This window comes from Burkholderia sp. WP42, from assembly GCF_000745665.1.
Classification (GTDB): Bacteria; Pseudomonadota; Gammaproteobacteria; order Burkholderiales; family Burkholderiaceae; genus Burkholderia; species Burkholderia vietnamiensis.
Genome location: NZ_JQJT01000009.1, coordinates 108,996 through 220,413, shown reverse-complemented (window position 1 = coordinate 220,413; position 111,418 = coordinate 108,996). Strand labels below are relative to the sequence as shown.

Sequence of the window (111,418 nt, the reverse complement as noted above, 5' to 3'; positions counted from 1 at the left end):
GTCCTGGCCGGCTGCGCGCTTCTTCGCGACGTCGGTGACGAGCGACGCCCAGTCGTCGCGCCATGCGACCACGCGGAACGCGTGACGGCCGAGCCGGTCGAGCACGACGCTCGCGTGCCAGCGATCGTTCGGCTCGGCGATGAACGGCACCTCGCGCCAGTCGTCCTCGTCGTCGGCGCGCCATTGCAGCACGGCCGACAGATGCGCATGGCCGTCCGTGAAGATCGATGCGTGTACAACCAGCGTGTCGCCGATCACGCGCTTGATCGCGAAGCGCCCGCCATCGACGGCCGGCTCGACGCGCTCGATCGCGATCCGGTCGGCCGCGAGCGCCGCCGATAGCGCGGTGCGCTCGCGGGCCGCGTCGGCGCGCGTCGTCGCGGACGGGGCGCGCCGGGCGTCGAGCACCGCATAGCCGCCCGGCTCCAGCGTGAACGCCTCGAGCGCGGCCGAGCCGCGCTTGCGCGTGCCGCCGGGCGCGGCGACGTGCGTGAAGCCGCCCGGCACGCCGGGCAGGATCGCCGCCGGGTCGACGAGTGCGGGCGCGTCCAGATCGGGATTCAGCGCGACGATGAGCGCCGTGTCGTCGTGTTCGAGCGACGGGCCGCTGCCGCGCAGCAGTACGGTCGCGGTCGCGCCGGGCGCGCTCAATTGCGCGATCTCGCCGCGTTGCGCCGCCAGCGGCGTCGCGCGGCGCCACGCGTTCGCATCGGCCAGCGCGCCCGACAGATCGAAGCGCGCGCCGTCGAACGCGGCGCGATAGCGCGCGGCATCCGCGTCGTGCGTCATCAGCGGCAACGCGACGCCGCGCTCGAAGCCCATCGGCACGAGCCAGCCGGTGCCGAGCGCCGCCGCGGTCCACATGGCGCGGTGGTACGCGCGCACCAGCACCTCGTCCGATGCGCCATGCCAGTCTTCCGCGATGCGCGGGCCGTCGAACGCATCGGGGCACGCGATCGGCGACGCGATGCGGCGCAGCAGCCGGTGCTCGTCGACGAACCACGGCGCGCGCAGATCCCACCAGCGCGCCGACGAGAACACGCCGTCGAAGCCGGCCGCCTCCAGCTGCACGAGCGCGTCGCGCGCATGGCCGGGCACGCCCGCGAGCACCGCGACGTCGGGGCGCGCGCGGCGCAGCGCCGCGCGCCACGCGGGCCACCATGCGGCCGGCAGACGCTGCGGCGCGTCGATCAGGAAGCCGGCCGCGCCGGCATCCGCGTACGTGACGAGATGTTTGCTCCACCATGCGCCGAGCCCGTCGTGCGCGTCGTGCGGCGCATCGTCGCCGAGCTGCGCGTGCGCGACGTCCATCTCGTGCGCGGCGCTGCGCGGGTCGATCAGGGCGTCGTCGTGCGCGCGCTCGACGTACCAGTCCGGATGCTCGCTGCGCAGCGGGTTGACGCGCGCGATGCGGTCCGGCACGACTTCGAGCATCACGCGCAAGCCGTGACCGTGCGCGAGCTGCGCGAGCCGCGAGAAGGTTTCGACCGCGCCGGCGCGCGTCGCGAAGGCCGCGGCCGGCCGGTGGAAATCGGCGACGTGACGCGGAAACCCCGCGGTGCTGGCGGCCCAGAAGCTGCCGATCAGCACGTGGTCGAAGCCCATTCCCGCGATGTGCGCGAACGTGGCGGGCCATGCGTCGAGCGGGCCGACGAGGCGCGCGTCGCAGAAGTAGACATGCGGGGCGAAGGGCGATGTGACGTTCATGAGGTGCGGATGAGGATCGTGACGAAGGGCGGACGGCGGTTTGCGTCGCAACCGGCGTGCCTGCTCCGTTTGGCGCACCGCGCCGCGCACGGCAGCGGGTGCGCGGGGCGGCGCGTGCGTCACGCTGTCGTTTTTACATGCGGGTGGCACGACATCTGCATCCCTTGCGCGGCGGCGGCCCGGCATCGCGCTGCGTCACATGCGCGGGATCGAGCGGATATCCGAGCTTTCGCCCGTGGCTGGATCGTGGTCGGTGGAAGGAATCGGCACGCCGACGTCGTGCCGCACCGGCATGCCGCGCTCCATCCGGTGGGCGAACGTCGGCGGCGTGTCGACTTCGTCGCCGAAGCGCGCGCGCACGAACGCGCGCAGCAACGCGACGCGCAGGTTCGGCGCGCGGGCCGCGCAGGTCGACGGGCCGTCGTCGAAGCGCGCATCGCATTCGACGCCGTCCGCGCGCCGCACCACGCGCAGTTCGACCGCGTGCTCGAGCACCGCGCCCGCATCGGCCCACGACGCCGACGGCGCGAACTGCGCGTCGAGCCGCCGCAGCGCGTCGCATGCGGCGGTCACGATCACCTGCGGCTCGACGGCCGTGAAGCTCAGCGTGTCTTCGTCGTCCGCGCACAATGCGCGTGCGCACCAGTAATCGAGGGCCGTTCCGGTGAGTTCGTCGGTTCGCATGGGCAAGGCTCCGTGAGGCTCCATAAAGGGACTGCGCTCAGCCCGCAAGCGGCGTGCCCGCGCCCGGCTCCACGCGCATCTGCGCGACCAGCGGATAGTGATCGGATGCGTGGCGCGCGAGCATGCTGCGATGCACGGCCACGTCGACCAGCAGCTCGCCCGGGTGGATCCAGATGCGGTCGAGCGAGAACACCGGCCACGCGGTCGGGAACGTGCGCGGCGCGGGCGCGCGGCGGAACCGCGTGGTCAGTGCCTGCAGCGCGCGGCCGCGCACGAACCATTCGTTGATGTCGCCCATCAGGATCACCGGCATCGCGCCGGTGTCGAACGCGGCGAGCAGCCGCTGCACCTGCGCGCTGCGCTCGTTCGCCGACAGCCCGAGGTGGGTCGCGACGACGCGGATCGGGCCGGCGCCGCAGTCGATGTCCGCGTCGAGTGCGCCGCGCGGCTCGCGCTGATGAAACGACAGGTCGAGCGTGCGCGCCGCGCGGATCGGGCAGCGCGACAGCACCGCGTTGCCGTAGCGGCGCTCCGGCGTGTCGATGGTCGGGCCGGCTGCCGCGTGCATGCCGGTCGCGTCGCGCAGATGCGCGAGCACGTCCGGCGCGCGCGTGCCGCCGAGCGGCACTTCCTGCAACGCGATCACGTCCGCATCGAGCTCGCGGATCACCGCGACGATGCGCTCGACCGCGCGCGCGGGCCACGCGCCGTAGCCGCCGTGGATGTTGTACGTCGCGATCCGCAGGTCGTGCCCGCGCGGCGCGCCGGCCGGCGCGGCGTCCGACGTGACGATGTCCGGCGGCGGCGCCGCTTGCGTGCTCAGCGCCATCGTCGCAGCGCCCGGACGAGCAGCACCGACAGGCCGACCAGCGCGATGCCGATCGCCGTGAGCCACGCGAACGCGCCGGGATCCGGATGGCTCAACGCGGCGGTCAGCTGGTGCGCGAAGGTGACCGTCAGCACGATGCCCGGCAGCATCCCGATCGCGGTGCCGATCAGGTAGTCGCGCAGCCCGATGTGCGACGCGCCGGCCACCAGGTTCACGATCGTGAACGGCGCGATCGGCAAGAGCCGCAGCACGGCCATCGCGACCACGCCGCGCCGGCCGATGCGTTCGCTGAGCCGGTTCGCGCGCGAGCCGGCCAGCCGTCGCACCGCGTCGCGCCCGAGCCAGCGGCCGATCCCGTAGGTCGCGGCCGCGGCCGCCATCGTGCCGACCGACGCATAGGCGAGGCCCGGCCACGCGCCGAACACGAGGCCCGTTACGGTGATCAGCAGCGTGATCGGCACCGACAGCGTCGCCGCGAGCACGTAGCCGGCGAGCAGCAGCGCGGGCGCGCCCGGCAGTTGCGCGGCGCGCATTGCCGCGCGCGCGAGCGACGCGACGTTCAGCTCGTGGCCGAGCGGCGAGAAGCGCCACGCGAGCGCGAGCGCCGCGATCAGCAGCACGGCCGCCCCCAGCACGAAGAAACGCGCGGTCAGCGATCGATGCTGCTCCTGCGGGACGAACTCGCGCACGAAGCGGTCCGGCTCGATCGGCTGCTCGGGGTCGAGGCGCGCGCTGACCGGCACCAGCGCATCGAGCTGCGGCGTCACGGCCGGCTCCAGCGTGCGCAGCGTGCGTCCGTCCTTCGCGCGCAGCCGGTCGAGCGCGACATTCGGCCGTTCCGGCTGCGCGAACGCGTCGGCGACGGCCGCGGGCGTCGTGCCGAGATGTTCGGCGAGCAGCCGGTCGCGCAACGCGGCGATCGCCGCGCGGATGCGCGGCTCGCCGGCCGCGACGAGCGCGACGCAGCATTCGGTGTCGAGCGCCATCGAGCGGTTGTTCAGGTTCGCGCTGCCGATCACCACGCATTCGTCGTCGACGATCGCGAGCTTGCTGTGGACGTTCACGCAGCCGTCGCCGAGGCCGTCGACGTGCGGATACAGCAAGCGGTAGCGGTCGAAGCGGTCGGCCGACTTCAGCGTGCCGTGCAGCCGCGCGCGCAACACGCCCATCGTCGCCTCCTGCAGCCAGCCGCTCTGCACGCGCGGCGCGACCACCGTGACGTCCGGCCCGTGCGGGTCGGCGAGGCGCGCGCTCAGCGCATCGCGCACCACCGCCGCGGTGAAATACTGGTTCTCGATGTACAGATGGCGACGGGCGGCGCGGATCGTGTCCTCCACCAGCGCGCGCACCTGCGACACCGGTTCGCGGTCGCGATGCCGCGGCGCCGTATAGGCGATGCCGAGTTGCACGTCGCGCACGTCGACCGGTACGCCGGGCGGCCAGGGATCGACGTCGTCCTCGCGATCGAGATGGCGATGCGCGCGGATCGCGATGCGGCGCCCGCACGCATTGAACCAGCGCGTGCGCGCCTGCTCGCCGATCGCGGCGGCCGCGTCGCCGTCGAACATCGCCTGCACGTCGTGGAACGGCCCGTACGGCATTCCGCGCGCGTCGCGCCGGCGCGGATCGTCGGCTGCGTGGGCCGACGTGTCCCAGCGCGCGACCGTCAGGTCGAGGCCGCCGACGAAGGCGAGCCGGTCGTCGATCACCACCAGCTTCTGATGATGCGACGCGCCGCGCGGATGCGAGTCGTCGAGGCGGAAGCGGATGCCGCGATGCGCGCGCCACGCCGCGCGATAGACCGGCGGCCAGTCGCGCTCGAGCGCGTAGATCATCGCGAAGTCCCACGCGAGCACGTAGATGCGCAGGTTGTGCCGCGCGGTCGCCAGCGCGTGCAGGAAGGGGGCGAGCGTGTTGGGCAGCCCGTCGTCCGCGCCGTCGGGCGCGAGCTGCATCCGGCTGTCGACGTCCCAGCCGAGGACGAACACCGTGTGGCGCGCGCGGCGCAACGCGGCGCGCAGCGTCGGGAAATACGCGGCGCCGTCCACCAGCGTCGTGAAGCGGTCCGCATGACGGATCGCGTCGCAGTTGCGGCCGCGTTCGAGCAGGCCGTGGCGCGTGGGCTCGTTCGCGGGCGACCAGGCCGGTACGGCGTCGTCGCGCGCGTTGGCCGCGAACGGCCGGTGCGTCGTCTGGTCGGGCGTGCTCATCGGGCGCCGGCGTCGCGGTTGCCGTCGATACGTTGCAGCAGCACGTCGCAGCGCGCGCGCAACGCCTTCAGCTCGGGCGACGCGAGGTCGATGCGAATCCGCTCGACGCCTTCCGGGTCGCCGTACGCGCACGCGATCTCGTAGATGCCCTGCGCGATCAGCAGCGACGCGTGCGCGATCCTGATCCGGTCGAGCCAGTCGCATTCGGCGTGATGGCACGCGAGCCACGCGCGCAGCGCGCCGACGACCTGGCTGACGGTGAGCCACTCGCCGCCGCGCATGCGCGCCGCGAGCTGGCTCGTCACTAGGTAGGAGAGCAGGCGCGTCTGGGTCACGCGAAACTCCTTGACGAGTTGTCGTTGTCGGGGCAACAGGTGCGCACGCCGGTGATGCCCTTCAGCGTCCGGCAGATCGCCGCAAATTCCGCTCCGCTCGTGCGCGAGAACGACACCGAGATGTCGTCGGTATCGGGGTCGTCGTCGGATTGCTGGACGATGAAACGCTTCACGCGCACGCGGCCGTTGCCGAGCGCGTCGTGCAGCGTCGCGAGCGTGAGGCCTCCGCGCTCGACGACGAGGCGCAGCGTGCGCTGCTGCCGTTGCGCGATGAAGCGGCGCTCGAGCGGCTTCACGCCGGCGAGGATCACGAGCACGATCGCGGTTGCGCCCAGCGCCGCGACGTACATGCCGCCGCCCGCGGCGAGGCCGATGCCGGCCACGGCCCACAGGCTCGCGGCCGTCGTCAGCCCGCGCACCACTTCGCCGCGCAGCAGGATCGAGCCGGCGCCGAGAAAGCCGATGCCCGACACCACCTGCGCGGCGACCCGCGACGGATCGAGCACGACGCCTGCCTGCCCGTGCACGTCCGCGAAGCCGAAGATCGAGACGAGCATCACGAGCGCGGAGCCGACGCACACCAGCATGTGCGTGCGCAGGCCCGCGGCCCAGTTGAGTCGCTCGCGCTCGAGCCCGACCACGCTGCCGAGCAGCGCGGCGAGCAGCAGGCGTCCGAGAAGTTCGATATGGCCGATCATCGTGGCCTCCCTTTTTATCTGGCGTACCGGAGCGGTGCGATGTGCAATGGGGACGCAAGGGGCGTGCCGGGCGCGGAGGCGCGGGCATGTCGTATGCGCGCGGGCAGCGCGGCGTGCGCGCCGATCATGCGGCGCGCATTTTTTTCATGTCATCGCAGATAAGCACAGGGGGCCAGCATGGAGCATCAACCCGATGCACAGGTGCGCGATCCGTATCGCGGCCACGAGATACGCGTGTGGGCGCGCCGCAACGAACGCGGCGCGTGGGCGGACGAGGTGCAGGTGTACGTCGATGGCGCGCGCATCGAGCTGTTCGTGCCGGAGCCGGCGAATCCGGAGTGGGCGTCGGAAGAGGAGGCGCTGCGCGCGGGCGTCGAGCGTGGACGTTATCTGATCGACAAGCGGCTCGACGACGATTGAGTCGCGTTGATGCACGTTGATGCGCGGCCGGCCGGTATGGCGTTTGCGGGCCGGCCGCGCACCTTGTCACCCGATGCCGGCGCCGTGCCGGGAGGAACCATGAACGATCCGCGTACGCTTCATATCTACCGTTACGATCCCGACCGCGACGCCGCGCCGTACATGCAGCGCTACGAGATCGACGTGAGCGCCGACGACCGCATGCTGCTCGACGTGCTCGGACGCCTGAAGCACGACGACGAGACGCTGTCGTACCGGCGCTCGTGCCGCGAGGGGATCTGCGGCTCCGATGCGATGAACATCAACGGCAAGAACGGGCTCGCGTGCCTGACCAACATGAAGACGCTGCCGCGCGAGATCGTGCTGCGGCCGCTGCCCGGGTTGCCGGTGGTGCGCGATCTGATCGTCGACATGACGGACTTCTTCAACCAGTACCACTCGATACGGCCTTACCTGATCAACGACACGACGCCGCCTGAACGCGAGCGGTTGCAGACGCCGGAGGAGCGCGACCAGCTCGACGGGCTGTATGAGTGCATTTTGTGTGCGTGCTGTTCGACGTCGTGCCCGAGCTATTGGTGGAACCCGGACAAGTTCGTCGGCCCGGCGGGGTTGCTGCAGGCGTATCGGTTCATTGCGGATTCGCGCGATATGGCGACGGCCGAGCGGCTCGATGATCTCGAGGATCCGTATCGGCTGTTTCGGTGTCGGACGATCATGAATTGCACGGATGTGTGTCCGAAGGGATTGAATCCGACGAAGGCGATTTCGGAGATTCGGACGATGTTGGTCAGGAGGACGGTTTAGGGGGCGGGGGGCTCAGCGATCCGGGCGAACGCGACGCGCGTACCGTATTTTGCTGGAAACTACGGTCGCGATTTCGTCGGGATGCTGAAACTTGGCGCCGAGTTCGTGCGCGGGGAACCGGGTCTTGTCTGTATCACCTCGTTGCCATGAATACGGGCTGCTTTTGCCCGTGGATTCGTGTAACGCCGGGAAGCCGGTGATGGATTGTCCCGTCTCGTTACGGGATTCGGGTTCGCGGCAATACGAGACGCCCCGTCCCACGACCCCCGCACGCATCCGAATCGACCTCACGGCCGCGCGGCCACCTCGTCGAGATGCCGCAGCAAATCGGCCGGATCGTCATACACGCGCAGCGCGCCGGCGCGCTCCAGTTCGTCGCTGCCGTAGCCGCCCGACAACAGCCCGACGCCCAGCGCGCGACAGCGGCTCGCCGCGAGCATGTCCCAGATGCTGTCGCCGACCACGACGCTATGTTCGATCTGCACGTTCAACTTCGCCGCGGCCGTCAGGAACAGATCGGGGTCCGGCTTCGCATACTTGACTTGATCGCGCGTGACGACCACGTTCTTCGCCGGATCGACGCCGAGCGCCTCCAGATTGATGGCCGCGGTTTCCATGCGTCCGCTGGTCGCGATCGCCCAGCGGATGCCGGCGTTCGACAGCGCGGCCAGCAGCTCGCGCGCACCGGGCAGCGGCCGCACCTGCGCGCGCAGCCGCTGGTAGGCGGCCGCATGCAGCCGGGCGAGCCGTTCGACGCGGTCGGCGTCGATGTCGCCCGACGTTTCGCGCAGCAGCTGGTTGAGGAACAGCCCGCCGCTCATCCCGATCTTGCGATGGATGCGCCATACCGACAGCTCGATGCCTTCTGCATCGAGCGCTTCCTTCCACGCGAGCACGTGCTGGTAGACGCTGTCGACGAGCGTGCCGTCGAGATCGAACAGAAATGACGTTTCAATGCGCATGTGAATCTCCTGGCCTGGTGACATTCGGGCGAATCGTTCGCGAAGGGTTGCGCACATTATCGGCCCGCCGACGTGTCGCTGCCATGTCGCCATGTCGCCCTCGCGCCGCGGCGGCATGTCGGGCACCGCTGTACAATCGGCGCGATGCGCGGGGCGGCACTGCCCGGCACGCTCCGTTACGGCCCGCGCACGCGCGCCCAACCTTCGTCGAATTCCCGTATGGCAACTCCGGACGCCGTCAGTTCCGAGCAGTCGTGGTGGGGCGTCCTGGCCCTCGCCCTCACTGCCTTCATCTTCAACACCACCGAGTTCGTGCCCGTCGCACTGCTGAGCGCCATCGGCGACAGCCTGCAGATGCAGCCCACCGCCGTCGGCCTGATGCTGACGATCTACGCGTGGGCCGTCGCCGTCGTGTCGCTGCCGCTCACCTTCGTCACGCGTCACGTCGAGCGCCGCAAGCTGCTCAGTTGCGCGCTGCTCGTGTTCGTCGCCAGTCACGTCGTGACCGGCGTCGCGTGGAATTTCACGGTGCTGATGATCGGGCGGCTCGGCGTCGCGTGTGCGCATGCGGTGTTCTGGTCGATCTCGGTGCCGCTCGCGGTGCGCCTCGCGCCGAGCGACCGCAAGAGCCGCGCGCTGAGCCTGCTCGCGATGGGCACCGCGATCGCGATGGTCGCCGGCATTCCGCTCGGGCGCGTGATCGGCGAAGCGCTCGGCTGGCGCGTCACGTTCCTCGTGATCGGCGTGGCGGCGGCCGTCGCGTTGCTGCTGCTGCGCGCGACGCTGCCGACGCTCGCGAGCCAGGGCGCCGGCTCGCTCGCCAGCATCGGCACGTTCCTGCGCAAGCCGGCGCTGGTGTCGCTGTACGCGATCACGGTGCTGGTCGTGTCCGCGCACTTCACGTCGTACACGTACATCGAGCCGTTCGTGCAGACCGTCAATCATGCGAGCAGCAGCCGGATCACCTACGTGCTGATCCTGTTCGGCGTCGCGGGGATGCCCGCGGCCATCTGCTTCAATCGCGTGTTCCCGGAGCGGCCGGCCGATTTCCTGCTCGCGTCGATCGTGGCGTTGTCCGCATGTCTGCTGGTGCTGTTTCCGAGCGCGCTGAACATCGTCACGCTGTCCGTGCACACGCTGGTGTGGGGCGGCGCGATCGTCTGCTTCGGGCTCGCGATGCAGGCGTGGGTGCTCAAGCTCGCGCCGCACGCGACCGATCTCGCGGTGTCGATCTTCTCGGGGCTGTACAACGTGGGCATCGGCGCCGGCGCGCTGCTCGGCAACCATATCGCCGCGGATTTCGGTCTCGCGTGGGTCGGCACGTTCGGCGGCGTGGTCGGTATCGTGTCGGCCGCGATCGCGTGGGCCGCGTTGCGGCTGCATGAGCGACGCGCGGCGGCGTAGGGCGGCGCTGTGCCGGCGATGCCGGTGAGGGCGCAGTGGGCGATTTGGTGATGTGCTGGTGTGCCGACGCCCGACGCCCGGTGTGTCGACCCACCGATGTACCAATGCATCAATCGGCCCATCCGCCCATCCGCCGCATCCCCATCCGCCGAGACGCTGATGCGCCGACGTGCCGGTTTGTCGATACGTCAATCGTCTATGCACCGACGCACCGGTGCGCCGCTGCACCTACGCGCCTCGCGCGATGGTCAGCCTGCGATGGCCCGAGATCTTCGCGGGCCGCCGACTCCCTATACCGGCGCGATACCATCGCCGCGCGCCCCAGTCCCGCCGACGTCATCCCGGCGAACGGATAAGCCGCCGCATTTCCACTAGCGCCACGGTAAATCCTTCCATTCCGCCGTCGGGAAAACCCTGACCGCCCCCAGCCGACCGCTGCCTTCCGCCCAGTTTTCACGACCGCGGCCTGCGCCGCCGCGCGCCTATACCCGCGCGGCCCCCAAACCTCCTCCGACCGCGCTCCAGCAGGCGTCCCAGCCCCCTCGACTGCCCATTCAAGGTATCGTGCGCCGCGAAATTTCCGTTCGTACGATGTATTTCGATACCTGGTGGGTATCAAATAGCCGGGACAAAAGTATTGGACGCAGCATTTCCCCGCCGCGTATAAATCCGTTCCATGAACTCGCCACACGCAACGTGCGACCTGCCGCGCAACGTCGAGCCGCACGACATCGCAACCGCACCACCGGCGTTGCCGTACCTGAAGTTTTCGGCGACACCGTCGCGTCGCCGCCCGCCGTCGCTATCCGGCGGAGACGTTTGATCCGAGCAGCCGTCGTGTTGCGCGCGCCGCACCCGTCGATCGCTTTTTCCAAAACTACACGTGGAGACACCATCATGAGCGTCAAGGTTTTCGAAACCAGGGAAGTGCAGGATCTGCTGAAGGCCGCATCGAATGCGAACGCCAACGGCGCGAGCACCGGCGACGCGCGCACGCAGCAGATCGTGCTGCGGCTGCTCGGCGACCTGTTCAAGGCGATCGACGATCTCGACATCACGCCCGACGAAGTCTGGGCCGGCGTGAACTACCTGAACAAGCTCGGTCAGGACGGCGAAGCGGCGCTGCTCGCGGCCGGCCTCGGGCTCGAGAAGTATCTCGACATCCGCATGGACGCCGCCGACGCCGCCCTCGGCCTCGACGGCGGCACGCCGCGCACGATCGAAGGCCCGCTGTACGTCGCGGGCGCACCGGTGCGCGACGGCGTCGCGAAGATCGACCTCGACGCCGACGCAGGCGCCGGCCCGCTCGTGATCCACGGCACGGTCAAGGACCTCGACGGCAAGCCGGTGGCCGGCGCGCTGGTCGAATGCTGGCACGCGAACTCGCACGGCTTCTATTCGCATTTCGATCCGACCGGCGCGCAGCGCGACTTCAATCTGCGCGGCGCAGTCAGGACCGGCGCCGACGGCACCTACGCATTCCGCACGCTGATGCCGGTCGGCTACGGCTGCCCGCCGCAGGGCGCGACGCAGCAACTGCTGGACCGCCTCGGCCGCCACGGCAACCGTCCGGCGCACGTGCACTTCTTCGTGACGAGCGACGGCCATCGCAAGCTGACGACGCAGTTCAACATCGAAGGCGATCCGCTGATCTGGGATGACTTCGCGTATGCGACGCGCGAGGAACTGATCCCGCCCGTCACGACGAAGACCGGCGGCGCGGCGCTCGGGCTGAAGGCCGACGCGTACCAGGACATCACGTTCGACTTCGTGCTGACGCCGCGCGTCGGCGGCGCCGACAACCAGATCGTCGAACGCCCGCGCGCGAGCGCCGCCGCCTGAACACCCGACCGCGCGGCCGCGCAAACACGCGGCCGCCGGTCTCCCCAGGATTCAATCGACACCGATGCGAGCGTGCTTGCAGGACGCGGCACGCGCACAGGAGGAACCAACATGTCCGCGACGATCGACCCCACCACCGAACTGGACCACCTGCTCGCCACCGCGGTGCAGGACGACAAGGACGCCGGCATCTTCCGCTGCCGCCGCGACATCTTCACCAACGAGGCGCTGTACGCGCTCGAGATGAAGCACATCTTCGAGCGCAACTGGGTGTATCTCGCGCACGAGAGCCAGATCCCCGACAACAACGATTACTACACGACGTGGATCGGCCGCCAGCCGGTCGTCATCACGCGCGACAAGACCGGCGAGCTGCACGCGGTGCTCAACGCCTGCGCGCACAAGGGCGCGATGCTGTGCCGCCGCAGGCACGGCAACAAGGGCAGCTTCACGTGTCCGTTCCACGGCTGGACCTTCTCGAACACCGGCAAGCTGTTGAAGGTGAAGGACGAGAAGACCACCGAGTATCCGGTGCAGTTCAACACGAACGGCTCGCACGACCTGAAGAAGATCGCGCGCTTCCAGAGCTATCGCGGCTTCCTGTTCGGCAGCCTCAGCGACGACGTGCTGCCGCTCGAGGACTACCTCGGCGACGCGCGCGTGATCATCGACCAGATCGTCGACCAGGCGCCGAACGGGCTCGAAGTGTTGCGCGGCAACTCGTCCTACATCTACGAGGGCAACTGGAAGATGCAGATGGAGAACGGCTGCGACGGCTATCACGTGAGCACCGTGCACTGGAACTACGCGGCCACGATGGGCCGCCGCAAGGAAGACGGCACCAAGGCCGTCGACGCGAACAGCTGGAGCAAGTCGGTCGCGGGCGTCTACGGCTTCGATCACGGCCACATCCTGCTGTGGACCAAGACGATGAACCCGGAAGTGCGGCCCGTGTACCGGCATCGCGACGAGATCGCCGCGCGCGTCGGCGCGGTGCAGGCCGACTTCATCGTGAACCAGACGCGCAACCTGTGCGTGTATCCGAACGTGTTCCTGATGGACCAGTTCAGCACGCAGATTCGCGTGGTGCGTCCGCTCGCCGTCGACAAGACCGAGGTCAGCATCTTCTGCTTCGCGCCGAAGGGCGAGAGCGACGGCGACCGCGCGACGCGGATCCGTCAGTACGAGGACTTCTTCAACGTGTCCGGGATGGGCACCGCCGACGATCTCGAGGAATTCCGCGCATGCCAGGCCGGCTACGCGGGCAGCGCGGCGATGTGGAACGACCTGTCGCGCGGCGCGCCGCTGTGGATCGACGGGCCCGACGAGAACGCCGCGAAGATGGGGCTGAACCCGCGCGTGTCGGGCGAGCGCAGCGAGGACGAAGGGCTGTTCGTGTGTCAGCACGAATACTGGGTGCGCGTGATGCGCGATGCGTTGCAGCAGGAACGCGGGGAGGCACAGGCATGAACATCGACTACCAGACCATTTGCGCGGCGCTGTATCGCGAAGCGCGCCTGCTCGACGATCGCGAGTGGGACGCGTGGCTCACGTGCTACGCCGAGGACGTCACGTACTGGATGCCCGCATGGGACGACGACGATCGGCCGACCGAGGATCCGCAACGCCAGATCTCGCTGATGTACTACGCCGATCGCGGCGGCCTCGAGGACCGCGTGTTCCGGATCAAGACGGAGCGCAGCGGCGCATCGACGCCCGAGCCGCGCACCAGCCACAACGTGACGAACGTCGAGGTGCTGGCGCAGCGCGACGGCGAGGTGGACGTGCGCTACAACTTCCACACGCTGAACCACCGCTACCGCGTGACCGATCACTTCTTCGGCACGGCGTTCGTCACGCTGCGTCGCGCGGGCGATGCGTGGCTGATCTCGAACAAGAAGATCGTGCTGAAGAACGACTACATCCGGCAGGTGCTCGACGTGTATCACGTCTGACGCCGATCGACCGACAGTAACCAGACGGAGACGAAGCGATGTCCACCTACCAGATCGCACTGAACTTCGAGGACGGGGTCACCCGCTTCATCGACTGCAAGGCCGGCGAGAAAGTGCTCGATGCGGCATTCCGCGCGAAGATCAACCTGCCGATGGACTGCTCCGACGGCGTGTGCGGCACCTGCAAGTGCCGCGCGGAAAGCGGCCGCTACGACCTCGGCGACGACTATCTCGACGACGCACTGAGCGACGACGAGAAGGCGGCCGGCGTCGTGCTGACCTGCCAGATGGTGCCGCAAAGCGATTGCGTGATCGCGGTGCCGGCGTCGTCGCTCGCCTGCAAGACCGGCCACGGCGCGTTCGCCGCGACCGTCGCGAAGGTCGAGCCGCACAACGACGCGGCGATCGTGCTCGAACTCGACGTCGGCGCCGCCGCGCCGGTCTTTCTGCCGGGGCAGTACGTAAACATCGGCGTGCCGGGCAGCGGCCAGCACCGGTCGTATTCGTTCTCGTCCGCGCCGGGCGACGCGAAGCTCGCCTTCCTGATCAAGAAGATTCCGGGCGGCGTGATGAGCACGTGGCTCGAGACGGCTCGCGCGGGCGACACGCTCGAGCTCGACGGGCCGCTCGGCAGCTTCTACCTGCGCGAGGTCGCGCGCCCGCTGCTGTTTCTCGCGGGCGGCACGGGGCTCGCGCCGTTCCTGTCGATGCTCGAGGTGCTCGCGCGCAGCGGCTCGCAGCAGAAGGTGCATCTCGTCTACGGCGTGACGCGCGATCTCGATCTGGTGTGCGTGGAGGCGCTCGACGCGTACGCGGCGCGGCTGCCGAACTTCACGTTCGCGACGGTGGTTGCCGATGCGGCGTCGAACCACGCGCGCAAGGGCTGGGTCACGCAGCACATTCCGGCCGATGCGCTGAACGACGGCGACGTGGACGTCTATCTGTGCGGGCCGCCGCCGATGGTCGACGCGGTGCGCGGGTATTTCGACGAGCAGCGCGTGACGCCGCGCAGTTTCCATTACGAGAAGTTCACGCCGAACGTGACGGCGAAGGCGGCATGATGATGCAACGATTCTCGGGCAAGGTCGTCGTCGTCACCGGCGCGGCACAGGGCATCGGCCGCGGCGTCGCATTGCGCGCGGCGGCCGAGGGCGGCAGCGTGCTGCTGGTCGATCGTGCGGAATTCGTCGCCGAGGTGGCCGCTGAAGCGCCGGAGGGCAGCGCGGCCGCATGCGTCGCCGATCTGGAAACCTACGACGGCGCGCGCGCGGCGATCGCGTGTGCGATCGCGGCGTTCGGCCGGATCGACGTGTTGATCAACGGCGTCGGCGGCGCGATCCGGATGCGGCCGTTCGCCGAGTTCGAGCCGGCGCAGATCGACGCGGAGATTCGCCGCTCGCTGATGCCGACGCTGTACAGCTGCCATGCGGTGCTGCCGCATATGGTCGAGGCGGGCGGCGGCACGATCGTCAACGTGTCGTCGAACGCGACGCGCGGGATTCGCCGCGTGCCGTATTCGGCCGCGAAGGGCGGCGTCAACGCGTTGACGGCGGCGCTCGCGATGGAATACGCGGAACACGGGATCCGCGTGGTCGCGACCGCGCCGGGCGGCACCACGGCGCCGCCGCGCCGCGTGCCGCGCAATGCGGCTGGCGACAGCGCGCAGGAACAGGCGTGGATGGCCGAGGCGGTGCGGCAGGTGACCGATTCGACGTTCTTCAAGCGCTACGGCACGCTCGACGAGCAGATCGCGCCGATCCTGTTCCTCGCTTCGGACGAAGCGAGCTACATCACCGGCACCGTGCTGCCGGTCGCCGGCGGCGATACGGGCTGAGCGGCGCCCGGTTAGGCGAGGCCGCGGCGCGCGTGCAGGCGCGCCGCGTTGCAGTTCAACAGGAGGAACGGCCGGCGCGGTGCGCCCGGCCACGGAGACACCGATGCGCAACCGCGAAGCGATCATCCCGGCCGGGATGGAAAGCGTGTACGACAGGATCGGCTACGCGCCGGCGATCAAGGTCGGCGATACCGTGTACGTGTCGGGGCAGATCGGCCGTGACGCGGCGATGCAGCTGATCGAAGGTCGTGAAGCGCAGATCGTGCAGGCGTTCGAAAACCTCAAGCGCGTGCTCGAGGCGGGCGGCGCGACGCTCGACGACGTGGTCGACCTCACGACGTTCCATACCGACATGCGCGACCTGCCGCTGTTCATGCAAGTGCGCGACCGTTATTTCCATGCGCATCCGCGGCCGGCGTGGACGGCCGTCGGCGCGCACATGCTCGGCGGCGCGCCGGGTTACATCGTGGAGATCAAGGCGGTGGCGGTGGTGGAGCGGTGAGCATGAGGCTCGCGACGTGCGAGGTCGTCGGTTGGTTGTATGTACGGGTGCGCGCGATGCTGGCCAGTCGCGCGATGGAGCCGAAATCGCTGGCACGTCGGGCCGCGACGACGCAATGAGTCCGCCGGATTGCGTCGCCGCGAGCAACGCGATCGGAGATGGGCGTGAGTGAAGGTGAGTCGGATACGTGTCGATCCGTTCGCCCACGCGCGGTATCGCCGACGATGGATCGCCGCGCGTAACCGCCTGACATCCTGTTCCGAAGCCGAAGCCGAAGCCGAAGCCGAAGCCGAAGCCGAAGCCGAAGCCGAAGCCGAAGCCGAAGCCGAAGCCGAAGCCGAAGCCGAAGCCGATGCCGATGCCGATGCCGATGCCGATGCCGATGCCGATGCCGATGCCGATGCCGATGCCGATGCCGATGCCGATGCCGGCACCGACACCGACACCGACACCGACCTTGGCGCCACCCGATTCACCCACCCGCGCCGCCCCTAGCGATGAATCGCCGCACGCAATCGCCGGACGTCCTGTTCGGACACCGGCGCCGCGCGATTCCCCCACGCGCCGCGCACGTAGCGGACCACCGCGGCGATCTGACTGCTCGTCAGCGCGTCGCGCATCGCCGGCATCCGCTCGACGGGGCCGTTCTTGCCGGGCGCCGGCTGCGCACCTTCGACGACGATGCGGATCGTGCTGGTCGGTTGAGGTAAATGGCGATCGCATGACGATCGCCGTCGGTCAGTAGCGCGGTGCGCTTGCCGACGACCGGCGCCATTGCGCCGAATACCGCGCCGCGCGCGGCGTGGCCGCCGCGCAGGAACGCGGCGACGTCGTCGGCCGACCAGCGGCCGAGGCCGTCCGGCGCCGCGCCCGTAAGGTTCGGCGCGAACCAGTGATCGTTGATGCCGCCGGTCAGAAACGCCGGGCTCCGCTCGTCGTAGCCGCGCTCGGTGTAGGCCGGCCCGCGCGGCGTATGGCACGCGCCACAGTGGCCGAGCCCCTGCACCAGATACGCGCCGCGATTCCATTCCGCCGATTTCGACGGCTGCGGCGTGACGCGGTCGCGGTTCGCGAACACCAGGCTCCATAGCGAAAGCGCCCAGCGCTGGTTGAACGGAAACGGCAATTCCGTACGCGTTGCCGCATTCGCGGACGGCGCGACGCCGCGCATGAAGTACGCGTACAGCGCACGCACGTCGGCGTCGCTCAGGTGCGCGAACGACGGGTACCGCATCGCCGGATACAGCCGGCTGCCATCCGCGCACACGAGCGCGGGCGAGCGCGCGAGCATCGCCGCGAAGATGGCGCTGGAAAGCAGCGCGAGCACGAACGGCACGCAGCTGTCATCGGGCATCTTGAGGATCGCACTCGGCTTCGCCGCGAGCGGCGTGACCGCCAGCGCCTCGCGGCCGTGCGCGAGCCGATAGCCGACCCGCATGCTGCTGCGCTGCGCTGCGCTGCGCTGCGCTGCGCGGCGTCGCGCGTTTCCCACAGCGGATGCCGCGACGCGACGAGCGGCAGCACCGCAAAGTTGTACGCCGGCGCGGGCGACGCGACCGACCATTCGAGCCCGGCCGCGCCCCACGGGTTCGCGCCGGCGCGCTGGCCGCGCCGCGCGCTGACGAGCGCGTTGACGACGAACATCACGATGCCGATGCCGAACACGAACGAGCCGATCGTGGTGAGCAGGTTCGACGTGTCCCAGCCCATCCCGGACGGGTACGTGTAGACGCGCCGCGGCATGCCGAGCAGCCCCGACACGTGCATCGGGAAGAAGCCGAGATTGAAGCCGACCAGCACGACCCAGAACGTCAGCCGGCCGAAGCGCTCGTTCATCATCCGGCCCGTGAACTTCGGAAACCAGTACGTCACGCCGCCGAGCACGGGGAACACGTTGATCCCGAGCAGCACGTAATGCAGGTGCGCGACGACGAAATACGTGTCGGTGAGCTGCCAGTCGAGCGGCACTGTGGCCGTCATCACGCCCGACACGCCGCCGATCACGAACATCAGCACGAAGCCCGCGAAATAGAGGAACGGCGTGCGGAACACCGGTCGTCCGGTCCAGATCGCCGCGATCCACGCGAACACGGCGACTGCGCTCGGGATCGAGATCAGCATGCTGGCCGCGCCGAAGAACGCGAGCGCGAGCGGCGCGATGCCGGTCGCGAACATGTGATGCACCCAGACCTCGAAGCCGATCAGCATCGTCGCGACCGTCGATACCGCGACGGCTTCGTACGCGACGAGCGGGCGGCGGCAGAACGTCGGCAGCGCGTCCGACACGATGCCCATCGCCGGCAGCACGACGACGTACACCCGCGGGTGCGCGAACATCCAGAACAGGTGCTGCCACAGCAGCGGCCGGCCGCCATTGCGGTCGAGCCACAGCAGCAGGAACGCGAGGCTCACCGACGGCACCGCCACGAGGTTCGCGACCGACGCGGTCAGCGTGCCCCAGACGATGATCGGCAGCCGGTCGATCGACATGCCGTGCGCACGCATGCGCAACAGCGTGACGACGAAGTTCGCGGCGCCGCCCGTCGTCGAGATGCCGAGCAGGATCATCCTGAGCGCGTAGATGTCGATGTTCGCGCCCGCGCTGTAGTCGAGCGACGTGAGCGGCACGTAGTTGAACCAGCCGCCGTCGGGCACCGCGCCGAGCGGAAAGCTCGCGTACAGGAACAGCCCGGCGAACAGGAACACCCAGTACGAGAACGCGTTGAGCCGCGGGAACGCCATGTCGCGCGAGCCGAGCATCAGCGGCCACAGGTAGTTCGCGAAGCCGGACAGCACCGGCAGCGCGTACAGGAAGATCATCGTGACGCCGTGCATCGTGAACAGCGAGTCGTACTGCGCCGGGGTGAGCACGGTCGCGTTCGGCCGCGCGAGCTGGATGCGCATCACGAGCGCCTCGACGCCGCCCAGCAACAGGAACGCGAACGCGGTGACGATGTAGCGGATGCCGATGCGCTTGTGGTCCACCGTGCCGAGCCAGCCGCGCCAGCCGGGCGCCGACTCCCACAGCTCGGCGAGCGCCCGCTCGTGCTCGGAGCCCGGCGGCGCGTCGCCGAGGTCGGGCACGCGGCTGAGCGCGGGGCGCGTGTCGCGGGCAACGGCCATCGTCATCCTCCGTTCAGTGCAGGGTTGCGAGATAGGCGGCAAGATCGTCGGCGTCGCGCGGCGCGAGCGCGAACGACGGCATCAGCGTTTGCGGCTTGCGCTGCTGCGCATGGGCGATCCAGTCGCGCAGGTTGGCCGGCGTGTTCTCCAGCGTGCCGGCCGCGAGCAGCCGGCGCGAGCCGACGTGCGTCAGGTCGGGGCCCGCATCGCCGGTCGCGCCGGTGCCGCGCACCGCGTGGCAGCCGGCGCAGCGTTCGGTGAACAGACGCCGGCCGCGCAGTTCCGGGGCGGCTGCATCTGCGGGCGCCGGCTGTCGCTGCGCGGCGAGCCACGCGCGAAACGCGGCGGGCGGCTCGGCCACGACCTCGAACGCCATGTGCGCATGCTGCGCGCCGCAGTACTGCGAGCACTGCCCGCGATAGACGCCCGGCCGGTCGGCCTGCAGCCACTGGCGATTGGTCTGGCCCGGGATCGTCTGCGTCTTGCCGGCGAGTTGCGGCACCCAGAACGCGTGGATCACGTCGGCGCTCGTCAGTTCGACGAGCACCGGTTCGCCGACCGGGATGTGTATCTCGTTCGCGGTGACGAACGCCGCGCCGTCCGCGTCGGCCGGATAGCGGACGGCCCACCACCAGTCGTGCGCGGTCACGCCGATCGTCAGCGCGGGCGGCCGCGGCGGCGCGGCCACCACCGCGAGCACGCGCAGCATGTAGACGAGCGCGCCGAACAGCAGCACGGCGATCGTCACGCACACCAACGCGCACAGCGCCAGCAACGCCCAGCCGAGCACCAGCACTGGCCGGGCGGCCGGCCCGGCCGCATGCGCGAGCGCCGACTCGCCGCGGCGGATCACGCCGCCCGGCAACGTCCAGCGCAGCGCTTGCCGGCGCGCGACCAGCAGCACGCGGCCGTTGCGACGGCAGACGATCGTCGCGCGCTCCTTCGTCAACGGTGCGAGCGGCACCGCGCGCACCGGAAAATCGGACGGGTCGGGGAGCGTCATGCGAGGCGGGTAGGTGATGAGGGCGAGGCCTATGACCATGGGCGGCAACGGGGGTGCCCGAAGCGGTGCGCGCGGTGGGCGGCGACGAAGTCGCGGCGGCGTGGTCGTCGCGCGTATAGGGCTGGACTAGACCAAACAGACAGCGTCAGATTGTCTGACTCAGTTCGGCTACAAGGTGACTTTCTGATGCACGGACCAAGTGGCCGGCCCAGTCCCGATTGAAGACACACGAAAGCGGCTCGCTCCGCCAGACTGGAGAGCAATGGTTGCCAGCTCTAGATCGCGTGCTTTCGAGCGCCGCGTACACTCGATTCTACGAGTCAACGACTTCGACCGCTTTTGCTGATGCCTAGACTCCCGGATCAAGCAGATTAGAGGAGAAGTCGCACGATTGCGCCGCAAGTCGCGCCACGGCGGCACTGAGCGAATGCGACTGTTCCGCCCGATGCATGGCGACGTACCGCACTAGCGGGAGCGCGGGCCGCGTCGGCACCACAACGAGCGCACGTCGCTCGACCATGCGCGCAAGACAGGCTTCGGGTAGGTAACTAACGCCAAGCCCCGACAGTGTGAGCCCAATCTGCGCAATCAGGCTGTTGCTCGCCAGCACTTTCTGCAACGCGACCCCTTGCTCCTCCAGAAACCGGCTATACACGTAGCCCGTACCCGACAGGCCGCCCTGCAAAATCAGCGGAAACTTCGCGATATCGGCAAGCGGAATCGCACGCTTTCCCGGCGCGAGACTGGCCGCGCACATCCACGCATTCCGGACCTGACCGACGAGCGTCGATGCATACGGCTCGACTTCATGCATCTGCGGCACGATGATCACGTCCACCGTGGCAGCCGCCAGCCGCTCGCGCAATGTTGCATTCAGATCGACCTCCGCTTCGACCTTGACCTTAGGGTATTCGGCCTGAATCGCGGCAATGAGGCGCGGCAGCCACGTCAGGGCCGTGAGTTCCGTTACGCCAATGCGAATTTGCCGAACCAGCGCCTCTTTCGAGCTCATGCGCTCGACGATCTGGTCGCGCCGCTCGAGCAATTCCCTCGCGTGCTCGAAGAATTCTGTGCCCTTCTCCGTGAGGCGCGCGCTGCGATTCGCGCGGTCGAACACCGCCATGTCGAAAGCCCGCTCCAGTTCCTGCACGCGCTTGGAGATCGCCGATTGCGTGGTATTCAGGCGCGTCGCGGCCGCTTCGAACGAGCCGAGCTGGACGATCCAGTACAAGGCTTCCATTTGCTTGAACGTCAGCATGGCTCCGGACTCGCATCACTAAAAGCGATAGTTTCTCATAGAAAAAAATCGCTTTTTTAGTTCATTTTGACTGGGTACTTTTTCCTCTAACGAGTCCCTGCAGAGGCTCGACTCATCTATATCAACCGATACGTGTCTGGAGAGCGCATGGAGTCCGTCATGGAAACACCTCACCCCGAACGCGCGGCGCGCAAGCCTCGCATCGGGCTCGCGTGGCAAATTTTGATCGGCCTGATCGCCGGCATTGCGGTCGGGCTGGTGCTCAACCGTTTCCCGGAGTTTCGCGAGTCAGCCATCAACGGCTTCCTGCAACCGGCCGGCGATATCTTCATTCGTCTGATCAAGATGGTGGTCGTACCCATCGTGTTCACGAGCATGGTGATGGGCATCGCGGGCGTCGGCGACGGGCGCTCGCTCGGGCGCATCGGCCTGAAGACGCTCGTGTACTTCGAGGTCATCACGACGATCGCCATCGTGCTGGGACTCGTGCTCGGCAACGTGCTGCATCCGGGGCTGGGCACGGATCTGTCCCAGCTCGGCCACACCGATATTTCGCGCTATCAGCAGGCCACGCAGCAAACGCAGGGGCATCACGGCTTCATGGCGCTTTTGCTGAGCATCATTCCCGACAACATCGTCATGGCGATGGGGCGCGGCGATCTGCTGCCGGTGATCTTTTTCTCCGTGCTGTTCGGATTGGGCCTGCAATCCGTGCCTGCCGAATATCGCCAGCCGGTGCTCGCAACCTTCAAGGGCATCAGTGACGCGATGTTCAAGGTCACCGGCATGGTGATGCGTTACGCGCCGTTCGGTGTTTGTGCGCTAATCGCGGTGACAGTCGCGAGTTTCGGCTTCGGTTCGCTGCTGCCGCTCATCAAGCTGGTTGCGGTGACGTATCTCGCGATCGTGCTGTTCGCGGTGTTCGTGCTCGGCATTACGGCACGCCTCTTTGGCTTCAACATTTTCACGCTGGTGCGCGTCATCAAGGACGAATTGATCATCGCCTTCTCGACGTGCAGTTCGGCGACGGTTTTGCCGCAACTGATGAAGAAGATGGAAGACTTCGGCGTGCCGAAGAGCATTACGACGTTCGTGGTGCCCACGGGCTACACGTTCAATCTGGATGGCGCGTCGATCTATCTCGGCATCGGCACCCTGTTCGTCGCACAGCTCTATGGCGTGCATCTGGGCGTGCAAGAACAGATCGTGCTCGTGCTCACGATGGTCGTGACCTCCAAAGGCGCGGCAGGCGTGCCCGGCTTCATGTTCGTGATCCTGCTCACGACGCTCGCCAGTGCGGGACTACCGCTCGAAGGGCTCGCGTTCATCGCAGGGGTTGACCGCATCATGGACATGGGACGCACCGCGCTGAACGTGGTGGGCAACGCGCTTGCGCCGCTCGTCATCGCCCGCTGGGAAGGCCAGTACGACGCGGAGAAAGGCAAGGCGTATATCGCGTCGCTGGACGCATGAGATTCGTTGAATTCAGTAATGACTAACATGGAACGAGGAGCAGATCCAATGAGCAGCAATCGCGGGCAGTTGTTTTCAGCATCGATGATGGAGGCCATCAAGCAGCGCTTTCATTACGTCGATCGCGATATCGACAACCGTGAGCGTCTTTTCTTCGACAACGCAGGCGGGTCGTTCAGACTGAAATCGGCACTGGAAGCATTCGCGCGAATCGATGCGCTGCCGGACTGCCCCGAGCGTATCCACGAGCGCGCGCTGTTTCTGCAGGATATTCAGGCGCGCGGCGAAGACGACGTGCGCCGCATCCTCAACGCGCGCGGCGGAAGTGTGTACCTCTCGCTGACCGCTTCGGCGGCGATGTTCGACATGGTCCGCGCGGTGATGGAGAACGTGCCGGGCACGAACGCCGTCACCACGATTCTCGAGCATCCGTCGTCTTTCGATGCGATGACGATGTACTGCGAGCGTACGAACAAGGAGCTTCGCATTGCACCGAGCAATGCCGAAACCGGCGGCGTCGATACCGATGCCATCGTCGCGCTCATCGACGACGATACGGCACTTTTAAGCGTGATGTACGCCTCGAATATCTCGGGCGCGAAGCTCGATATTGCGGCCATCGTCGAACGTGCGCGAGCGCGCAAGCCGGATCTTTTTATCATCGTCGATGCGGTTCAGCATGCGCCACATGCGGTTATCGATCTGCAAAAGACCCCTGTGGACGGCATCAATTTCGCGCCGTACAAGTTCTTCGGGTGCCGTGGTTCTGGCGTGTCATGGCTGTCCGAACGGCTTGCCGAACTTCCGCATCATCGGCTCGCGGCCAAGGACAAAGGGGTTTGGGAACTCGGCAGCCCCGCGCCCGCGCAATTCGCCGTGGTGAGCGCGATTGTCGATTATGTCGCGTGGATCGGCACCCAGTTTAGCGACGCCGAAGACCGGCGCGAACGGTTCGTACAAGGCATGCAGCGCATCGAAGAGCACGAGCGCGCGCTGCTTTCGTTGTTACTCGACGGCGTTGACGGACAGCGCGGGCTGCGAGCGATCGAAGGCGTACGCGTGTTCTGGGATCACGACGATCTGACGCGCCGCGATCTGATCGCCGGCATCGACTTCGATAACCTGGACCCGACCGCCGCCGTACGCGCCTATGAAGAGCGGGGCGTGATCGTCTATGAGCGGATTGCGACGAGCCTTTACTCGGGGCGGATGTTGAAATCGTTCAGCCTCGACGGTGCGGTGCGCATCTCTCCGTTGCATTGCCATGCGCCGAGTGACGTTGCGAAGTTCCTGGCAGTGACTGAGGACATTGCGATCGCGAGTCGGCTCGCCGGATAGCGGAGGGTGAGACAGAGACGCATCGAGATTTTGTTGTGATTCTCGGTGCGTCCCCATAGCCACGTCGGAGGGGCAGCTAGTTTGCATGTCGGGAGAGTCACAGGTATCGCTTGCAAACAAATGGTCGAGTTCAAGCCAACACCCGACTGCTGATACGCCGCGTCGAGGGGCAGTTCAGGGTCGATCCCGGCCCTTGATGAAGTGACGGTCGCCGCGACCAGCGAGCCGATCACTTCGAGGTGGCTCAACTCCTCGGTCGCGATGTCCAACAGCATGTCCTTGCGGCCTGGATCCTCCTCGGTGACCGCCTGCGTGAAATAGCGCATCGCAGCGGCGAGTTCGCCCTGCGGGCCGCCGAACTGTTCGAGCAGCAGGTTCGCGAGCCCCGGATTGGGCGCATCGACGCGTACCGTGTACTGAAGCCGTGTGTTGTGAATGAACATGAAACCTCCGTTGAGGGAGGGGAGCACACCTGCGATGCAGCCGCGAGCACGACGCGCACCCTTAGTGCTGGGGCTGCTCGGGCGCGCGCATCGTTGCCGGACGGCGTTCGGGTGCTGGACGGGCGCGGAAGCCATACCGTGATGGGGCCGATGCACGGCCCTGCGCCGCATCCGTCCGCGACTTTTCAACGCGTTGTCATTTCTGCCGTCAGCGCGCGAGTGTGCGCGCAGCTGCGCGGCGATAGCACCGGGCAAGCGCAGTCAGCGCGTATCGCCGTTGCCTGTGGGCATGTGCGCCCCGGCACCATCGGCCGGCGCGCGTTCATCGGAGGGCAGCGGCTTGCCTTCGGGGCCGGGCGTGCTGTCGCCGCGGTCCTGTCCTTGCGAATCGGTGTCGAGTGAATTCGAACGGGTCATCGGGCTGGCTTCCTGTCGAGACATTGGGGAAGGCGCGCACGCATGGCCCGTGCCGGCGCCTTCGCGGGGCGATGCACACGGCCGGGCGCGCCGTTTGCTCACCCGCGCCGTCGAGGCCGGCCCGCGCAATGTCGCGCGCGGCCGTTGCCTGGAGCGTTGTTCGATGTCAGATGCGACCCTGTTCCCGCTGTTCGATCCGCAGCAAGTCCTTGCCTCCCTCGTGCGTGCTTTTGCGTTTACGCCGGCACGACGCGCCGCCGTGTGCGCGTGGCGCGCGCTCGCGCCGCCCCGCGTCGCGGTATCGGCCTACGCCGGTGGTGCGGTCGGTCTCGCACCGCGCGTCGCCGTTGCGCGCGCCGGAGACGGCAACGCGGCCGGCGGCGACGACGGCAATGCCGGCCGCGACGAACGCGACGAACGCGACGAACGCGATGAGCGCGACACCGACGCGCCGGGCGGCGGCGGCGGTGACGGCCATCCGCACGACGATCGCGGCGGCCGCACCGGCGGCGATGGCGACGGCGACAGCCATGACGGCGAACGCAAGCGCCCGGGAAAGAAGCCGCTGATCATCCTCGGCGCGGTGCTGCTGGTGTTGCTGATCGTCGGGCTCGCGTGGTGGCTCGCGACGCCCGATCAGGAGCGCACGGATGACGCTTATACCGACGGCAACGCGGTCGCGATGGCGCCGCACGTGTCCGGCTAGGTGCCCCGGCTTGCCGTCGACGACAACACCTTCGTGCATCGCGGCGACGTGCTCGTCGAAATCGATCCGCGCGACTATCGCGCGCGGGTCGACGCGGCGCGCGCACAGCTCGGCCTCGCGCAGGCGCAACTCGATGCGGCGCGCGTGCAGCTCGACATCGCCCGCGTGCAGTATCCCGCGCAGTACCGCCAGGCGCGTGCGCAGATCGAGTCGGCGGACGCCGCTTACCGGCAGGCGCTGGCCGTTACCGCAAGGGGCTGTCGCCGTTTCTGGACGTGCTCGACGCGGAGCGGCAATGGTCGGAGGGGCGGCAACAGGCGGTGCAGGGCGCGTTGCAGACGACGACGGATCTCGTCGCGCTGTACAAGGCGCTCGGCGGCGGGTGGCAGACGTCGGGTACGGTGGCGGCTGCGAAGATGGGGGATGCGGCGTCGAGAGATGCGGTGTCGAGGGATGCGGCGCCGAGCGATGCGGCGTCGCCGTCACGCGCGGCCACATCGGCCGCGTTTCAATAGCGCGCGGCCCTCACGGGCACGCGCGCGAGAACAGCAGCGAATCGGCGTCGTTGAAGCGGATGCGCACCGGATCGGCATAGCCAGCTTTCTGCGCCACGCGGATGGACGCGGTGTTGGTCGGCGCGATCAGGCAGACACTGCGCTCGAAGCGCTGCTGCGCATCGAGCCAACGCAGCGCGTGCGTGAGCGCTTCGGTTGCATAGCCTTTGCCGTGCGCCCAGCTCGCGAGCGCCCAGCCGGCCTCCGGCACGCCGCGGATCGACGGCTCGATCGCGCGGTGGAAGTCCGCGAAACCGAGGTCGCCGACGTAGCGGCCCGACGCCTTCTCGCGAATCGCCCAGTAGCCGTAGCCGAGCAGCGGCCACAGTCCGCGATACGCGAGCAGCCGCATCCACGAGTCGCGCGGCGCCGACGGCTTGCCGTTGAAGATGTGCGCGACGACGGTCGGTTCGGTCCACATTGCGGCGAGCGCGTCGAAGTCGCCGAGCGGATGGCCTTCGAGTATCAGGCGTGGGGTGTCGAGAATGGGCGGGGACGTGACGGGCGGCAGGGCGCTGGAGGTCATCGGGCGTTCCATCGGGAAGGACGGGCGAAGGCGGCACGCGGCGTCGCCTTCGGGCTGCCGTACGATACCGCGGAACGCGCTGCGGATGCGCAAAGCCCCGCCTGTATCGTGGAATCCGCGCGTGTCGACGGCCGTCGCTACCCGTCGTTCTCGCGACGCTGTCGCGTGCGATCGCGCAGGCGCTCGTCGAGTGCTGCTCGCTTGCCCGTCACGCGAGGCGTGCGGACCCGCGGACCTGCGGACTTACTGACTGGTGGGCTTGCAACTCACAGACCCAGAGACCCGCACACTCGCGCGGCGACGCCCCGCGGAGCGTCGCCAACGAGTCCGCTCATGCCGACGTACGGCCCGCCCGCGTACTGGCGCGACGCGTCAGCGGCCGCATGCCGGCCGCCGACTACTTGCGGCTTTTCAGAAAATTGCGCCCGTGCGCGGTGATCGACGCGCCGGAGCGGCCGTTCGCCGAATGGCTGACGAAACCCGCGCCGACGAGTTCGTGCTCGACCGACCAGCCGAGCGCCGGCGCATCGCGGCCATAGCGCACGTCGGCGAGGCGCTCGAGCGCCCACAGTGCGGCGGCCGACAGGTTGGGGGTGTTGGTGGACGTGGCGTTGTCGTTCATCGCTTCCTCTGGCTGGGTGATTCGGGGTGGACGGCACGGGGCCGTGGGGCCGGACGACGCAGCGTCAGCCGGCCTGCAGCAACGGCAGCAGCGCCTGCAGCGCGGTGTCCTCGTCGCGGCCGGTGGCCAGCAACTGGGCGGACGTGCCGCCGTGCAACTGCAGCGCCGCGATCGCGGCGGCGTCCTTGGCGGCGGCGCTGACGCCGTTGGCGATCAGCAGGATGTCGCTTTCGAAGCGGCGAGCCGCCGCGACCAGCGCATCGCGCGCATGGCTCGCGCGCTTGCGGTTCCATGCCGCACCGATTTGGACGTAGACGACGGTTGCCACGATGCGGATCAGCCGCGAAGCGCGCGGTCAGAACGGCGCGCGGCGGCCGGCAGGATCGGCTGGGTGCTTGCGTCGCTGCATCGTGCGACCAGCCTGGCTGCATCATCTATCTCGAACATGTCGGCATCCTCGGTTAAGCGGCGATCAAGTCCGGCGAACGATCGGAACGGAGGATTATAATACGTACACCAGTTTATGTGTATGGCATTATAATGTCGTGCGCATGATCTGCGGCCTGTCGAACGTTGGCGGGCCGCTGCGACATGCGATCCCGGCGCCGGTTTGTGCGCCGGTATTTTTTTGTCGATTGACCCGAACCCCCACCGAATGGAAGCTGCAATGAACGCCGCCCCCGCCTGCCCGCAATGCGCGATGGAAAACACTTACCCGGACGGCACGCTGTACGTGTGTCCCGACTGCGGTCACGAATGGTCGGCCGGCGCCGGCGCCGAAGCGGGCGACGAGCCGGCGGGCGACGTCGTGAAGGATGCGAACGGCAACGTGCTGTCGGACGGCGATTCGGTCGTCCTGATCAAGGACCTGCGCGTGAAAGGTTCGTCGATCACGTTGAAGATGGGCACCAAGGTGAAGAGCATCCGGCTCGTCGGCGGCGATCACGAAGTCGATTGCAAGACCGACATGGGCGGCTTCATGCTGAAGGCCTGCTACCTGAAGAAGGTCTGAGCGCGTCATGGCGCGGAGCGCCAATCGCAAGGCTTGCCGAACATGAGCGACGATCGGGCATCGTACGATGCATTCCTGCGTTTTCTGGCGACGCCGTTGAGCGACGGGCGTCCGTTCGTGCTCGAGACGAAGCACGCGGTGTCGCTGCATTTCGATCATTTCGGCACGCAGAGCTTCATGTCGCTGAAGGATCCGGTCCGGCTCGAACTCGGCTACACGCGCGTGATGATGGGCTTCCTGCTGCTGCAGCCGGCGCCCGCGCGCATCAGCATGCTCGGGCTCGGCGGCGGATCGCTCGCGAAGTACTGTTACCGCCACTTGCCCGGCAGCGCGATGGAGGCGGTCGAGATCAATCCGCAGGTGATCGCGCTGCGCGACGTGTTCCGGATTCCATGCGACGACGCGCGCTTCGCGGTGGTGTGTGCGGACGGCGCCGACTACGTCGCGCGTCCCGACGTGCGTGCGGACGTGATCCTGCACGATGCGTTCGTCGCCGACGGCACGGCCGGCCGCTGCACCGGCGCCGAATTCCTCGACGCATGCCGCGCGCGGCTCAGTGAAACGGGGGTGCTGGCGATCAACTTCATGAACGACGATCCGGCGCTGCCGCGGCATCTCGAACAGCTGCGCGCGGTGTTCGACGATTCGTACTCGCTGGTGCCGTGCGGCGACGACAACAATTTCATCGCGTTCGCGTGGAAGAACGGCAACCCGTTGCCGTCGTTGCGCGTGCTGCTCGAGCGTGCGCTCGCGTTCGGCTCGGCCGGCGAGCTCAAGCTGGCGTCCACCGCGCGGCGCATGAAGGCGGGCGAGGGTATCGACCCGGCGCGGCTGGTGTGGCGCGCGCGCGAACATCCCCGCTGGGAAATCTGCACGTGACGGCGTGGCGCGTGACGGCGCCGCCGCCATGCGCGCAGCGTTATTTCCGTACCCGCTTCGCGACCGCGCTCTTGGTCTTGTAGCTGATGCCGTGCGTGTCGAGATATTCGCGGATCAGCTGACGCACGACTTGCGACGGCGTGAGATCCTGCTCGGCGCACAGTATTTCGAAGGCTTCCTTCTTCGCGGGATCGATCAGGACGGTCAGGCGGGCGGTTTTCGTTTCCATCGTCAGGCGTGCGTATTCGATAGGTTGATCGGATTGAAATTCGTCGGCATTGGCGGCCGGGCCGGGGCCGCGCTCAACGCCGGCGTTCGAACCATGTGAGCAGATCGTCGATCACGGGCATCGCGGCGAGCATGACCAGCACACCGGCGAGCGGCACGGTCGACACGTAGCCGACATGCTTGAAGCCGATCGCGCCCATGAGCCCGCCGATGAAGAACGACGCGAGCATCGTCGCGTGAATCTTCAGCTTCGACCGGTTGGCGATCACCGCATGCGCGTCGACGACCATGGCCGAGCGGTTCCAGTAGAACAGCTTGCCCAGCTCGATGCCGAGATCGGTGACGATGCCGGTCATGTGCGTCGTGCGGATTTCGGCGCCCGACATCTTCGTGATCGTCGCGTTCTGCAGCCCCATGATGAAGCAGAGCAGCGTGACCGTCGCCGGCACGAACAGCCCTTCCCACAGCGCGAGATGGCTGCCGAGCAGGCCGAACACCAGCAGCAGCACGGCTTCGACCAGCAGCGGCAGCACGAACTGGCTCTGCAGCCCGCGCCGCCGCCCCCAGTTGACCAGAATCGCCGAGCAGCCGGCGCCCACCAGGAACGACGCCAGCGAGCTGACGCCGGCCAGCGCGAGCGGGATGTCGCCGAGCGCGGTCTGATCGGCGATCGCCGACACGATGCCGCTCATGTGCGACGTGTATTGCTTGACCGCGAGGTAGCCGCCGGCGTTGGCCGCGCCGGCCACGAACGCCAGCGAGAAGCCCAGCTGGCGATTGGCGGGTGCGCTCCGGTGTTTTCCGGTCAGACTCAGAAAGTACTGCGCTGGCATAAGGGTTCGGGGTTCGCTCGATCGCCCGGATCGCCGGGCACGGACAGGGCGGCACGCGCTGGTGCCGGCCCCGGACCTGCGGGCCGGCGGCAAACGGTGCCGGATCGCTTGCATCATCTGCGATACATGATAATTACATTATCATACTCTGTTAGTCAGACTGCACTTTAAGTACAATGTCTCGCGATGCCGACGGAGCGTGTTTTTCGGCCGGCATCGTTCGTGCAGCCGGTTGCCGGCTGCTTCCGGATCGACTCGGCCGCACCCGCCATCCGTTCGCAGTTCGCTCGATATCCGCATCATGACCCCCATCAAGTTCGTTCTCCGCTACACGGCGATTCCGTTCGTGGCCATCGTGGCCGTCGTCCTGTGGGCGGTCGTGCCGTCGTCGAAGGAAATCGACGCGCGGCAATATGCGGCGCTGTCGCGCGGATACGCGAACTTTCCGCTACCGTTGCGGCATGAGATCTCGGAATCGATGGCCGACGGGCGGATCAGCGACCGGCGTTATCAAACGCTCGTGCGCGATTCGCTCGGCAATGGCGTCGCGCTGGACTGGCCGGCATCGGGCGTCGCCGACGTCGCGGCCGAGCGGCAAAAACTCGCCGAACTGCTGAAGGCCGATCACGGCCTGGAGGACCATCGACAATGAAGGTTGCACTTGTTTCAACGGCTTTCGTGCTGATCATCGGAAGCCTGATCTTCGCGCTGTATTTCATGAACCACGACCGCGGCAAGAGCAAGCGGATGGCGTGGTCGCTCGCGGCGCGCGTGGGCTTGTCGGTCACGCTGTTCCTGTCGCTGTTGATCGCGTACAAGCTCGGGTGGATCGAGCCGACCGGGTTGCCGATCGGGCGGTGACGGGCGCGACGGGCGGCGGATTTCTGCGCTGTCAGGGTTCCGTATGTGACGGCAGCGGCGTGGCGAGAAGATCGCTCGAGCCGCTGGCCGTTCGACCGAAGCCGTGGTGCGAAGGCGGTCATGCGACGCGTTGGTTTGCGCGCGTCGGCTCGCCACGCATCACACGGGGGTTTGGTTCAATGCGCTGCGCGTTGCCGCCATCCGCGCGTCGTCGGTAGCCTAGCCGCGCCCCCCGCGTAACGCCCGCCCCATCTCCGCGATCGGCATCGCGACGATCGAATTCAGCAGCCGCATCTCGCCGGCATCCGGCTTCGCCAGCTCGCGCACCTCATCGAGCGTCTGCGCGACATGACGGTCGAGCGGTTCCAGAAAGCGCTGGAGTTCGCTCGCAGCCGCCTTCTCCCTGAGCCCCAGCGCCTGACCGAACGCCATCAGCGCATTCGCGTCGATATCCGCAAACCGCGTCGCCGCGCCGAGCGGCATCGTCAGCTCGCAGTCGGGCCAATGATCGCCGCGCTGATCGGGCCGGTGCGTCGGCGTCTGATAGACGACCGTGCTGACGATGTCGTAGAACGGCGCGAGCCGGTAGCCGCGCGCGTCGACGAAGAACGACAGGTTCTTCAGATGCGCATCGGCATTGCCGACCACGACGTTGAACGCGGTCCAGCGGAACACCGACAGACGCGCAAGCGCCCGCGTGCTGGTGCGGTCGATCGCACGCGCGAGCTCCTGCGCGTTCGCGCGCTGATACTTGAAGCCGCGGTCGTAATTGAGCAGCTGCATTGCGTCGATCGTGTGCAGCCGCCGGGCCGGCTGCGCGGCGACGTCGCGATCGAACCGGTCGATCACGTAGCACGCGGACGGTGCGCGCAGGAAGTGCACGTCCGGCACGTCGAGGCCCATCCTGCCCGCGAGCTTCATGCAGAAGAATTCGTTGATCGCCGAATGCGGATAGCCGGCCGCGCGCATGTCGGGCTTGAGCAGGTGCATCGACGGCTCGCTGCCGATCGGCTCGTACAGCGCGTAATCGGGCGCGTCGCCGCGCAGCACCACCAGCAGCTTCTGCTGCGCGCCGGCCGCCGACATGCGCTTGGGCGCAGTGGCCGTCAGCGCGCGCTCGGGCATCGCGCGGATGCGTCGCTCGAGCTCGTCGAGCGGCAGCGGTTGCAGAGCGCCGGGCGCTTCGTGCTCGCCGTCGGCCAGCAGCGTCAGCGCCCCGGCCGATTCGCGCCCGAAGTACGCGAGCAGGCCCCATGCGTCGGCGGCGGCGACGTTCGCTTCGCGTGCGAGCGACGTGCGCATGCCTTCCTCGGGCAGCAGGTTGTCGAAGAACCACTGGACCGGACGATCGCTCGACGTGTCGGTGAAGGCGCCGCCGCGCAACGCGAACGCCGGCGACAGCGGATACGCGGCCGCGCTCGCCAGCCATTGCGCATCGTATTCGAACGACCAGATTCCTTTGTCGTCGGCGAGCGTGCCCATTCGCACGCCGTTGGCGGACACGACCAGCGTTTTAGCCGCCATGGCTGCTCCTGCGGCGTTGCGCGGCCTTCAGCGCCGTCGCCTCCGAAATCTCGACCGACGATTCGGCATACAGCCGCACGCCCAGCTCGCCGAGCAGCAGCATCACCTTGCCGATCTGCGCGGTCGGCTTGCCGGCTTCGACCTGGCTGATGAATTTCGGCGACAGACCGGTCGCATTCGCCAGCTCGTCGCGCGTGAAGCCCTGCTGCAACCGGGCCGCGCGGATGAGATGGGCGAGCGCGCCGAGCGTGTCGACGGACTGGGACTCCGACATGACGTTCTCCGTGCTTCGTATCTGATCGGGAACAGTATTGCACAATTCGGGCGTGCAACCGCAGTTCGTATCCAGTCGGAAACGAAAAGCGATTTGCGGGAGTTGAATCGAGGTTCCGTATCCGGTCGAATACGGAACAACAGCAAAGGATGCCTATACGGTGATGCCCGTATCCGCTCGGGTACGGGCGTTCAGGCGACGCCGGGCCGGCCGGCATCGGGCATGCGAGGGCGGCCACCAGCAGCGTGCGCCGCGCATCTACGCCGCGGGCCGCCGCGCGCCGAATCCACGCGCGAGCCGCTGCGCGACCTCATTCGGCGAACAGATCGGGCCCGAACACCTCGTAATGAATCCGCGTCTCGGGAACGCCGAGCTGCTTCAACGCGTCGTGCTGCAACCGCATGAACGGCACCGGGCCGCAAATGTAGTAATCGGCATCGGGCAGCAGGAGCGCGTCCTTGATCGCATTCACGTCGACCAGCCCTTTCAGGTCGTAGTCGACGCCTTCCACATCTTGCGGCAGCGGTCGTCGTAGAACACGACGAGCTTGAAGTTCGCATAGGTGCTGGCCGTCTCGCGCAGCCGGTCACGCATCGCATGCACGCCGCCGTTGCGTGCGCCGTACACGAACACGGCCTGCCGGTGCGGATCCTGGATCGCGCGCTCGAGCATGCTGATCATCGGCGTCGGGATGCGCGTCGAACAGCTTCCTGTAGAAGCACGTGATGATGTCGTAGCCGTGTTGGGCGAGGACCGGGGCCGTCGCCTTGACGATGTCCTTGGTTTTCTGCGTGAGCATGGTCGAACTCCTTCGTGACGAGGTGCGGGCGAGCGTCGCGCGCCCGATGCCCGTTTCTACAATTGCGCTTGCCGCGCTACACGGTCCGTGCGCTCGGGCCGGTACGCGCATAGCGGGTCCGAACCTTGCGACGTACGCGGCGTCGCTCGCGGCCGCGCCGCGACGCATGACGCTCGACGATTTGCAAGGAGGCGCGCATGGAGCCGATGCCCGTCGTACTTCAGTGGGGCGATGTCGTCGCCCGGATCGTGCTCACACTCGTTGCGGGCGGGCTGGTCGGGCTCGATCGCAGCGAGTCGGGCAAGACGGCCGGGCTGCGCACGACGATCCTCGTGTGTCTGGCCGCGTGCCTGTCGATGCTGCAGGTCAATGCGCTGCTGCTGCAGGCCGGCAAGCCGCAAGGCGCGTTCTCGGTGCTCGACCTGATGCGGCTGCCGCTCGGCATCCTGACCGGGATGGGCTTCATCGGCGGCGGCGCGATCCTGCATCGCGACGGCCTGGTGTCGGGCGTCACCACGGCCGCGACGCTGTGGTTCGTGACGGTCATCGGTCTGTGCATCGGCGGCGGCCAACTGCTGCTCGGCGCGCTCGGGCTCGTGCTCGCGCTGCTGGTCGTGTGGCCGCTGCGCTTCGTCGAGCAGCGTCTGCGGCGCGTCATGACCGCACGCGTCACGGTCGAATATCCGCCCGGCTCGGCCGCTCGCGAACAGCTGAACGAGAAACTGCGCGCGGCGGGCTTCACCTGCCGTACGCACGGCTTTTGCGAAACGGCGGGGCGCGACGTGCGCGAGGAAGAGTTGATCGTGCAGTGGCGCGAAGCCGCTTCGAGCGACGCGATGCTGCAGCAGTTGATGCGAATCGTCGCCTCGGCCGGCCTGGGTTCCGCGCGCTGCTCGGCGCAGAGTTGAGTCCGCGGAACGCGCGATGCTCTGGCAGCAGGCCGCCGTGGGCGGCTTGAACAGGAGCCAAGCATGACCTCTGTATCTGAAGTGATGACACGCGATGCGGCGACCATCGCGCCGACCCAGACGCTGCGCGAAGCGGCGCAAATGATGGACGCGCTGAACGTCGGCGCGCTGCCCGTGTGCGACGGCACGCGCCTCATCGGCATGCTGACGGACCGCGACATCGTCGTGCGGGCCGTCTCGATGGGCGTGCGGCCCGACGAGCCGATCGAGGGCGTCGTCAGCGGGCCGGCGAACTGGTGTTACGAGGACGACGACATCTCCACGGTGCAGAACAAGATGGCCGAAGCGCAGATTCGTCGCGTTCCGGTGGTCGATCGCGACAAGCGGCTGATCGGTATCGTCGCGCTGGGCGATCTGGCCACGTCGGCCGACGGCGGGATGTCGTCGACGCTCGGCGCGGTGTCCGCGCCGTCGAAACCGGAACGATAGAACGTGCAATCAGCTCAGGAGAATCGGATGAACGAAGACAGGGAAACGCAGATCAGGGAACGTGCGTACCGGCTGTGGCAGGCGGACGGCGCGCCTGAAGGGCGCGCGGACGAATACTGGCAGCGCGCCGAGCGACAGCTCGACGCCGAGGGCGGCGACCCGGACGGCGGCGGCGAGCTTGCCGCGGACGTGTCGATCGATCAGTCGGCGAAGCGTCGCAGTCCGGGGGAACCGCTGCAGGATACGGATGCCGTACCGGCCGCGGAGGTCGCGCGGGAGAAGCGGCGCACGCGGTAAGGCACGGCGTAGGGCGCGCCGGCCATCGGGCGTAAGGGCGCTGCTCGACGGCGCTGGCCGTCGCTGGCGCCGCCGCGCGCGTGGGTCCGAACTCAAAGAAGCGCGGTGGCTGCGGAAGCATCGGCAGTCGCCGCGCAGCACCAGCACGCATTCCCCGAGCGCACGCCCGGCGCCGCGCCCCCTCCGTTACGTCGCGATCGACGCGCTCACCCATCCTCCCCGACTTCAGTCGGATCGGGCAGCTCGGGCAGGTCGTCGCGACGCTCGGACGGCGGATTGCCCGGCTTGCCGGCGTGGCCGCCTTGCTCGTCGTCGGGTGTCAGATCGTTCGGGTCGCTCATCATCGTTCTCCTCGGTCGCAAGGGCGCCGGCGCGGCCGGCATGTCGATCTCGAGCATCGAGCGTGCCGCGGCTCAGCGCCCGGCTTGCGGACCGTCGTGGTTGGGCGTCCCGCCTTGTGCGCCGGTGCGGCTCATCGCGAGATGCAGCACGGCCGGGTCGACCGGTTTCACGAAATGCTCGGCGAACCCGGTCGCGAGGCAGCGCTCGCGATCCGAGTGGCGACCATAGCCGGTCAGCGCGAGAAAGACGCACGGCGGGACTTCGTTGATCGCCTTCAGCCGCCGCAGCAGTTCGTAGCCGTCCATCACCGGCAACCCGATGTCGAGGATCGCGACGTCCGGACGATACGCGCGATACGCGGCCAGCGCCGTCACCGGGTCGTGCACGACCGCGACTTCGTGGCCGGCGTCGCGCAACCACTGCGCGAGCGTCGATGCGGCGTCCTCGTTGTCGTCGACGAGCATCACGCGCCGGCCGCTGCCGGGTGCGGCCGCGCGGATGCCGGGCTCCGCCTGCGGCGCGGCCGCGGCGCCGGCGCGCGGCCGGAATTCCGGCAGCACGATCGTGAACGTGCTGCCGCGGCCGGGCCCGGCGCTGTCCGCGCGCACGGTGCCGCCATGCAGGTTCACGAGGCTGCGCACCAGCGCGAGGCCGATGCCGAGGCCGCCGTGCGCCTGCTTGTTGTCGCCGTCGATCCGGTAGAACGGTTCGAAGATGCTCTGAAGGCGGTCGGGCGGAATGCCCGCGCCGTTGTCGTGCACTTCGATCAGCGTGCTGCCGTCCGCGCCGCGTTGCGCGTGCACCGCGATGTCGCCGCCCGGCAGCGTGTATTTCGCCGCGTTCGTCAGCAGGTTCGCGACGACCTGCGACAGGCGCACGGGGTCGCCGTGGCAGCGCGCCTCGGGGTCCGTGTCCACGTGCAGACGGTGGCGGCGCTGCTCGAGCAGCGGGCTCGCGACCTCGACCGCGCGGTCGACGATGTCCGCGAGCCGCACCGCTTCCTTCTTCAGCGTGATCTTGCCGCGCGTGATGCGCGACACGTCGAGCAGATCGTCGATCAGCCGGACCATGTGGTCCAGCTGGCGCTGGATGATCGCAATCTCGTTCGGCGTGGCCTGGCCGTCGCGATTGCGGATCAGCTCCAGCGCGAGCGAGATCGGCGTCAACGGGTTGCGCAGCTCGTGGCCGAGCACCGCGAGAAACTGGTCCTTCGCCTGGTTCGCGTCGCGCAGCTCGCCGAGCAGCCGGTCGCGCTCGGCGTTGGCCGCGACCAGCTTCTCGCGCGCCGCGACGTGTTCCGTCACCTCCACCGCGCTGACGATCACGCCGAGCCCGTCCGCCAGCGGTTGCGGATTGAAGTGCAGCCGGTACACGCGCGCGCCGTCCGCGTCGGTATCGTCGGTATCGGGCCGGTCGTGGTGCTCGCCGATCGTCGTCGAGCGCCCCTGCACGCGCGCCGCTTCCAGCGCACGCGCGATCGCCGCGGTGTCGCCGCCGGGCAGCACCGACGTCAGTGGCCGGCCGACGATGTCGGTTCGGCCGCACAGCGCGGAGAAGCGGTGATTCGCGAGCACGATCCGATGCGCGGCGCCCGACAGCAGCGCGATCGGCAGCGGCGCATGCATCAGCACGCCGTTGCGTTGCTGCTCGGCATCCTCGCGGCGGCGGATCTCGTCGGTCAGCGCGCGCGCCCGTTGCTGGGACAGCGCGAGCGTCAGATGCAGCGCGTTCTCGTCGCTGCGCAGCGACGCGGCGGGCAGGATGCGCCGGTGCAGCGCACAGACATGGCGGAACATCTCCGACTGCTCGGCGCTAGGAAACGCGTCGTGCGGATAGCCGCAGTACAGCGAGAAGCGATATCGCTCGATCAACTCGTTCCACAGCGCTTCGAGCCGCAGCGCACCCGCGTAGCGATGCTGCGCACACAGCAGCGCGACCATTTCGCCGAACGCGTGTACCGGCCGGCCGGCGCGCACGGCCGCTTCGACGATGGTGCCGATCGAGCGGCGAAAGCGTGTTGGGTCGGGCAGGTCGCCGTCCATGAAGCTGTCGAGCAGCGCTTGCGCGCTCGACATGAAGACGCGGTCGCGCGCCGCACTGCCGCTCGCTCGCTCGAGCGTGCCGAGCCGCGCGTAGACGGCCGCCAGCCGCTCGGGCCGCGCAATCACGATCGCGCTGCCGCCGTCGCGCAGCGCGTCGGCGGAGAACGACGCGACTTCCGACACGAGCTGCTCGTCGGAGTCGTAGAACTGAACGAAGTGGTCGGTGCGCATCGGCGCCGATTTCAGCAGGGTAGAGGCAGATTTCATATCTCACGACACCACGACGCCGCAGGCAGCCGGCGAACTGGTACGGCCGGCCTATCCCGGCCGGCGTGAGCAAACTGCGTGCCGCGCCCGGATTCCCGTGCGGCGGGCGTCGCCGCGCCGCCATGCGGGTGCGCGCGGTGCCGGGTGGCGCGGCGTTTGTAAATTCTGCAGTGCAATGGTCGGATGGATACGTATATTGCACGGCCGCATGACGGCATGGTGCTTGCTGAAAGCGGGAATCGTCGCACGCCGCCGCGCGCCCGCGATTCGAGCGCGTTCTGCATCGCCGCGGCGGCGTTGCGCCCGCCCATCCGCACACGGAGAAAGCCATGACCCGATCCAGCCAACCGAACGATCGCGACGCACGCGGCCCGGCCCGCACGCCGGAACCGCGCGGCGGCACGCAGGCCGAACCGGCGCGGCCGCCCGGCCACGCGCCCGGCGGCGGCGAGCTCGATTCGATTCCGGACGACCAGGCGCGCAAGGTCGTGCCCGACGATCCGCGTCAGACCGCCGCCCGCGATCCATCCGACAAGCCCTGGCCCGACGGGCACGACGCGCCCGACGACGCAGGCGACCGGCCGCGCCCGCTGTAATGGGCCGTTGCGTTGCGCGCGCCGCACCGCAGCCGCGGCTCGGCGCGCTTCGGCATCCATCGCTATTCGTGTAGATCCCGCACCGGAGCACACCATGTCATCAGACGAAGTATCCGAATCGCGCCGCAAGTGGATGCAGGGCACGACGGCCAGCCATGACGCCGCGGCCCGATCACGGTGAGCTCAGCTACCGCGGCAGCGGGCGGCTCGACGGCCGCAAGGCGCTGATTACCGGCGGCGACTCCGGGATCGGCCGCGCCGCCGCGATCGCGTTCGCGCGCGAGGGCGCGGACGTCGCGATCGCCTATCTGCCGGACGAGGAGCCCGATGCGCGCGAGGTCGTGCAATACATCCGCAGTGCGGGCCGCAAGGCAGTGCCGCTGCCCGTCGACATCCGCACCGAAGCGGCGTGCGGCAAGCTCGTCGAACAGGCGGCCGCGGGCCTGGGCGGACTCGATATTCTCGTGAACAATGCGGCGCGTCAGCAGAGCCACGATTCGATCCTCGACATCAGCACCGAGCAGTTCGACTGGACGCTGCGCACCAATTTGTATGCGCTGTTCTGGATCACGCGCGCCGCGATTCCGCACATGCCGCCCGGTTCGGCGATCGTGAACACGACCTCGGTGAATGCGTACGATCCGTCGGCGAACCTGCTCGACTACGCGATGACGAAGGCCGCGATCGCCAACTTCACGAAAGGGCTCGCGAAGCAGATGATCCAGCGCGGGATTCGCGTGAACGGCGTCGCGCCGGGGCCGTTCTGGACGCCGCTGCAGGTGAGCGGCGGCCAGACCGAGAAGAACGTCGAGACGTTCGGCCAGCAGGTGCCGATGGGGCGGCCGGGGCAGCCGGCGGAACTCGCGTCGATCTATGTCGAACTGGCGTCGTCGCGTGCGAGCTATGTGACGGGGCAGATCTACGGCGCGTCGGGCGGCGCGGGGCAGCCTTAGCGGTGCGGCGCAAGTGCTGATCGGCTGGACCGCTCCGGCGATCAGGCGCCGTTCGAACCGATCTTCAAGGCGTCGAATTCGACGGCGAGTTCGGCGCCGAGGCTTGAATACAAGTAGGCGATGGTCGCTCCTCGACGGCCGGAAAGGCGTTCGCCTTTGGCCAATTGGGCCGATACCCGCGCATAGTCGTGATCGGCAGGATTCATCACCCGAAGGCTATACACGATGTTCAAAAGGCCGAGCCGGTCGAGCTGAAAGCATGTCACGCCTTCGAATGTCACCGTTGCCCGCCGATTGCCAAGATAGAGCCCAAGCGTCAGCGTGCGCGGCTCTTCATTGGGGCCGATTGCCACGATGTCGAGATACCAGTCGTGGAAGTGGCCACTATCGTCTAGGGTTGCTGTAGTTGTCATCTCGCTCACCACGGGTCGTTCGCGATTTGACGTTCCATTTGCTCGCGCGTGTCGCGATCCGCAAACGGGTTCCTGCGTTCTCGGTAGCTCCAGTCTTGATAGAACGCGCTCACTGGCACGAGCGCGCATTGCCACGTGCCGATAGCAAGCGGGACATGCAGGCTGTTGTAGTTCATGGGCACGTCGCCTCATCCAGTTGTGGGTCCGCTGTGCATGCTAGCGCAAACCCGGACACCCCCTTCCCGGAAGTCAGAGAACGTTAAAACAATCCACCGATCTGCGTTCCCGGGTTCCCGAGCGTGGCAGCGCCGATCTGCCGGTCAAATTCGAAAAAGGGAGAGATGTAGCTGAGTTCGCCGTCATATCGATCGATGCAATCGTTCGATCGGCAGCCGTGCGATGCGGGAACGCGTGTGGGTTGCGCAGGCGCGATGGCTGTGGTCAGCGCAACATGCACGCATCCACGCCGCGCGTATCCCCTTACGAAAACGTGGTCGCGATCATGATGCCGAACACCACGCCGATCGCGATGCCGGTCAGCCGGCCGTAGATCGACGCGCGCACGTTGTCGTCGAGTTCGAACGGCGAGCGCTTGTGCTTCCATACCGTGCTGAAAGCGAGCGGGCGCGCGAGCAGCAACGCGCACGCGATCAGCACCGGTGTCGCGACCAGCAGCGCGATGCGCGCGGCGTTCCAGTCGACGCCGTGCATCAGCAGCGATACGACGGCGGCGAGCGGCACCTCGACGCACAGGCCGAGCAGCGATCCGCCGACGAAGGAATCTCCCGGTGTTTGGAACATGAGCGTCGGTCCGTTCGAAGGAATTGCGCACCCGCTTCGGGCCACATGAGAAAGCGACCGTGGTCGATCGTGTGGCCGCGATGTTAAGGCAATTTGCCGGCCGGTTGCCGGCGACTCACGCTATTTAACAAAGCGCCGATGCGCCGTGACGTCATATGCGCGCGACGCGCGCGCGACACTCGACGGCGCGCGGCTTCGGCCCGACAATACGCTCGCGCGTCGGCCGCTCGATTCGGCGAAACGCATGATGGAGCTTGCCGATTCGACGGCCATCGCGGCTGTCGGCGGCGCGCTCGAAGATTCCGGGGAGACCGAAACATGTTCGAAGACATCACCCACTATCCGACGACGATCGCATGCAAGGTGTGCGCTGCCGAAGCCGACATCTGCGGCGTGGTCGATTTCTCTCGCTGCGGCGCCGACATGATCGCGGGGAACAAGATCGACCCGTTCGTCGGTGTGCCGATCTACTACTACGCATGCCGGCAGTGCGGCTTCACGTGCACGCCGGCGTTCGACCATTGGACGCACGACGACTTCGCGCGTCATGTCTACAACGACGATTACGTCCGCCATGATCCCGAGTATCTCGAGCATCGCCCGCAACAGCATGCCGACCTGATCTGCACGAGCTTCCCGGAAATGCGCGACGGCCGCATTCTCGATTTCGGTTCGGGGTTGGGGTTGCTCGAGCGCAAGTTGTCGGCGCGCGGGTTCGGCGACGTCACGTCGTACGATCCGTTCAGCCATCCCGTCGCGCCGCACGGCACGTTCGACGCGGTGCTGTCGTTCGAGGTGTTCGAGCATCATCCGCAGCCGCGACGCCTGTTCGCCGACATCGTCCGCTACCGCGGCGTCGCGGGCGCGCTGCTGTTTCAGACCTCGCTGATCACGCCGGAGATCCGCGCGCGCGGCATCGAGCAGTGGTGGTACTGCGTGCCGCGCAACGGACATATTTCGTTCTACACGAGCGCGGCGCTCACGCTGCTGGCGACGGAGCACGGGCTCGAACTGGGATCGTTCAGCCCGGAACTGCACGTGGTGTTCGATCGCGCGTCCGCGCCGCGGTGGGTGTCGAAGTTCTTCTGAACGATGCGGCGTAGCCGTGTACTTGCGCAACGCGCCACGTCGTGTACGCGTTCATACCGCAACCAACCGCCGCCACGACCATGCTACGCATGGCTTTCCGAATCGAGCCGCTTCACCGATTCCAGCGCGCGTGCACGCGCGCACTGATGATCGACGATCGGCATCGGATAGCTTCGCCCGAGCGTGACGGACGCGCGTTGCAACTGCTCGCGCGACGCGGCCCATGGCGCGTGGACGGTGTCTGCGGAAAGCTGGGCGAGCTCGGGCACCCAGCGGCGCGTGTAGTCGCCGTGCGGATCGAACTTCTGCGCCTGCAGAACCGGATTGAAGATGCGGAAATACGGCGCCGCGTCGGCGCCGCTGCCCGACACCCACTGCCAGCTCGCGGGATTGCTCGCCTCGTCGGCATCGACCAGCGTATCCCAGAACCATGCTTCGCCCTGTCGCCAGTCGATCAGCAAGTGCTTCGACAGAAACGACGCCGCCACCATGCGCACGCGGTTGTGCATCCAGCCGGTATGCCACAGCTCGCGCATGCCGGCATCGACGAGCGGGTAGCCCGTCTGGCCCGTCTGCCACTTGCGCAGTGACTTCGCGTCGTCGCGCCACGGCATCGAATCGAACTGCCGGCGGAAATTGACCTGATGAAGCGGCGCGAAGTGATACAGGAGGTGGTACGAGAATTCTCGCCAGCCGATTTCGCTGAGGAACTTGTTCAACGGCCCGTCCTTTGAGTCGATGCCGCGCACGGTGTGCGCAATTCGCATTGCATCGGCCGCCGACAGCGTCGCGTACCAAACCTGCCGAACCGATATGTTGCCGAAGCGCAGATACGGCGACAGCCGGCTCGTCGCGCGAGCGGCCGGAAAATCGCGCAGCGTCGGATAGTCGGACAGCGAATTCTCCAGGAATGCTTCGAGTTGATCGCTGGCGGCTTGCTCGCCGCCCTGCCAGGTCTCACGCAGCCCGCCGGCCCAGTCGGGAGCCGACGGCTGCAGCTCGAGCTCGCGAAGCGTGCAGACGTGTGGCGTCGCGTGGGCTGGAACCGGAAAAAACCGGATGTGCGACGGTGCCGGCAGCGGAACCGGCGGGAAAAAATCGTCGCGCCGAGCGGCTCTCCAGTACGCGCTGAAGACCTGGAACGGCAGGCCTTCGCGCGTGGTCACCGTCCACGGTTCGCGCAGCAGGTGCCCGTTGAACGTCGACACGGCGATCCCGCGGTCGATCAAGTCTCTCTTGATCGACGCATCGGTGCCGGTCTGCGCCTTCGCGTAACGCCGGTTCCAGACGACCATCGCCGCGCCGATCGCCGAGGCGAAACCGGTGATCGCTTCATGCTCGTTGCCGCGCAGCAGAATCAGCGAGCCGCCATGCGCCGCGAGCGCGTCGTCGAGTTTGCTCAGCGATTCATGGAGCCACCAGCGCTGCGCGCCGCCCATCGCACGACCGTGTTTCGGCGCGGCGTCGTGCACATACACGCAAACGACCGGGTGCCCGGTGTCGAGCGCATGCGTCAGCGCGGGGTTGTCGGCCAGCCGTTGGTCGTCGCGGAACCATACGACGACGGGGCGAGCTTCGTGCGGAAGGTCGGAGCGGGTCATGAGTGTGTCGTGAAGAGTTGCGGTTGCATGGTGTGAATGGGATGGGGCCGAGCCGCGCGACGTATCCGAACGATGGCTGCGTTATTCATGTCGCGGCCGTCCATTGCCTATGCAGACCGGCGCGGTCACGCCGTCCCAACGCGCTGCGATCGCGATCGCCGCCGGCAGGATGAGCGCCCAGCCGGCCGCAATGACGACGAGCGCCGTCGTCGGCTCGTTGACATGGACGGCGCCCAACGCAGCGCCTGCACGATACGAAGCCGGGCCGCCAATAGCGCCGACGAGCGCCGCGATGAGCGGCCGCTGCCGGAGCCAGCGCAGGACGGTATTGAGTTGAATGGCGAACAGCGCCCACAGCGCCGCGAGCCAGTAAGGCGCCGAACCGTTCAGCACGACGCCGTTCGGGTATTCGAGCAGGCCGGCATGCACGACGGCGCTGTCCCATACCCATCCGGACGCCGCGATGGTGACGACGAGCCGCGCCTCGGATGACGGCCGCTGCGCGAACGTCAGATGGCCCGCGGTCGCGATCAGCGCATATGCGCATCCCCACCATGGTCGTTGCGCTGCAGCGCTCATCACGCAGACCAGCCAGCCGATCTGCGTCGTCGCGAGATAGACGCCCATGTGAGCGGCTCGCAGCGGCCGCTCATGCGATGTTCGTCGGTTCGGTGCAGTGCTCATGATCGTCTGTGGCCGCAGCGAAGCGCGCGTCGCATCTCGACAACGCGTGCAACGCAATACGTCGTTCGCAGGCGCAGCCGAGCGGCGCCGAAGGAATAGGGCGATTCGCGGACGATGGCTTCATCGGGAGCGATGGCGGGCATGCGGGCTCCGTTCGTTGGTTCATGCGTATACGGCGGTGCGCGGCGAACGGATGCATCTCGTGCCGACACGAGCGGAACGCGCGCCTGCATCCGCCTGCGCCCCGGCGACGTATACGCGGGTGTGCGACCCGCGTGGTCCCAATTGGAGATTTGCATGAACCTCAAGGTGGCGCTCGCCGTGCTGTCCGTGCTGGTCGCAGCCGCTTTGCTGGCCGCGCACAGTCCGCTGCGGCTTCTGAATGCATTGACGCCGACCAACACGTTCCGCCTTTTCGCCGATATCCCCTACGGGCCCGGCGAGCGGCAAGTGCTCGACGTCTACTTGCCGGCGCGCGTGGCGCGCGACTGGCCGACCGAGCCGAATGCCGGCGCGCCCGTCGTCGTGTTCTTTTACGGGGGAAGCTGGCAGTCGGGCAGGCGCAACGACTATCTGTTCGTCGGCGAGGCGCTGGCGTCGCGCGGTTTTGTCGCCGTGGTGCCCGACTACCGCACCTATCCGGCCACCACCTTTCCCGGCTTCATCGACGACGCGGCCCGTGCGGTCGCATGGGCGCGCCGGCACGCGGCCGCGTTCGGCGGCGACCCGCGGCGCGTGTTCCTGATGGGGCATTCCGCCGGCGCGCAGATCGCCGCGCTGCTCGCCACCGACGGCCGCTATCTGGCCGCGAGCGAGATGCGCAGCAGCGAGATCGCGGGCGTGATCGGGCTGGCCGGCCCATACGATTTCCTGCCGCTGCGCGATGCGACGCTCGAACGGATCTTCCCCGGCGACCAACGTGCGGCGAGCCAGCCGATCCGCTTCGTGCGGGGCGACGAGCCGCCGATGTGGTTGGCCGTCGCCGAGAACGATACGGTGGTCGAGCCCGGCAACACCGATCGATTCGCGCGGGCGTTGCAGAACGCCGGCGATAGCGTCGTGGTCACGCGCTACCGGCATCTGAGCCATGCCGCGCTGGTCGGCGTGCTGGGCGCGCCGCTCAGACGCGCGGCGTCGGTGCTGGACGATCTGTCGGCATTCGTCGAGCGCGCGGGCGGCGCGTCGAACGCCGGAGTCGCGAGCAGCGACGCAAAGCCGCGTGCTGCGACGGTCGCGTCGCCGGTTTCGGCGCAGTGAGCGGTGGTGAAATGAAACGGGCGTGGGCGTGGGCGTGGGCGTGGTCGCGCATCCCACGTCGACGACGCGCGGCGCCACAACTCAACCCAACCGCTGGCTGGCGATGGCCGCCCTAGACCGACTTCGGCGCTTGCGCCGCCGCGTCCAGCCCTTCTTCGCGCAGGATGACGGCGAGCGCGGTTTCGAGCAATTCGGCGGCCCGATTCGCCGCGTCGCCGAGATGGCGGTGCAACAGCGCATCGGCGGGCGAGCGCGACACGCATTCGTCGCTGTAGCGCTCGAACGCGCTGAGCTGCATGATCAGTTCGGACAGATGGCGCGGGCACTCGCATTTGACCGTCGTCGACAAGCCGCTCAGCGACGCGAGCGTCGCTTCGTCGAAGCGGCGCTGCGTGCGCAGCCACAGCCCGCGCTCGGCGTCGTTCGCCTGTCGCGCCTTGACGACCGCCTGGGCGAGTTTCGAGATGATCGAGGCCGAGTTGGTCTGGCCTTCCGTCGAGCGGAACAGCTCGAACCCGGACAGCCGCGCCAGCTCGACTGCCTCCGCCGTGCCGAACCCGTATATGACGGCCACAGCATGTGCATTGAACGCTTGCGCCGCGCTGGCCAGTTGCGACACGACGTCTTCATGAAGCGACGTGGTCGTCGCGATCAACGCATCGGCGGACGGACCGGTGTGCCGGCTCGCTTCGTCGATCGATTCGATGCGCGCCGCGATATGGATGCCCATGCGCTCGATAGCGGAGGCCGAAATCGGCAAGGCGCCGATGACGGCCAGGCTCACGCCCGTTTCGGGCAGCGCCGCGCCGCGTGTATCGGTCAACGACAACGCCTCGAGTTCGTCGCGGCTCAGGCTCGCGATCGAGCCGATCGCATGGCCCTGGTTGACGAGGGCCTTTAGCAAACGAATCCGCTGCACGTCGTCGTCCGAGTACATCCGCTGCCCGGACGGCGTCTTCGGCGGCGCAACCACGCCATAGCGCCGCTCCCAAATCCTCAGCGTGGCTGCTGGCATGCGTGCCAGGCGCGCGGCCTCGCCGCTGCGATAGCGGTGCGGCGTATCGCGATCCCTGCGAGCGGACATCGGTGCTCTCCTGAAGTCGATGGCTGATGTATCAGGATTTTACGCAGTTTGCCGGAAATTTGAAGCAGGAAAGTGATTCAATGTGCGTAATTTTGGTCGGAAAGATGGTTCGTGAAGCGCATGCGCGGCTAGAATGTATCGGCGCGGCGGGCGTTGTGCGCGAAGTTGTAAGTGAAGGATCGTGACGCATGCGGCGTCGCGATGCGCCCGCCTCGACACCCCATGAACGACCAGCGATCGCAAAGCATCCCATGAACACCTTGAGGCTCGTTCTCGGCGACCAGCTCGACCCGCATCACCCCTGGTTCGCCGAGGTCCGGCCCGACATCGTGTACGCGCTGATGGAGATTCGGCAGGAGACCGACTACGTGCTTCATCACGCGCAGAAGCTCATTGCGGTGTTTGCGGCGATGCGCCGCTTCGCCGAGTTGCTGCGCGAGGCAGGGCACGTCGTCCACTACATCGGGATCGACGATCCGCTCAATCGCCAGACCATTGCGGCGAACCTCGACAGGCTGGCCGACCGCTACGGCGCACGTCGCATCGAGTATCTGCTGCCCGACGAGTGGCGCGTCGACCGGCAACTGCAGGCCTATGCGGCGTCGGCGCGCGTGCCGGTGCAAGTGCTCGACACGAACCATTTCTACACGACGCGCGACGAAGTCGCGAGCCTGTTCGGCAACAGCCGCACGTGGGTCATGGACCGTTTCTATCGAAGCATGCGCGTACGCCATCGCGTGTTGCTCGACGCGCAAGGGCGTCCCGCAGGCGGGCAATGGAACTACGATGCCGAAAACCGCGAGGCGTGGTCCGGTAGGCCTGCCGAGCCGCCCGACTGGCGTCCGCATCACGACCATCGCGCGTTGTGGAGCCGGATCGTGGCCGCCGGCGTGCGCAGCTTCGGCGCGCCGTCCGCCGGCGAGTTCCGCTGGCCGGTCGACCGCAGCGAGGCGCTCGCGTGTCTCGAGTCCTTCATCCGGTATGGGCTGCCTTTCTTCGGACGCTTTCAGGATGCGATGCACCGCGACGCGCGACGCCTGTTCCACTCGATGCTGTCGTTCGCCCTCAACGTGAAGATGTTGAATCCGCGCGAAGTCATCGAGCGCGCGGAGCATGCGTATCGCGCCGGCGCCGCGCCGCTGGCCGCGGTCGAAGGGTTCATCCGGCAGATTCTCGGCTGGCGCGAGTTCGTGCGCGGCGTGTACTGGGCGCGCATGCCGGGTTACGCCGACAGCAACGCGTTCGGCCATCGGCGCGCGTTGCCGCATTGGTTCTGGAACGGCAGCACGCGCATGGCGTGCATGGCGCATGCACTGACGCAATCGCTCGACGCTGCGCATGCGCACCATATCCAGCGACTGATGGTGATCGGCAACTTTGCGCTGCTGGCCGGGCTCGAGCCGCGCCAGGTGCATCAGTGGTATCTCGGCGTCTACATCGATGCGTTCGAATGGGTCGAGCTGCCGAACACGCTGGGCATGAGCCAGTACGCGGATGGCGGCGCGATGGCGACCAAGCCGTACGTTTCCAGCGCCGCGTACATCAACCGGATGAGCAACTACTGCAAGGGCTGCGCGTACGACCATCGTGCGCGCACGGGCGAGCACGCGTGCCCGTTCAATGCGCTGTACTGGGATTTCTTCGACCGGCATCGCGGCGCGCTGCAACACAACCACCGGCTGTCGATGGTCTATCGGCAACTCGCGCGTTTCGACGACGAGGCGCTCGATGCGATCCGCGCGCAGGCGGAGCGCGTGGTGCGGGATATCGAGTCGCTGTAGGGCGCGTTAAGGGGCGGCGGATGGGGAGCGCCGCTTGCGTCGAAATGCCGAAGTGCGCGGGCGCCGTGTGTTGCGCCCGTGTCGCATATCGAGCACTGCCGCGGCGCCGCACGCTCGCTCGCCGTATGCCTTAAGCAGCAGAGAGCATCGCGGAATATGCGCGCGCCTCATCCTCCAACGTTCGCGAATCGATCAACGATCGGAACTGGGTGTCTCAACGCGTGAATTCCGCGCGCCCAACGCATCGACCACGGCGCCGCCGAGCCCGCTGCCGCTCAACCATGCACCTTCGACCTTGCCGCCGCCCAGCCAGTCCCCGCACAGTCCGACGCCGGCCGTCGTCCGCCATGCAAAGCGGCCGTGCGTCGAGGCCGTGGCAACGGCCGGCTCCGCATAGCGCCACCGATGGGCAGTCGCCGACTCGGCGCCCGCGCCCGTGATGTCCCGAAACGCCGCCAACAATGCGTCGGTCACCCATTCGGCCCGCGCTTCCAGATGAGCGTGACTCCAGTCGGGCGTTGCATGCAGTACCCACGTGTCGATGCCGGCGCGCCCGGGCTTGGACGTGTCGTTGGCGATCCAGCCGAGCGGCCCGGAGTTGACGAAGGCCGCGTCGAAGCCGGGGTCCGGCAGCCCGCGACACTGCGCCATCACCGTCCACGTCGCGCGCATCTCGCTGCGCTGTGCGATGACGGCAAGACTCGGCTCCGCATGCCGCAGAAGCGGCACGGCCTGCGGCGCGGGGACGGCGACGATCACGGCGTCGTGGTGCGCGTCCAGTACGCCGTGCTCGGCCGACGTCGCGCGCCAGCAATCTCCGTCGCGAATCAACTCGACGATCGCCGTTTCGCAGAGCGTTCGAATGCCGGCCGACAGACGCCGCGCCGGCGCCGACATGCCCGGCACGCCGACGTACCGCAGCGCAGGCGCGAGCAACGCGCGCGGGCCGAGCGAGCCGATCGACGCCACGCGCGCCTCCCACGGGGCTGCTGCTCCACTTGCCACCCAGCGCGCTACTTCGGCGACGAACGCCGGATGTTGCGCGGTGAAATACGGCGCACCGTGATCGGCTTGCCAGAGCGCGGTACGGCGCGTACTCATGCGTCCGCCGACACCGCGGCTCTTTTCGTAGACGGTCACGCGGTGACCCGCGTCGGCCAGCACGCGCGCGCAGGCCAGCCCCGCTATCCCGGCGCCGACGATCGCGATATGTGCCGATGAGTCGGAAAACGGCGGCATGTGATTCATCGTGGCAACCCCGTACGTTGGGAGATCGCCGCAGCGCGTGCCGCATGGGCATCGGCACTCGACGTCGAACTTCTGCGACCGGGCTGGCTCATTGCTCGAGGTAAATCCTGAGCCGCAGCAGGCTGCGGCGAATCCAGCTCTTCATCGTGCCGAGCGGAACCTGCATGCGTTCGGCCAGCTCGGCATACGACGCGCCGCCGTGAAACGCTTCACGCAGCACGTAGGCTTGTCGCTCGCCGAGATGGGCGAGCCCGCGCTCCAGGCGCTGGCGTTCCTGGCTTGCCTGAGCGCCCGCGTCGGGCGTCGGGCCTTCGTCCGGTATCAGCAGCGCCTGCTCTTCGTCGAGCGGCGCGTCACGGTGCTGCCGGAGCCGATCGATGGTTCGATTGCGGGCGAGCGTCAGCAGCCATGTCATCGCGGTGCCGCGTTCGGCGTCGAACGCACCGGCGCGCCGCCATGCCGTCGTGAACACCTCCTGAAGCAGATCTTCCGCTTCATGGCGGTCACGTATCATCCGCACGATCACGCCGTACAGCCGTGCCGACGTCAATCGGTACAGCTGCGCGAACGCCTGCTCGTCGCCGGCGGCGACGCGACACAGCAGGCTGTCGAGCGCCGCGTGCCAGACGGCTTGCTCGTCCGGCTCGCGCTGCGCCGTGTCGTCGGCGAACGCGTCGGCGCCTGCCGCATGCGATCGGGGGTGAGCGGCGCCGCGGCGTTGCTGTCTGGCCGAATGGAGCGGCTTCGCGCGCCCGTGCGCCGACGACGGGCGGAGTGACTCGTGCGAACAGTTCATCTGCAACTCCGCATGCTGTGAGCTTCCTGCTTTTGCGCGTCGCGGTGCGAGCGGACGCCGATCATGAGTGAACACCGGGCCGGTGGATTCATTGCGCGTGGCTCCGTGCCGGCCTACGCGTCCTTGCCGGACAGAAGGGCAAGGAACTCGCGGCGAAGCGACGCGTCCGCGAGGAACTTGCCGCGCATCACGCTATTGGTCATCTTCGCGTGGTCGTCCTTGGTGCCGCGCCAGTGCATGCAGAAGTGGTCGGCCTCCAGCACGACGGCAAGCCCGTCGGGCGCGATGCGCCGTTCGAGCAGGTCGGCGATCTGCTTGACCGCCTCCTCCTGAATCTGCGGGCGCGCCATGACCCAGTTCACGAGCCGGCCATACTTCGACAAGCCGATCAGATTCGACGTGGCGCTCGGCAGCACGCCGATCCATATCCGCCCCATGATCGGGCAGAGATGATGCGAACATGCGCTGCGTACGCGCAGCGGGCCGACGATCAGCAGTTCGTCCAGCCGCTCGACGTTGGGGAACTCGGTGACGGGCGGCGGTGCCTCGTAACGGCCGGCAAACACTTCGCGGACGAACATCTTCGCGACGCGCCGCGCGGTGTCGCGCGTGTTGTGGTCGTGATCGACGTCGATGACGAGCGAGCGCAGCACCGCTTCCATCCGCTGTGCGACTTCGCTCTGCAGCGCGTCGAGCTCGCCGTCGCGCAGGTGCGCGGCGATGTTGTCGTTCGCATGAAAGCGCGCGCCCGCATGCTCGAGCCGACGACGAATCAGTTGCGACAGAGGAATGCCCTCGTCGATCGCGGTCAACGTGTGCTCGGGCGCGTCGATTACATTTCCCATTTCGGTTCGTTTCTCGAGGTTGGATGGTGGTGCGGCAGATCGTGATCCGGTGCGATGCCGTGCGTGCCCGAAGAGGTACCGGCCGCGCGCGGCTCAGGTGCGAACGCGCGCGCGTGCATGCCGAGCGGGCCGGCCCGCGCGCTCGCGACGGCGGCGTGCGTGCGATGTGCGGTGTCGCGCGGCAGGCGTCGTGTCGTCGCGATGCCGCATGCGCGGCAACTCGGGTTCGCCGTCGGCTCGTTCCGGCGCGAACGTGGCGGCGACCGCGCGTTTCAGTTTCGCCAGCACGAACTGACGGTCGACCTGACCGTCGGCCGCACGGAACAGATCGAAGCCGGCGACACGCAGCAGCTCGACGGCGCGCACGCTGCCGTATTCGTAGACGACCGCGGCCGCACGGACGCGACGCCCGTGCGCCAGCGACACGAGGAGCTGCGCAACGTCGCTGTGCAGCCACGTGACGTGCGCGACGAATGCATCGACGAAAAGCTCCGGTTGCCGCAGCGCCTGGAACACCGACTCGGCGCGCTCGCTTACGCGCAATCCGGGCGGCGCGGCCGGCGCGACCGGCATGTCGGCGGCGAACAGGTCGCCCATCACCAGCAGCGTCGGATAGGCGGGCGTACCGAGGTCGGCTTCGGCGAGCGTCGTTCCGTCAGCGCGTGCGCATCGGTCGGTCGCCTGTGGCTGCGGGCGACGACGGCGTTCCCCGCGCGTCAGCGCCGCCAGCCGCTGGCGCGAAGCAGGTTCGTCGGCGTTCGCGGCGGGACGGTGCGAGCGAGCGCGCGCGGTGGCGGCCGCACGCATCCGTCCCGCGGCCGCACGGATGGCGAGACGGCTCAGCTTGATGTGGTCGTTGCGTGTTGGCACGGAGCCTCCCTTGGGTCGATACCTGCGTCACGGCTCGATTGTATGCAAATTTTCGGGAATGTGAAGCAGAAAAGCGAGTCAAGAGTGGCGAAAATGCGAATTTAGTGTGTCATTGCCTCTGCGGTGTGGGGTATCCGTGTGGAATTATGCGTGTGATATGGCCTATCGAGCCGAATCTGCTTCAATTTCGCGTCTATTGAAACGGAATTATGAGTCGCTAATCGTGATGAATCTGCGCCAAACGATCCGATTCATACGGATGCGAGCCAATGGGATGGGGTGTGTTGGGCGTATGACTCAGGATGTGACTCAGATAGATGAGTCAATGGCTCAAATTCGATTCATCCAGCCGCAGTGATGCGCTCGACCTCCTGCTGCTGGCCCATCTCGACCGGACACCGACGGGGACAGCCGGCGTGCAGCTCTTTCGACTTGCATCAACCGCGGAGAACGCACGGCGCGCATGGGCCAACAGCGCTCAACCGCGCGACGAGGTTCACCCCTGATTGGCCCGGCGCGATGCGCGACGAGCCAGCGCGACCTCAATCGCGCGAACCGACCGACTTCCTCCTCGCGGTCGACCGCCGATTTTGCCGGCAGCGATCCGAGCAATATCGGACGTCCTCCCACACTGCCTTCCACTTCTTTCTCCAGCTGAAAGGCAACCCACAGGCGGCACACGTTTTTCGAGGCAAGTGAGTCTTGTCGACCATGGCGAACGACGCGTTGAAAGCGATCCCGACGAAGTTCGATCACGCGGCAACGCGGCCGCGTGCGGTATTCGGCCGGCCGCGACTGCCGGCCGAATCAGCGTGCGTCGTCGCCGAGCAACTGGCGGCGCAGCGATGTCGCGCGTGTGCGCGGATCGAGCCAGATCTCGAAGAACGCGCGCGCGAACGCCGGATCGGCCACTTCCGCGGTGAGGCGGCCGTTTGTATAGAAGCGTGCGCCGCGCTCGGGCAGATACACGCCGCAGAGCACGTCGCCGCGCGACACGTCGGTGAACGCGCGGGCGATGTCGCGGCGCCACGCGTCGCGCGTCGCGGCGGGCAAGGGCGCCGCTGCGAGGCGCTCGATTTCGTCCATGCCGGTCGATACGAGCCGCTCGCCCTTCACGTCGTGGCGATAGGCCAGCGACAACGCGAACGGCGTGTCGAACGCGCCGGGCGCGCGACGCGCCCACAGCTGCGCGTCGTACAGACAGATCGCGAACACGCAGAAGCGGCCCGAGCCGATCAGCCGCGCCGACGCGACATCGTCGACGCAATTTGCATCGGCGGCGCCCGGCATCGCGAACGCCGCCCACGCCGCAACGGCCGCGAGGGCCGCGAACCGGCGCGTCATGTCAGCGGCCCGCCGACACGACGAAATGCATCACGTCGGTCCGCCGTTCGGCAAATCCCGCTTGGCAATAGGCGAGGTACAGCCGCCACGTGCGAATGAAGGTCTCGTCGAATCCTTGCGCGCGCACCAGATCGGCGTGTGCATCGAACGTGTGCCGCCACGTGCGCAGCGTGCGCGCGTAGTCGTCGCCGAACGCGTGCACCGGTGCGGCGGCGAGTCCGGCGCGGCGCGCTGCGTCGACGAAGCGCTCGGCGCTCGGCAACATCCCGCCGGGAAAGATGAATTCGCGGATGAAGTCGCTCGACGCGCGGTACGCCTCGAATTGCGACTCGGCGATCGTGATCGATTGGATCAACGCGCGTGCACCGGGCTTCAGACGCCGCACGAGCACGTCGAAGTACACGGGCCAGAACTTTTCGCCGACGGCTTCGAACATTTCGATCGACACCGCCGCATCGTATTGGCCGTCGACGTCGCGATAGTCGCGCAATTCGATCGTGACGAGATCGGCCAGCCCCTCGCGCGCGACGCGTTCGCGAGCCAGCGAATATTGCTGCTGCGAGATCGTCACGCCGTGCACGCGGATGCCCTGACGCGCCGCGTGTACGGCGAAGCCGCCCCAGCCGCAGCCGATCTCGAGCACGCGCATGCCGGCGCGCAGGCCGAGCGTCGCGACGATGCGCTGATACTTCGCCGCTTGTGCGTCGGCGAGCGGGCGGCGGTCGTCGCCGTCGAAGCATGCGCTCGAATAGGTCCACGTGTCGTCGAGCCACAACCGGTAGAAGTCGTTGCCGAGGTCGTAATGCGCGTGGATGTTGCGGCGGCTGCCCGCGCGCGTATTCGCGCGCAGCCGATGGCGCAGCGCGTACCACGCGCGTGCGAAGGGGCCGCCCGTCACGGTCTTGGCGATCACCGGCTGATTGCGGATCGCGACGCGCAGCAGCGCGACCGGATCGGGCGTGTCGACCCAGCCGGCGCGATACGCGTCGGCAAAGCCGATGTCGCCGGCGCGCAGGATCGCGCGGCAGGCGCGCCAGTCGCGGATCTGCAGCGTCGCGGCCGGCTGGCGGTGCGGATCGCCGAACACGTGTTGTGCGCCTTCGGGCGTCACGAGCGTGAGATGGCCGTCGTGGATGCGTCGCAGCAGCGCGATGAACAACCGGGCCGACAGCGGCAGCGCCGCTTGCGAGGCGGCAGAGAGCAGACGCAGCAGGGTCATGGGCGGGCCTCGTGATCGGACGTCGCCGGACGGCCGCGCGACGACGCGTCCGGCGAGCGGGACAGGGACGAATCGGCGCCGGCCGAATGGCCCGGCGGCGTCTTGCCGTAGAACGGCACGCGCGCGAGCCACAGCCGCAGCGCATGCCAATGGATGCGGATGACGACGTTCACCGCGTTCAGCGGCTGGCGAGCCAGCGCGCGCCACGCGCGGGCGGCGGTCAGCGGTTCGGCGCGCATGCCGAGCGCCGTGCGCAGCAGCAGGCCGTCGTCGTCGCGATAGTCGATCGCGACGCTCAGGTGGTCGCCGCGCTGCCGCACGCGAAACGCATAACTGCCGGCCACCTCGCAAAACGGCGAGACGTGAAACGTCTTTCGGCAGACGAGGGCGGTGCCGGCGTCGATCGGCGCGTGATGCAGCGCCGTCAGCAGATAGCCGTGGTACGCGCCGAAGGTGTTGCGCACGTCCGCGTAGAGCGCGCGCAGCCGGCCCGCGCGGTCGTAGCAGTACCAGAAGCTGACCGGGTTGAACGCGTATCCGAAGATGCGCGGGATCGTCTGCAGCCAGATCGGGCCGTCGGCCGGAATGCCGGCCCGCGCGAGCAGATCGCGCATCCATGGCCCGAGCGGCCGCCCGTCGCGCGGGCCGTAGTCGCGCGATGCGGGGGCGAGCGGGCGCCAGCGGTCGACGCCGAACCAGCGGCCGTCGATCTCGTCGAGCCGTTCGACGTCGCAGCAGACCTGGAAGATCGGATACGTGAACGCATGGTGCACCGGCCGCAACCGTTCGTGCATCACGTGGCCGACCAGAAGCCGCGCGGCATGGCCGTCGCGGGCGAACGGCGCGTTCATGGGCGCGCCCAGACCGGCGCGATGCCGAAGTCGGCGGCGACGCGCAACGCCGATTTCAGCCCGTCCTCATGAAACCCGTAGCCCGTCCACGCGCCCGCGAACCACGTGTTGCGCCGTCCCTGCAGCGCGGGCAGACGTTGCTGCGCGTCGACGGCCGCGAGATCGAGCAGCGGATGCTCGTAGTCGTAGCGCCCCAACTGCGTGCCGGGCGCGGGCTCGTCGACCGGATTCAGCGTGACGACCACCGGCGAACGGAACGGCAGCGGCTGCAACTGGTTCAGCAGATAGCTGACGCACACCGGCGCTGCGTCGCCGCCGCCCGGCGCGGACCGGCCGCTCAGGTAGTTCCAGGCCGACCACACGCGCTTGCGGCGCGGCAGCAGCGCCGTATCGGTATGCAGCACCGCGACGTTGTGCTGATAGCGCACGGCGCCCAGCACGTCGCGCTCGGCGTTGCTCGGGTCGGCGAGCAGCCGCAGGCTCGTCGGCGCGTGGCAGGCGAGCACGACCGCATCGAAGCGCTCGTGACCGGCTGCGTCGGTGGCGACCGTGACGTAGCCGTCTTCGCGCCGGATCGCGCGCACCGGCGTGCTGACGCGCACGTCGTCGAGCGTCGCGGCGATGCGCTCGACGTACTGCCGCGCGCCGCCGGCGACCGTGCGCCACGGCGGGCGGTTGTTGACCTGCAGCAGCGCGTGATTCAGGCAGAAGCGCAGGAACGTCGCCGCCGGAAAACGCAGGATGTCGTTGGCCGCGCTCGACCAGATCGCCGCCGCCATCGGCAGCAGATAGTGATGCTGGAACGGCGCGCCGTAGCGGCCGGCGGTGAGCAGTTCGCCGACCGACAGACGCTGGCGGTGCGCCGCTTCGAGATGATCGCGCGCGGCCGCGTTGAAGCGCAGGATGTCGCTCAGCATGCCGAGAAACGTCGGCGAAAACAGGTTGCGGCGTTGCGCGAATACCGTGTTGAGATTGCTGCCGGCCCATTCGAGCCGGCCGCCGTCGACCGACACCGAGAACGACATGTCGGTCGCATGGGCCGCCACGCCGAGTTCGTCGAACAGCGCGATCAGGTTCGGATAAGTGCGGTCGTTGAATACGAGGAACCCCGTGTCGACGGGGTGGCGCGCTCCGTCCAGTTCGACGTCGACCGTATGCGTGTGGCCGCCCAGATAGTCGGCGGATTCGAACAGCGTCACGCGGTGACGGCGGGCCAGCAGATAGGCGCTTGCGAGGCCCGCGATGCCGGCGCCGACGACGGCGATTCGTCGTCCGCGCGGCAGCGAGCCGATGTATTGCGGGTGCATCGCGAAGGGTCTCCGTCAGTCACAACAGCGGAATCGGAAATGACATGTCCGGATATACGTGGCGCGCGTGCGTGCGGATGCACGGCAAGCCGTCAATCTCGCCGGCCGGGCGACGCGAAGCCGGGTTGGCCGAGCTGGTCGGGCGTTTGCGGCACGCGCCTGAAGCGCGACGTGTCGTAGCCCATCGCGTCGAGCCGCGCGAGCAGCGACCGATAGGTGGCGTCGTCCATGGTCGGCTCGCGCGAGAAGATCCAGCCGAGCGTCTTGCCCGGGTAGCCGAGGATCGTGTGGCGATAGTCGGCGTCGACATACAGCGTCAGCTGCGTGACGTACACCGGCCAGAACAGCCGCACGCGCCATTCGCCGCCGTCGCTGCCGGGCTTGACCGAATCGACGAACCGGTAGCGCGTCTCGGGTCGATCGAAGCCGCCTTTGCGGCCGACGAACGCGTCGTCGATCCGGCCGTCGTCGCGCAGCCGCCATTCGGCCCGGCTGCCGACGAAATCGCGCTCCGCGAAATACGGAATGTTCGCGATCACGTACCAGCGGCCCATATAGCGTGGCAGGTCGACGGGAACGGTCGACAGCGGAACGCCGGCGCGCGGATTCGGATTCGGCGGAGCGTCGGAGCAGCCGGCGGTGCCGAGCGCGAGAGCCATCGCCATCGCGACGGCCACGCGGCGCACCGCGCCGTGCGACATGACGGGCCTCACGCGCGCCCCCGGCGCTTGTCGAACAGATAATGGGCGACGCCCCATTCCTGCCCGCCGGCATAGCCGAACAGCTCGGCGACGGCCATGTAGAACATGCGCCAGCGCTGGAACCAGATGCGCGCGTCGGCGCCATAGACGGTGTCGAAAATCGGCATGATCCGGTCGCGCGCCGCGTCGAGCGACGCGAGCCACTGGTTCGCCGTGCGCGCGTAGTGCGTGCCGTCGAGCCACCATTGGCGGGCGATGCGCACGTCGTCCTGGAACCGCAGCAGCAGATCGGCCGACGGCATCGTGCCGCCAGTGAAGAAATGGCGCGACATCCAGTCGGTGTCGTCGCGCACCGCGAAGTGATAGGCGAGCAGCTTGTGCGCGAAGATGTGCACGAACAGCTTGCCGTCGTCGCGCATCCAGCGCGCGATCTTCGCGAGCAGTTGCCCGTAGTTCTTCATGTGCTCGAACATCTCGATCGACAGCACGCGGTCGAAGCCGGCGTCGTCGGCGTCGAATTCGAAGTCGACCACGTTGCCGGTCATGATGCGCAGATTGGTCAACCCGCGCCGCGCCGCGCATTGCTCGATGAACAGCCGTTGGCCGTGCGAGTTCGACAGGCCGACGATCTGCGCGTGCGGATAGCGTTCGGCGAGCCACAGCGACAGCGAGCCCCAGCCGCAGCCGAGGTCGAGAATGCGCTGGCCGTCCGCGAGCTGGGCGCGCTCCGCGTACAACTCGAGCATCGCGTCCTCGGCCTGCGGGAGCGTTTCGGTGCCGCGCGGGTAATAGCCGCACGAATACTTGAGCCGCGGGCCGAGATGCGCCTCGAAGAACGCGCCGGGCACCTCGTAGTGCTGCGTGTTCGCTGCTTGCGTATCGATCGCGATCGGGCTCGCGCTCAGTTCGCGCACCAGCGCGTCATGGGCCGCCGCTCGCCCTTCGCCGTCGTAAGCATGTTCGGCGCGCAGGCGGTCGCGCATCAGCGAGCGCATTCCGGCGCGGATCAGCGGGTCCGGCAGCCAGCCGCGCTCGCAACAGCGGATCAGCCAGGAGTCGTCGGGGGCCGGCAGCGTGGCCGGCGACGGTTGCGAGGTGGTAGCGGTCATCAGCGTGAGCTCCGGTCTTCGGGGTGATCGGTTGGCGCGGCGGAAGTGCCGCGCATCGGCCTGGGCGGCCACGGCACGAGCGCGCTGGTCGTGCGCATGTAGTCGCGGTAGCCCGGCCGGGTTTGCACGAGACGTGTTTCGAGCAGCGGCAAGCCGGACATCTTGAGCAGCAGCACGGCCATCAGCAGCGGCGGCAGCAGCGTCAGCCAGCCCCACGGCATCGCGATCGCCAGCGCCGTGTACGCGAGCCAGTGCACGCACTCGAAAAAGTAGTTGGGGTGCCGCGAATAGCGCCACCAGCCGACGCGACAGACCTGGCCGCGGTGGCCGGGATCGGCGAGGAAGCGCGCGAGCTGCCGGTCGGCGGCCATCTCGCCGGCCACGGCGGCGATCCAGATCGCGACCGCGGCGGCAAGCGCCGCCCCCGACGGCGCTTTCGCGCTATAGGCGGGGACGAAGAACGCGATCGACAGCAACATCGAGATCAGCGCTTGCAGCTGGAACAGCCAGAACATGTTGCGCGGCGCGGCGTCGCCCCATTGCTCGCGGAACCGGCGATAGCGCGGATCTTCCGGCTGCCCGCGATTGCGCCGCCACAGATGCTGCGCGAGCCGCAGGCCCCAGACGCCGCCGCCGATCGCGACGAGCGCGCGGTTCGCGGCGAGGCCGGTGCCGAGCGCGGCGACGAACACGGCTACGCCGCCGAGCGTCGCGGCCCAGACGGGGTCGATCATTGCGGCGTTGCGGGAATGCAATTGTTCGATCCATACCGCCGTGAACGACAGGAACAGACCGATGAAAGCGAGCAGGGCAACGGCGACGGCGGGCATACGGGCTCCGAGGACGCGATGTCTTCGATATACGGAGCCGTGGGCCGAACGGATGCAGCAGGCGGGATGCAGCGCGGTTCGGCGGTGTCGGGAAGGGGCGGGTGAGACGTAGTCGCGCGCCGCGCGGTTGCGCGGCGTGCGTCATGTGGTGCGCGTTATGCGGCGTGCATCGGCCCGGTGGCGAGCACGGGCCCGGTCGGTTGACCGGTCGGCGAGCCGCCGCGCGGCTCGAGCGACACGGCGAGAACCGCGCGCGCGCCGAGTTGCGCGACGATCGCATCGGGCAGCGTCATCGACGCCGGCGCGTTCGGCGCGAAGACGCCGAGCGAAATCGGCTTCGCATTCGGCGGAATCAGCCACAGTTCGGTCGAGCGATCGGCGGCGATCGCCGGCGTGTTCGCCGGCACGACGACCATCGTCGCGCGCCGCAGGTCGACCGTGGCCGTCCAGTCGGCCACGCCGTCCTGCCGCGCGAGCGTGGCGGCCATGTAGGGCGTGCCGACGGCGGCGCGCTGCGGCGCCTCGCCGACGCGGAGCACGTTGACCGCGAGCAGCCCGAGCGCCGCGGCGCTCGCGCCGATGCCGACCCAGCGCCACAGTTGCAGGCTGTTCCACCATCCGCTTGATCGTGCGTCGCCGTGAGCGGGCGGCGCAGCGGCGAAGTCGAGTTCGTGCTGGATTTTCGTCCAGACGCGCGCGGGCGGCGCGACCGGCGCGACGTCTTCGGCGAGCGGCGCGAGACGGCGCTGCCAGCGCTCGAGCGTGGCGCGCAACATCGGATCGCGTGCGGCGGACTGCTCCAGCTCGCGGCGTGCGTCGGCGTCGAGCACGCCGAGGGCGTATTCCGCGCAGCGCAGTTCGGGATCGTGATCGGGCGGCGTATTCATTGCTCCAGACACACCTTTAGCTGCATCAGGCTGCGCCGGATCCAGCTTTTCATGGTTCCGAGCGGCACGCGCAATTGCGCGGCCAGCTCACTGTAGGTCGCACCGCTGAAGAAGGCTTCGCGCACCGCGCGGCCGTGATGCGGATCGAGCCGCTCGAGGCAGCGCTCGAGGCGTTGGCGCTGCTGACTCGCCTCCGCGAGCGCGGCCGGCGTCGGAGCGTCGTCGGGGAGCGTCAGCCAGTGTTCGTCGTCGAGCTGCGCGTCGCGATGCTGCCGCAACCGGTCGATCGTCCGGTTGCGCGCGAGCGTGACGAGCCATGTCATCGCGCCGCCGCGCGCCGGGTCGAACGCATCGATGCGCCGCCACGCGGTGGTGTAGACCTCCTGAAGGAGATCCTCGGCTTCCCCGTGATCGTGCACCATCCGCACGATGACGCCGAACACGTGCGCCGCGCTCAGCCGGTAAAGCTCGGCGAAAGCGGCCTGATCGCCGAGCGCCGCCTGCGACATCACGCGATTCAGGTGTTCGCGGCGCGCGGCGTCCGCGTCGCCGTCGCGCGCAGACGCCGACGGAGCGACGCGCCCGGCATCCTTCGGCCTGTCGTTCATGCGGAGAAAATGGCGCGCAGAGCCATGGCTTGAATGTGGAGCGAAATATAGCACTGTCGGACGTACCGGTTGAGCGATCGCGGTCGACACGCCGCCTGTCGTGCAGGCCGGCGGGCGTCGCAGGATCTTCAGTCAGATACGAGCGTCGCGCGCGTGCAGATGCAGCCGTCGTTCGCGGGATGCTGCAGCATCCCGCCGGTCGGGTGCAAAATGGCCGGACATCGTGCCTGGAGAGCTAGTCAATGAAGCAAAGTATCGTCCGTAGGCCCGCGCGTGCGGTGTGCATGATCGTCGCCGGCGCAGCACTGTTGCTCGCCGGATGCGCCGGCCTGGCCGGCGGGCCGAGCGGCAATGCGCAGGTGCCGCAACCGGCCAGGCCCGTCGATCTCGATCGCTACGTCGGCCGATGGTACGAATTCGCGCGCTACGAAAACCGCTTCGAACGGGGATGCGACGGCGTGACGGCCGACTATGCGAAGCGGGAGGATGGCCTCATCGGCGTGCGCAACAGCTGCCGCGAAGGCGGTCCGAACGGCCCGGTGCGGAGCTCCGAAGGGCGGGCGAGAATCGTCGCCGGCAGCGGCGACGCGAAACTGAAGGTGTCGTTCTTCGGGCCGTTCTTCTTCGGCGATTATTGGGTGCTCGATCACGCCGACGACTACTCATGGTCGATCGTCGGCGAGCCGTCGGGCCGGTTCCTGTGGATCCTCACACGCAGCGCGAAGCCTTCTGCCGACGAGGCCGCGGCGCTGATCGAACGCGTCCGCACGCTCGGTTACGACACGAAGATGTTGCGCCGCACCGCGCATTAGGGCGGCCGCGCGAGGTCGGCTCAGGGGGGCGGCACACGCTAGCTGCATGCACGCGGCCGATCGAAGCGCATGGCGGGCGCGTGCCGACCGGCCTGCGACCCGGCTCGCGCCGGGCCACTGCCGGCGCAAGCCGGTAAGCGACTAAACCTGCCCGCGATCGCGCGCGTTCACGGCGACCACCGACGGCGATTCCGCAAGCGGGACGAAACGCCGGGTCGCGCCGTCGAGCGCGTCGATGCCGCCGCTCTCGATGTCGTAGACCCAGCCGTGCAGGTTCATGCGGCCTTGCTCGAGCGCGAGTGCGACCGACGGGTGGGTGCGCAGGTTCGCGAGCTGCGCGATCACGTTTTCGCGGACCAGCCCGTCGAGCTTGGCGCGCGGCGTGTCGTATTCATGGGCGGCATTGATGACCTTCGCGGCATCGGCATGGCGCAGCCAGTTCGCGACGGCCGGCAGATGATCGAGGCACGTGCAGCGCGAGATCGCGCCCATCGCGCCGCAATCGGAGTGGCCGCAGATCACGATGTCGCGCACGCCGAGGACGGCGACCGCGTATTCGACGGTGGCCGACACGCCGCCCGGCTCGGGGCCGTACGACGGCACGATGTTGCCGGCATTGCGGATGACGAACAGTTCGCCGGGTTCGCGCTGCGTGAGCAGCTCGGGGACGACGCGGCTGTCGGAGCACGTGACGAACAGCGCTTTGGGGCTCTGTGACGTGGCGAGTTGCTTGAACAGCGCCTCGCGTTGCGGAAAGATGTCGCGCTGAAAACGCAGAAAACCGTCGATGATGTCTTGCATGCTTGCTCCAAGGCTTCAAGTTCGGATGCCGGCGCAGAAGCGGCACGTGCCCCTGCGCGGCGCGCAATATTATCCCGATATCGAGCCGGTGTGGTATCGCGCCTTCGCGAGCCTTCGTGTGGGGGCAGAACGCTCGCGCGCAAATGCTGCTGCGCAGATTCCGCTGGATTTTTGGGGTCGCACCGAAAACGAGAGGGTCGCGCGAAGCGTGCCGATCGGCACTCGGCGCCGTTTTCCCGGCTCGCCGTATGGCCATTCTCCCGCGCCGGAAAAATCTTGTAGCATCGCCGGCGTGCCAGCGGGCAGGCAGCGAGCGCCGCTGCCTGCCGGCTTTTTCCTGTTTGTCGCGGTCATGCCGGGTGGGCCGGCGGTGCCGATTCACATGAGGTCAGTATGCGTCGCATTGGGCTCGTCCTCGTCCCGCAGTTCCAGGTGATGAGTTTGCTAGCGTTATCCGTGTTCGACATCGCCAATCTGCGGGCCGGGCGCTCGCTGTACGAGGTCAGCGTCATCTCGGAGGGCGGCGGCCCGGTGGAGGCGTCGTTCGGCATGTGCGCGTCGACCAGGCCGGCTCACGCGGCGGAGCTGCACACCGTATTCGTCGGGGCGTCGTTGTCGAAGCCGCCGCTGACCGACGGCATGCGCCAGTTGCTGCTCGATCTCTCCGGCAAAGTCGAGCGGATGGCCTCGATCTGCCTCGGCGCATTTCTGCTGGCCGACGCCGGCCTGCTCGACGGGCGCCGCGCCACGACGCACTGGGCGTACGTCGACCAGTTCAGGGAGCGCTTTCCGGCGGTGAGCGTCGAGAAGGACTGCATCTTCGTGCGTGACGGCAGGATCTGGAGTTCGGCCGGGATGAGCACGGCCATCGACATGGCGCTCGCGATGCTCGAGGAGGATCTCGGCGCGGATGCCGCGCTGGAGGTCGCGAAGGATCTCGTGATCGAACGGTGGCGGCGCTCGGGCGCGCAGCCGCAGACGTCGGTGCTGCTCGAGCATCCGGCGCGCAGCAACCGGATCCACGACGTCATCACCTACATCCGGCAGCATCTCGGCACCGAGCTGACCGTAGAGAAGCTCGCCGACGTGGCGCGAATGAGCAAGCGCCAGTTCACGCGTCGCTTCAAGGACGAAACGGGCCTGACGCCGGCCAAGGCGGTCGATCGCATCAGGCTCGAAACGGCGCGCGATTTCCTGACGAGTTCGTCATGGACCATCGACACGATCGCGCGCGAAACCGGATACGCGGATCCGGAGCGCATGAGGCGCTCCTTCGTGCGCGCGTTCGGACAGCCGCCGCAGGCGCTGCGGCGGCCGGCCACGGCCGAGCCCGTGGATCCCGACTGACGCGTGCCGGCGGATGTCGCCCCCAGCATGGCGCGAAACGAGGGAACTGTGTCCCTCCGCGCGCATCGTTGATAAATAAAATGAGCGCTGTCCGGATGGCATCGGTTCCGGGATGTCGCCGGCCGGGGCCTCGCAGCCGATGGGGCGCATCCAGCTGATCTCGCGTCAACCCGTCGACATCGTTTCCGCCAGTTGGACAAACTTTCCGCACCCGATTTCAGTGCCGCGCTCGGCTGCGTTCGCGCATGGGGGGCGATGCTGGTGCTCGCCGATCCGGCGACGGCGGCCCGACCACCTCGATGCGACGCGACGCTCGCAGCACGACGGCCGGCCGCTGGTTCGGCGGCGAAGGGACGCGGTCGGTCGGGCGCGTGCCGGGTACGCGCGCGAACGCGCTCGTCCGCCGCGCAGCGCACGCAATTGCCCGCGGCAAGCATCGAGCACCGGTGACGCAATCGCCGTCGGACACGCCGGCGCGAGATGCGTCGCGGCCCGCATTCGCGGCACTGAACCATGACTGAATGGACCGTTGAGACGCATGATATGGCAGAGGTAGCGACGCAAGACGGTTCGACGCCGGTCGTGTACATCGTCGACGACGATGCCGCGGTGCGCGCGTCGCTCGATACGCTGTTGCGCTCGATGGGCATGCGCGTCGCGACGTTTGCGAGCACGGCCGAATTGCGCGCGACGCAATGGGCGGACGCGTCGAGTTGTCTGCTGCTCGACGTCCGGCTGCGCGGCGAGAGCGGGCTGGTGTTCCAGCAGGCGCATGATCGGCCGCCGGTGCCGATCGTCGTCATCAGCGGCTTCGCCGACGTCGAGGTGTGTCGCAAGGCGCTGAAGGGCGGCGCCGTCGATTTTCTGGTGAAGCCGTTTACCGACCAGGAGCTGATCGACGCCGTGAACCTCGCGCTGTCGCTCGATACGGCTCGGCGTACGAACGACAGCACGCGCCGGCGGCTGCAGCAGTTGTTCGAGCAGCTCACGCGGCGCGAGCGCGAGGTGCTCGCGCACGTGGTCAGCGGGGCGTTGAACAAGCAGATCGCTTCGCAGCTCGGATTGAGTCTGATCACCGTCAAGCAACATCGCGCGTCGGTGATGCGCAAGATGAATGCGTCGTCGCTCGCCGACCTCGTGCGCAAGTCGGAAGCCATCGGCGTGCATGCGCCGGTGGCGGGTTAGGCGGCGCGGCGATGACGGCCGTTCGGTGTGGTTTCAGTTCGGCTTGCCGATCGAGGTGCCGGGCTCGAACCTGTCGGTGACCGTCTATGGGGGGCGGCCGTCGTGTTGATCCGGCGCTTGGGCGAACCGCGCGTTAAGCCGCCCCGCGGCGACGAGGGCAAGCGTTCAGCAAAACTGCGTCCGGCGCTACGGCGTTCTTCACGCGTCGGCGGCGTCGGCGGCGTCAGCCGGACGGCGCGCCGGTAGCGCGAACGAGAAGCGGCAGCCCGCGCCCGGTTCGCCGTGTGCCCATATCCTGCCGTGGTGCGCGTCGACGATCGAGCGAGCGACGGTGAGGCCCATTCCCATGCCGTCGCACTTGCTCGTGAAGAACGGCTCGAAAAGCTGGTCGATCGTTGCCTGTTCGACGCCGGGGCCGGTATCGCAAACGTCGAACACGACTTCTTCCGCATTCGCAGTGACCGACACGCTGAGCACGCGCTCGCGCGACGAGCCGATATCGATCGCCTGGATGCCATTGAGCAGCAGATTCGCGAGCACCTGCTGGATCAGCACCGGATCGGCGAATACGCGCGCGTCCGGATCGATCGAACGTTCGATGCGGACGTCCTTTGCGCTGGCTTCGGGCGAGACCAGAAACAGCGCGGCATGCACGGCGTCCGACGCCGCGAACTCGACGAACTGGACCGGCGCCTTGGCGATGAAGCCGCGAATCTTGCGGCATATCTCGGTCGCGTCGCGCGCCCAGCGCGCGGCGCGGGCGATGGCGGCCGTCGCTTCGCCGATGTCGGGCTCGTCGCGAGCGAGCCAGCGCAACGCGGCTTCGGCCGATGAACCGACGGCCGACAGCGGCTGGCTCACCTCGTGCAGGATCGACGCCGACATCTCGCCGAACAGCGACACGCGCGCGGCACGCGCGGCTTCCGCGCGCAACGCGTCGAGCCGGTCGCTGTGCTCCTTCTGTTCGGTCACGTCGAATGCATAGAAATGCAGGCGCCGGTAGCCGTCCTCGTGCTTCGGCAGCGAGCAGCGCCACACGATCGGCACGCTGCGGCCCTTGAAGGTCAGCAGCGTGCGCTCGCCCTGGCACGCCGGGCGAGCGTCGTAGATGGCACGCAGCACCGCGCGGTTGCTCAATCGATCGGGCGGCAACAGGATCTGCGCATGCTCGAGGAAATGCGCTCTCGACTCCGCTTCGAACAGGCTCACCACCGCGTCGTTGACGGCTACCAGCGTGTGCTGCGCGCGCAGCTCCGCGACGGCGTGCGGATGCTCGTCGAAATAGCGGTCGAGATCGACGATGCCCGACCGCCGCAGCGCCTGCACCGCCCAATAAACGTGCGACCAGTCTTCGATCAGGATCGGTATCGGCGCCGACAGAAAGAACTCGCTTTCCGCCGGAGGTGAGCCGCCTGGCGGCTCGATCGTGAGGGTTGCGGACGTGGGCATTAGGACCAGGTGCTTGCGCTGAGGGCTCGCGTTGCGCGCGAAAAACCGGATGGACGGACGTGACGCATCGGGCCGGCGAACGATGCGTTGCATGTGCGTTCGATGCAAGTGCAACTATAAGGGAGATCGTTGCGCGTTGCAGCGCGTGCCGCGGGCGACGGATCGACAACCCAAACCTTGGTATGAGATGGAATCCACCACCGGCTGATGGTTCAGACGAAATCGTTCCACTAGACTCGCCTTCAACGTGAGTGAAGGGCGTGGTGCCGCGAAGCGGGGAATCGCCGAGGCGGGAGCTTCGCGGTTTCTTCGGCGCAACGCACCGATGGCGGGCGCTGCATGCGCGGTCGATGCGAGGGGAACGGAAGATATGACGCAGCCAACGTTTGCATACGACGATGTGTTCGAACGTGCACTGATGCGCTTGCTCGATCCGTCGAGAGGCGCAGGCGCGTGCGAGGGCGTGGCCGACGCGGCAGGTCGGCGGACGCGGCGCGGGGCGACCGCCGACGCTGCGGCCGACGTGGCCGACATGACCGCGCCTGCGGCCGTCAAGATCAGGATCGTCGAGATTCTGTCGGCGACGTCGGTCAGTGTGCGCTGGAGCGATCCGAGATTCGGGCATTTCGGCGAACAGGTATGGCGCTGCGTGACCGCGCGGATGGCGTCGCGCTGCGTGCTGACCGGTGTGCCGATCCATTGCGGCGATCGTGTGTATCGCCCGCAGGGGCGCGGCCGTACCGTGCCGTGCAACTGGGACAGAATGATCCACGCGGCAGCCGTCGCGCCGGGCACTTCGTGCATGGTGGACGACCAGTGACGCACGAGGGACCGCGGCCGGTATCGCACACTTCCACCTGGGCATGACCGTCGCGGCAGCGCGCCGACGATACGTTGCCCGAAATCCGGTTGCGTTCCCGGCCCGGCCGGCGAGCGTGGCGTCACGCGAGACATGCTGTGCACGACAAGACGGTTTGCATCATCGACGATGAAATGGCGGTAAGGCAGTCGCTGGAATCGCTCGTGCGCTCGATGGGCGCGCGCGTGATGTTGTACGCGTCGGCCGAAGCGTTTCTCGCGCACGGAAGCGGCGGGCCGTTGCACTGCATCGTATGCGATATCCAGATGCCCGGTATGTCGGGCATCGAACTGCTCGCGTGCCTGCGCGCGCGCTGCTGCGACGTGCCGTTCATCTTCGTGACCGCGCACCTGAGCGCGCGGCGGCTGGGCGACGCGCAACGTCTCGGCGCATTGTGCGTCCTGGAGAAGCCGTTCGATCCGGGGGAACTGGTGCAGCGGCTGATGTGGGCGCTCGCGGGTTGCTGACAGGGCGGCAGCGGGACACCTTCACTGCGTGCATGTGCTCTGACGGAGCCGCGGGTTGCGCCGCTTCCCCCGTGGTCGCGATCCATTCGCCGGGACGCTCCGGCCGTGTTGCCGTGCAGCGTGCGAACCGGATGTGGGCCATACCATCACGATCGTACGGCGCCGACGCGCCGCTCGCGTCGTGTCCGCCATGCTCCACGGCGACACACTGCCGCGAGAGGCTGTCACTTTACGCAACACGTGATCGGCGGCGCACCGTCACGCGCGCGCCGCCTGCTGCGCTTCGAACATGCCGTGCAGAAGCTCGAGCGAGATCTCCGCGATCGGCGTGCCGTCGTCGCTCAGGATTTCATACAGCAGTTCACCGGGCCGCGGGCGCATGCTGAACAGCACGATGGCGTCCTCATCGCCGCCGCCTTCGCGATGCGGCGTCTCGCCCGCCGGCGTGATCGTGTAGCTGCCGGCCGGACGCGCTTCCCGCAGGCTGCCGTCGTGTTCGTGGATGCGGTGCTCGCCCTGCACGACGAACGTATGGTTCAGCGATGTATGGCGATGCGAAACGATCTGCCTGCCCGCATCGAACCTGAAGATCACATCGGCGATTCGCTGCTCCATGTCGACGTTCATGATGAAGAACGCGAAGTGCGGGAATTCGCCGAAGGGCTGCCAAGCGATTGCGCTGGCGTCGAAATTGCTAACGGTCATGCGTCTGTCTCCTGAATGGATCGTGTCCGTTTCCTTGGGGTGGGGCGGAAACGTCCCATCAAGATATGCGCCGGATCGCACCCACACTTGCCATTTCGTGCCACGTGCCGATGCGATGGTTCACCGGATCCGCGCGATGTCGGCCGTAGGCCTGACGCGCGCGCGGTCGATGGGGCCGCTGGTCGAGGCCGTGGTGCAATGCGGCGCATCGGTCGAGCGTCTGTTCGCGCGGGCCGGCTTGCCGCCGCGATTGATCGACGATCCGGACCATCTGATTCCGCTGCGGGACCAGTTGGCCCTGGTCGAGCATGCGCGGCGCGGTGGCGAAGCTCGCCATGCCGATGAACTGCTCGACGCGCCGAATCCGATGCGCACAACCGGCCCGCTGCACATTCCGCCGTCGCTGCCGGACGAGGACGACTTCGTCGGTACCGTGACCGAATTGGTCCGTACCAGCACGTTGTTGGACCAGCAGGCTCGCGTCGACTGGGTAGCGAAACGGCTCGGCATATCGAGCCGAATCCTGCAACGGCAGTTGGCGATGCACGGGCGCGATTTCCGGAGGATTCGTCAGGATTCGTCAGGATCCGTCAGGCGGTTTCCTGTGAACGGGCGCACGCGATGCTCGCAACCGGGATGCGCGTGACCGAGATCGCGTATGAACTCGGCTACAGCGATCCCGCGCATTGTTCGCGCGCGTTTCGCGCGTGGACCGGGCGGCCTCCGCAGCGGTGGCGGTAGCGCCGCATTGGCAGTGCGTCGAGGTTGGGATCGCGAACGCGGAAATTCAGCAAAGCCGCGTGCTTCGGAGGCGATGCGACGGGGAGCAGATCGCGGCCACCGTCGATGCAGAGAACGCGCGCCTGTCCGCAGCGAATCCGGTCAAGAAGTTCGCGATATGCGTCACTGCGTTTGCCGAACGGTGCAACTCGATTCGCTCGGGTGGCGGTTCCCTGAGCCTAGCCTGGCCCATCGCTGGCGGCGGCAAGCAGCGGTACGACCAGATCGCTGATCGGCGTCGGAATGCCGTGAGATCGACCGAATCGCTGCACGACGCCGTTCCGGCAATCCCATTCGAGCGGGTGACCGTGCTGCCGGTCGGCGAGAATGGACGTGCCCAGATCGGGCGGATAGCGCCGAAATGCATCGACGATTTCCTGCGGCACGTCGTCGCCCAGCTTCGCCCCTTCCGCGCGGGCGACCACCAGACATTCGCGCAGATAAGCGAGCGACAGATCGGCGATGTCGCTTCGCGCGTACATTCCGGCGCGACGGCCGGTCAGCACCATGAGCCCCGCGACCGCGTTCTGCAACAGCTTGCGCCACGCGAGCGAGATGAAATCCTCGGCGACCTCGACCGAGCAGCGCGTGCCGCGCAAGGCCGACACCACCACGCTGCTCGCCGGCGTATCGGGCACAGTGAGGCGCGGCGCGGCGCGCAGCCACACCGACGCGCCCGACTCGCGTTGCGCCGGAAACCAGACCACCGACGGCACGACCGTCGCGCCCGCCGCGTACGGGGCGAAGGCGGCTTGCTGCTCGACGCCGTTCTGCAACACGCAGACGACGGAGTTCGTATCGCTGAGCGCGGCGAGCCATGGTGCGGCGCTCGCCACCTGGGTCGACTTCACTGCCACGAACACGAGATCGAACCGTTCGCGGATCGAATGCGGATCGGTGATGACGGGCCCCGGCACGACGATCTCGCCGCCATCGAAGCGCAATTTCAGTTGCGCGTGCGCCGAGCGGCCGCAGATCGCCGGCGTGCGGCCGGCTTCGTGAAGCGCGGCGGCGATGGTGGTTCCGATCGCGCCCGGGCCCACGACGGCGATGGTTGGGTGGTCACGCTTGGTCATCGTGTTCCTCCTGATTGGTCATGCGCCAGATGCGGACGCAGTGCGACGGCGAACGGAAAGATCGCCAGCGCGGTCAACGCGGTGGCATAGGTCGCGCCACGCACGCCGATCGCGTCGCCGAGGAAGCCGTAGAGCACCGGCGAGAGCGCGCCCGATGCAATCGTCCCCGTGTAGAAGATCGCGAACGCGCGCTCGGTGCGGTCGGGCGACGACATCTCCGGAACGGTTCCGTACAGCACCGACGATGTGCCGTTGAGCATCATGCCGAGGATCGGCAGCAGCACCATGGTAAGCGTCAACGGCAGATACATCACCGCGACGATGCACGCGGCCGTCCCGCCCTCCGTGAGCAGCACCGTGGCGACCACGCCGGTGCGCGCGCCGAGCCAGCCGCACATGAATTTGCCGGCCGCCCCGCCGATGAACACCAGCGCGAGCGCCGTGCCGACGAGTGGCGGCGACACGCCCTTTGCGTTGAGCAGGAACGGCAGAAACGTGAGCAAGCCCATGCGTACGGCCGTATCGAGCACGCCGATCGAGAACAGGGCCCGGAATCCGCTTCCCACCGCGCCGTCGCGGCGAGCCGGCGCCGCGGCGCCGGCCGTCACGTCGCGAGACGCCGACGGCACCGCGGGAAACGACGACGCGATGACCGCGGCGAGTACGCAGCCCAATCCGGCGACGATCCAGAGCGCGTGACGCCACGGCATCATCGTCGCGAACAGCGAAATGGCCGCCGGCAGCGCGGATTTCCCCAGATCGCCCGAAAAGTTGTAGATACCGAGCGGGCCTCTCGCGTCGCGCCCGTAGCTGCGCGACACGGCCGCCGATGCGATCGGGTGCTGCGTGCTCGACCCGACGCCCGAAAGCGCCAACGCCGCGGACAAACCGAGCAGCCCGCCCGACATCCCCGCCAGCGCATAGCCCAGCGCGGCCAGCAGCGTGCCGACGGCGAGCGTGGCGCGACTGCCGAAGCGTTCCGCCAGACGCCCCGCAGGCAATTGCAGCGTCGCCATCGTGCCGGCATAGACGCCGCGCACGATCGCGAGCGCGGCGAAGTCGAGCCCGAACTCCGCCTGCCACACCGGCAGCAAGGCGTAAATCATGTCCGTATAGCCGTCGTGCAATGCGTGCGCAATGCACGATAGCCACAGCACGCGCGGCTGCGATTGCGCAGCGTCCGCGGCCATCGGAGGGGAAAAATCCGGCAAGCGCATCGTGGTTCTCTCCGTACGCGAGGGAGGTGGGAGCCGCTCGTGGTGTCGATTTCAGCCCCGCCATGCGAATTCTATGACCGAGCTCGATGGCATTTCAATTGAGCTAAAATCGCGCCACCAGAGAGAAAAAGTCACGCCATGAGCGGAATCGGAGAAATTGCGAAGTACCGGGACGAGTTGCCGCCGCTCAATGCGCTGCGCGCGTTCGATGCGGTCGCGCGGCACGGCAGCTTCGCGGGCGCCGCCGTCGAACTGCACGTCACCCACTGGGCCGTAGGAAAGCAGATCCGCTTGCTGGAAGACTGGTTCGGCCGCCCGTTGTTCGACCGTCGCCCGCGCGGCGTCGTGCTGACCGACGACGGCGCCGCGTTGCTCGGCGACGTCAGCAGTGCGTTCGAGCGACTCGGGACCGCGGCGGTGCGGCTGCGCCAGCACGCGTCGACGCAGCGGATATCAGGCGTCGTGCGGGTGAACGTGCCGATGAGCTTCGCGTTTTGCTGGCTGCTGCCACGGCTCGCCGATTTCCATGCGCGTTACCCCGACATCGACGTGCGGGTGTCGACGACGTCGCGCAAGCTGCGCTATGTCGCCGACGCGTTCGATATCGGCGTCCGGTCCGGTGCGGAGGAAGGCGCGAGCGTGGTGTCACGATCGTTGATGGCCGACTTGCGCGTGCCGGCGTGCAATCCCGCATTGTTGCGTCAGCATCCGATACAGAGCGTGACCGACCTGCGCCATCACACGCTGCTGCATTCGGCCACCACGCGCTCCGCGTGGTCGCACTGGTTGAAGGCGGCCGGCGCCTCCGATCTGCGGGCGGCGCGTCACGTCGAATTCGATCACGTGAATCTTCAGCTATGCGCGGCCGTCGAGGGGCTCGGCGTGGCGCTGGCGTCGCTGCCGCTGATCAGTCGCGATCTCGCCGAGGGGCGGCTCGTGTGTCCAATCGCAGCGCCGGTATGGCGCGCCGACGACTACATGCTGGTGACGAATGCCGATCGCGGCGCAGATCCGGCGGTAGCCGCGTTCGAGCAATGGATCGAACGCATGGCGGGCCGCGACGGCGGCGCGTGAGCGCGTGGCGCAACGGCAGTGTGTGTTGTCGAGCGCCTCGGTTTGACCGGCCGCTGGCTTTCGCAGCGATCCGAAGCAACGCAACCGAGGACGCTCTCGAGAATTGAAATGCCCGACCTGACGGGTCAGCTGAGGAAGACGACCTTGCCGCCGACCAGGTGGTACATGGCGCCGACGATCTTGATCTTCCCGTCCTTCTCCAACTGGGCCAGCACGCTGCTGCGGCGACGGATCTCGCTGATCGTCAGTTGAACATTGGTCGTCGCGACCGCGTCGACGAACTCGTTGTTCTTGCTGCTTCGGTCGCCGGTGTACGCGGTGCTCTCGACGGCGGGTTTGATTTTCGCGAGCAACTCGGTCAGATTTCCGAGTTCCGCGCCGTCGATGGCTCCCTTGATTGCGCCACAGGACGTGTGCCCCATTACCAGCACGACTTTCGAGCCGGCCACGGCACAGGCATATTCGAGACTGCCCAACAGGTCGTCGTTGGCGACGTTGCCGGCGACGCGGGCATTGAAGGTATCGCCGATGCCGGCATCGAGAATGACTTCCGCCGGTGCGCGCGAGTCAATGCAGCTCAGAATCACGGCGGCAGGGTATTGACCGTTTACGCTGGCCCGCTTCTGGGCGAGGTAATCATGCGTATGCATTTTGCCCAATCGGAATCGGTCATTACCCTTCTTGATCATCTCCAGCACGTCGTCGGGCGTCATCGCGTCACGCTGGGCCTTGGTCAGCGCAGCCGCTTCCGCTGCCCCGGGAAATATCCCGCCGACGATTCCGAGCGCCGCGATGCCGAATGCGGATTTCAGGGTGGCGCGACGCCCGATGTGGTGCGCGGTACAGCAATCGCTATCTTCGTGATTCATTGATACCTCCGGAGTATATTTTCCCGTAATTGAAACTTGGCGCCCATGAAAATTACAGCGCGCAATGAGGCGTTGCAAGAATCGTTTTTGATATAGATCAATTGCGTTGTGGAATTTCGGTATTTCAAATTTCCAGACTGCTAAACATTAGATGAGGATATCGTTTTGTTTATCAATCTGATATCGTTATTTAAAGTATTGTATTCAGATTTTGTGCGTGACATTCTCGCGCTATTTGTGGTATTGATCGGCGCGTTATGCATGTAAATTGAAGCGCGCCGTGTATTAAGTCGACGACGCAGCGCGATACCGGGAAAGCGCGTACGCCGGAGGCTCTGACGGATAGACGTGCCCGCGCGGCAGGCGGCGGGCGCCGGTTTTCATCGCGATAAAACGATTTGGATGACATATGAAATCGACCGCGAGTTCTACTCACGGTAGAATGCGAGCATACAAGCCCGCATGGAACGTACACAAGCCCATCTTCTGACGACGCTCGTGTGAATACTCGCAATGGACGACAAATGCGCGCGTGAAACTGCGAAGCGGGGATTGCAGGCGCCGTTGGGTCGGGTCTAAACGCGCAGCGCGTTCGACGGCCCGCGGTTCGACATCGAGATTGTTCCGGAGTTGGCCTGTCACGTCCGCTAGAGGCCATTTCGTTTTTCTGCCGTTTTTGGAGTTGTCATGTCCCACGTCGCATTGACCACCAACGTCGCGGTTGCCGACGATCACCCGATCGTATTGCGCGCCGTGACGAGCTACTTCGACTCGCTGCCGGGGTTCCGCGTGGCCGCGGCGGTCTCGTCGGGCAGCGCGTTGCTGGATGCGCTCCGCGAGCAAAAGGTCGATCTGGTCGTGACCGACTTCGCGATGCAGCAGGGCGATGACGACAAGGACGGATTGCGCCTGATCTCCCAGTTGATGCGGGCCTACGAACACACGCCGGTGGTCGTCTTCACGATGCTCACGAATGCGGGCTTGATCAATCAGCTGTGCAGGATGGGCGTGGCCGGAGTGGTCGGGAAGGAAGAGGAGATCGGCGAACTCGGCCAGGTCTGCAGAAAGATCCTGAACGGCGCGACGCAATCGTTGTCGCCGGGCATGGCCCACCGGCTCGCGCTGGCCGGCAGTTTGAAGCCCGGCATGTCGAACTTCCAGGCATTGACGCCTAAGGAGCTCGAGGTCGTGCGGCTGTTCGTGACCGGCGCGACATTGACGGACATCGCACGCATGCTCAATCGTTCGCTCGGGACGATTTCCACGCAAAAGCGTTCCGCGATGCGCAAACTTCATGTGGAGACGAACGTCGATCTGATCGACTGCGCGCGTGAGCAGGGACTGCTCTGATGCAGAGCATTCTTCAAGAAACCGACGGCTCGCCGCTGAAGAAATTCTATTCGGTCGAATCGAATCTGACGCGCGAGCGTCGCGTGTTTTCCGTCGTCATTGCGCTGCTCGTGGCGCTTGCGCTGGCCGTGTCGATCATCACGATCGTCGGATTGTTCCAGACGGCGTTCAGGCAGGAGGAGCAAGCCGCGCGCATTCACGAGAGGGAGGTGGTCGATACCTTCCTGCAGCGGCGCATGGTGCTCACGACGGCCGCGCTCGTACTGCAGTTGCGGATGAACGGCACACCGGCGATGACGAGCGTGGCCGCACCGAACACGTGCACGGCGATCGACCAGAACAAGGTCGACGACAACGCGCTGCGCGAGAGCTGCGACTACACGGTGCAATTGCTGACGAACACCGGGCAGGCGCCCAGCATCGGCATGGTCACCGCGGACGGCTCGGTCGGCTACGGTCATCTGTTTCCGATGGGCGACCTGAGTGCGCTGCGTTCGAGCACGCCGGCCGAACTCGTCGCCGCCGTGCTGGATCGCTACAAGAAGCGCGGCATCGACCCAGCGGAAGCCGCCCGCAAGAAACAGATCCTCTGGTTCGCAGTCGGGAGCGGCGGGCAGGGCGGCGAGTTGCACATGGTCGGCGCTTCCGTGGTGTTCAGGGGCGACGAGCTCTATGCGATCGTGCTGACAAGCGTGGATCTGCACAGCCTGATCGCGACGATCGAGCGCGCGGGGCGCGTTCAGCAGCCGGTCGTGGTGGATGCGGACGGCGTGCCACTGGTCGATGCGGCCGACGTCGCGATGGTCCGCCGCGTCGACGCGAGCCTCGTCACGAAACAGGATGGCCTGTATCACTGGGTGCCGGGATTCGGCTGGGCGCTGCGCCGCCCGGCGCTGTACGCGGGGTTCGGGCACATGATGTACCTGCTGCCGCTCGAGCTGCAGCTGCGGTCGATGCGTTACGAGCTGTGGCTGATCGGCGGCGCCACGATCGTGCTGATCGCGCTGCTGTTCATCGCGTTCCGCTACTGGAACTACAGGTTTCTGACGCGCATCTATTCGGAGGCATCGCGCGCGCTCGAAAGCGAGATGCTCAATCACTTGCTGGTGCATGCGACGCCGGTGGGCCTGTGCATCGTGCGGCGCGTGACGCTCGAGATCGTGGTCGCGAACCCGATCGCGCGCACGATGCTCGCGCTGCGGATCGCTGACAAGCATCTGCCGCCCGAGTTGCAGAACACGTTCGAATCGGCGCTCACGGACCAGGACGCCGACGCGGACGATTCCCGCATTTTCCAGTTCCCGTTCGCGCTGTCGCGCGCCGGGCATGCGGCCGTCTACATCGAGATCACCTACGCGCCCGCGACGCTGAACGGCCAGGAGGTGTTCTTCTGCGCGATCACCGACATGACGGTCCATCATCAGGCGGAAATCCTGCTGAGGGAGGCCAAGCTGACGAGCGATGCCGCCGCGAAGGCCAAGGTCGCCTTCTTCGCGTCGATGAGCCACGAGATCCGCACACCGCTCGCGTCGCTCGTCGGCAACATCGAGCTGCTCGCAGGCGGCGCGCTCGTGCCGGAGCAGCAGGCTCGCGTGAAGGCGATGGAGACGTCGGCCCGCGGGCTGATGCAGATCGTCAACGACGTGCTCGACTTTTCGAAGATCGACGTCGGCGAGCTGAGCCTGATGGAAGAATGGGCGTGCGTCGCCGATCTGCTCGAGCGTCTCGCGCTGTCGCACGCATCGCTCGCGACGCAGCAAGGGTTGAAGTTCTATACGGTGTTCGAGCGCAACCTCCCGTCGCGGCTCTACTTCGACCCGATCCGCATTTCGCAGATCGTCAACAACCTGCTGAGCAACGCGCTGAAGTTCACGCCGTCCGGGAAGATCGTGCTGCGCGCGAGCTGGCGCGCGGGCGAACTCGAGATCAGCGTGACGGACTCCGGCATCGGCATTCCGGACGACCTGAAACAGCGGCTGTTCCTGCCGTTTACGCAAGGCGACAGCAACCGGCTTACGCAAGCGCGCGGCACCGGCCTCGGGCTGTCGATCTGCGCGCGCCTGTGCGACTTGATGAAAGGACAGATGGATTTGCAGAGCACGGTGGGCGTCGGAACGCGCATCACCGTCACGCTGCCGCTGAAGGCCTCCGAGGGCGATGTGAGCTGCGCCGGCTGGACGCTGCCGTATCGTCGCGTCGCCGTGCTGTGCCGCGCGCAGGAGAACCTCGAATGGCTCGGCAACTTGTTCGACCCGGCCGACGCAGTCGTGACGGCCGTGTCGAATCCGGTGGACCCGATCGACGCGCATGCGCACGAGTTCCTGATCGTGACGGACGAGTTCGCGCCACCGGAAGTACTGGCGTGGTGGCCGACGCCGGCCTCGATCGTGTGGGCCGCGCAGGCCGGGCCGCTGGTGCCTAGCCGGCGCGACGACGGCGGTATCGAGATCAGCATCTACAGCCTCGAGGGATTGAAGTCTGCGGCACGGATGCTGACGGCGGGACGCGACGTGCCGATCGGCGTGGCGAACCTGCGCGGCGGAGCCTGTGCCGCGACGATCCTGATCGTCGAAGACAACCTGCTCAATCGCAGCTTGCTGCTCGATCAGCTGACGACGCTCGGTGCGCACGTGATCGAGGCGACCAACGGCGAGGAAGCGCTGGCGCTGCTGTCGAAGGAGACCGTCGACATCGTGATGACCGACATCGACATGCCGGTGATGGACGGATTCAGGTTGCTCGCCGAGATGCGGGCGCAAGGTTTCGCCATGCCGGTCTATGCGGTGAGCGCGAGCACGCGGCCGGAAGACATCGCCGAGGGGCGCGCCCGCGGCTTCACCGACTATCTGGCCAAACCCGTTCCGCTCGAGACGCTCGCGGCCATCGTGCGGCAAAGCGCCGAGCGTGGCCGCTGTGACAAGCAGCGGGGCGACGAAGGTGATGTGGCCGACGCGCTTCCCGACGTACCCGACGTGCCGCAAGCGTACGTGGAGGCCTTCCGCATCCAGGCCGGCCGGGAACTCGCCGAGTTCGACGAGGTGATGCGCGAGCGTACGCTGACGCGGCTCAGGCACTGGCTGCATGGCGTCGCGGGCGGGCTTGCGGTGCTCGGGCCGTCCGGGTTGTACGAGCAATGCCAGGAGCTGCGGACCTACGCGCGCGAAGCGGTCGAATGGGATCGCGAAGTCGAATTGCAGGCGATGGCCATCCGCGATCAGCTTGCGTACATGGCCGCGGTCCTGGCGCGACGCTGATCGTCAGCCGCGCGACGTTGCGCATTGATCCGGCGCGCGCGATTTGGCGCGCCGGGCTCGGTCTGTCGCAAAGCACGTGCTCGTCATCCTCCCGATCTCTGAATCTAAGAATTGTGATTCGCGCGCCGCTGTGCCCGGTTTACCTTTGACGGAAGTTCGCGCGCGCATCGCAGCAACCGCTTCGGATCAGGGGTGGCACGATGCGACGTCGCGCGCGACGGACATGAGGCGCCGCAATCGCGGCCCGTCGATAACGGCGTCTTTGGGAGAGCAACATGGGAGCGGGCATCCCGCATCATCGGGACGCATGGACCGCTTGGGAGCACGAGGTCGACTTCCCGTTCCGGGCGGCCGAGCTCGAGCAGGCGATCGAGCTCGGTGAGTTCGCAATCGATTACCAGCCCATCGTTTCGACGTGGTCGGCGGCCGTGACCGGCGCGGAAGCGATGGCGACATGGCATCACCCTCGATGGGGTGCATTGAGTCAGGCAGTTTCGTACGCGATTGCAGATCGGCTGGGCGTATCGGCGAGCATCAGCGAATATGTCGTGCGTGAGGTGTGCCGGCAGTTGGGACAGTGGTACAAGCAGCGCAGTGGCGCGCTGCCGATCTCGCTGAGGCTGTCGGGCGCGCGGCTGTGTGCTGACGGAATGTCGGAGCATCTGGCGCGGTCGGTCGCGGAATTCGGCGTGGCGCCGGCGCAGTTGACGCTCGACATTCCGGAGATGCCCGAGCGCGAGGAATCGCAGTCGTTGCTCGACACGCTCAAACGTTTGCGACGAAAGGGATTCGGCGTCGTTTTGAGCGATTTCTGCGCGCACCACACGGCGATGTCGACGTTGCTGGTGTTGCCGGTGACGGGCGTGAAGTTCAGCGAGCCGTTCACCGCGCGCTTGCCGCAGTCGACGACGTCCGAGGCTATTCTGTCGAGCGTGTCGCGCCTTGCACATGACCTGCGCTTGACCTTGACTGTGTCCGGCGTCGACAGCGCAAGCCAGCTCGAATTCCTGCGAAAGTACCGCCACATCGACTTGCAGGGCGACGCGCTGTTCAAGCCGATGAACGCGCAAGCCTTGCTTGCTTGTGCCGACGGGCGCGGGTCGTCATGAGGCTCTTGTCGTGAGGCGCTATGCCCGCTTGTCGCTCGCAACGAGTTCCGGGAACTCAATGTACCGCAGTAACGCGGCGGCGTGACGCCGCCGCATGTGCCGCTGCTCCGTTCATACGATCAAGGCGCCGCAATGCAACGCGTCGAGTACGCTGTTGTGTCAAGTCCCGCACCGGGTTGTCGGCGAAAACATCGCTCGCAGCAATGCACCGGCGTTCGTGAGCGCAATGCGGAGTGCGCGTGATTCAACGCGTGTTCACGCCCACCAAGTTGGAACATCGTGTATCCGGGCTTCGCATGAAGCGCGGCGTCGATTGGATAGCGATCGAGCAGCGATGAAAGGCGTTTCGCCGCCAGTCGCGGATCTGGTTCACTCTTCGGTTTGAACTCCATTTGCCAGCGGTGCGACCGATCCGAGGTACGCGTCCCTGCGCGTGCAGGTGCGGCGAAGCGCGCGTGCCAGGCGCAGCCCGTGGAAATACACGACCGGTTCAATGGAAAATCGCCGGTCTGCCTGAGGTGTCGTCGACGCGCGTGCTCGTAGCTCTTCAAGGGCGACTGTCGACAGCTTGCTGCGCTTCTATCATCTGATCCCTGTTTCGGCTTCGTGACCTGAGTCGCTGCAGGCTCGCGTCGATATCCATCTGTCGGTTGCCGTTCGTACATACGTACTTGTGTCGCTGCGGATTCGGACGTGTACGGAAAATTAGAACAATTGAGATATTCTGATTTTCTGTATCTCGATATCTTTGAGTCTAGATCTCGCGGGGTGATGTGAAGACATTCTGTCCTTGGCGAGCCTTCTCGATTAATCCGATGTGCCGGGTTAATTCCATGTTCTGACCGTGTCGTTGACGACGCTTCTGGCTCGATTCCAGTCATGTGTGTCAGCCGTCAACGTAGCACTACGAACTAAATTCGTGGGGGGATTGCATGAACAAGATTTACAAAACGGTGTGGTGCGAAGCGACGCGTACGTGGGTTGCAGTGTCGGAGAACGCAGTAGGGCACGCTGGCGGAACGTCGAAGATCGTCGAGCCTGCGCTCGAAACGAAGCGCTTTTTGAAGGTGACGCTTCTGGGTGCGGCAGCATTGCTTGCGCTCGGCATGGTCGGACCGTTTGCCCACGAGGCGCACGCTGCATCGAATACTGGCTTGTGTTTGACGTACAAGGGCGGCACCAACAACATCAGCGGCAACGGTGGCGTGCTGTCCAACGGCTGTAATTCGGCAGCCTGGATCAATGGCTTGACGCCCGGTGGATCGACCGATTGGGTCGGGTTGACCGCGGACGATACGCAGGTCGTTCTCGACGGCAATGCTGGCAAGATTTACTTCCGAACGGGCGGAGCGAATGGCAACGTATTGACGATGTCGAATGCAACCGATGGCATATTACTCAGCGGTGTGGCTGCCGGTGTCCGGTCGACCGACGCCGTCAACATGTCGCAGCTGAACTCGCTGTCGACGTCGACTGCGAGCAGCGTCAGTTCGCTGTCTACTTCCACGGCCAGCGAAATCGCATCGTTGTCTACTTCTACGGCTGGCGACATCGCATCGTTGTCGGATTCGGCGGCAAACAGCCTCGCCTCGTTGTCGACGTCGACAAGCGGCAGCATTGCATCGTTGTCGACTTCGACGAACAGCGGCTTCGCGTCCTTGTCGACTTCGACCGAAGCTAGCATCACGGCGCTGTCGACTTCGACGAACAATGGCTTTGCATCCTTGTCGACTTCGACGGCAAACAGCATCACGTCGTTGTCGACGTCGACGGCGGAGAGCATCGCATCGCTTTCGACCAGCATGCTGTCAACCGGCACGAGCGTCGTGACGCAGGATGCGACGACCGGTGCAATCAGCGTCGGCGCCGAGTCGACCGGCCGCACGGTGGATTTCGCGGGCAGCGAAGGAACGCGTACGCTGACGGGTATCTCCGCCGGCGTCGACGATACGGACGCCGTCAACGTCAGCCAGCTGCATTCTCTGTCGACCACGACGTCGAACAGCCTGACTTCGCTGTCGACAGGGTTGTCATCGAGCGAACGTGACGTGTCGTCGTTGTCCACGTCGCTGCTTGGCACTGCCGACGAGGTCGCGACGCTGTCGACGAGACTCAGCACGGTCAACTCGAACCTGAGCGATCTCGGCGCGACTATAAGCGGTCTCCAGACGTCGATGGGCAACGCCGTGTCTTATGACGATTCGTCGCGGGCATTCATCACGCTCGGCGGGGTAGGCGCCACGAACGCAGTCCTGCTGACGAACGTCGCGGCCGGTACGATTTCGGCTACCAGCATGGATGCGGTCAATGGCTCGCAAGTGCACACTCTGCAGCAGGACTTCGCCGCGCAGTACGACGTGCTGACGTCGCAAGTGTCGTCGCTCAGCACAGCGGTAGTCGGCCTGGAGAGCGCCGCGAGCGAGAACGCCGCCGTGTCTCCCGACAGCAGCACCGCGTCGGGCGACAACAGCACGGCGACGGGTACGAACTCGACGGCGACCGGTGAGAACAGCACCGCGACCGGCACCGACTCGACCGCATCCGGCAACAAGACGACGGCGACCGGTACGGAGTCGATCGCATCGGGCGACAACAGCACGGCGACGGGCACGAACTCGACGGCGACCGGCGAGAACAGCACGTCAACCGGCACCGACTCGACCGCATCCGGCAACAAGACGACGGCGACCGGTACGGAGTCGATCGCATCGGGCGACAACAGCACGGCGACGGGTACGAACTCGACGGCGACCGGTGAGAACAGCACCGCGACCGGCACCGACTCGACCGCATCCGGCAACAAGACGACGGCGACCGGTACGGAGTCGATCGCATCGGGCGACAACAGCACGGCGACGGGTACGAACTCGACGGCGACCGGTGAGAACAGCACCGCGACCGGCACCGACTCGACCGCATCCGGTGTGGGCTCCACCGCAACCGGTGAGAAGGCTTCGGCAATGGCGGACGGCACGACGGCCACGGGCAACAACTCGACGGCCTCGGGCACCAATAGCACGGCGAACGGCTCGAGCTCGGTTGCCTCCGGCGACAGCAGCACGGCATTCGGCGCGAGCTCGGCGGCGACCGGCGAGGGCAGTACCGCGCTTGGCGTGAATTCGGTTGCGTCCGGCACGAACGGCGTCGCGACCGGCTCGGGTGCGGTTGCGGCGGGCTCGCACAGCTCGGCGTACGGCACGAACGCCAGCGCGACGGGCGAGCGCAGCGTCGCGATGGGCGAGGGCGCTGTCGCATCGGGTTCGAATTCGGTGGCGCTCGGAACGGGCTCCGTCGCGAACGAGGCCAATACGGTGTCGGTCGGTTCGTCCGGCAATGAGCGCCGCGTCACCAACCTCGCAGCGGGCGTGGCCGATACGGATGCAGTGAACGTCGGGCAGTTGAACGCCACCGTTTCCGGCATCCAGAACCAGTTGTCGAGCATGCAAGGCCAGATCAACTCGGTCGCGCGTGATGCGTACTCCGGTATTGCAGCGGCAACGGCACTGACGATGATTCCGGACGTCGACGCGGCGAAGACGCTGGCGGTCGGTATCGGCACCGCGAACTACAAGGGGTATCAGGCATCCGCGCTCGGTGCTACCGCACGCATTACGCAGAACCTGAAGGTGCGAGCCGGCGTGAGCTACAGCAGCAGCAATTATGTCTGGGGTGCGGGCGCGTCGTATCAGTGGTAAGTCGCCGGCTGCGACGCTCGACGCTGGCAATCGACCGTACGGTCGAGACGCCAGCGTCGGCGTTGCAGAGCGCGTATGTGGTGGTGGTCTGCTCCTCGCGTATGTCCGCGAAACGTGACGCAGTGGGGCCCCGCGACATGGCCTTGAATGATCGGTTTGCCGGGCGAGGGCATTCTCCACATCCTCGCCAAGCCGGGTGAGTACCCGCGCGATAGTTGACTCACAGCTCGTAGAACCACGCGCAGCGCTTCGCAATGATCCACAACGCGTATCGTCAACACCGAATCCTGCCCGCGAACTACGGCGGCGTCGCTGCGGCGATAGATGCCGGCAACCGTTGCCTGTCGCGAGTCGCTCGAACAGCTTTGGCACTTGCGAGCCCTGCTGCGAAGTACGCACTGTCGTGACAAGCCACCTGGCATGTCGTTATCGAAGCGAGCTCAAGCCTGGTCGAAGCTATACCGTATCGCGCGCCGGGCAAGTGGCTGGTGAGCGGCTCGTGAGTGGCGTGCAGCGAGCGCGGCACCGAGTGGGGCACTTCAGCGGTGAGCGGCGGCACGTCGGGCCGAGCCTCGTTCCATCACCCTCGACACGCATGAAGACATCACCGGCGACATGTCGCTGGACTTCTTGCTCTGTCCATTGACGGATCAGTTAGCGGTGTCGCTCGATCTCGAACGACGCCGATCGGAGGTTTGAAATGCTCGATCAAACGACGTCGACCCGTTTTCCATCTTCCACGCGATGGCACGCCGATGATGCATGGGACAAGACTTCGCGATGGGTGCTGTTCGTCGTGCCCGCAGTCTTCGTGATTCTCTGCGTGCTGTTGGTTTCGCTCTGGTGCGTCGACCTGCTCGACGGCTGGTTGATCGTCACGTTTGTATTGCTGATCGAGGCGATGCTGTTGGGCGTCTGCGTTTTCGTGTTCGCGTTGACGACCGTGTCCCGCTTGCGTCTGCGTAGGGCGAAGGACAGCATCTGCTGCTCGGGGCGGCCGATCGATGCGGATGCGTCGGCGTCGCCTGACGAGTTCGAGGGCATGCAGGCGGTTCGCTGCATGCCGAATTCGGGGTCTGCCGATGTGTTCCAGGTGCGCTGTTACAACACCCATTGCCCGCGCATCGGTTGTCGCGGTGACCTTGCCCCGGTCGCGCACCCTGCCGGAACGCCGGCTGCAAGTCCGCACGACGAAGCACGCGATGAAGAAGTCGCGGATCTGGTTTGATGGCACGGCGATTTGGAATGATAGGCACACAGTTCAGATCCACGAGCGCATTGCGCGACGATTCAGCGAACTCGCTCACTTATACATGATGCAATAACCAAGATCGAGCGATCCGATTCCTACGTTCCAGACCCTGTCCTTGAACAGATTCATATCGAACAGTATGGAGTTGCCTTTATGAATTTGTATCAGAAACGGATCGTCTTTGGGCAGGTCGCCCGAACCGGAAAAGTCCGTGACGACGCCAGACAACAGGATGCGCTCGCGTGAAGCTTTTACCGAAGTCTGGCCGAGTCGAATCTGCCTTATCGCCGACGCATGTCCATTGGCATCCATGTAGCGGAACTGCGCGCTGCCGTCTGCGGGCGATACTGAATAGACGAGCGTATGCATTATCACGCCATCGTTACCCGACATGGATATCGTCTTTCCCTCGCATTCAATGAGGGAATCTTTCTTGATGTCGCCTGCCGTGAGGCGTATGTAAACGCCATATGATGCAGCGATCGTGACGGCCGCAGTCAGTAAAAATAATAGGTAACGCATGGGAGCCGGGTTTGGGGTTCGTAAACGAGCATTTGCATCACTGAGGGTGTTTCCTCAAAATAATAATCAAAGCTCCGCGGTTCGGAATCGCATTGATTTTCCGGGTGTGCCTTCGATATATAGAAGGCGATCAACTCTGACGACAGCGCCGGATCCCGCACATATACTCGCATGCCCGATACATTGCGCTCTATCCATGGCTTCGACTTTTTCCCGGATGGGGCTCGTGTGTACGATACGCTCAAATAGACGCTGATCAGCGCTACGCCCATCGTTGCGAGCAGTATCGCCAGGTATCGCGCTCGCGTGATCTGCGACAAGAGGCCGAATCGGCCGCGCGGCGTCGGCTTTGCTTCAGCGCTTGCCGTCGTCGGGCCAACGCTGTCGTTCTCCGCACCTGCGGTAGCCGGTTCCGGAACGGATTGCTGATCCGCACACGAGGCGTCCGGTGCTGATGCGACGCTTGCGTTTTCCGGCGGTGTGTCGACTTCACCGCGTTCGGGCTCATCATCGAGCGACTCATCGTCGAGTTCAGGACGATTTGGCACGAGTTCGAGCCCATACCGCGGAATAGTCCGAAGAATCTTCCTGGACAAACTGAGTTCTTCGAAGCTGTTTCTTACCTGCGTGACCAGCTGGTAGTAGCTCGCGTCCGTCACGACAACACCGAGTTCGCCCCAAACGCGATGAATCAGCGCTTCTTTGGTCTGCGGCCCTTCCAGCAGCAATCCCAACAAGCGCGCTTCGTTGCGTGACAGAAACTTCTGGTCGCCGGTCGCTGGATTGCTCAACATCCGCTCGTCGAGATGAAACGGGAGCGAATCGGCGGCAAGACCGGGTTTTTGGCTTTCGTCCGTCATTGTGCCCCTACAGGGGAAGGACAAAACGGACCGCTTGGGCGTCGAATTCTGTCGGTTAAGGTAATGGTCATACTATTTTTGATGTGCTTCCAACTGCATTGCTGTACGAGGCGGAAGCCGTGAATCGACTCTCCGAACCTGATATTGCAGCGGCCTTTCCGTGTCTGTTGCACTGGCAGACGTGGAAGCCTCACGTTGACGAAAATTAACCATATTGTACATGCTGACGTTCGTCGTGCTGAAGGAAGGACGGCTGGTATTTCGGACTGCGCGAGCTTTTCGGTTATCGGACTGTTACTTCGGCGCCCGATGGTATCGACACGCAAGACGCGATACACCGTTGCGGTGTAGCGCACCGGGCGAAAACTAGGCGCCGCGCGGGATGCAACAGCTGTGGGCATTTGACTGGTGCGGCCTGATTCTGAAAAATTTCTGAAGCGTTTCTGATTCAGGGGTGCCGCACCTCATGCAGCTTAATCATTCGGTGGTTCATGTCCGGCGGATTGATGTGTCATTCACGGCTACGGGCGTGGAACACCGTCTTTACGGGGGCGGTAAAAATTTCACAATTGTGATATTCGCTGCTAAACAGAGCGAGACATGAGGCGGAATAATGCGGGGCAGCAATTCTGAATCGTAAGGTGCCGCTGATGAACCGTCAGAAGGGGCGTCGGCTTAATATCTGAAGCGCTTGATGTGCGTCGAATGTCGCCCGGCAGTATGTTGGTCTTACAAAATGCCCGTTCGCGAGCGCGTTGGTCGTCAACGCCCCCGGCCTGACGGGGCGGACGCCGCGTCAGGCCGGGGCGGTTGATGTGAAATCAGAATTATTCATATATCGATCATATATTCCTCACGGCTCGGCGTTTCTCGCTCAAGTAGACTGCTGTTTCGTTGGCATGGCGCTACTCCGTTTGCGGATCGACCATTATCCTGGTTTGGTCTGGTCTTGGTCGTTTTGCGGTGACGTATTTGAATCTTCCTGCCGCGATTGCCCCATTAGGACAGGGCGCGATTCGGGGCGGCGGCTGCCGTCATCGTTTGACTTTCAGGCGAGAATATTATCGAAGACGGCGTGGTATGAAATCGCGGTGTGGTGGAAATGACGATTTCTTCGGTTTCTCTGGCGAAACGTTGATTTTGAAGTTGGTGCGCTCAGGATCGCCGGACTTGTATCCGTCGCGTATGTGGGATGCACCCCAATATATCGGGTTGTACGCGGTCGCCGCCGCCCGACATTGGAACGCCGATTGATTAAAGGATATTTTTAGGCCGTCACCTACGACGCTCCGATCCCCCGCGGAGCAAGGTGGCTTTGCGATCGCCGGTTCGGCGATCGCCTTTTTATTCAGTACGTTTCGACGCGTGCATCGCGCGTGCCGCGCCGACTGGTGTCGCGGGAAAATCGAATGGCGCGTCGAAACGCTAATTATCTGGAGGGTGTTGTGGCAACTTATGAGGAATTGAAGGCACAGATTGACGCGCTCACCCAGGAAGCCGAAGCAGCGAGAGCGCGCGAAATCTCTGCGATCGTTTCAGAAATTCGACAGACCGTGCGGACGTATCAAATTCGACCGGAGCAGATCTTTCCGCAAGGCGCTCGTCGCCGGCCACCGACCACCCGGCGTGAACCGGCGCCAGCGAAATATCGGAATCCGGTGACGGGCCAGACGTGGAACGGCAGAGGCCGAACGCCGAAATGGCTGTGCGACGTGCGTCGCGACGAATTTATGGTCGATGGGCTTTCGTGAGCGCAGCCTGACATTCGCCGCGTATTGGGCCGCCGGGCAACATTCATTAGTCTGGCTTGCGTTTGTCCGGTGGCGGAACCGGGGCGCTGCGGACGCCCTCGTTAATGGATAGTTCTGAGTCATCGCGCCGGCTGCAAGGCGGGAGAGCTTTTTCGAATGTCGCTTGCGTCGTGCGCGTCGCCTTGCGAACTTCTGCGTAGTACTACCCGGAGCGCGTACGCCCGGAAAGTGGCGGGCGCGATGCGAGTAGAAACTGCGTTACGACGCGACCGTTGAAGCTCCCGCGGTACACCGCACCGCGGACTTGGCCGATCGACTCTAGCCAGCTTGCTGTTCGATTGCCGGAGAAAACGCCGAAGCTCGTGCGGAACTGAGCGTGCGATGTGACTCGCTATCGAGTAAAGGAGTGAATCGCTGACGCGTTGGTTTCGATTGGTGTGGTGATTTTTAAAGTGGCTAATTGAGCGAGGGTATTTTGAGCAAGAATTGCAATGTGGATTGGTGTGAGTCGGTAAATGCGTGTGGTGTGGGGGCGGAATGTGCAGCGGGATGCAGTCAAGGCACTTTGAGGCGGCGGCAGAATGCATTCACGCTTTCGCGTGTCGGTGTCACATTGCTGCTGCTTGCGGGTATTGTCGTCGGGCCGTTTGCCAGCGAAGCGATGGCCAACGGCAAGGACTCGATCGCCAATGGCGACGGCGCGACAGCCAACGGCAAGGACTCGATCGCCAATGGCGACGGCGCGACAGCCAACGGCAAGAACTCGATCGCCAATGGCGACGGCGCGACAGCCAACGGCAAGGAGTCGTACGCCAATGGCGACGGCGCGACAGCCAACGGCAAGGACTCGACCGCCAATGGCGACGGCGCGACAGCCAACGGCAAGAACTCGGACGCTGAAGGCGACGGCGCGACAGCCAACGGCAAGGAGTCGTACGCCGAAGGCGACGGCGCGACAGCCAACGGCAAGGACTCGTACGCCCGAGGCGATGGCGCGACAGCCAACGGCAAGGACTCGTTCGCCCGAGGCGATGGCGCGACAGCCAACGGCAAGAACTCGTTAGCCGATGGCGACGGCGCGACAGCCAACGGCAAGAACTCGTTCGCCGATGGCGACGGCGCGACAGCCAACGGCAAGGACTCGTTCGCCCGAGGCGACGGCGCCACAGCCAACGGCAAGAACTCGAAGGCTCTCGGCGACGGCAGCACGTCCATCGGCAAGAACTCGGACGCTGAAGGCGACGGCGCCACAGCCAACGGCAAGAACTCGAAGGCTCTCGGCGACGGCAGCACGTCCATCGGCAAGAACTCGGACGCTGAAGGCGACGGCGCCACAGCCAACGGCAAGAACTCGAAGGCTCTCGGCGACGGCAGCACGTCCATCGGCAAGAACTCGGACGCTGAAGGCGACGGCGCCACAGCCAACGGCAAGGACTCGAAGGCTCTCGGCGATGGCAGCACCGGACTCGGCAACCAATCGAACGCATCGGGCGATCGCAGCACGGCGCTCGGCAACCAATCGAACGCATCGGGAAATCGCAGCACGTCCCTCGGCAACCAGTCGAACGCGTCCGGAGATCGCAGCACGGCGCTCGGCGACCAATCGAGGGCGTCCGGCCAGAATTCCGTCGCGTTGGGTGCAGGCTCGGTCGCTGACGAGGCGAACACGGTATCGGTCGGGTCGTCCGGCCACGAACGCCGGATCACCAATGTCGCGGCAGGTGTCCACGACACCGACGCAGTCAACGTAAGCCAGCTGAACAGCGTCAGGAGCCAGATCAGTGCGGTCGAGCGCGGTGCGTATTCGGGCCTTGCCGCCGCAACCGCGTTGACGATGATCCCGGACGTGGGTGACGGCAAGACCCTCACGGTTGGCGTCGGCACCGCGAACTACAAGGGTTATCAAGCGGTCGCGATCGGCGCTACGGCGCACGTCACGCAGAACATCAAGGTCAGAAGCGGCATCAGCTATAGCGCGGACAACATGCTGTGGGGCGCCGGGATGGCTTATCAGTGGTAATGCGGTCGCCGCAGGCTCTCCCGACCGGCGTTGGATCGAGCCTGCAGCATTTCGCACGCGTTCTGCAAAGAGCGAAATACCGGCTCGACTGCGAGGGTTCGAACCGACTGGCGGTCGCTAAACCGGCGCATATCTGCGCGACCGACCAATCAACGACCGCCGGGCGGCATGGGCAATCCGAATGGCTGGCGCTATCGGTCGCGATGCCGCTACCGCCGTTCGGAAACGGCGCGACCCATCGCCGTAGATGAATCGCAGATTTTCTGCAACCCCGGCAAACACAGCTATCTGCCGGTAAGCAAGAAAAGCCACGCATCGCAAGAAAGCTAGACGTTTTATCTCGACATCATTGGAAACTCTGATGAAGAAGCAAATATTCTGGGCCGTCCTTATTGCATCGATGTGCTGCTGCATCGCGATCGCGCTGTTCGAGCCGGCATGCGAGCGTCGATTTTCCGGTAACGATATCGGGCGCATCAGATAAGCGTATGGGAATCCCATATTGCATACGGCACTGAACACGCATTCCGCGCGCAGCAAGCGAGCAGTCGTTCAATGCACACACCGGCATATCAATCAATTCAACTCAACAGGAATAAAAACGAACATGTGTAAATCCGATACTTGCAAAACGGCAACGAACCATCCGGCCCGCCGACAATTCATCCGGATGGCAGGCGTATCCGCACTCGGTGTAGCCGCAAGCGGTGCTTCGCTGACGAGTTTCGCCGCGACGCCCGATACTCGTCCGCTGCCGAAACCGCTGAATGCGATGAGCCCGGATGCCGCGATCAGCCGGCTGAAGGAAGGCAATGCCCGCTATGTCGCAGGTCTGATGCTTCGTCACGACTTCGCACACGAGCGTGAATCGCTCGGTACCGGACAGAATCCCTATGCGGCCGTCCTGAGCTGTGCAGACTCGCGAATCGCTCCCGAGTACGCGTTCGATAGCGCGCGAGGCGACCTGTTCGCGGTGCGCGTAGCCGGCAATTTCGTCAATGACGACGTGCTGGGAAGCCTCGAGTACGCAGTTGCCGTACTGAAAACCCCGGTGATCCTCGTGCTCGGCCACGACAAGTGCGGCGCAGTGAGCGCCGCCGTCAATATCGAGACCAAAGGAACCATTTACCCCGGAAAGATCCAGGACCTGGCGATGGCCATGTTGCCGTCCGTCAGACAAGCGCAGCGGGCCGGCGGCGTACCGCTGGATGCTGCGATTGCACAGAACGTCAAAGACTCCGTTCGCCATCTGTCCGCACGCTCGACCATCATTTCAGGCGCAAAGCGGGATCGAAAGCTGAAAATCATCGGCGGCATTTATCGACTGGCGACGGGTCACGTCGATTTCATCGTCTGACCGTTCGGTGTCGCTCACCCGGCCGTCATTGAAGAAACAGTCCAATCAGTTTGAATCCTCGAATCCGGCCGACGAGAGAGCGTCGGCCGGCGAGTGCGCCAAAACACAGAAACAGCACGGCACAGCAACGACGCGGCTGCCCCGGTGACTCAAGGAAAGTGCGCCATGAAGCAAGACATCAACGACATCATCGTGAATATCCTCTCGGTGACGCAAAGAGAGTGGGCCATCAACCAGGACATCAAGCGCATCGTCGCGCAGATTCTGCGCCTGAGCGGCCCCGACCAGGTGGCCGACTCCGCGTCGCTGTTCCGCGAACTCAACATGAGTCCGATCGACTACGTCGCGCTCTGCGACGCGCTGCACACCAAGGTGGACCATCGCGTCAACCTCGACAACCTGTGGCCGTTCGACCACATGCTGCTCGACCCGCAATGGCACACGGGCACGGAGTGGACCGACGCGGGCTGGAAACAGGTCTGCGACCTGATGAACTGGCCCGCTCGCGACAAGTGCGGCGCGCAGAATCTCGACGAGCACTTCTCGGTGAACTACATCGGCCGCCGCATTGCGCAGTTCGGCTGACACGTGCGCGGCACGTTCCACCCGAGCGCCCGCATCACCGTTTCTCGAGCAGCCGGTCGCCGATCCACAGCGCGTCGATGTCGTTGCGCGCGAAGCCGCGCAGCGCATCGGCCGGCGTCTCGACGAGCGGCTCGCCCGCGACGTTGAACGACGTATTGAGCAGCACGGGGATGCCGGCCACGCGTTCGAACGCGCGCAGCAACCGATGGAGATGCGGGTTGTCTTGCGGCGAAACGGTCTGCGGCCGCGCGGTGCCGTCGACGTGCGTGATCGCGGCGAGGCGCGCGCGCCACTGCGGCCGGACCGCGCAAATCCGCAGCATGTACGGGCTCGGCGTGTCGAGCTCGAAATAGCGCGCGGCGTCCTCCACCGGAACGCATGGCGCAAACGGTCGGAACGCCTCACGCCGCTTCACCCGCAGATTCATCCGGTCGCGCGCGTCCGCGTGCGCGGGACTCATCAACAGCGAGCGATTGCCGAGCGCGCGCGGGCCCATCTCGGCGCGCCCGGCGTGCAGCGCGACGCACTGCCCGGCGGCAAGCAGCGCCGCCGTGCGTTCGGCCAGTTCGTCGATCGTGCCGCGCGTGTCGCGATAGCGCGCCCGGTCGGGCAGTGCGGCGAGCGCGGCGTCCACGTCCGCCTCGCTGTACGGCCGTCCGCCGTACGGAGAAAACGGTCCGGGGCGAAACGGCACGCCCTGAACACCGTGATACCCCCACAGCGCCGCGCCCAGCGCCGTCCCGCAATCGGCGCCGGCCGGCCCGGCGAACACCGCGTCGAAGCCTGCGTCGCGCCACACCAGATCGTTGGCGCGCCCGTTGAGCGACACCTCGCCCGCGAGACAGAGCCGGCGTATCCCGGTCATCTCGCGCACGGCCCGCGCGAGATGCAGCATGGCGCGCTCGCATTCCCGCTGTGCCGCGCGGGCGAGCGCGGCGCGCGCGGTCAGGCTTGCGTCGTCCGTCGCGCCCGCGAGCGGCGACGGGCCGAACAATCGCGCGCCGTCGGCGTCGCAGCGGGCGCCGTAATCCACGGCCAGGCCATCGAGGCGTCCGCCGAGGTCCGGTGCGGCCGCATCGTCGCCATACGGCGCGAGCCCCATCGTCTTGCCGGTTTCGTGCGCGCCGAAGCCGATCGCGACGGTGACCGCCTCGTACAGCGCGCCGATGCCGCACGACGCGCTGCGCATCACGGGCTCGATGCGCCCGTTCCAGCCGATCCACACGCTGTGCGACGACGGCGTCGCGCCTTGCTCGCGTCGATGGCCGTCGACGACGAGAATCGCGGCTTCGTCGAACGGCGAGCAGTAGTACCCGGCGGCGGCATGGCAGAGCGCGTGTTCGACGCGCAGCTGCGGCACGGTATCGACATATGGCGGCAGCGGCGCGGCCTGCCCGGTGTCGACGCACGCGACGAGCGACGGGCGCGCGTCGGCGGGCAGGTCGAGCGCGATGCGGCAGGCGTCGACCGCGGCGGCCGGATACGCACACGACTGCTTGATGCGGTCGAAACGCTCCTGCCCCGCATGCGCGATGCGGCGAGCGCTGGCCGCCGTCGCGACCCATGCGGCGCCGGTGTTCGGCGCGGGGCCGGTCTGCACGCCCAGCACGCCATCGGCGTGCGCGGGCGGAATTCTGTGTGACATCAACGACGTACTTCCCTGAAAATCGCGACGCCTAGCCGTGATCGTGCTCGGCGAGCGGCGCGAAGCTGCCGCGCCTGAACCGATAGATCGCCGCGCACACGAACCAGCTCGCCGCGCACAGCACGACGATCGCGTAGCCGAGCGCGCCGAGATGCGCGTTCAACGCATCGACGACATCGCGGAACGCGCCGCGGATCCCGAACGTGTCGCCGAGCAGCGCGAAGCCCTCGACGCAGCCGATCAGCAGCGCGACCGCCGCGGACAGCGCGGTGATCCCGACGTTGTAGTAGAGCTTGCGCACCGGCTCGCGGAACGCCCAGCCGTACACGCCGAGCATCAGCATGCTGTCGGCGGTGTCGACGAGCGACATGCTCGCGGTAAACAGCGCCGGAAACACCATGATCGACCACGCGGACATCCCGTGCGCCGCGCTGGTCGCGGAGATGCCGAGCACGCCGATCTCGGTCGCGGTGTCGAAACCCAGCCCGAACAGCGCGCCGAGCACGTACATGTGCCAGCTTTTCGTGACCATCCGGAGGACCGGCCGCAGCAGCCGTGCGAGAAATCCGTGGTGGTGCAGCGCCGTGTCGGCATGCGCGTCCGCATATCGCTCGCCGCGTTTCACGCGCCGCAGCGTGCGGACGACCGAATGCAGCGTCACGAGGTTCGCGATGGCGATCGCGAGCAGGAACGTCGTCGACACGAGCGTGCCGATCGTGCCGGCGATGTCGTGAAACGCGGCGAGGCGCTCGCGCAACCCGAAGGCCGCGGCCGCGATGGCGGCCGACGCGACGATCACGATGGTCGAGTGCCCGAGCGAGAACATCAGCCCGACGGTCAGCGGACGCCGGCCTTCGTGCATCAGCTTGCGCGTCACGTTGTCGATCGCGGCGATGTGGTCGGCGTCCACCGCGTGGCGCAGCCCGAACGTGTAGGCGAGCACGCAGGCGCCCATCAGCGTGGGCTGGCCGCCGAACACGGCGACGGCCCAGCCCCAGGCGGCCAGGTTGAACGCCGCGAGCGCCGCGAGCAAGAGGACGAGCTTGCCGCGCGCGCCGCTTGCGCGAACGCCAGCGGCGGGCAGGACGGGGGCGGTCATGACGGCCGCCGGCGCATGGACGGTACACGGGCTGCCGCGTGCGGTGCGGCGCGCTCACCGTGGCGTGACGGCGCAAGAGGCGCGGCGCATGAGCGTCGCTGCGGCGGGGGGAAGGCGTTCACGGGAAGTTCCATCGTCTCTGAGTCGAAGCGGTTGCGTTGCCGCGCAATGGCCAATGGCGCGCGCAGCAGCGGCCCGCATTGTGCCGCTTTGCTGGACCGCGCGCCATGAGCGGCACATGAGCGCGCGGCGCGACAAAGCCGTTGACTCATGCAACTTCCGTTCCAATCGGAATGACGCCTGACCGCGCGCATATGCCGCCGGGCATCGCCGCCGAGCCCGGCGCCGCGTGCCGCCGCGCGACCGTGCGAACGCGCTGGTCACGCCATTGCCAGTTTGGCCGGCCAACCGGATGCGCCGTGACTACCGGCCCATCCGGCGTGCGCCGCCGCCGCACCGGCCCCGGCGCCGATTTTTCCTTTTTGATACAGATCAATGGCGTCGAGTGGGCCTGCCCGTACCGTGTCGGCGCGCCCCTGGCACGGTTCTTGTTTTAAAGCACGGCATTCACGCCGAAGCCACGCTCCGGCGCCCGCTCCGGCAGCGCCCCCGCATGCCGGGCCGTCGGCCAGATGGCCATCAAGGAACCACACCGTGATTGAAACGTTTTATGAGGTCATGCGCCGCCAGGGCATCTCGCGCCGCAGCTTCCTCAAGTTCTGCTCGTTGACCGCCACGTCGCTCGGCCTCGGGCCGGCCTTCATGCCGAGGATCGTCGAGGCGATGGAAACGAAGCCCCGCACGCCGGTGCTGTGGCTGCACGGCCTCGAATGCACGTGCTGCTCGGAATCGTTCATCCGTTCCGCGCATCCGCTCGCGAAGGACGTCGTGCTGTCGATGATCTCGCTCGACTACGACGATCTGCTGATGGCGTCGGCCGGCCATCAGGCCGAGGCGATCCTCGAAGAGGTCATGACGAAGTACAAGGGCAACTACATCCTCGCCGTCGAGGGCAATCCGCCGCTGAACCAGGACGGGATGAGCTGCATCATCGGCGGCAAGCCGTTCGTCGATCAGCTGCGCCGCGTGTCGAAGGACGCGAAGGCCGTGATCTCGTGGGGTTCCTGCGCATCGTGGGGCTGCGTGCAGGCCGCGAAGCCGAACCCGACGCAGGCGGTGCCGATCCACAAGGTGATCACCGACAAGCCGATCATCAAGGTGCCCGGCTGCCCGCCGATCGCGGAAGTGATGACGGGCGTCATCACCTACATGCTGACGTTCGACCGCGTGCCCGAGCTGGACCGCCAGGGCCGGCCGAAGATGTTCTACAGCCAGCGCATTCACGACAAGTGCTACCGCCGCCCGCACTTCGACGCCGGCCAGTTCGTCGAGGCCTGGGACGACGACGCCGCGCGGCGCGGCTACTGCCTGTACAAGGTCGGCTGCAAGGGCCCGACGACCTACAACGCGTGCTCGACGGTGCGCTGGAACGGCGGCACGAGCTTCCCGATCCAGGCCGGACACGGCTGCATCGGCTGCTCGGAGGACGGCTTCTGGGACAAGGGATCGTTCTACGACCGCCTCACCCACATCAACCAGTTCGGCGTCGAAGCGAACGCCGACAAGATCGGCGGCACCGCGGCCGTCGTCCTGGGCGCCGCCGCCGCTGCGCATGCGGCCGCCTCGGCGATTCAGCGCGTCAGCTCGAAACGCGATCGCGACGGCCGCTAGCCGTTAGCCGCCCGACGCCACGCGCAGCCCCCACACGCACAGGAACTACACAACAGCATGACAGCCTATTCCACCCAGGGTTTTCAGCTCGACAACAGCGGACGCCGGATCGTCGTCGATCCCGTGACGCGCATCGAAGGCCACATGCGGGTCGAAGTGAACGTCGACTCGAACAACGTGATCCGCAACGCGGTGTCCACCGGCACCATGTGGCGCGGACTCGAAGTGATTCTCAAGGGCCGCGACCCGCGCGATGCGTGGGCGTTCGTCGAGCGCATCTGCGGCGTCTGCACCGGCTGCCACGCGCTGGCGTCGGTTCGCGCGGTCGAGGACGCGCTCGACATCCGGATTCCGCCGAACGCGCACCTGATCCGCGAGATCATGGCGAAGACGCTGCAGGTGCATGACCACGCGGTGCACTTCTATCATCTGCACGCGCTCGACTGGGTCGACGTCGTGTCCGCGCTGAAGGCCGACCCGAAGCTCACGTCCGAACTCCAGCAGCGCGTGTCGCCGTCGCATCCGATGTCGTCGCCGGGCTATTTCCGCGACATCCAGACGCGGCTGCGCAAGTTCGTCGAAAGCGGCCAGCTCGGCCCGTTCATGAACGGCTACTGGGGCAACCCGGCCTATCTGCTGCCGCCGGAAGCGAACCTGATGGCCGTCACGCATTACCTCGAGGCGCTCGACCTGCAGAAGGAATGGGTCAAGATCCACACGATCTTCGGCGGCAAGAACCCGCACCCGAACTACCTGGTCGGCGGCGTGCCGTGCGCGATCAACATCGACGGCGACCTCGCGGCCGGCGCGCCGATCAACATGGAGCGCCTGAACTTCGTGCGCTCGCTGATCGACCAGGCGGAGACGTTCTGCCGCAACGTCTACGTGCCCGATCTGCTCGCGATCGGCACGATCTACAAGGCGCGCGGCTGGCTGCATGGCGGCGGCCTCGCCGCCACCAACGTGATGGACTACGGCACGTATCCGCTCGTCAACTACGATCCGTCCACCAACCAGATGCCGGGCGGCGCGATCCTGAACGGCGACTGGGACAACATCCTGCCGGTCGACGCGCGCGATCCGGAGCAGGTGCAGGAGTTCGTCACCCATTCGTGGTACCAGTACCCCGACAACGACCGCGGCCTGCATCCGTGGGACGGCATGACCGAGCCGCACTACGAGCTCGGGCCGAACACGAAGGGCACGCGCACGGCGATCGAATCGGTCGACGAAAGCGCGAAGTATTCGTGGGTCAAGGCGCCGCGCTGGCGCGGCCACGCGATGGAGGTCGGGCCGCTCGCGCGCTACATCCTCGGCTATGCGCATGCGAAGCAGGGCAACCCGCACGGCGCGCGGATCAAGGAGCAGATCGACGCGGCGCTGCAGTCGGTCAACCAGGACATGCCGAAGCTCCTCGGGCTGCCCGAGACGACGCTCGGCGCGAAACAGCTGCTGCCGACCACGATCGGCCGCACGCTCGCGCGCGCACTCGAAGCGCAGTACTGCGCCGAGATGATGTCGGACGACTGGCAGCGGCTCGTCGACAACATCCGCAACGGCGACACGTCGACCGCCAACGTCGAGAAGTGGGACCCGTCGACGTGGCCGGCCGAGGCGAAGGGCGTGGGCACCGTCGCCGCGCCGCGCGGTGCGCTCGGTCACTGGATCAAGATCAAGGACGGCCGCATCGAGAACTATCAGTGCGTCGTGCCGAGCACGTGGAACGGCGGCCCGCGCGACGCGAAAGGCCAGATCGGCGCGTTCGAGGCGAGCCTGATGAACACGCCGATGGCGAACCCCGAGCAGCCGGTCGAGATTCTGCGCTCGCTGCACTCGTTCGATCCGTGCATGGCCTGCTCGACGCACGTGATGAGCGAAGACGGCGCGGAAATGACCACCGTCACGGTGCGTTGATCGTGCAGCGCCGCTGGCGATACTTCCCGCGTCGACGCACCGTCGCCTGACGCACCACCGGTAACAACAGGACGCCGTCGCGGCCGGCTTCGGCCGGCCCGCGCGGCAAGGAAGAATGATGACGATGCAAACGCAGTCGCGGCGCGGCCGCGCGCCCGATACCGTTCCGGCCGCCAAGGCGATCTACGTGTACGAAGCGCCGGTGCGCATCTGGCACTGGATGAACGCGGCGTCGATCGCAGTGCTGTCGATCACCGGCTACCTGATCGGCTCGCCGCTCGCGACGCAACCTGGCGAGGCCAGCGCCCATTTCCTGATGGGGTACATCCGGTTCGCGCATTTCGCGGCCGCATACCTGTTCGCGGTCGGCCTCGCGGGCCGCGCGTATTGGGCGCTGGTGGGCAACCACCACGCGCGCGAGATGTTCTGGGTGCCCGTGTTCACGCGCGACTACTGGCTCGACGTGTTCGGGATGCTGCGCTACTACATGTTCCTCGGTCCGTGTCCGCGGCAGTACAGCGGCCACAATCCGCTGTCGCGCTTCGCGATGTTCTTCGTGTTTCTGACGGTCTCGCTGTTCATGGTCGTGACCGGCTTCGCGCTGTACGGCGAAGGCGCGCAGGCCGGCTCCTGGCAGCAGCGCACGTTCGGCTGGATCCGGCCGCTGCTCGGCCAGTCGCAAGGCGTCCACACGTGGCACCACCTCGGGATGTGGGCGATCCTGCTGTTCGTGATCCTTCACGTGTATGCGGCGATCCGCGAGGACATCATGGGGCGCCAGAGCGTGGTCGGCTCGATGATCTCCGGCTACCGCACGTTCAAGGACTGACGCACCGATGGACACTTCCCCGCAAACCATCCCGTCGGCGCAGGACGGCGCCGCGATCGTCGCGCTCGGCATCGGCAACGTGCTGTGGGCCGACGAAGGTTTCGGCGTGCGCTGCATCGAGGCGTTGCAGCAGCGCTTCGAATGCGCGCCGAACGTCACGCTGATGGACGGCGGCACGCAGGGCCTCTATCTGATCCAGCACGTGCAGGCGGCCGACTTCCTGCTGATCTTCGATGCGGTCGACTACGGCCTCGCGCCCGGCGAGCTGAAGATCGTCGAGGACGACGAGGTGCCGAAGTTTCTCGGCGTGCGCAAGATGAGCCTGCACCAGACCGGCTTCCAGGAAGTGCTGATGCTCGCGCAACTGACCGGCAAGTATCCGCGCCGCGTGGTGCTGATCGGCTGCCAGCCGGAAGAGATCGAGGACTACGGCGGCAGCCTGCGTCCGTGCGTGAAGGCGGCGCTCGAGCGGGCGCTGGACGCGGGCGTCGCGTATCTGCGCGAGTGGGGCGGCGCGCCGCTGCCGCGGCGCACCGCGCTGCGCGACGACGAAGCCGTCACGCTGCACCATCTGGCGCTGGCTCGCTACGAAGGCGAGCGCCCGAGCGAAGCCGACGCGTGCCGCATCGGCGACGAGCGCGTGCTGGTGCGCGCGCTCGCCAAGGAGCCGCCGTCATGTGCATAGGGCTGCCGATGCAGGTCGTCGACGCGCAACCCGGCCATGCATGGTGCGTCGGCCGGGGCGTGCGACGCCGCGTCGACACCGCGCTGGTCGGGCCGTGTGCGCCCGGCGACTGGCTGCTGGTGTTTCTCGATGCGGCGCGCGAGCGGCTCGACGCCGCACGCGCGGCCGAAATCGACGCGACGCTCGCGCTGATCGAGTCGGTGATGGCGGGCGAGGGCGGCGCGGCAAGCCCGGCCGCGTTCGCGCTGCCGTCGGCACTCGGCGTGGATGAATTGACCCGGCTCGTCGGCGGCTCGCAGCGCGCGGCCGGCAGCCTTGCTGTTCCTGAGGAATCGAAATGAGCGAAACAAGCGGCTCCGTGCCCGGAGCAACGCAGGCCGAGGTGCCGAATGTGCCGAGCGCAGCGGCGGCCGGCCAGGATTGCCCGGCCGTCGTGCAGCGGCTGATCGAGCAAGCGCACGCGACCTTCGTCGACGAGCACACGCTGGACGGCTGGCTCGCCGACGGCGGCGAGTGCGTCGTGCTGCTGATGGGCGATCCGGTGCGGTTTCCCGAATCGCTCGACGTCGCGGCCGTGCTGCCGGAGCTTGCGCACGTCGCGGCGGTCCGCTTCGGCCGGGCGCTGCGGCTGGCGGTGGCGACGCGCGCCGGCGAGAACGCGATCGCGCGCCGCTTCGGCTCGCTGCGCTGGCCCGCGCTGCTGTGGCTGCGCGACGGCCAGTACGTGACGGTGCTGTCCGGCATGATGGACTGGGACGACTACGTGAAGTGCGTCGCCGACGCGCTCGCCAGCCCGACCACGCGTGCGCCGTCGATCGGCATTCCCGTCAACGTCGCCGGCGGCTCGTCCGGCTGCCACTGAATTCACGCTCGCCGACCATGCAGATGAAAACCTTTCCCGTCCCCGTCGTGCCGTTCGGTCCGGGCAGCCAGCCCGAAGGCGATGCGGTGCTCGACTACATGCCGATGCCGCAGGCGATGCACACGTTCGTCGCGCCGTCGCTGCCCGAGCGCGCCGACGCGCGTGCGCTCGACGTGGTGCGCGGCATCCTGCTCACCGTGCTCGACGCGCTCGACGCATGCCGCCGCGGCGAACAGCCCGCGCCGATCGATCTGACGGCCTGCGACGCCGATGCGCTGCGCATCCTGAACGCGGTGCTCGGCGAAGGCGAGGTCAGCGCCCGCATCGACACCGCCGACGCCGGCAGCGTGCTGATCCAGGAGACCGTGTTCGCGGGCGTGTGGCGCATTGCCGAGGACGGCCCGGCCGGCCGCGCCGAGCGCATCGAGGTCGGCGGCGCGCCGGCCGCGCTGGCCGCGGCTGCCCACGCAGCGGCCGCGCCCGAGCTGCCGGCGTCCGACGCTCACCCGAGCGGCGTGATGAACGCGCCGGCGATCCTCACCGAAGTGCGCGACCAGGTCGCCCGCTGGCGTGCCGGCGCTGCGCCGCACGTGATCAACCTGACGCTGCTGCCGCTGTCGTCCGAAGACGGCGCGTTCATCGACGCAGTGCTCGGCGGCGGGCCGGTGTCGGTGTTGTCGCGCGGCTACGGGAATTGCCGGATCGCCAGCACCGGCGTCGTCCATTGCTGGCGCATCGCGTACTTCAACTCGCAGGACACGCTGATCCTGAACACGATCGAGATCACCGATCTGCCCGAGATCGTCCAGGCAGCGCCCGAGGACATCGACGACTCGCACGAGCGTCTCGCACAATTGATCGACTGGGTCGAGGAGGCGTGACCATGAACCAGACCGCGGCGCTGTTCGAAGGCAGCTATCTCGGCGATCGCAGCCGGATCGCGGCCGATACGCGGCTCGAATGCAAGATCTGCTGGTGGATCTACGATCCGCGCCAGGGCGATCCGGTTTGGCAGATTCCGCCCGGCGTGCCGTTCGCCGCGTTGCCGGCGCACTGGCGCTGCCCGACCTGCGACGGCGATGCGGAGCAATTCATGGTGCTGAGGGACTGACGTTGACCACGCGAAGCCCGACCCGCGACGGCGATGCGTTGCGTGCGTCCCTGCCGGGCGGATCGTCCGATCCGCGCATCGGCGCGCTCGTCGCGCACTACACGACGGTCGCGGCGACCACGATGCTCGGCATGCCGGTCGTGCATCCCGGCTTGCGGGTCGAGGCCGTGGCGTTCGGGCCGTATCCTGCTGGCGGCGATGCCAGCGGCGATCTGCTCGGCATCCTCGTCACGCCGTGGTTCATGAACCTCGTGTGGCTGCCGGGCGGGAACGGCGCGGCTCACCCGTGCCCGTCGCCGGGGCAGCTGGCCGCGCGTCGCGTGGGCGCCGTCGAGTTCGACTGGATCGGCGCGCACGTGCCGCAGGCCGGCGCGCACGCGTGCTGTTCGCTGTTTTCGCCGATGTTCGACTTCAGCGATCATGCGAGCGCGGTGGCGACCGCGCGCGCGGTGCTCGCCCAGTTGCGCTCCGCGGCCGCCGACGCGCCGCGCACGAGCCGGCGCGCGTTCCTGCTGCGCCGGCCCGCGACGCGCGAGGCCGGCGCATGACGGGCGGCGCGAGCACGAGCGAAGATACGTCCGGGTTCGCCGCGCTGGCCGGGCGATACGTCGTGCGCCCGGGCCGCTCGCCGAGCATCGACGGCGGCCGGCCGCCGCTCGCCGGGCTGCTGCTCGCCGGTCAGCCGGCCGCGCTGGCCGCGCCGCGGCTGTCCGCGGTGTTCTCGCTCTGCGGGCGCGCGCATGCGCTGTGCGCCGAGCTTGCCGTGACGGCGGCCCGCGCGTATGCGAATGCGGGCGGCGCGGCTGGCGATTGCGGTGGCGAAGGCGATGGGGATCGCAATGGCGCGGGCGATGACGATGGCGCGGGCTGTGGCAACGGCGAAGGCGATGGCAAAGGCAACGTCGATCGCAACGGCGCGGGCGATGACCATGACGCGGGCCGTGGTGAAGGCGAGCGCGACGGCGAAGACGCACGCTCGGCCACGCTCGCGCGCGAGACGATCGCCGAGCATCTGCGCCGGATCTGGCTCGACTGGCCCGCGCGCCTCGTCGGCGGTGTGCCGTGCGCGCTGCCCGACGTACGGGCGGCCGGCACGCGCGAATGGATCGAACGTCACGTGCTCGGCGAACCGGCCGACGGCTGGCTCGCCCGCTGGGATCAAGATCCGCGCGCCTGTCTGGCCGCATGGACGGCGCGCGCGACGAGCTTCCCGGCGTCGCTGCTGCTGCACTGCCGCACGGTCGCCGACGCGCTGCGGATGCCGCCCCGCGCGCTGCGTATCGATGGCGCGGACCGCGCGCGGCTGCGCCGGATCGGCGCGGCGATCGCGGGCGACCCGCGCTTCGCGCAGCGGCCCGAACAGGACGGCGCGCCGGCCGAAACCGGCGTCTGGACCCGCTGCGGTGATCCGCACGCAGCCGCTTACGACAGCGCATGGCTGCGGCTCGGCGCGCGTGTCGCGGAGCTCGCGCGGCTCGCAGCCGGCGGTCCGGCCGCGTTCGCGCTGCGATCGGGCGCGCTGGCGCTCGCGCCCGGCGAGGCGCTGGCATGGTGCGAGACGGCGCGCGGCGTGCTGATCCACTGGGTCCGCCTCGTGCCCGGCGACGCCGCGCGCGTCGCCGACTACCGCGTGGTGTCGCCGACGGAGTGGAATTTTCATCCGGACAGCACGCTCGCGCACGCGCTCGCACGCGTCGATGTGCGGCCGGACGGCGGCGGCGATGCCGCGCTCGCGGCGCGCGTCGGCGCATTGATGGGCGCGTTCGATCCGTGCATCGCCTATGCTCTCGAAACCGCCGCGCCGGTTCGGCGCGACGATGATCATACGAATGGAAACCGATCGACATGCATGAAGTGAGTCTGGCGGGCGGCGTGCTCGCGGCGGTCGAGGCAGCCGCCGCGCGCGAGCGTTTCGCGCGCGTCAACGTGCTGCGGCTCGAAGTGGGTCGGCTCGCGGGCGTCGAGGTCGACGCGCTGCGCTTCGCGCTCGACGCGATGGCGCCCGGCACCTGCCTGGCCGGCGCGCGCATCGAGATCGCGGAGCCGCCGGGCCGCGCGTGGTGCCTGAACTGTCATTGCGACGTGCCGCTGGCCGCGCGCGGCGAGCCGTGCGGCCGCTGCGGCGGCTACTGGCTGCAGCCGAACGGCGGCACGGAATTGCGCATCGTCGACATGCTCGTCGACGATGCCTGAAATCAACCGAATTGCGGAAGGAGAACGACATGTGCGTGGTATGCGGCTGCGACAGCCCCGACGGGGCGCACCGGGATCGGCACGATGCGCATCACGCGCACCACGACGCTCACGCGCACGTGCGCGCCGATGCGGCGAGCGGTGACCTGCATTACGGCCTCGGGCCGGCCGGCGTCACGGTGCATGGCCTGGATCAGGGGCGCACGGTGCGCATCGAGCAGGACGTGCTCGGCGAGAACGATCGCCATGCGGCGCACAACCGGCGGCATTTCGCGGCGCACGGCGTACGCGCGCTGAATCTCGTGTCGAGCCCCGGCTCGGGCAAGACGACGCTGCTGTGCGCGACGATCGCCGCGCTGCGCGCGCGCGCGCCGGCGTTGCCGATCGCCGTGATCGAAGGCGACCAGCAAACCGCGAACGACGCCGAGCGCATTCGCGCGGCCGGCGCGCCGGCGATCCAGGTCAACACCGGCAAGGGATGCCATCTCGATGCGGCGATGGTCGCGGCGGCCTATGAACGGCTGCCGCTGCACGCGCATGGTCATGATCACGGCCACGCGCATGGCCACGGCCACGAACATCACCACCACGATCACGATCATCACCACCCGCACGACGCGCACGCTTCGTCCGAGCGCCGCGGCGCGGCGCAGCAGCCCGACAGCGTGCTGTTCATCGAGAACGTCGGCAATCTGGTGTGCCCGGCGTTGTGGGATCTCGGCGAGGACGCGAAGGTCGCGATCCTGTCGGTGACCGAAGGCGAGGACAAGCCGCTCAAGTACCCGGACATGTTCGCCGCCGCGCGGCTGATGATCGTCAACAAGACCGACCTGCTGCCGTACGTGCAGTTCGACGTCGAGCGCTGCATCGAATACGCGCGCCGCATCAATCCGGCGCTCGACGTGATCTGCGTGTCGGCGACCACCGGCGACGGGATCGACGCGTGGCTCGACTGGGTTCTGCGCACGGGCGACGCGCGCGATCCGCTGGCCGCGCGAATCGGCGAGCTGGAGGCCGAGCTGGCGGCGCTGCGCGCGCAGCAGCGTCGCGCCGGAGACGCGGCATGACGCTGCGGCGCGAACGCCTGCCGCGCGCGTGGGGCGCCGACACCGTGCTCGCGACCGGCGCGTGGCTGAAGAATGCCGCGTGCGTGTACGTCGACGGCGACGTGTACTGGTCGCCGCTGCACGGCGATCTCGACGATCCGCGCCATTGCGTCGCGCTCGAGGCCTCCGTCGCGTCGCTCGTCGATGCGGCCCGGCAAGCCGGTCGGCCGGTGCGCGCGATCGCACATGACCTGCATCCGGATTTCCACAGCTCGCGGCTGGCCGTCGAATGGAGCGAGCGCCTCGGCGTGCCCGCGATCGCGGTGCAGCATCACCATGCGCACATCGGCGCGGTCGCGGCCGAGCACGGGCTCGCGGAGCCGGTCGTCGGCCTCGCGCTCGACGGCGTCGGGCTCGGCACCGACGGCGCCGCCTGGGGCGGCGAACTGCTCGAGGTCGCGCCGGACGGCTGGCGGCGGCTCGGGCATCTGACGCCGCTCGCGCTGCCCGGCGGCGACGTCGCGGCCCGCGAGCCGTGGCGCATGGCCGCGGCGGCGCTGCACACGCTCGACCGCGCGGACGAGATCGAAGCGCGGCTCGGCGGCGACGTCGGCACGCGCGCGGCGCGCACGATCGGCACGATGCTGGCGCGCGGCCTGAACTGTCCGCCGAGCACGGGTGCGGGCCGGTGGTTCGACGCGGCCGCCGGCTTGCTCGGCATCTGCCGCCATCAGCGCACCGAGGCGGAGGCCGCCATCGCGCTCGAACGACACGCCGCCGACTATCTGCGCGACCATCCCGAGCCCGATACGGACGGACTGTGGCGCATCGCGGACGACGGCGAGCTCGACCTGCGCCCGCTGCTGGTTCGCGTGCTCGAACTGGCCGATGCCGGCGCGAGCGCGCAGGGCGCCGCGCTGTTTCATCTCGCGCTCGCCGACGCGCTCGCCGCGTGGGCCGCCGCGGCCGCGCACGGACGTGCCGTGCTGCTCGGCGGCGGGTGCTTCGCCAACCGGCTGCTGTCGGCGCGCTTGCGCGCCGCGCTCGACGCGCGCGGCGTGCGCAGCTGCGCGCCGTCGTCGGTGCCATGCGGCGACGCCGGCCTGGCGTTGGGCCAGGCATGGGTCGCCGCGCATACATTGACGTCGGGCGCCGTGCGCGCGACGTCCGAAGGAGTTTCGACATGTGTCTAGCCATTCCCGCACGCGTCGTCGAGCTGCGCGACGCCGACATGGGCGTCGTCGACCTCGGCGGCGTGCGCAAGACGATCTCGCTCGCGCTCGTCCCCGACGCGCGGCTGGGCGAATACGTGATCGTGCACGTGGGCTACGCGCTCGGCAGGATCGATCCGGACGAGGCCGAGCGTACGCTCGCGCTGTTCGGCGAATTGGCGCACGCGGCCGGCGACGGCGACGTGCATCCGAGCGGAGCGCCGCAATGAAGTACATCGACGAATTCCGCGACCGCGCGCTCGCCGAACGCATTTCCGCGCGCATTCAGGCGGAGGCGCAGCCCGGCACGCGCTATCACTTCATGGAATTCTGCGGCGGTCACACGCATGCGATTTCCCGCTACGGCGTGACCGACCTGCTGCCCGACAACGTGCGGATGATCCACGGCCCCGGCTGCCCCGTCTGCGTGCTGCCGGTCGGACGCATCGATCTCGCGGTGCAGCTCGCGCTGGAGCGCGGCGTGATCGTCTGCACCTATGGCGACACGATGCGCGTGCCGGCCTCCGGCGGGATGTCGCTGATGCGCGCGAAGGCGCACGGCGCCGACATCCGGATGGTTTATTCGCCGCTCGACGCGCTGAAGATCGCGCGCCTGAATCCCGACCGCGAGGTCGTGTTCTTCGCGATCGGCTTCGAGACCACCACGCCGCCCACCGCGCTGATCGTGCGCGACGCGGCCGCTGCCGGCGTCGACAATTTCAGCGTGCTGTGCTGCCACGTGCTGACGCCCGCCGCGATCACGCATCTGCTCGCGGCGCCGGCCGTGGCGGCCGACGCCGTGCCGCTCGACGGCTTCATCGGCCCCGCGCACGTCAGCATCGTGATCGGCTCGGCGCCCTACGAGGGCTTCGCGCGCGACTATCGGAAGCCGGTCGTGATCGCGGGCTTCGAGCCGCTCGACGTGATGCAGGCGATCCTGATGCTGATCCGCCAGGTCAACGACGGCCGCGCCGAGGTCGAGAACGAATTTTCGCGGGCGGTCACGCGTGCCGGCAACGCCGCCGCGCAGGCGCTGATGGACGACGTGTTCGAGGCTCGCGAGAGCTTCGAGTGGCGCGGCCTGGGCGAGGTGCCGGCCAGCGCGCTGCGGATCCGCGCGAAATACGCGCGCCACGACGCCGAAGCGCGTTACGGGCTGGTCTACCGGCCCGTCGCCGACCACCGCAAATGCGAGTGCGGCGCGATCCTGCGCGGCCTCAAGCAGCCGCGCGACTGCTCGCTGTTCGGCACCGTGTGCACGCCCGAGAATCCGATGGGTTCGTGCATGGTGTCGAGCGAGGGCGCGTGCGCCGCGCATTACTCGTATGGCCGTTTCAAGGACATTCCGCTGGTACCCGCATGAGCTCGACACCGACCCCTCGCACCAAGCCCGCGTACGTGCGGCCCCTCAATTTCCGCGACGGCCGGATCGACATGGGTCATGGCGCGGGCGGCCGCGCGTCGGCGCAGCTGATCCGCGAACTGTTCGTCGCCGCCTTCGACAACGAATGGCTGCGGCAAGGCAACGATCAGGCCGCGTTCGCGCCGCCTGCGACGGCGCCCGGCGAGCGCGTGGTGATGGCCACCGACGCGCACGTCGTGTCGCCGCTGTTCTTTCCGGGCGGCGACATCGGCAGCCTGGCCGTGCACGGCACGGTCAACGACGTCGCGATGTCCGGCGCGCGGCCGCTGTACCTGGCCGCCAGCTTCATCATCGAGGAAGGCTTCGCGCTGGCGGACCTGAAGCGCATCGTCGAATCGATGGCGAACGCGTCGCGCGAGTGCGGCGTGCCGATCGTCACCGGCGACACCAAGGTCGTCGAGCGCGGCAAGGGCGACGGCGTGTTCATCACGACCACGGGCGTCGGCGTCGTGCCGGCGGGCATCCGGATCGACGGCGCGCTCGCGCGCCCGGGCGATGCGGTGCTGCTGTCGGGCACCATCGGCGAACACGGCGTCGCGATCATGTCGACGCGCGAGGCGCTCGAGTTCGACGTCGAGATCAGCTCCGACAGCGCCGCGCTGCACACGCTGGTCGCGAGCATGCTGGCGGCCGTGCCGGGCGTGCGCGTGCTGCGCGACCCGACGCGCGGCGGGCTGGCGACCACGCTCAACGAGATCGCGAGCCAGTCGGGCGTCGGCATGCTGATCCGCGAGGACGCGATTCCGGTGCTGCCGCAGGTAGACGCGGCATGCGAGCTGCTCGGCCTCGATCCGCTTTATGTGGCCAACGAAGGCAAGCTCGTCGCCGTCTGCGCGGCCGAGGACGCGCCCGCGCTGCTGGCCGCGATGCGTGCGCATCCGCTCGGCGCGCACGCCGTGCAGATCGGCGAGGTGACCGAGGACGCGCACGGTTTCGTGCAGGTCGAGACGAAGTTCGGCGGACGGCGGATCGCCGACTGGCTGTCGGGCGAACAGCTGCCGCGCATTTGCTGACGCCGCGGAACGGCGAGGATCGTCCGACGCGGGTATCATGCGCGTTGTCAGGCCGCCTGCTGCCGCATTCCGCGTGCGGCGGGCCTGAATCGGCCGGATCTGCACGGCCTCGATCGACCCATGAGCTCGCCTTTACCCGTCCATCCCAGCACCGACCCCGAACCCGATCCGGCGCCGCTGCGCAGGCCCCCCACCGTGCTGGTCGTCGACGACGAGCTGCGCGCGCAGGAAACCATTCGCCGCGTGCTGGACGAGGAGTTCGAGGTGCTCACCGCGAGTTCCGCCGACGAGGCGCGGGCGATCCTGCAACAGCAGCCGGTCGCCGTGATCCTCTGCGATCAGCGGATGCCGGGGCGCACGGGCGTCGAGTTCCTGTCCGAAGTGCGCGAGACGTGGCCCGACACCGTGCGGATCATCGTGTCCGGCTACACGGATTCGGAGGACATCGTCGCGGGCATCAACCAGGCCGGCATCCACCGCTTCGTGCTGAAGCCGTGGATGCCCGACCATCTGCTCCACACGGTGCGCCAGGCCGCGGAGGCGCAGTCGCTGCAGCAGGACATGCATCGGCTCGACCTCGAGTTGCGCAACAGCGTCCCGCTGCTGCGGCAGCGCAGCCACGAGAAGCTCGCGCAGGTGCAGAACACGCTCGGCTTCGATGCGATCGTGCGCGCGCCGGGCAGCCCGCTCGATCCGATCTGCAAGCTCGCGTCGAAGCTCGCGCGCTACGACCTGTCGATCCTGATCCTCGGCGAGTCCGGCACCGGCAAGGAGATGCTCGCGCGCGCGATCCACTACGCGAGCCCGCGCGCGGCCGGCCCGTTCGTCGTCGAGAACTGCGCGGCCGTGGCCGACACGCTGCTCGAATCGGAGCTGTTCGGCCACAAGCGCGGCGCCTTCACCGGCGCGGTTCACGACCACGCGGGGCTATTCCAGCGCGCGAACGGCGGCACCATCTTCCTGGACGAGATCGGCGACACGTCGCTCGCCTTCCAGGTCAGGCTGCTGCGCGTGCTGCAGGAAGGCGAGGTGCGGCCGGTCGGCGCGACGCGCGCGGTGCCGGTCGACGTCCGCGTGATCGCCGCGACGCATCGCGACCTCGAGCGCGAAGTCGAGGCCGGGCGTTTCCGCGAGGATCTTTACTACCGGATCGCGACGGCCACGCTGGCGCTGCCGCCGCTGCGCGAGCGCAGCGGCGATCTGGTGCCGATCGCGCACCGGCTGCTGCAGGCCATCGCCGAGCACGAGTCGCGCCCGGCCGGGCTGGACTTCGCCCGCGATGCGCTGGCGGTGCTGCTCGGCTATGCGTGGCCGGGCAACATTCGCGAGCTGCGCAACGAGATCTACCGCGCGGTCGCGCTGAGCGACGACGACCTGATCCGCGCCGACGCGTTTTCGCCGAAGGTGCTGCGCGGGCAGTCGGGGCCGGCCGCACGCGGGCCGGAAGCGCAGATTGCGTCGGCCGGCACGTTGCAGGAGCGGCTCGATGCGATGGAAACGATGTTGATCAAGGAGGCGCTGTTGCGGCACCGGTGGAACAAGACGCGCGCCGCGTCCGAGCTGGGCCTGTCGCGCGCCGGGCTGCGCCAGAAAATGCAGCGATTCGGTCTGGAGAAGAAATGAGCGTCGATACCCGCGCGCCCGACGGCACCGGCGCGTTCAACGTGTTGTGGCTGCAGTCGGGCGGCTGCGGCGGCTGCAACATGTCGCTGCTGTGCGCCGACACGCCGGACTTCTCCGGCATGCTGTCGCGCGCCGGCATTCGGCTGCTGTGGCATCCGTCGCTGTCGCTCGAAACAGGCGCGGACGCCCGCGACGTGCTGCAGGCGTGCCTCGACGGTACCGTCGAGCTGCATGCGCTGTGCGTCGAAGGCGCGATGCTGCGCGGCCCGAACGGCACGGGGCGTTTTCACGTGCTGGCCGGCACCGGGGTGCCGATGATCGACTGGGTCGCCCGGCTCGCGAGCGTTGCGCATTACACGGTGGCGATCGGCACCTGCGCCGCTTACGGCGGCATCACTGCGGCCGGCGCGAATCCGGCCGATGCCTGCGGGCTCCAGTACGACGGCGATCAGCCGGGCGGGCTGCTGGGCGTGGCGTACCGGTCGCGCAGCGGCTTTCCGGTCGTCAACGTGGCCGGTTGCCCGACGCATCCGGATTGGGTCGTCGAGACGCTGAGCGCGCTGTCGATGTCGCTGCTCGATCCGGCTGCGCTCGATACGCTCGGCCGGCCGCGCTTCTATGCCGACCAGCTCGTCCATCACGGTTGCACGCGCAACGAGTTCTACGAGTACAAGGCGAGCGCCGTGCGTCCGTCCGATCTCGGCTGCATGATGGAGCACATGGGCTGCAAGGGCACGCAGGCGCATGCCGACTGCAACACGCGCCTGTGGAACGGCGACGGCTCGTGCACGCGCGGCGGGTATGCGTGCATCAACTGCACGGAGCCGGGCTTCGAGGAGCCTGGCCACGCGTTCCACCGCACGCCGAACGTCGCGGGCATCCCGATCGGCTTGCCGAGCGACATGCCGAAGGCGTGGTTCGTCGCGCTCGCGTCGTTGTCGAAGGCCGCGACGCCGAAGCGCGTGCGCGAAAACGCGACGGCCGATCATCTGAAAGTCGCGCCCGCGGTCCGTTCGCGGCCCCGTAATAAATAGGTGTCTTGATGTCTCGACTCGTGATCGGTCCGTTCAATCGCGTCGAAGGCGACCTCGAGGTGCGCATCGAGGTCGTCGACGGCCGGGTCAGCGACGCGCACGTGAACGCCACGATGTTTCGCGGCTTCGAGCAGATCCTGCTCGATCGCGATCCGCTCGATGCGCTCGTCTACGTGCCGCGCATCTGCGGCATCTGCTCGGTGTCGCAGGGCGTGGCGGCCGCGCGCGCGCTGGCCGACCTGGCCGGCGTGACGCCCGCGCCGAACGGCCAGATCGCGACGAACCTGATGCTCGCCGCCGAGAACCTCGCCGATCACCTCAG

The 111,418-nt window shown here is 67.2% G+C and carries 111 protein-coding genes and 6 pseudogenes (2 of these 117 only partly in view); 64 read left to right on the top strand and 53 right to left on the bottom strand.

Annotated elements, in window-relative coordinates; genetic code table 11:
- The 6 genes from EX20_RS05030 to EX20_RS05005 form a co-directional block, all read right to left on the bottom strand.
- A protein-coding gene (locus EX20_RS05030; RefSeq protein WP_051974382.1) for an alpha-1,4-glucan--maltose-1-phosphate maltosyltransferase crosses the window boundary here: on the bottom strand, positions 1-1,707 show its 5' portion. Its footprint begins 1,695 nt before the window's first position; only the first 1,707 of its 3,402 coding nucleotides appear in the window; the start codon lies at positions 1,705-1,707; its stop codon lies off the left edge, out of view.
- A 195-nt stretch (positions 1,708-1,902) separates the two neighbouring features.
- Positions 1,903-2,391 carry a phage protein NinX family protein gene (locus EX20_RS05025; RefSeq protein WP_034192827.1) on the bottom strand — a complete coding sequence of 163 codons (489 nt, stop codon included), beginning with the start codon at positions 2,389-2,391 and terminating at the stop codon, positions 1,903-1,905.
- 37 nt (positions 2,392-2,428) lie between these two features.
- Positions 2,429-3,220, bottom strand: a complete 792-nt coding sequence (locus EX20_RS05020) for an endonuclease/exonuclease/phosphatase family protein (protein ID WP_034192826.1) — start codon at positions 3,218-3,220, stop codon at positions 2,429-2,431.
- Positions 3,211-5,430 carry a VTT domain-containing protein gene (locus EX20_RS05015; protein ID WP_014725723.1) on the bottom strand — a complete coding sequence of 740 codons (2,220 nt, stop codon included), beginning with the start codon at positions 5,428-5,430 and terminating at the stop codon, positions 3,211-3,213. Before EX20_RS05015 ends, EX20_RS05020 begins: the two co-directional genes overlap by 10 nt.
- The gene (locus EX20_RS05010) at positions 5,427-5,765 is read right to left on the bottom strand and encodes a hypothetical protein (RefSeq protein ID WP_011879955.1); all 339 of its coding nucleotides are present in this window, start codon (positions 5,763-5,765) and stop codon (positions 5,427-5,429) included. The genes EX20_RS05015 and EX20_RS05010 overlap by 4 nt, the downstream gene beginning before the upstream one ends.
- The gene (locus tag EX20_RS05005) at positions 5,762-6,463 is read right to left on the bottom strand and encodes an MgtC/SapB family protein (protein ID WP_011879956.1); all 702 of its coding nucleotides are present in this window, start codon (positions 6,461-6,463) and stop codon (positions 5,762-5,764) included. The genes EX20_RS05010 and EX20_RS05005 overlap by 4 nt, the downstream gene beginning before the upstream one ends.
- Positions 6,464-6,640: 177 nt before the next feature.
- Between EX20_RS05005 and EX20_RS05000 the strand changes: the two genes are divergently transcribed.
- Both EX20_RS05000 and EX20_RS04995 read left to right on the top strand, forming a co-directional pair.
- A complete protein-coding gene (locus EX20_RS05000; protein ID WP_011879957.1) occupies positions 6,641-6,883 on the top strand; it encodes a DUF6566 family protein in 243 nt (80 codons plus the stop codon).
- Between the two features lie 99 nt (positions 6,884-6,982).
- Positions 6,983-7,690, top strand: coding sequence for a succinate dehydrogenase/fumarate reductase iron-sulfur subunit (locus tag EX20_RS04995; RefSeq protein ID WP_034192825.1), 708 nt, complete (start codon positions 6,983-6,985; stop codon positions 7,688-7,690).
- A gap of 287 nt (positions 7,691-7,977) precedes the next feature.
- Here the strand turns inward: EX20_RS04995 and EX20_RS04990 are convergent, their stop codons facing one another.
- Positions 7,978-8,652 carry an HAD family hydrolase gene (locus EX20_RS04990; RefSeq protein ID WP_011879959.1) on the bottom strand — a complete coding sequence of 225 codons (675 nt, stop codon included), beginning with the start codon at positions 8,650-8,652 and terminating at the stop codon, positions 7,978-7,980.
- 219 nt (positions 8,653-8,871) lie between these two features.
- Here EX20_RS04990 and EX20_RS04985 point away from each other — a divergent pair, with 219 nt between their 5' ends.
- The 8 genes from EX20_RS04985 to EX20_RS04950 all read left to right on the top strand — a co-directional run bounded on the left by EX20_RS04985 (position 8,872) and on the right by EX20_RS04950 (position 16,684).
- Positions 8,872-10,056: a sugar transporter gene (locus EX20_RS04985; protein WP_014725725.1), complete on the top strand. Its 1,185-nt coding sequence runs from the start codon at positions 8,872-8,874 to the stop codon at positions 10,054-10,056.
- 897 nt (positions 10,057-10,953) lie between these two features.
- Positions 10,954-11,898, top strand: a complete 945-nt coding sequence (gene catA / locus EX20_RS04980; RefSeq protein ID WP_034192824.1) for a catechol 1,2-dioxygenase — start codon at positions 10,954-10,956, stop codon at positions 11,896-11,898.
- Positions 11,899-12,009: 111 nt separating this feature from the next.
- Positions 12,010-13,368 (top strand): Rieske 2Fe-2S domain-containing protein, encoded by a 1,359-nt coding sequence (locus tag EX20_RS04975; RefSeq protein WP_034192823.1) that lies wholly within the window; start codon positions 12,010-12,012, stop codon positions 13,366-13,368.
- Positions 13,365-13,853 (top strand): benzoate 1,2-dioxygenase small subunit, encoded by a 489-nt coding sequence (gene benB, locus EX20_RS04970; RefSeq protein ID WP_011879963.1) that lies wholly within the window; start codon positions 13,365-13,367, stop codon positions 13,851-13,853. The genes EX20_RS04975 and benB overlap by 4 nt, the downstream gene beginning before the upstream one ends.
- A gap of 38 nt (positions 13,854-13,891) precedes the next feature.
- Positions 13,892-14,914, top strand: coding sequence for a benzoate 1,2-dioxygenase electron transfer component BenC (gene benC / locus EX20_RS04965; protein ID WP_014725729.1), 1,023 nt, complete (start codon positions 13,892-13,894; stop codon positions 14,912-14,914).
- Positions 14,911-15,687 carry a benzoate diol dehydrogenase BenD gene (gene benD, locus EX20_RS04960; protein WP_011879965.1) on the top strand — a complete coding sequence of 259 codons (777 nt, stop codon included), beginning with the start codon at positions 14,911-14,913 and terminating at the stop codon, positions 15,685-15,687. The genes benC and benD overlap by 4 nt, the downstream gene beginning before the upstream one ends.
- Positions 15,688-15,790: 103 nt before the next feature.
- Complete coding sequence (locus tag EX20_RS04955) at positions 15,791-16,189, top strand: RidA family protein (RefSeq protein WP_034192822.1); 399 nt, start codon at positions 15,791-15,793, stop codon at positions 16,187-16,189.
- Between the two features lie 168 nt (positions 16,190-16,357).
- A complete protein-coding gene (locus EX20_RS04950; protein ID WP_051974381.1) occupies positions 16,358-16,684 on the top strand; it encodes a hypothetical protein in 327 nt (108 codons plus the stop codon).
- Here the strand turns inward: EX20_RS04950 and EX20_RS32750 are convergent.
- The 4 genes and pseudogenes from EX20_RS32750 to EX20_RS04930 all read right to left on the bottom strand — a co-directional run.
- Positions 16,681-17,456: pseudogene (locus EX20_RS32750) on the bottom strand (c-type cytochrome); the annotation flags it as partial. The gene EX20_RS04950 and the pseudogene EX20_RS32750 sit on opposite strands and share 4 nt — an antisense overlap.
- A pseudogene (locus tag EX20_RS04940) lies at positions 17,451-19,312 on the bottom strand (cytochrome c oxidase subunit I); the annotation flags it as partial. The pseudogenes EX20_RS32750 and EX20_RS04940, both read right to left, overlap by 6 nt.
- A 13-nt stretch (positions 19,313-19,325) precedes the next feature.
- Positions 19,326-20,315, bottom strand: coding sequence for a c-type cytochrome (locus EX20_RS04935; protein WP_139164676.1), 990 nt, complete (start codon positions 20,313-20,315; stop codon positions 19,326-19,328).
- A 349-nt stretch (positions 20,316-20,664) separates the two neighbouring features.
- The gene (locus EX20_RS04930; protein WP_034192821.1) at positions 20,665-21,573 is read right to left on the bottom strand and encodes a LysR family transcriptional regulator; all 909 of its coding nucleotides are present in this window, start codon (positions 21,571-21,573) and stop codon (positions 20,665-20,667) included.
- Between the two features lie 147 nt (positions 21,574-21,720).
- Between EX20_RS04930 and gltP the strand changes: the two genes are divergently transcribed.
- Positions 21,721-23,046: a glutamate/aspartate:proton symporter GltP gene (gltP, locus tag EX20_RS04925; protein WP_034192820.1), complete on the top strand. Its 1,326-nt coding sequence runs from the start codon at positions 21,721-21,723 to the stop codon at positions 23,044-23,046.
- An 18-nt stretch (positions 23,047-23,064) separates the two neighbouring features.
- Positions 23,065-24,252: pseudogene (locus EX20_RS04920) on the top strand (aminotransferase class V-fold PLP-dependent enzyme); the annotation flags it as partial.
- On the opposite strand, the gene EX20_RS32745 reads toward EX20_RS04920, so the two are convergent.
- Positions 24,243-24,827 carry a manganese catalase family protein gene (locus tag EX20_RS32745; RefSeq protein WP_231572235.1) on the bottom strand — a complete coding sequence of 195 codons (585 nt, stop codon included), beginning with the start codon at positions 24,825-24,827 and terminating at the stop codon, positions 24,243-24,245. The pseudogene EX20_RS04920 and the gene EX20_RS32745 overlap by 10 nt on opposite strands.
- Before the next feature lie 261 nt (positions 24,828-25,088).
- Positions 25,089-25,244, bottom strand: coding sequence for a hypothetical protein (locus EX20_RS31720; RefSeq protein WP_156126940.1), 156 nt, complete (start codon positions 25,242-25,244; stop codon positions 25,089-25,091).
- A gap of 163 nt (positions 25,245-25,407) precedes the next feature.
- Here EX20_RS31720 and EX20_RS04910 point away from each other — a divergent pair.
- Together EX20_RS04910 and EX20_RS04905 are read left to right on the top strand one after the other, a co-directional pair.
- Positions 25,408-26,205, top strand: a pseudogene (locus EX20_RS04910) (biotin/lipoyl-binding protein); the annotation flags it as partial.
- Positions 26,193-26,465 (top strand): annotated as a pseudogene (locus EX20_RS04905) (RND transporter); the annotation flags it as partial. The pseudogenes EX20_RS04910 and EX20_RS04905, both read left to right, overlap by 13 nt.
- A 10-nt stretch (positions 26,466-26,475) precedes the next feature.
- On the opposite strand, the gene EX20_RS04900 reads toward EX20_RS04905, so the two are convergent.
- From EX20_RS04900 to EX20_RS04890, 3 genes are all read right to left on the bottom strand, one after another.
- Positions 26,476-27,030 (bottom strand): GNAT family N-acetyltransferase, encoded by a 555-nt coding sequence (locus EX20_RS04900; protein ID WP_231572234.1) that lies wholly within the window; start codon positions 27,028-27,030, stop codon positions 26,476-26,478.
- Positions 27,031-27,427: 397 nt separating this feature from the next.
- Positions 27,428-27,652 carry a hypothetical protein gene (locus EX20_RS04895; RefSeq protein ID WP_011880010.1) on the bottom strand — a complete coding sequence of 75 codons (225 nt, stop codon included), beginning with the start codon at positions 27,650-27,652 and terminating at the stop codon, positions 27,428-27,430.
- 64 nt (positions 27,653-27,716) lie between these two features.
- On the bottom strand, positions 27,717-27,980 hold the full coding sequence (locus EX20_RS04890) for an HPr family phosphocarrier protein (RefSeq protein ID WP_034192816.1): 264 nt from the start codon (positions 27,978-27,980) through the stop codon (positions 27,717-27,719).
- A gap of 339 nt (positions 27,981-28,319) precedes the next feature.
- On the opposite strand from EX20_RS04890, the gene EX20_RS04885 reads away from it, so the two are divergent.
- Entirely contained in the window at positions 28,320-28,664 is a 345-nt protein-coding gene (locus EX20_RS04885; protein WP_014725746.1) for a zinc ribbon domain-containing protein YjdM, read from the top strand.
- 42 nt (positions 28,665-28,706) lie between these two features.
- Positions 28,707-29,543, top strand: a complete 837-nt coding sequence (locus EX20_RS04880) for a class I SAM-dependent methyltransferase (protein WP_034192815.1) — start codon at positions 28,707-28,709, stop codon at positions 29,541-29,543.
- Positions 29,544-29,583: 40 nt separating this feature from the next.
- Here the strand turns inward: EX20_RS04880 and EX20_RS04875 are convergent, their stop codons facing one another.
- Entirely contained in the window at positions 29,584-29,772 is a 189-nt protein-coding gene (locus EX20_RS04875; RefSeq protein WP_011880014.1) for a CopG family transcriptional regulator, read from the bottom strand.
- 73 nt (positions 29,773-29,845) lie between these two features.
- Positions 29,846-30,604, bottom strand: a complete 759-nt coding sequence (locus EX20_RS04870; protein WP_011880015.1) for a YoaK family protein — start codon at positions 30,602-30,604, stop codon at positions 29,846-29,848.
- Positions 30,605-30,905: 301 nt separating this feature from the next.
- On the opposite strand from EX20_RS04870, the gene EX20_RS04865 reads away from it, so the two are divergent.
- Together EX20_RS04865 and EX20_RS04860 are read left to right on the top strand one after the other, a co-directional pair.
- Positions 30,906-31,256, top strand: coding sequence for a hypothetical protein (locus tag EX20_RS04865; RefSeq protein WP_014725748.1), 351 nt, complete (start codon positions 30,906-30,908; stop codon positions 31,254-31,256).
- Positions 31,253-31,465, top strand: a complete 213-nt coding sequence (locus EX20_RS04860) for a twin transmembrane helix small protein (RefSeq protein ID WP_011880017.1) — start codon at positions 31,253-31,255, stop codon at positions 31,463-31,465. The genes EX20_RS04865 and EX20_RS04860 overlap by 4 nt, the downstream gene beginning before the upstream one ends.
- A gap of 219 nt (positions 31,466-31,684) precedes the next feature.
- On the opposite strand, the gene EX20_RS04855 is transcribed toward EX20_RS04860, so the two are convergent.
- The 3 genes and pseudogenes from EX20_RS04855 to EX20_RS04845 form a co-directional block, all read right to left on the bottom strand.
- Positions 31,685-32,989 carry a HipA domain-containing protein gene (locus EX20_RS04855; protein WP_034192814.1) on the bottom strand — a complete coding sequence of 435 codons (1,305 nt, stop codon included), beginning with the start codon at positions 32,987-32,989 and terminating at the stop codon, positions 31,685-31,687.
- On the bottom strand, positions 32,979-33,263 hold the full coding sequence (locus EX20_RS04850; RefSeq protein ID WP_011880019.1) for a helix-turn-helix domain-containing protein: 285 nt from the start codon (positions 33,261-33,263) through the stop codon (positions 32,979-32,981). The genes EX20_RS04855 and EX20_RS04850 overlap by 11 nt, the downstream gene beginning before the upstream one ends.
- 310 nt (positions 33,264-33,573) lie before the next feature.
- Positions 33,574-33,950 (bottom strand): annotated as a pseudogene (locus EX20_RS04845) (nitric oxide dioxygenase); the annotation flags it as partial.
- Positions 33,951-34,259: 309 nt separating this feature from the next.
- Here EX20_RS04845 and EX20_RS04840 point away from each other — a divergent pair.
- The 3 genes from EX20_RS04840 to EX20_RS04830 all read left to right on the top strand — a co-directional run bounded on the left by EX20_RS04840 (position 34,260) and on the right by EX20_RS04830 (position 35,756).
- Positions 34,260-34,970, top strand: coding sequence for an MgtC/SapB family protein (locus EX20_RS04840; RefSeq protein ID WP_034192813.1), 711 nt, complete (start codon positions 34,260-34,262; stop codon positions 34,968-34,970).
- A 63-nt stretch (positions 34,971-35,033) separates the two neighbouring features.
- Positions 35,034-35,459 carry a CBS domain-containing protein gene (locus EX20_RS04835; protein ID WP_034192812.1) on the top strand — a complete coding sequence of 142 codons (426 nt, stop codon included), beginning with the start codon at positions 35,034-35,036 and terminating at the stop codon, positions 35,457-35,459.
- A gap of 27 nt (positions 35,460-35,486) precedes the next feature.
- Positions 35,487-35,756 carry a DUF2934 domain-containing protein gene (locus tag EX20_RS04830; RefSeq protein ID WP_014725753.1) on the top strand — a complete coding sequence of 90 codons (270 nt, stop codon included), beginning with the start codon at positions 35,487-35,489 and terminating at the stop codon, positions 35,754-35,756.
- A 206-nt stretch (positions 35,757-35,962) separates the two neighbouring features.
- Here EX20_RS04830 and EX20_RS33140 read toward each other — a convergent pair whose 3' ends face one another.
- Both EX20_RS33140 and EX20_RS04825 read right to left on the bottom strand, forming a co-directional pair.
- On the bottom strand, positions 35,963-36,097 hold the full coding sequence (locus EX20_RS33140; RefSeq protein WP_258959644.1) for a hypothetical protein: 135 nt from the start codon (positions 36,095-36,097) through the stop codon (positions 35,963-35,965).
- A gap of 72 nt (positions 36,098-36,169) precedes the next feature.
- On the bottom strand, positions 36,170-38,371 hold the full coding sequence (locus EX20_RS04825) for a hybrid sensor histidine kinase/response regulator (RefSeq protein ID WP_014725755.1): 2,202 nt from the start codon (positions 38,369-38,371) through the stop codon (positions 36,170-36,172).
- 365 nt (positions 38,372-38,736) lie between these two features.
- Between EX20_RS04825 and EX20_RS04820 the strand changes: the two genes are divergently transcribed.
- The gene (locus tag EX20_RS04820) at positions 38,737-39,003 is read left to right on the top strand and encodes a hypothetical protein (RefSeq protein ID WP_034192811.1); all 267 of its coding nucleotides are present in this window, start codon (positions 38,737-38,739) and stop codon (positions 39,001-39,003) included.
- Between the two features lie 74 nt (positions 39,004-39,077).
- Positions 39,078-39,956, top strand: coding sequence for an SDR family oxidoreductase (locus tag EX20_RS04815; protein WP_373421748.1), 879 nt, complete (start codon positions 39,078-39,080; stop codon positions 39,954-39,956).
- A gap of 41 nt (positions 39,957-39,997) precedes the next feature.
- Here the strand turns inward: EX20_RS04815 and EX20_RS32740 are convergent, their stop codons facing one another.
- The 3 genes from EX20_RS32740 to EX20_RS04805 form a co-directional block, all read right to left on the bottom strand.
- Positions 39,998-40,369: a hypothetical protein gene (locus EX20_RS32740; protein WP_226103136.1), complete on the bottom strand. Its 372-nt coding sequence runs from the start codon at positions 40,367-40,369 to the stop codon at positions 39,998-40,000.
- A 5-nt stretch (positions 40,370-40,374) separates the two neighbouring features.
- On the bottom strand, positions 40,375-40,545 hold the full coding sequence (locus EX20_RS31715; RefSeq protein WP_155630237.1) for a hypothetical protein: 171 nt from the start codon (positions 40,543-40,545) through the stop codon (positions 40,375-40,377).
- Between the two features lie 304 nt (positions 40,546-40,849).
- The gene (locus tag EX20_RS04805) at positions 40,850-41,170 is read right to left on the bottom strand and encodes a hypothetical protein (protein WP_034192810.1); all 321 of its coding nucleotides are present in this window, start codon (positions 41,168-41,170) and stop codon (positions 40,850-40,852) included.
- Positions 41,171-41,488: 318 nt separating this feature from the next.
- On the opposite strand from EX20_RS04805, the gene EX20_RS04800 reads away from it, so the two are divergent.
- Entirely contained in the window at positions 41,489-42,259 is a 771-nt protein-coding gene (locus EX20_RS04800) for a class I SAM-dependent methyltransferase (RefSeq protein ID WP_034192809.1), read from the top strand.
- 83 nt (positions 42,260-42,342) lie between these two features.
- Here the strand turns inward: EX20_RS04800 and EX20_RS04795 are convergent, their stop codons facing one another.
- Together EX20_RS04795 and EX20_RS04790 are read right to left on the bottom strand one after the other, a co-directional pair.
- Complete coding sequence (locus EX20_RS04795; protein ID WP_034192808.1) at positions 42,343-43,860, bottom strand: cryptochrome/photolyase family protein; 1,518 nt, start codon at positions 43,858-43,860, stop codon at positions 42,343-42,345.
- 81 nt (positions 43,861-43,941) lie between these two features.
- Positions 43,942-44,487 carry a DUF2878 domain-containing protein gene (locus EX20_RS04790; protein WP_034192807.1) on the bottom strand — a complete coding sequence of 182 codons (546 nt, stop codon included), beginning with the start codon at positions 44,485-44,487 and terminating at the stop codon, positions 43,942-43,944.
- 354 nt (positions 44,488-44,841) lie between these two features.
- On the opposite strand from EX20_RS04790, the gene EX20_RS04785 reads away from it, so the two are divergent.
- Positions 44,842-45,801, top strand: a complete 960-nt coding sequence (locus EX20_RS04785) for an alpha/beta hydrolase (RefSeq protein WP_034192806.1) — start codon at positions 44,842-44,844, stop codon at positions 45,799-45,801.
- A gap of 112 nt (positions 45,802-45,913) precedes the next feature.
- Here the strand turns inward: EX20_RS04785 and EX20_RS04780 are convergent, their stop codons facing one another.
- Positions 45,914-46,885 carry a MerR family transcriptional regulator gene (locus EX20_RS04780; protein WP_034192805.1) on the bottom strand — a complete coding sequence of 324 codons (972 nt, stop codon included), beginning with the start codon at positions 46,883-46,885 and terminating at the stop codon, positions 45,914-45,916.
- Positions 46,886-46,911: 26 nt separating this feature from the next.
- On the opposite strand from EX20_RS04780, the gene EX20_RS31710 reads away from it, so the two are divergent.
- Together EX20_RS31710 and EX20_RS04775 are read left to right on the top strand one after the other, a co-directional pair.
- On the top strand, positions 46,912-47,070 hold the full coding sequence (locus tag EX20_RS31710) for a hypothetical protein (protein ID WP_155624637.1): 159 nt from the start codon (positions 46,912-46,914) through the stop codon (positions 47,068-47,070).
- 66 nt (positions 47,071-47,136) lie between these two features.
- A complete protein-coding gene (locus EX20_RS04775; protein ID WP_034192804.1) occupies positions 47,137-48,666 on the top strand; it encodes a cryptochrome/photolyase family protein in 1,530 nt (509 codons plus the stop codon).
- Positions 48,667-48,858: 192 nt separating this feature from the next.
- Here the strand turns inward: EX20_RS04775 and EX20_RS04770 are convergent, their stop codons facing one another.
- The 4 genes from EX20_RS04770 to EX20_RS04755 all read right to left on the bottom strand — a co-directional run bounded on the left by EX20_RS04770 (position 48,859) and on the right by EX20_RS04755 (position 52,425).
- On the bottom strand, positions 48,859-49,905 hold the full coding sequence (locus EX20_RS04770) for an NAD(P)/FAD-dependent oxidoreductase (RefSeq protein WP_139164677.1): 1,047 nt from the start codon (positions 49,903-49,905) through the stop codon (positions 48,859-48,861).
- A gap of 97 nt (positions 49,906-50,002) precedes the next feature.
- Positions 50,003-50,710, bottom strand: a complete 708-nt coding sequence (locus EX20_RS04765; protein WP_034192802.1) for a sigma-70 family RNA polymerase sigma factor — start codon at positions 50,708-50,710, stop codon at positions 50,003-50,005.
- A 113-nt stretch (positions 50,711-50,823) separates the two neighbouring features.
- Positions 50,824-51,555: a GTP cyclohydrolase I gene (folE, locus tag EX20_RS04760; RefSeq protein WP_034192801.1), complete on the bottom strand. Its 732-nt coding sequence runs from the start codon at positions 51,553-51,555 to the stop codon at positions 50,824-50,826.
- A 93-nt stretch (positions 51,556-51,648) separates the two neighbouring features.
- Positions 51,649-52,425, bottom strand: a complete 777-nt coding sequence (locus EX20_RS04755; protein ID WP_034192800.1) for a hypothetical protein — start codon at positions 52,423-52,425, stop codon at positions 51,649-51,651.
- 317 nt (positions 52,426-52,742) lie between these two features.
- Here EX20_RS04755 and EX20_RS31705 point away from each other — a divergent pair, with 317 nt between their 5' ends.
- Positions 52,743-52,931 (top strand): hypothetical protein, encoded by a 189-nt coding sequence (locus EX20_RS31705; RefSeq protein WP_139164678.1) that lies wholly within the window; start codon positions 52,743-52,745, stop codon positions 52,929-52,931.
- Between the two features lie 36 nt (positions 52,932-52,967).
- Here the strand turns inward: EX20_RS31705 and EX20_RS30260 are convergent, their stop codons facing one another.
- The 10 genes from EX20_RS30260 to EX20_RS04710 form a co-directional block, all read right to left on the bottom strand.
- Positions 52,968-53,138: a DUF2256 domain-containing protein gene (locus EX20_RS30260; protein ID WP_072465410.1), complete on the bottom strand. Its 171-nt coding sequence runs from the start codon at positions 53,136-53,138 to the stop codon at positions 52,968-52,970.
- Positions 53,139-53,232: 94 nt separating this feature from the next.
- Positions 53,233-53,769 (bottom strand): chalcone isomerase family protein, encoded by a 537-nt coding sequence (locus EX20_RS04750; protein WP_034192799.1) that lies wholly within the window; start codon positions 53,767-53,769, stop codon positions 53,233-53,235.
- Position 53,770: 1 nt separating this feature from the next.
- Positions 53,771-54,988: an SAM-dependent methyltransferase gene (locus EX20_RS04745; protein ID WP_034192798.1), complete on the bottom strand. Its 1,218-nt coding sequence runs from the start codon at positions 54,986-54,988 to the stop codon at positions 53,771-53,773.
- Positions 54,985-55,839, bottom strand: a complete 855-nt coding sequence (locus EX20_RS04740) for a DUF1365 domain-containing protein (RefSeq protein ID WP_034192797.1) — start codon at positions 55,837-55,839, stop codon at positions 54,985-54,987. The genes EX20_RS04745 and EX20_RS04740 overlap by 4 nt, the downstream gene beginning before the upstream one ends.
- Complete coding sequence (locus EX20_RS04735) at positions 55,836-57,146, bottom strand: NAD(P)/FAD-dependent oxidoreductase (protein WP_034192796.1); 1,311 nt, start codon at positions 57,144-57,146, stop codon at positions 55,836-55,838. Before EX20_RS04735 ends, EX20_RS04740 begins: the two co-directional genes overlap by 4 nt.
- Positions 57,147-57,238: 92 nt before the next feature.
- Positions 57,239-57,847, bottom strand: coding sequence for a lipocalin family protein (locus tag EX20_RS04730; RefSeq protein WP_014725775.1), 609 nt, complete (start codon positions 57,845-57,847; stop codon positions 57,239-57,241).
- A gap of 8 nt (positions 57,848-57,855) precedes the next feature.
- The gene (locus EX20_RS04725) at positions 57,856-58,956 is read right to left on the bottom strand and encodes an SAM-dependent methyltransferase (protein WP_034192794.1); all 1,101 of its coding nucleotides are present in this window, start codon (positions 58,954-58,956) and stop codon (positions 57,856-57,858) included.
- Positions 58,956-59,786: a DUF1295 domain-containing protein gene (locus EX20_RS04720; RefSeq protein ID WP_034192793.1), complete on the bottom strand. Its 831-nt coding sequence runs from the start codon at positions 59,784-59,786 to the stop codon at positions 58,956-58,958. Before EX20_RS04720 ends, EX20_RS04725 begins: the two co-directional genes overlap by 1 nt.
- A gap of 155 nt (positions 59,787-59,941) precedes the next feature.
- Complete coding sequence (locus EX20_RS04715) at positions 59,942-60,673, bottom strand: anti-sigma factor (protein WP_014725778.1); 732 nt, start codon at positions 60,671-60,673, stop codon at positions 59,942-59,944.
- Complete coding sequence (locus EX20_RS04710; RefSeq protein ID WP_014725779.1) at positions 60,670-61,281, bottom strand: sigma-70 family RNA polymerase sigma factor; 612 nt, start codon at positions 61,279-61,281, stop codon at positions 60,670-60,672. Before EX20_RS04710 ends, EX20_RS04715 begins: the two co-directional genes overlap by 4 nt.
- A gap of 242 nt (positions 61,282-61,523) precedes the next feature.
- Between EX20_RS04710 and EX20_RS04705 the strand changes: the two genes are divergently transcribed.
- Positions 61,524-62,093, top strand: a complete 570-nt coding sequence (locus EX20_RS04705) for a lipocalin family protein (RefSeq protein ID WP_034192792.1) — start codon at positions 61,524-61,526, stop codon at positions 62,091-62,093.
- A 141-nt stretch (positions 62,094-62,234) separates the two neighbouring features.
- Here EX20_RS04705 and EX20_RS04700 read toward each other — a convergent pair whose 3' ends face one another.
- Positions 62,235-62,894: a carbonic anhydrase gene (locus EX20_RS04700; RefSeq protein WP_014725781.1), complete on the bottom strand. Its 660-nt coding sequence runs from the start codon at positions 62,892-62,894 to the stop codon at positions 62,235-62,237.
- 393 nt (positions 62,895-63,287) lie between these two features.
- Here EX20_RS04700 and EX20_RS04695 point away from each other — a divergent pair, with 393 nt between their 5' ends.
- Together EX20_RS04695 and EX20_RS04685 are read left to right on the top strand one after the other, a co-directional pair.
- Positions 63,288-64,241 carry a GlxA family transcriptional regulator gene (locus tag EX20_RS04695; protein WP_034192791.1) on the top strand — a complete coding sequence of 318 codons (954 nt, stop codon included), beginning with the start codon at positions 63,288-63,290 and terminating at the stop codon, positions 64,239-64,241.
- A gap of 543 nt (positions 64,242-64,784) precedes the next feature.
- Positions 64,785-65,426: a response regulator transcription factor gene (locus EX20_RS04685; RefSeq protein WP_014725784.1), complete on the top strand. Its 642-nt coding sequence runs from the start codon at positions 64,785-64,787 to the stop codon at positions 65,424-65,426.
- A gap of 198 nt (positions 65,427-65,624) precedes the next feature.
- Here the strand turns inward: EX20_RS04685 and EX20_RS04680 are convergent, their stop codons facing one another.
- Positions 65,625-66,875, bottom strand: a complete 1,251-nt coding sequence (locus EX20_RS04680; RefSeq protein ID WP_050991252.1) for a sensor histidine kinase — start codon at positions 66,873-66,875, stop codon at positions 65,625-65,627.
- A gap of 532 nt (positions 66,876-67,407) precedes the next feature.
- Between EX20_RS04680 and EX20_RS32735 the strand changes: the two genes are divergently transcribed.
- Together EX20_RS32735 and EX20_RS04670 are read left to right on the top strand one after the other, a co-directional pair.
- Entirely contained in the window at positions 67,408-67,695 is a 288-nt protein-coding gene (locus tag EX20_RS32735) for a DUF3331 domain-containing protein (protein ID WP_050991268.1), read from the top strand.
- A 137-nt stretch (positions 67,696-67,832) separates the two neighbouring features.
- The gene (locus EX20_RS04670) at positions 67,833-68,201 is read left to right on the top strand and encodes a response regulator transcription factor (RefSeq protein ID WP_014725787.1); all 369 of its coding nucleotides are present in this window, start codon (positions 67,833-67,835) and stop codon (positions 68,199-68,201) included.
- Positions 68,202-68,459: 258 nt separating this feature from the next.
- On the opposite strand, the gene EX20_RS04665 is transcribed toward EX20_RS04670, so the two are convergent.
- Positions 68,460-68,906, bottom strand: coding sequence for a cupin domain-containing protein (locus tag EX20_RS04665; protein ID WP_034192788.1), 447 nt, complete (start codon positions 68,904-68,906; stop codon positions 68,460-68,462).
- Positions 68,907-69,042: 136 nt separating this feature from the next.
- Between EX20_RS04665 and EX20_RS04660 the strand changes: the two genes are divergently transcribed.
- Together EX20_RS04660 and EX20_RS33305 are read left to right on the top strand one after the other, a co-directional pair.
- Positions 69,043-69,552 carry an AraC family transcriptional regulator gene (locus tag EX20_RS04660; protein ID WP_139164679.1) on the top strand — a complete coding sequence of 170 codons (510 nt, stop codon included), beginning with the start codon at positions 69,043-69,045 and terminating at the stop codon, positions 69,550-69,552.
- Positions 69,528-69,647 (top strand): helix-turn-helix domain-containing protein, encoded by a 120-nt coding sequence (locus EX20_RS33305; RefSeq protein WP_081053380.1) that lies wholly within the window; start codon positions 69,528-69,530, stop codon positions 69,645-69,647. Before EX20_RS04660 ends, EX20_RS33305 begins: the two co-directional genes overlap by 25 nt.
- A 218-nt stretch (positions 69,648-69,865) precedes the next feature.
- On the opposite strand, the gene EX20_RS04655 is transcribed toward EX20_RS33305, so the two are convergent.
- Together EX20_RS04655 and EX20_RS04650 are read right to left on the bottom strand one after the other, a co-directional pair.
- Positions 69,866-70,762: an oxidoreductase gene (locus tag EX20_RS04655; RefSeq protein ID WP_034192786.1), complete on the bottom strand. Its 897-nt coding sequence runs from the start codon at positions 70,760-70,762 to the stop codon at positions 69,866-69,868.
- Entirely contained in the window at positions 70,759-71,979 is a 1,221-nt protein-coding gene (locus EX20_RS04650) for an MFS transporter (protein ID WP_034192785.1), read from the bottom strand. The genes EX20_RS04655 and EX20_RS04650 overlap by 4 nt, the downstream gene beginning before the upstream one ends.
- A gap of 138 nt (positions 71,980-72,117) precedes the next feature.
- Between EX20_RS04650 and EX20_RS04645 the strand changes: the two genes are divergently transcribed.
- Positions 72,118-73,053 (top strand): LysR substrate-binding domain-containing protein, encoded by a 936-nt coding sequence (locus EX20_RS04645; RefSeq protein ID WP_034192784.1) that lies wholly within the window; start codon positions 72,118-72,120, stop codon positions 73,051-73,053.
- 125 nt (positions 73,054-73,178) lie between these two features.
- On the opposite strand, the gene EX20_RS04640 is transcribed toward EX20_RS04645, so the two are convergent.
- Positions 73,179-73,922: a carbonic anhydrase family protein gene (locus tag EX20_RS04640; RefSeq protein ID WP_034192783.1), complete on the bottom strand. Its 744-nt coding sequence runs from the start codon at positions 73,920-73,922 to the stop codon at positions 73,179-73,181.
- Between the two features lie 687 nt (positions 73,923-74,609).
- Between EX20_RS04640 and EX20_RS04635 the strand changes: the two genes are divergently transcribed.
- From EX20_RS04635 to EX20_RS32730, 5 genes are all read left to right on the top strand, one after another.
- On the top strand, positions 74,610-75,272 hold the full coding sequence (locus EX20_RS04635) for a response regulator (protein ID WP_034192782.1): 663 nt from the start codon (positions 74,610-74,612) through the stop codon (positions 75,270-75,272).
- Positions 75,272-78,526: an ATP-binding protein gene (locus tag EX20_RS04630; protein ID WP_034192781.1), complete on the top strand. Its 3,255-nt coding sequence runs from the start codon at positions 75,272-75,274 to the stop codon at positions 78,524-78,526. Before EX20_RS04635 ends, EX20_RS04630 begins: the two co-directional genes overlap by 1 nt.
- 275 nt (positions 78,527-78,801) lie before the next feature.
- Positions 78,802-79,635 carry an EAL domain-containing protein gene (locus EX20_RS04625; protein ID WP_034192780.1) on the top strand — a complete coding sequence of 278 codons (834 nt, stop codon included), beginning with the start codon at positions 78,802-78,804 and terminating at the stop codon, positions 79,633-79,635.
- A gap of 932 nt (positions 79,636-80,567) precedes the next feature.
- Entirely contained in the window at positions 80,568-83,330 is a 2,763-nt protein-coding gene (locus EX20_RS04620; protein WP_034192779.1) for a YadA-like family protein, read from the top strand.
- A 700-nt stretch (positions 83,331-84,030) separates the two neighbouring features.
- Positions 84,031-84,558 carry a hypothetical protein gene (locus EX20_RS32730; protein ID WP_014725800.1) on the top strand — a complete coding sequence of 176 codons (528 nt, stop codon included), beginning with the start codon at positions 84,031-84,033 and terminating at the stop codon, positions 84,556-84,558.
- 75 nt (positions 84,559-84,633) lie between these two features.
- Here the strand turns inward: EX20_RS32730 and EX20_RS04610 are convergent, their stop codons facing one another.
- Positions 84,634-85,104, bottom strand: coding sequence for a hypothetical protein (locus EX20_RS04610; RefSeq protein ID WP_034192778.1), 471 nt, complete (start codon positions 85,102-85,104; stop codon positions 84,634-84,636).
- On the bottom strand, positions 85,080-85,964 hold the full coding sequence (locus EX20_RS31700) for a winged helix-turn-helix domain-containing protein (protein WP_060081309.1): 885 nt from the start codon (positions 85,962-85,964) through the stop codon (positions 85,080-85,082). Before EX20_RS31700 ends, EX20_RS04610 begins: the two co-directional genes overlap by 25 nt.
- Before the next feature lie 1,445 nt (positions 85,965-87,409).
- Between EX20_RS31700 and EX20_RS30245 the strand changes: the two genes are divergently transcribed.
- The 4 genes from EX20_RS30245 (at position 87,410) to EX20_RS04595 (ending at position 91,677) form a co-directional block, all read left to right on the top strand.
- Complete coding sequence (locus tag EX20_RS30245; RefSeq protein ID WP_072465421.1) at positions 87,410-87,715, top strand: H-NS histone family protein; 306 nt, start codon at positions 87,410-87,412, stop codon at positions 87,713-87,715.
- 613 nt (positions 87,716-88,328) lie between these two features.
- Positions 88,329-89,735, top strand: a complete 1,407-nt coding sequence (locus tag EX20_RS04605) for a YadA family autotransporter adhesin (RefSeq protein ID WP_051974380.1) — start codon at positions 88,329-88,331, stop codon at positions 89,733-89,735.
- Positions 89,736-90,342: 607 nt separating this feature from the next.
- Positions 90,343-91,092 carry a carbonic anhydrase gene (locus tag EX20_RS04600; protein ID WP_034192777.1) on the top strand — a complete coding sequence of 250 codons (750 nt, stop codon included), beginning with the start codon at positions 90,343-90,345 and terminating at the stop codon, positions 91,090-91,092.
- Between the two features lie 165 nt (positions 91,093-91,257).
- Complete coding sequence (locus EX20_RS04595) at positions 91,258-91,677, top strand: hypothetical protein (RefSeq protein ID WP_014725807.1); 420 nt, start codon at positions 91,258-91,260, stop codon at positions 91,675-91,677.
- A 34-nt stretch (positions 91,678-91,711) separates the two neighbouring features.
- Here the strand turns inward: EX20_RS04595 and EX20_RS04590 are convergent, their stop codons facing one another.
- Positions 91,712-93,322: a carbamoyltransferase C-terminal domain-containing protein gene (locus tag EX20_RS04590; protein ID WP_034192776.1), complete on the bottom strand. Its 1,611-nt coding sequence runs from the start codon at positions 93,320-93,322 to the stop codon at positions 91,712-91,714.
- Positions 93,323-93,353: 31 nt separating this feature from the next.
- Positions 93,354-94,421 (bottom strand): HoxN/HupN/NixA family nickel/cobalt transporter, encoded by a 1,068-nt coding sequence (locus EX20_RS04585; protein ID WP_034192775.1) that lies wholly within the window; start codon positions 94,419-94,421, stop codon positions 93,354-93,356.
- Positions 94,422-95,075: 654 nt separating this feature from the next.
- Between EX20_RS04585 and EX20_RS04580 the strand changes: the two genes are divergently transcribed.
- The 19 genes from EX20_RS04580 to EX20_RS04490 all read left to right on the top strand — a co-directional run.
- Positions 95,076-96,152 carry a hydrogenase small subunit gene (locus EX20_RS04580; protein WP_011880062.1) on the top strand — a complete coding sequence of 359 codons (1,077 nt, stop codon included), beginning with the start codon at positions 95,076-95,078 and terminating at the stop codon, positions 96,150-96,152.
- Between the two features lie 57 nt (positions 96,153-96,209).
- Complete coding sequence (locus EX20_RS04575; protein ID WP_011880063.1) at positions 96,210-98,066, top strand: nickel-dependent hydrogenase large subunit; 1,857 nt, start codon at positions 96,210-96,212, stop codon at positions 98,064-98,066.
- Positions 98,067-98,184: 118 nt separating this feature from the next.
- Positions 98,185-98,895, top strand: a complete 711-nt coding sequence (gene cybH / locus EX20_RS04570; protein WP_011880064.1) for a Ni/Fe-hydrogenase, b-type cytochrome subunit — start codon at positions 98,185-98,187, stop codon at positions 98,893-98,895.
- 7 nt (positions 98,896-98,902) lie between these two features.
- Positions 98,903-99,580: a HyaD/HybD family hydrogenase maturation endopeptidase gene (locus tag EX20_RS04565; protein WP_014725812.1), complete on the top strand. Its 678-nt coding sequence runs from the start codon at positions 98,903-98,905 to the stop codon at positions 99,578-99,580.
- Positions 99,571-99,921: a HypC/HybG/HupF family hydrogenase formation chaperone gene (locus EX20_RS04560; protein WP_034192774.1), complete on the top strand. Its 351-nt coding sequence runs from the start codon at positions 99,571-99,573 to the stop codon at positions 99,919-99,921. Before EX20_RS04565 ends, EX20_RS04560 begins: the two co-directional genes overlap by 10 nt.
- Entirely contained in the window at positions 99,918-100,442 is a 525-nt protein-coding gene (locus tag EX20_RS04555) for a thioredoxin domain-containing protein (RefSeq protein WP_014725813.1), read from the top strand. The genes EX20_RS04560 and EX20_RS04555 overlap by 4 nt, the downstream gene beginning before the upstream one ends.
- Positions 100,443-100,459: 17 nt before the next feature.
- A complete protein-coding gene (locus EX20_RS04550; protein ID WP_014725814.1) occupies positions 100,460-101,323 on the top strand; it encodes a hydrogenase expression/formation protein in 864 nt (287 codons plus the stop codon).
- 2 nt (positions 101,324-101,325) lie between these two features.
- Complete coding sequence (locus EX20_RS04545) at positions 101,326-101,553, top strand: rubredoxin (protein ID WP_011880069.1); 228 nt, start codon at positions 101,326-101,328, stop codon at positions 101,551-101,553.
- Between the two features lie 2 nt (positions 101,554-101,555).
- Positions 101,556-102,101: a [NiFe]-hydrogenase assembly chaperone HybE gene (gene hybE / locus EX20_RS04540; RefSeq protein WP_014725815.1), complete on the top strand. Its 546-nt coding sequence runs from the start codon at positions 101,556-101,558 to the stop codon at positions 102,099-102,101.
- Positions 102,098-103,411 (top strand): hydrogenase maturation factor HoxV/HupK, encoded by a 1,314-nt coding sequence (locus EX20_RS04535; protein ID WP_034192773.1) that lies wholly within the window; start codon positions 102,098-102,100, stop codon positions 103,409-103,411. Before hybE ends, EX20_RS04535 begins: the two co-directional genes overlap by 4 nt.
- A complete protein-coding gene (locus tag EX20_RS04530) occupies positions 103,399-103,746 on the top strand; it encodes a hydrogenase maturation nickel metallochaperone HypA/HybF (RefSeq protein ID WP_011880072.1) in 348 nt (115 codons plus the stop codon). The genes EX20_RS04535 and EX20_RS04530 overlap by 13 nt, the downstream gene beginning before the upstream one ends.
- Before the next feature lie 29 nt (positions 103,747-103,775).
- The gene (gene hypB / locus EX20_RS04525; protein WP_034192772.1) at positions 103,776-104,813 is read left to right on the top strand and encodes a hydrogenase nickel incorporation protein HypB; all 1,038 of its coding nucleotides are present in this window, start codon (positions 103,776-103,778) and stop codon (positions 104,811-104,813) included.
- Positions 104,810-105,985, top strand: coding sequence for a Kae1-like domain-containing protein (locus tag EX20_RS04520; RefSeq protein WP_034192771.1), 1,176 nt, complete (start codon positions 104,810-104,812; stop codon positions 105,983-105,985). Before hypB ends, EX20_RS04520 begins: the two co-directional genes overlap by 4 nt.
- Positions 105,976-106,233: a HypC/HybG/HupF family hydrogenase formation chaperone gene (locus EX20_RS04515; RefSeq protein ID WP_011880075.1), complete on the top strand. Its 258-nt coding sequence runs from the start codon at positions 105,976-105,978 to the stop codon at positions 106,231-106,233. Before EX20_RS04520 ends, EX20_RS04515 begins: the two co-directional genes overlap by 10 nt.
- Positions 106,230-107,366, top strand: a complete 1,137-nt coding sequence (hypD, locus tag EX20_RS04510) for a hydrogenase formation protein HypD (RefSeq protein ID WP_011880076.1) — start codon at positions 106,230-106,232, stop codon at positions 107,364-107,366. Before EX20_RS04515 ends, hypD begins: the two co-directional genes overlap by 4 nt.
- Positions 107,363-108,439: a hydrogenase expression/formation protein HypE gene (gene hypE / locus EX20_RS04505; protein ID WP_011880077.1), complete on the top strand. Its 1,077-nt coding sequence runs from the start codon at positions 107,363-107,365 to the stop codon at positions 108,437-108,439. The genes hypD and hypE overlap by 4 nt, the downstream gene beginning before the upstream one ends.
- Before the next feature lie 120 nt (positions 108,440-108,559).
- Positions 108,560-110,062 (top strand): sigma-54-dependent transcriptional regulator, encoded by a 1,503-nt coding sequence (locus EX20_RS04500; RefSeq protein ID WP_045579647.1) that lies wholly within the window; start codon positions 108,560-108,562, stop codon positions 110,060-110,062.
- Positions 110,059-111,096 carry an NADH-quinone oxidoreductase subunit B family protein gene (locus EX20_RS04495; RefSeq protein WP_051974379.1) on the top strand — a complete coding sequence of 346 codons (1,038 nt, stop codon included), beginning with the start codon at positions 110,059-110,061 and terminating at the stop codon, positions 111,094-111,096. Before EX20_RS04500 ends, EX20_RS04495 begins: the two co-directional genes overlap by 4 nt.
- 8 nt (positions 111,097-111,104) lie before the next feature.
- Positions 111,105-111,418, top strand: the 5' end (the start) of a protein-coding gene (locus tag EX20_RS04490) for a nickel-dependent hydrogenase large subunit (protein WP_034192770.1). The gene runs 1,144 nt beyond the window's last position; only the first 314 of its 1,458 coding nucleotides appear in the window; it begins with the start codon at positions 111,105-111,107; its stop codon lies beyond the right edge, outside the window.

Excerpts from the sequence above, each read along its gene's own strand:
- EX20_RS04595 (WP_014725807.1), top strand. The coding sequence starts at position 91,258 with ATGAAGCAAGACATCAACGACATCATCGTGAATATCCTCTCGGTGACG.
- EX20_RS04710 (WP_014725779.1), bottom strand. The coding sequence starts at position 61,281 with ATGAACGACAGGCCGAAGGATGCCGGGCGCGTCGCTCCGTCGGCGTCT.
- EX20_RS04885 (WP_014725746.1), top strand. The coding sequence starts at position 28,320 with ATGAACGCCGCCCCCGCCTGCCCGCAATGCGCGATGGAAAACACTTAC.
- EX20_RS04775 (WP_034192804.1), top strand. The coding sequence starts at position 47,137 with ATGAACACCTTGAGGCTCGTTCTCGGCGACCAGCTCGACCCGCATCAC.
- EX20_RS04530 (WP_011880072.1), top strand. The coding sequence starts at position 103,399 with ATGCATGAAGTGAGTCTGGCGGGCGGCGTGCTCGCGGCGGTCGAGGCA.
- benB (WP_011879963.1), top strand. The coding sequence starts at position 13,365 with ATGAACATCGACTACCAGACCATTTGCGCGGCGCTGTATCGCGAAGCG.
- EX20_RS04900 (WP_231572234.1), bottom strand. The coding sequence starts at position 27,030 with ATGACCTCCAGCGCCCTGCCGCCCGTCACGTCCCCGCCCATTCTCGAC.
- EX20_RS04830 (WP_014725753.1), top strand. The coding sequence starts at position 35,487 with ATGAACGAAGACAGGGAAACGCAGATCAGGGAACGTGCGTACCGGCTG.
- EX20_RS05005 (WP_011879956.1), bottom strand. The coding sequence starts at position 6,463 with ATGATCGGCCATATCGAACTTCTCGGACGCCTGCTGCTCGCCGCGCTG.
- EX20_RS04790 (WP_034192807.1), bottom strand. The coding sequence starts at position 44,487 with ATGGGCGTCTATCTCGCGACGACGCAGATCGGCTGGCTGGTCTGCGTG.
- hypD (WP_011880076.1), top strand. The coding sequence starts at position 106,230 with ATGAAGTACATCGACGAATTCCGCGACCGCGCGCTCGCCGAACGCATT.
- EX20_RS04935 (WP_139164676.1), bottom strand. The coding sequence starts at position 20,315 with ATGACGCTCCCCGACCCGTCCGATTTTCCGGTGCGCGCGGTGCCGCTC.
- EX20_RS04695 (WP_034192791.1), top strand. The coding sequence starts at position 63,288 with ATGCGTCGCATTGGGCTCGTCCTCGTCCCGCAGTTCCAGGTGATGAGT.
- EX20_RS04785 (WP_034192806.1), top strand. The coding sequence starts at position 44,842 with ATGAACCTCAAGGTGGCGCTCGCCGTGCTGTCCGTGCTGGTCGCAGCC.
- hypE (WP_011880077.1), top strand. The coding sequence starts at position 107,363 with ATGAGCTCGACACCGACCCCTCGCACCAAGCCCGCGTACGTGCGGCCC.
- EX20_RS04680 (WP_050991252.1), bottom strand. The coding sequence starts at position 66,875 with ATGCCCACGTCCGCAACCCTCACGATCGAGCCGCCAGGCGGCTCACCT.
- EX20_RS04870 (WP_011880015.1), bottom strand. The coding sequence starts at position 30,604 with ATGCCAGCGCAGTACTTTCTGAGTCTGACCGGAAAACACCGGAGCGCA.
- EX20_RS04795 (WP_034192808.1), bottom strand. The coding sequence starts at position 43,860 with ATGACCCGCTCCGACCTTCCGCACGAAGCTCGCCCCGTCGTCGTATGG.
- EX20_RS04805 (WP_034192810.1), bottom strand. The coding sequence starts at position 41,170 with ATGTTCCAAACACCGGGAGATTCCTTCGTCGGCGGATCGCTGCTCGGC.
- EX20_RS04705 (WP_034192792.1), top strand. The coding sequence starts at position 61,524 with ATGAAGCAAAGTATCGTCCGTAGGCCCGCGCGTGCGGTGTGCATGATC.
- EX20_RS32735 (WP_050991268.1), top strand. The coding sequence starts at position 67,408 with ATGACCGCGCCTGCGGCCGTCAAGATCAGGATCGTCGAGATTCTGTCG.
- EX20_RS04630 (WP_034192781.1), top strand. The coding sequence starts at position 75,272 with ATGCAGAGCATTCTTCAAGAAACCGACGGCTCGCCGCTGAAGAAATTC.
- EX20_RS31700 (WP_060081309.1), bottom strand. The coding sequence starts at position 85,964 with ATGACGGACGAAAGCCAAAAACCCGGTCTTGCCGCCGATTCGCTCCCG.
- EX20_RS32740 (WP_226103136.1), bottom strand. The coding sequence starts at position 40,369 with ATGACAACTACAGCAACCCTAGACGATAGTGGCCACTTCCACGACTGG.
- EX20_RS04565 (WP_014725812.1), top strand. The coding sequence starts at position 98,903 with ATGGACACTTCCCCGCAAACCATCCCGTCGGCGCAGGACGGCGCCGCG.
- EX20_RS04765 (WP_034192802.1), bottom strand. The coding sequence starts at position 50,710 with ATGAACTGTTCGCACGAGTCACTCCGCCCGTCGTCGGCGCACGGGCGC.
- EX20_RS04865 (WP_014725748.1), top strand. The coding sequence starts at position 30,906 with ATGACCCCCATCAAGTTCGTTCTCCGCTACACGGCGATTCCGTTCGTG.
- EX20_RS05020 (WP_034192826.1), bottom strand. The coding sequence starts at position 3,220 with ATGGCGCTGAGCACGCAAGCGGCGCCGCCGCCGGACATCGTCACGTCG.
- EX20_RS04850 (WP_011880019.1), bottom strand. The coding sequence starts at position 33,263 with ATGTCGGAGTCCCAGTCCGTCGACACGCTCGGCGCGCTCGCCCATCTC.
- EX20_RS31715 (WP_155630237.1), bottom strand. The coding sequence starts at position 40,545 with ATGAACTACAACAGCCTGCATGTCCCGCTTGCTATCGGCACGTGGCAA.
- EX20_RS32730 (WP_014725800.1), top strand. The coding sequence starts at position 84,031 with ATGCTCGATCAAACGACGTCGACCCGTTTTCCATCTTCCACGCGATGG.
- EX20_RS04550 (WP_014725814.1), top strand. The coding sequence starts at position 100,460 with ATGCAGATGAAAACCTTTCCCGTCCCCGTCGTGCCGTTCGGTCCGGGC.
- catA (WP_034192824.1), top strand. The coding sequence starts at position 10,954 with ATGAGCGTCAAGGTTTTCGAAACCAGGGAAGTGCAGGATCTGCTGAAG.
- EX20_RS04535 (WP_034192773.1), top strand. The coding sequence starts at position 102,098 with ATGACGGGCGGCGCGAGCACGAGCGAAGATACGTCCGGGTTCGCCGCG.
- EX20_RS04745 (WP_034192798.1), bottom strand. The coding sequence starts at position 54,988 with ATGACCCTGCTGCGTCTGCTCTCTGCCGCCTCGCAAGCGGCGCTGCCG.
- EX20_RS04825 (WP_014725755.1), bottom strand. The coding sequence starts at position 38,371 with ATGCGCACCGACCACTTCGTTCAGTTCTACGACTCCGACGAGCAGCTC.
- EX20_RS04545 (WP_011880069.1), top strand. The coding sequence starts at position 101,326 with ATGAACCAGACCGCGGCGCTGTTCGAAGGCAGCTATCTCGGCGATCGC.
- EX20_RS32745 (WP_231572235.1), bottom strand. The coding sequence starts at position 24,827 with ATGTTCATTCACAACACACGGCTTCAGTACACGGTACGCGTCGATGCG.
- EX20_RS04840 (WP_034192813.1), top strand. The coding sequence starts at position 34,260 with ATGGAGCCGATGCCCGTCGTACTTCAGTGGGGCGATGTCGTCGCCCGG.
- EX20_RS04660 (WP_139164679.1), top strand. The coding sequence starts at position 69,043 with ATGTCGGCCGTAGGCCTGACGCGCGCGCGGTCGATGGGGCCGCTGGTC.
- EX20_RS04720 (WP_034192793.1), bottom strand. The coding sequence starts at position 59,786 with ATGCCCGCCGTCGCCGTTGCCCTGCTCGCTTTCATCGGTCTGTTCCTG.
- folE (WP_034192801.1), bottom strand. The coding sequence starts at position 51,555 with ATGGGAAATGTAATCGACGCGCCCGAGCACACGTTGACCGCGATCGAC.
- EX20_RS04875 (WP_011880014.1), bottom strand. The coding sequence starts at position 29,772 with ATGGAAACGAAAACCGCCCGCCTGACCGTCCTGATCGATCCCGCGAAG.
- cybH (WP_011880064.1), top strand. The coding sequence starts at position 98,185 with ATGACGATGCAAACGCAGTCGCGGCGCGGCCGCGCGCCCGATACCGTT.
- EX20_RS04585 (WP_034192775.1), bottom strand. The coding sequence starts at position 94,421 with ATGACCGCCCCCGTCCTGCCCGCCGCTGGCGTTCGCGCAAGCGGCGCG.
- EX20_RS04930 (WP_034192821.1), bottom strand. The coding sequence starts at position 21,573 with ATGCTGACGTTCAAGCAAATGGAAGCCTTGTACTGGATCGTCCAGCTC.
- hypB (WP_034192772.1), top strand. The coding sequence starts at position 103,776 with ATGTGCGTGGTATGCGGCTGCGACAGCCCCGACGGGGCGCACCGGGAT.
- EX20_RS04575 (WP_011880063.1), top strand. The coding sequence starts at position 96,210 with ATGACAGCCTATTCCACCCAGGGTTTTCAGCTCGACAACAGCGGACGC.
- EX20_RS31720 (WP_156126940.1), bottom strand. The coding sequence starts at position 25,244 with ATGACCCGTTCGAATTCACTCGACACCGATTCGCAAGGACAGGACCGC.
- EX20_RS04800 (WP_034192809.1), top strand. The coding sequence starts at position 41,489 with ATGTTCGAAGACATCACCCACTATCCGACGACGATCGCATGCAAGGTG.
- EX20_RS05015 (WP_014725723.1), bottom strand. The coding sequence starts at position 5,430 with ATGAGCACGCCCGACCAGACGACGCACCGGCCGTTCGCGGCCAACGCG.
- EX20_RS04610 (WP_034192778.1), bottom strand. The coding sequence starts at position 85,104 with ATGCGTTACCTATTATTTTTACTGACTGCGGCCGTCACGATCGCTGCA.
- EX20_RS04665 (WP_034192788.1), bottom strand. The coding sequence starts at position 68,906 with ATGACCGTTAGCAATTTCGACGCCAGCGCAATCGCTTGGCAGCCCTTC.
- EX20_RS04725 (WP_034192794.1), bottom strand. The coding sequence starts at position 58,956 with ATGACCGCTACCACCTCGCAACCGTCGCCGGCCACGCTGCCGGCCCCC.
- EX20_RS05000 (WP_011879957.1), top strand. The coding sequence starts at position 6,641 with ATGGAGCATCAACCCGATGCACAGGTGCGCGATCCGTATCGCGGCCAC.
- EX20_RS04650 (WP_034192785.1), bottom strand. The coding sequence starts at position 71,979 with ATGCGCTTGCCGGATTTTTCCCCTCCGATGGCCGCGGACGCTGCGCAA.
- EX20_RS04520 (WP_034192771.1), top strand. The coding sequence starts at position 104,810 with ATGACGCTGCGGCGCGAACGCCTGCCGCGCGCGTGGGGCGCCGACACC.
- EX20_RS31705 (WP_139164678.1), top strand. The coding sequence starts at position 52,743 with ATGAGTCAATGGCTCAAATTCGATTCATCCAGCCGCAGTGATGCGCTC.
- EX20_RS04600 (WP_034192777.1), top strand. The coding sequence starts at position 90,343 with ATGTGTAAATCCGATACTTGCAAAACGGCAACGAACCATCCGGCCCGC.
- EX20_RS04740 (WP_034192797.1), bottom strand. The coding sequence starts at position 55,839 with ATGAACGCGCCGTTCGCCCGCGACGGCCATGCCGCGCGGCTTCTGGTC.
- EX20_RS04655 (WP_034192786.1), bottom strand. The coding sequence starts at position 70,762 with ATGACCAAGCGTGACCACCCAACCATCGCCGTCGTGGGCCCGGGCGCG.
- EX20_RS04555 (WP_014725813.1), top strand. The coding sequence starts at position 99,918 with ATGAGCGAAACAAGCGGCTCCGTGCCCGGAGCAACGCAGGCCGAGGTG.
- EX20_RS04780 (WP_034192805.1), bottom strand. The coding sequence starts at position 46,885 with ATGTCCGCTCGCAGGGATCGCGATACGCCGCACCGCTATCGCAGCGGC.
- EX20_RS04560 (WP_034192774.1), top strand. The coding sequence starts at position 99,571 with ATGTGCATAGGGCTGCCGATGCAGGTCGTCGACGCGCAACCCGGCCAT.
- EX20_RS31710 (WP_155624637.1), top strand. The coding sequence starts at position 46,912 with ATGTATCAGGATTTTACGCAGTTTGCCGGAAATTTGAAGCAGGAAAGT.
- EX20_RS04685 (WP_014725784.1), top strand. The coding sequence starts at position 64,785 with ATGGCAGAGGTAGCGACGCAAGACGGTTCGACGCCGGTCGTGTACATC.
- EX20_RS04835 (WP_034192812.1), top strand. The coding sequence starts at position 35,034 with ATGACCTCTGTATCTGAAGTGATGACACGCGATGCGGCGACCATCGCG.
- EX20_RS04990 (WP_011879959.1), bottom strand. The coding sequence starts at position 8,652 with ATGCGCATTGAAACGTCATTTCTGTTCGATCTCGACGGCACGCTCGTC.
- EX20_RS04820 (WP_034192811.1), top strand. The coding sequence starts at position 38,737 with ATGACCCGATCCAGCCAACCGAACGATCGCGACGCACGCGGCCCGGCC.
- EX20_RS04995 (WP_034192825.1), top strand. The coding sequence starts at position 6,983 with ATGAACGATCCGCGTACGCTTCATATCTACCGTTACGATCCCGACCGC.
- EX20_RS04590 (WP_034192776.1), bottom strand. The coding sequence starts at position 93,322 with ATGTCACACAGAATTCCGCCCGCGCACGCCGATGGCGTGCTGGGCGTG.
- EX20_RS04495 (WP_051974379.1), top strand. The coding sequence starts at position 110,059 with ATGAGCGTCGATACCCGCGCGCCCGACGGCACCGGCGCGTTCAACGTG.
- EX20_RS04860 (WP_011880017.1), top strand. The coding sequence starts at position 31,253 with ATGAAGGTTGCACTTGTTTCAACGGCTTTCGTGCTGATCATCGGAAGC.
- EX20_RS04955 (WP_034192822.1), top strand. The coding sequence starts at position 15,791 with ATGCGCAACCGCGAAGCGATCATCCCGGCCGGGATGGAAAGCGTGTAC.
- EX20_RS04625 (WP_034192780.1), top strand. The coding sequence starts at position 78,802 with ATGGGAGCGGGCATCCCGCATCATCGGGACGCATGGACCGCTTGGGAG.
- EX20_RS04515 (WP_011880075.1), top strand. The coding sequence starts at position 105,976 with ATGTGTCTAGCCATTCCCGCACGCGTCGTCGAGCTGCGCGACGCCGAC.
- EX20_RS33140 (WP_258959644.1), bottom strand. The coding sequence starts at position 36,097 with ATGAGCGACCCGAACGATCTGACACCCGACGACGAGCAAGGCGGCCAC.
- benD (WP_011879965.1), top strand. The coding sequence starts at position 14,911 with ATGATGATGCAACGATTCTCGGGCAAGGTCGTCGTCGTCACCGGCGCG.
- EX20_RS33305 (WP_081053380.1), top strand. The coding sequence starts at position 69,528 with ATGCTCGCAACCGGGATGCGCGTGACCGAGATCGCGTATGAACTCGGC.
- EX20_RS04750 (WP_034192799.1), bottom strand. The coding sequence starts at position 53,769 with ATGACGCGCCGGTTCGCGGCCCTCGCGGCCGTTGCGGCGTGGGCGGCG.
- EX20_RS04985 (WP_014725725.1), top strand. The coding sequence starts at position 8,872 with ATGGCAACTCCGGACGCCGTCAGTTCCGAGCAGTCGTGGTGGGGCGTC.
- EX20_RS04640 (WP_034192783.1), bottom strand. The coding sequence starts at position 73,922 with ATGAATCACGAAGATAGCGATTGCTGTACCGCGCACCACATCGGGCGT.
- EX20_RS04770 (WP_139164677.1), bottom strand. The coding sequence starts at position 49,905 with ATGCCGCCGTTTTCCGACTCATCGGCACATATCGCGATCGTCGGCGCC.
- EX20_RS04645 (WP_034192784.1), top strand. The coding sequence starts at position 72,118 with ATGAGCGGAATCGGAGAAATTGCGAAGTACCGGGACGAGTTGCCGCCG.
- EX20_RS04730 (WP_014725775.1), bottom strand. The coding sequence starts at position 57,847 with ATGTCGCACGGCGCGGTGCGCCGCGTGGCCGTCGCGATGGCGATGGCT.
- EX20_RS30260 (WP_072465410.1), bottom strand. The coding sequence starts at position 53,138 with ATGGTCGACAAGACTCACTTGCCTCGAAAAACGTGTGCCGCCTGTGGG.
- benC (WP_014725729.1), top strand. The coding sequence starts at position 13,892 with ATGTCCACCTACCAGATCGCACTGAACTTCGAGGACGGGGTCACCCGC.
- EX20_RS04855 (WP_034192814.1), bottom strand. The coding sequence starts at position 32,989 with ATGGCGGCTAAAACGCTGGTCGTGTCCGCCAACGGCGTGCGAATGGGC.
- EX20_RS04895 (WP_011880010.1), bottom strand. The coding sequence starts at position 27,652 with ATGAACGACAACGCCACGTCCACCAACACCCCCAACCTGTCGGCCGCC.
- EX20_RS04975 (WP_034192823.1), top strand. The coding sequence starts at position 12,010 with ATGTCCGCGACGATCGACCCCACCACCGAACTGGACCACCTGCTCGCC.
- gltP (WP_034192820.1), top strand. The coding sequence starts at position 21,721 with ATGGAGTCCGTCATGGAAACACCTCACCCCGAACGCGCGGCGCGCAAG.
- EX20_RS04500 (WP_045579647.1), top strand. The coding sequence starts at position 108,560 with ATGAGCTCGCCTTTACCCGTCCATCCCAGCACCGACCCCGAACCCGAT.
- EX20_RS04700 (WP_014725781.1), bottom strand. The coding sequence starts at position 62,894 with ATGCAAGACATCATCGACGGTTTTCTGCGTTTTCAGCGCGACATCTTT.
- EX20_RS05025 (WP_034192827.1), bottom strand. The coding sequence starts at position 2,391 with ATGCGAACCGACGAACTCACCGGAACGGCCCTCGATTACTGGTGCGCA.
- EX20_RS04635 (WP_034192782.1), top strand. The coding sequence starts at position 74,610 with ATGTCCCACGTCGCATTGACCACCAACGTCGCGGTTGCCGACGATCAC.
- EX20_RS04880 (WP_034192815.1), top strand. The coding sequence starts at position 28,707 with ATGAGCGACGATCGGGCATCGTACGATGCATTCCTGCGTTTTCTGGCG.
- EX20_RS04735 (WP_034192796.1), bottom strand. The coding sequence starts at position 57,146 with ATGCACCCGCAATACATCGGCTCGCTGCCGCGCGGACGACGAATCGCC.
- EX20_RS04620 (WP_034192779.1), top strand. The coding sequence starts at position 80,568 with ATGAACAAGATTTACAAAACGGTGTGGTGCGAAGCGACGCGTACGTGG.
- EX20_RS04715 (WP_014725778.1), bottom strand. The coding sequence starts at position 60,673 with ATGAATACGCCGCCCGATCACGATCCCGAACTGCGCTGCGCGGAATAC.